At 71.8% G+C, this 113,375-nt stretch carries 106 protein-coding genes and 1 riboswitch (1 of these 107 running past the window's edge); of the genes, 64 read left to right on the top strand and 42 right to left on the bottom strand.

The genetic code is table 11. The features are described 5' to 3' along the window. The 3 genes in view from ACLJOU_RS32150 to ACLJOU_RS32140 are tightly spaced (at most 52 nt apart) and all read right to left on the bottom strand, a layout consistent with a single transcriptional unit that may run on beyond the window. On the bottom strand, nt 1-1,476 hold the 5' portion of the coding sequence (locus ACLJOU_RS32150) for a PstS family phosphate ABC transporter substrate-binding protein (RefSeq protein ID WP_410572681.1). Its footprint begins 204 nt before the window's first position; only the first 1,476 of its 1,680 coding nucleotides appear in the window; the start codon lies at nt 1,474-1,476; the stop codon falls past the left edge of the window. A 52-nt stretch (nt 1,477-1,528) separates the two neighbouring features. After that, complete coding sequence (locus ACLJOU_RS32145) at nt 1,529-2,392, bottom strand: helix-turn-helix domain-containing protein (protein ID WP_410572679.1); 864 nt, start codon at nt 2,390-2,392, stop codon at nt 1,529-1,531. Nucleotides 2,393-2,412: 20 nt separating this feature from the next. Next, on the bottom strand, nt 2,413-3,810 hold the full coding sequence (locus ACLJOU_RS32140; protein WP_410572677.1) for a class II fumarate hydratase: 1,398 nt from the start codon (nt 3,808-3,810) through the stop codon (nt 2,413-2,415). A gap of 121 nt (nt 3,811-3,931) precedes the next feature. On the opposite strand from ACLJOU_RS32140, the gene ACLJOU_RS32135 reads away from it, so the two are divergent. Continuing rightward, the gene (locus ACLJOU_RS32135) at nt 3,932-4,921 is read left to right on the top strand and encodes an NAD(P)/FAD-dependent oxidoreductase (RefSeq protein ID WP_410572675.1); all 990 of its coding nucleotides are present in this window, start codon (nt 3,932-3,934) and stop codon (nt 4,919-4,921) included. Nucleotide 4,922: 1 nt separating this feature from the next. On the opposite strand, the gene ACLJOU_RS32130 is transcribed toward ACLJOU_RS32135, so the two are convergent. From ACLJOU_RS32130 to ACLJOU_RS32105, 6 genes are all read right to left on the bottom strand, one after another. After that, entirely contained in the window at nt 4,923-5,675 is a 753-nt protein-coding gene (locus ACLJOU_RS32130) for a S1 family peptidase (RefSeq protein ID WP_410572673.1), read from the bottom strand. An 8-nt stretch (nt 5,676-5,683) separates the two neighbouring features. Beyond that, nucleotides 5,684-6,736 carry a class II fructose-bisphosphatase gene (glpX, locus tag ACLJOU_RS32125; RefSeq protein ID WP_410572671.1) on the bottom strand — a complete coding sequence of 351 codons (1,053 nt, stop codon included), beginning with the start codon at nt 6,734-6,736 and terminating at the stop codon, nt 5,684-5,686. Between the two features lie 82 nt (nt 6,737-6,818). Next, complete coding sequence (locus ACLJOU_RS32120; protein ID WP_410572669.1) at nt 6,819-7,040, bottom strand: exodeoxyribonuclease VII small subunit; 222 nt, start codon at nt 7,038-7,040, stop codon at nt 6,819-6,821. Further along, the gene (locus ACLJOU_RS32115; RefSeq protein ID WP_410572667.1) at nt 7,037-7,435 is read right to left on the bottom strand and encodes a hypothetical protein; all 399 of its coding nucleotides are present in this window, start codon (nt 7,433-7,435) and stop codon (nt 7,037-7,039) included. Before ACLJOU_RS32115 ends, ACLJOU_RS32120 begins: the two co-directional genes overlap by 4 nt. After that, on the bottom strand, nt 7,432-8,679 hold the full coding sequence (xseA, locus tag ACLJOU_RS32110; RefSeq protein ID WP_410572665.1) for an exodeoxyribonuclease VII large subunit: 1,248 nt from the start codon (nt 8,677-8,679) through the stop codon (nt 7,432-7,434). Before xseA ends, ACLJOU_RS32115 begins: the two co-directional genes overlap by 4 nt. Continuing rightward, nucleotides 8,676-9,446 (bottom strand): lipid droplet-associated protein, encoded by a 771-nt coding sequence (locus ACLJOU_RS32105; RefSeq protein ID WP_410572663.1) that lies wholly within the window; start codon nt 9,444-9,446, stop codon nt 8,676-8,678. The genes xseA and ACLJOU_RS32105 overlap by 4 nt, the downstream gene beginning before the upstream one ends. Before the next feature lie 143 nt (nt 9,447-9,589). On the opposite strand from ACLJOU_RS32105, the gene ACLJOU_RS32100 reads away from it, so the two are divergent. Continuing rightward, the gene (locus ACLJOU_RS32100; RefSeq protein ID WP_410572661.1) at nt 9,590-10,585 is read left to right on the top strand and encodes a 4-hydroxy-3-methylbut-2-enyl diphosphate reductase; all 996 of its coding nucleotides are present in this window, start codon (nt 9,590-9,592) and stop codon (nt 10,583-10,585) included. A 127-nt stretch (nt 10,586-10,712) separates the two neighbouring features. Here ACLJOU_RS32100 and ACLJOU_RS32095 read toward each other — a convergent pair whose 3' ends face one another. Together ACLJOU_RS32095 and ACLJOU_RS32090 are read right to left on the bottom strand one after the other, a co-directional pair. Next, nucleotides 10,713-11,612, bottom strand: coding sequence for a DUF6542 domain-containing protein (locus tag ACLJOU_RS32095; RefSeq protein ID WP_410572659.1), 900 nt, complete (start codon nt 11,610-11,612; stop codon nt 10,713-10,715). Between the two features lie 401 nt (nt 11,613-12,013). Further along, a complete protein-coding gene (locus ACLJOU_RS32090) occupies nt 12,014-12,928 on the bottom strand; it encodes a DNA recombination protein RmuC (protein WP_410572657.1) in 915 nt (304 codons plus the stop codon). 232 nt (nt 12,929-13,160) lie between these two features. Between ACLJOU_RS32090 and ACLJOU_RS32085 the strand changes: the two genes are divergently transcribed. The 3 genes from ACLJOU_RS32085 to ACLJOU_RS32075 are packed head-to-tail and all read left to right on the top strand — an operon-like array spanning nt 13,161 to nt 17,473. Further along, nucleotides 13,161-14,312: an exonuclease SbcCD subunit D gene (locus ACLJOU_RS32085; protein ID WP_410572655.1), complete on the top strand. Its 1,152-nt coding sequence runs from the start codon at nt 13,161-13,163 to the stop codon at nt 14,310-14,312. Further along, on the top strand, nt 14,309-17,260 hold the full coding sequence (locus ACLJOU_RS32080) for an AAA family ATPase (RefSeq protein ID WP_410572653.1): 2,952 nt from the start codon (nt 14,309-14,311) through the stop codon (nt 17,258-17,260). The genes ACLJOU_RS32085 and ACLJOU_RS32080 overlap by 4 nt, the downstream gene beginning before the upstream one ends. 21 nt (nt 17,261-17,281) lie before the next feature. Further along, complete coding sequence (locus ACLJOU_RS32075; protein WP_410572651.1) at nt 17,282-17,473, top strand: DUF1737 domain-containing protein; 192 nt, start codon at nt 17,282-17,284, stop codon at nt 17,471-17,473. Here the strand turns inward: ACLJOU_RS32075 and ACLJOU_RS32070 are convergent. Then, complete coding sequence (locus ACLJOU_RS32070) at nt 17,399-18,856, bottom strand: DNA-3-methyladenine glycosylase 2 family protein (RefSeq protein ID WP_410572649.1); 1,458 nt, start codon at nt 18,854-18,856, stop codon at nt 17,399-17,401. The two genes, ACLJOU_RS32075 and ACLJOU_RS32070, sit on opposite strands and share 75 nt — an antisense overlap. 90 nt (nt 18,857-18,946) lie before the next feature. Here ACLJOU_RS32070 and ychF point away from each other — a divergent pair, with 90 nt between their 5' ends. Further along, entirely contained in the window at nt 18,947-20,029 is a 1,083-nt protein-coding gene (gene ychF / locus ACLJOU_RS32065) for a redox-regulated ATPase YchF (RefSeq protein ID WP_191314861.1), read from the top strand. 132 nt (nt 20,030-20,161) lie between these two features. Further along, nucleotides 20,162-20,890: a hypothetical protein gene (locus ACLJOU_RS32060; protein ID WP_410572646.1), complete on the top strand. Its 729-nt coding sequence runs from the start codon at nt 20,162-20,164 to the stop codon at nt 20,888-20,890. A 363-nt stretch (nt 20,891-21,253) separates the two neighbouring features. On the opposite strand, the gene ACLJOU_RS32055 is transcribed toward ACLJOU_RS32060, so the two are convergent. Next, nucleotides 21,254-21,538, bottom strand: a complete 285-nt coding sequence (locus ACLJOU_RS32055; RefSeq protein ID WP_410572644.1) for a 4a-hydroxytetrahydrobiopterin dehydratase — start codon at nt 21,536-21,538, stop codon at nt 21,254-21,256. Between the two features lie 32 nt (nt 21,539-21,570). Next, a riboswitch (TPP riboswitch) is annotated at nt 21,571-21,679 on the top strand. Between the two features lie 22 nt (nt 21,680-21,701). Here ACLJOU_RS32055 and ACLJOU_RS32050 point away from each other — a divergent pair. The 3 genes from ACLJOU_RS32050 to ACLJOU_RS32040 all read left to right on the top strand — a co-directional run bounded on the left by ACLJOU_RS32050 (nt 21,702) and on the right by ACLJOU_RS32040 (nt 25,451). Beyond that, nucleotides 21,702-22,751, top strand: coding sequence for a thiamine ABC transporter substrate binding subunit (locus ACLJOU_RS32050; protein ID WP_410572642.1), 1,050 nt, complete (start codon nt 21,702-21,704; stop codon nt 22,749-22,751). Between the two features lie 127 nt (nt 22,752-22,878). Further along, the gene (locus tag ACLJOU_RS32045) at nt 22,879-24,444 is read left to right on the top strand and encodes an ABC transporter permease (RefSeq protein ID WP_410572953.1); all 1,566 of its coding nucleotides are present in this window, start codon (nt 22,879-22,881) and stop codon (nt 24,442-24,444) included. After that, nucleotides 24,444-25,451 carry an ABC transporter ATP-binding protein gene (locus tag ACLJOU_RS32040; RefSeq protein ID WP_410572640.1) on the top strand — a complete coding sequence of 336 codons (1,008 nt, stop codon included), beginning with the start codon at nt 24,444-24,446 and terminating at the stop codon, nt 25,449-25,451. Before ACLJOU_RS32045 ends, ACLJOU_RS32040 begins: the two co-directional genes overlap by 1 nt. Nucleotides 25,452-25,469: 18 nt before the next feature. Here the strand turns inward: ACLJOU_RS32040 and ACLJOU_RS32035 are convergent, their stop codons facing one another. The 3 genes from ACLJOU_RS32035 to ACLJOU_RS32025 are packed head-to-tail and all read right to left on the bottom strand — an operon-like array spanning nt 25,470 to nt 28,410. Next, a complete protein-coding gene (locus ACLJOU_RS32035; RefSeq protein WP_410572638.1) occupies nt 25,470-26,345 on the bottom strand; it encodes an ABC transporter permease in 876 nt (291 codons plus the stop codon). Next, a complete protein-coding gene (locus ACLJOU_RS32030) occupies nt 26,342-27,316 on the bottom strand; it encodes an ABC transporter ATP-binding protein (RefSeq protein ID WP_410572636.1) in 975 nt (324 codons plus the stop codon). Before ACLJOU_RS32030 ends, ACLJOU_RS32035 begins: the two co-directional genes overlap by 4 nt. Continuing rightward, entirely contained in the window at nt 27,313-28,410 is a 1,098-nt protein-coding gene (locus ACLJOU_RS32025) for a LolA family protein (protein WP_410572634.1), read from the bottom strand. The genes ACLJOU_RS32030 and ACLJOU_RS32025 overlap by 4 nt, the downstream gene beginning before the upstream one ends. A 148-nt stretch (nt 28,411-28,558) precedes the next feature. On the opposite strand from ACLJOU_RS32025, the gene ACLJOU_RS32020 reads away from it, so the two are divergent. From ACLJOU_RS32020 to ACLJOU_RS32010, 3 genes are read left to right on the top strand one after another with little or no spacing between them, the layout of a single operon-like run. Beyond that, nucleotides 28,559-29,275, top strand: coding sequence for a response regulator transcription factor (locus ACLJOU_RS32020; protein ID WP_410572632.1), 717 nt, complete (start codon nt 28,559-28,561; stop codon nt 29,273-29,275). After that, a complete protein-coding gene (locus ACLJOU_RS32015; RefSeq protein ID WP_410572629.1) occupies nt 29,272-30,585 on the top strand; it encodes a sensor histidine kinase in 1,314 nt (437 codons plus the stop codon). The genes ACLJOU_RS32020 and ACLJOU_RS32015 overlap by 4 nt, the downstream gene beginning before the upstream one ends. 38 nt (nt 30,586-30,623) lie before the next feature. Beyond that, nucleotides 30,624-31,013 (top strand): (deoxy)nucleoside triphosphate pyrophosphohydrolase, encoded by a 390-nt coding sequence (locus tag ACLJOU_RS32010; RefSeq protein WP_410572627.1) that lies wholly within the window; start codon nt 30,624-30,626, stop codon nt 31,011-31,013. Here ACLJOU_RS32010 and trpS read toward each other — a convergent pair. After that, nucleotides 31,006-31,971 (bottom strand): tryptophan--tRNA ligase, encoded by a 966-nt coding sequence (trpS, locus tag ACLJOU_RS32005; RefSeq protein ID WP_410572625.1) that lies wholly within the window; start codon nt 31,969-31,971, stop codon nt 31,006-31,008. The two genes, ACLJOU_RS32010 and trpS, sit on opposite strands and share 8 nt — an antisense overlap. A 214-nt stretch (nt 31,972-32,185) precedes the next feature. Here trpS and ACLJOU_RS32000 point away from each other — a divergent pair, with 214 nt between their 5' ends. Continuing rightward, on the top strand, nt 32,186-32,485 hold the full coding sequence (locus ACLJOU_RS32000) for a YciI family protein (protein WP_003090171.1): 300 nt from the start codon (nt 32,186-32,188) through the stop codon (nt 32,483-32,485). Nucleotides 32,486-32,505: 20 nt separating this feature from the next. On the opposite strand, the gene ACLJOU_RS31995 is transcribed toward ACLJOU_RS32000, so the two are convergent. After that, nucleotides 32,506-32,655, bottom strand: a complete 150-nt coding sequence (locus tag ACLJOU_RS31995; protein ID WP_410572623.1) for a hypothetical protein — start codon at nt 32,653-32,655, stop codon at nt 32,506-32,508. 194 nt (nt 32,656-32,849) lie between these two features. Between ACLJOU_RS31995 and typA the strand changes: the two genes are divergently transcribed. From typA to ACLJOU_RS31960, 7 genes are all read left to right on the top strand, one after another. Further along, a complete protein-coding gene (typA, locus tag ACLJOU_RS31990) occupies nt 32,850-34,775 on the top strand; it encodes a translational GTPase TypA (protein ID WP_410572621.1) in 1,926 nt (641 codons plus the stop codon). Nucleotides 34,776-35,159: 384 nt separating this feature from the next. Next, nucleotides 35,160-36,896 carry an ABC transporter family substrate-binding protein gene (locus tag ACLJOU_RS31985; RefSeq protein ID WP_410572619.1) on the top strand — a complete coding sequence of 579 codons (1,737 nt, stop codon included), beginning with the start codon at nt 35,160-35,162 and terminating at the stop codon, nt 36,894-36,896. Nucleotides 36,897-37,186: 290 nt separating this feature from the next. Then, a complete protein-coding gene (locus ACLJOU_RS31980) occupies nt 37,187-38,998 on the top strand; it encodes an ABC transporter family substrate-binding protein (RefSeq protein ID WP_410572617.1) in 1,812 nt (603 codons plus the stop codon). Nucleotides 38,999-39,184: 186 nt separating this feature from the next. Further along, nucleotides 39,185-40,201 (top strand): ABC transporter permease, encoded by a 1,017-nt coding sequence (locus tag ACLJOU_RS31975; protein WP_410572615.1) that lies wholly within the window; start codon nt 39,185-39,187, stop codon nt 40,199-40,201. After that, nucleotides 40,194-41,123, top strand: coding sequence for an ABC transporter permease (locus ACLJOU_RS31970; protein ID WP_410572613.1), 930 nt, complete (start codon nt 40,194-40,196; stop codon nt 41,121-41,123). Before ACLJOU_RS31975 ends, ACLJOU_RS31970 begins: the two co-directional genes overlap by 8 nt. 80 nt (nt 41,124-41,203) lie before the next feature. Continuing rightward, nucleotides 41,204-42,220 (top strand): ABC transporter permease, encoded by a 1,017-nt coding sequence (locus tag ACLJOU_RS31965; protein WP_410572611.1) that lies wholly within the window; start codon nt 41,204-41,206, stop codon nt 42,218-42,220. A 42-nt stretch (nt 42,221-42,262) separates the two neighbouring features. Then, nucleotides 42,263-42,673 carry a hypothetical protein gene (locus ACLJOU_RS31960; protein WP_410572609.1) on the top strand — a complete coding sequence of 137 codons (411 nt, stop codon included), beginning with the start codon at nt 42,263-42,265 and terminating at the stop codon, nt 42,671-42,673. 182 nt (nt 42,674-42,855) lie between these two features. On the opposite strand, the gene ACLJOU_RS31955 is transcribed toward ACLJOU_RS31960, so the two are convergent. Then, a complete protein-coding gene (locus ACLJOU_RS31955; RefSeq protein WP_410572607.1) occupies nt 42,856-44,637 on the bottom strand; it encodes an ABC transporter ATP-binding protein in 1,782 nt (593 codons plus the stop codon). Nucleotides 44,638-44,749: 112 nt separating this feature from the next. On the opposite strand from ACLJOU_RS31955, the gene mshB reads away from it, so the two are divergent. The 4 genes from mshB to ACLJOU_RS31935 all read left to right on the top strand — a co-directional run bounded on the left by mshB (nt 44,750) and on the right by ACLJOU_RS31935 (nt 47,616). After that, nucleotides 44,750-45,592: an N-acetyl-1-D-myo-inositol-2-amino-2-deoxy-alpha-D-glucopyranoside deacetylase gene (gene mshB / locus ACLJOU_RS31950; RefSeq protein WP_410572605.1), complete on the top strand. Its 843-nt coding sequence runs from the start codon at nt 44,750-44,752 to the stop codon at nt 45,590-45,592. After that, entirely contained in the window at nt 45,589-45,984 is a 396-nt protein-coding gene (locus ACLJOU_RS31945; RefSeq protein ID WP_410572603.1) for a hypothetical protein, read from the top strand. The genes mshB and ACLJOU_RS31945 overlap by 4 nt, the downstream gene beginning before the upstream one ends. Then, nucleotides 45,977-46,753 carry a hypothetical protein gene (locus tag ACLJOU_RS31940; RefSeq protein WP_410572601.1) on the top strand — a complete coding sequence of 259 codons (777 nt, stop codon included), beginning with the start codon at nt 45,977-45,979 and terminating at the stop codon, nt 46,751-46,753. The genes ACLJOU_RS31945 and ACLJOU_RS31940 overlap by 8 nt, the downstream gene beginning before the upstream one ends. 83 nt (nt 46,754-46,836) lie before the next feature. After that, on the top strand, nt 46,837-47,616 hold the full coding sequence (locus tag ACLJOU_RS31935) for a hypothetical protein (protein ID WP_410572599.1): 780 nt from the start codon (nt 46,837-46,839) through the stop codon (nt 47,614-47,616). 29 nt (nt 47,617-47,645) lie between these two features. Here ACLJOU_RS31935 and ACLJOU_RS31930 read toward each other — a convergent pair whose 3' ends face one another. After that, nucleotides 47,646-48,407 carry a site-2 protease family protein gene (locus tag ACLJOU_RS31930; protein ID WP_410572951.1) on the bottom strand — a complete coding sequence of 254 codons (762 nt, stop codon included), beginning with the start codon at nt 48,405-48,407 and terminating at the stop codon, nt 47,646-47,648. 264 nt (nt 48,408-48,671) lie between these two features. On the opposite strand from ACLJOU_RS31930, the gene ACLJOU_RS31925 reads away from it, so the two are divergent. Both ACLJOU_RS31925 and ACLJOU_RS31920 read left to right on the top strand, forming a co-directional pair. Further along, the gene (locus ACLJOU_RS31925; protein WP_167379630.1) at nt 48,672-48,959 is read left to right on the top strand and encodes a WhiB family transcriptional regulator; all 288 of its coding nucleotides are present in this window, start codon (nt 48,672-48,674) and stop codon (nt 48,957-48,959) included. A 305-nt stretch (nt 48,960-49,264) separates the two neighbouring features. After that, nucleotides 49,265-52,585 (top strand): glycosyltransferase, encoded by a 3,321-nt coding sequence (locus ACLJOU_RS31920; protein WP_410572597.1) that lies wholly within the window; start codon nt 49,265-49,267, stop codon nt 52,583-52,585. A gap of 418 nt (nt 52,586-53,003) precedes the next feature. Here ACLJOU_RS31920 and ACLJOU_RS31915 read toward each other — a convergent pair whose 3' ends face one another. Further along, the gene (locus tag ACLJOU_RS31915; RefSeq protein WP_004559274.1) at nt 53,004-53,468 is read right to left on the bottom strand and encodes a metallopeptidase family protein; all 465 of its coding nucleotides are present in this window, start codon (nt 53,466-53,468) and stop codon (nt 53,004-53,006) included. 80 nt (nt 53,469-53,548) lie between these two features. On the opposite strand from ACLJOU_RS31915, the gene ACLJOU_RS31910 reads away from it, so the two are divergent. The 5 genes from ACLJOU_RS31910 (at nt 53,549) to manA (ending at nt 58,010) form a co-directional block, all read left to right on the top strand. Further along, the gene (locus ACLJOU_RS31910; RefSeq protein ID WP_033261311.1) at nt 53,549-53,902 is read left to right on the top strand and encodes a DUF3499 domain-containing protein; all 354 of its coding nucleotides are present in this window, start codon (nt 53,549-53,551) and stop codon (nt 53,900-53,902) included. 80 nt (nt 53,903-53,982) lie between these two features. Beyond that, nucleotides 53,983-55,338 (top strand): phosphomannomutase/phosphoglucomutase, encoded by a 1,356-nt coding sequence (locus ACLJOU_RS31905; RefSeq protein WP_410572595.1) that lies wholly within the window; start codon nt 53,983-53,985, stop codon nt 55,336-55,338. 88 nt (nt 55,339-55,426) lie between these two features. Continuing rightward, complete coding sequence (locus ACLJOU_RS31900) at nt 55,427-55,648, top strand: Trm112 family protein (RefSeq protein ID WP_410572593.1); 222 nt, start codon at nt 55,427-55,429, stop codon at nt 55,646-55,648. Beyond that, nucleotides 55,632-56,726: a hypothetical protein gene (locus ACLJOU_RS31895; protein WP_410572591.1), complete on the top strand. Its 1,095-nt coding sequence runs from the start codon at nt 55,632-55,634 to the stop codon at nt 56,724-56,726. The genes ACLJOU_RS31900 and ACLJOU_RS31895 overlap by 17 nt, the downstream gene beginning before the upstream one ends. Nucleotides 56,727-56,780: 54 nt before the next feature. Further along, nucleotides 56,781-58,010 (top strand): mannose-6-phosphate isomerase, class I, encoded by a 1,230-nt coding sequence (gene manA / locus ACLJOU_RS31890; protein WP_410572949.1) that lies wholly within the window; start codon nt 56,781-56,783, stop codon nt 58,008-58,010. Between the two features lie 958 nt (nt 58,011-58,968). Here the strand turns inward: manA and ACLJOU_RS31885 are convergent. Then, nucleotides 58,969-61,890 carry a BTAD domain-containing putative transcriptional regulator gene (locus tag ACLJOU_RS31885; protein WP_410572589.1) on the bottom strand — a complete coding sequence of 974 codons (2,922 nt, stop codon included), beginning with the start codon at nt 61,888-61,890 and terminating at the stop codon, nt 58,969-58,971. Between the two features lie 132 nt (nt 61,891-62,022). On the opposite strand from ACLJOU_RS31885, the gene ACLJOU_RS31880 reads away from it, so the two are divergent. From ACLJOU_RS31880 to ACLJOU_RS31870, 3 genes are all read left to right on the top strand, one after another. Then, entirely contained in the window at nt 62,023-62,940 is a 918-nt protein-coding gene (locus ACLJOU_RS31880; protein WP_410572587.1) for a cation diffusion facilitator family transporter, read from the top strand. Between the two features lie 97 nt (nt 62,941-63,037). Continuing rightward, nucleotides 63,038-64,564 (top strand): amino acid permease, encoded by a 1,527-nt coding sequence (locus tag ACLJOU_RS31875; RefSeq protein ID WP_410572585.1) that lies wholly within the window; start codon nt 63,038-63,040, stop codon nt 64,562-64,564. Between the two features lie 271 nt (nt 64,565-64,835). Further along, nucleotides 64,836-65,540, top strand: a complete 705-nt coding sequence (locus tag ACLJOU_RS31870) for an LPXTG cell wall anchor domain-containing protein (RefSeq protein ID WP_410572583.1) — start codon at nt 64,836-64,838, stop codon at nt 65,538-65,540. Nucleotides 65,541-65,591: 51 nt separating this feature from the next. Here ACLJOU_RS31870 and ACLJOU_RS31865 read toward each other — a convergent pair whose 3' ends face one another. Further along, on the bottom strand, nt 65,592-67,850 hold the full coding sequence (locus tag ACLJOU_RS31865) for a hypothetical protein (RefSeq protein WP_410572947.1): 2,259 nt from the start codon (nt 67,848-67,850) through the stop codon (nt 65,592-65,594). Nucleotides 67,851-67,942: 92 nt separating this feature from the next. Between ACLJOU_RS31865 and ahcY the strand changes: the two genes are divergently transcribed. The 4 genes from ahcY to ACLJOU_RS31845 all read left to right on the top strand — a co-directional run bounded on the left by ahcY (nt 67,943) and on the right by ACLJOU_RS31845 (nt 70,816). Beyond that, nucleotides 67,943-69,415: an adenosylhomocysteinase gene (gene ahcY / locus ACLJOU_RS31860; RefSeq protein ID WP_410572581.1), complete on the top strand. Its 1,473-nt coding sequence runs from the start codon at nt 67,943-67,945 to the stop codon at nt 69,413-69,415. Between the two features lie 110 nt (nt 69,416-69,525). Continuing rightward, the gene (locus tag ACLJOU_RS31855) at nt 69,526-69,813 is read left to right on the top strand and encodes a toxin-antitoxin system HicB family antitoxin (protein WP_410572579.1); all 288 of its coding nucleotides are present in this window, start codon (nt 69,526-69,528) and stop codon (nt 69,811-69,813) included. Then, nucleotides 69,807-70,250 (top strand): type II toxin-antitoxin system VapC family toxin, encoded by a 444-nt coding sequence (locus ACLJOU_RS31850; RefSeq protein WP_410572577.1) that lies wholly within the window; start codon nt 69,807-69,809, stop codon nt 70,248-70,250. The genes ACLJOU_RS31855 and ACLJOU_RS31850 overlap by 7 nt, the downstream gene beginning before the upstream one ends. A 140-nt stretch (nt 70,251-70,390) precedes the next feature. Then, entirely contained in the window at nt 70,391-70,816 is a 426-nt protein-coding gene (locus ACLJOU_RS31845; RefSeq protein ID WP_410572575.1) for a YjdF family protein, read from the top strand. 244 nt (nt 70,817-71,060) lie between these two features. Here the strand turns inward: ACLJOU_RS31845 and ACLJOU_RS31840 are convergent, their stop codons facing one another. Further along, nucleotides 71,061-72,059: a hypothetical protein gene (locus ACLJOU_RS31840; protein ID WP_364275474.1), complete on the bottom strand. Its 999-nt coding sequence runs from the start codon at nt 72,057-72,059 to the stop codon at nt 71,061-71,063. A gap of 247 nt (nt 72,060-72,306) precedes the next feature. On the opposite strand from ACLJOU_RS31840, the gene ACLJOU_RS31835 reads away from it, so the two are divergent. The 3 genes from ACLJOU_RS31835 (at nt 72,307) to ACLJOU_RS31825 (ending at nt 74,349) form a co-directional block, all read left to right on the top strand. Then, entirely contained in the window at nt 72,307-72,882 is a 576-nt protein-coding gene (locus ACLJOU_RS31835; protein ID WP_410572573.1) for a papain-like cysteine protease family protein, read from the top strand. Next, on the top strand, nt 72,879-73,634 hold the full coding sequence (locus ACLJOU_RS31830) for a hypothetical protein (protein ID WP_410572571.1): 756 nt from the start codon (nt 72,879-72,881) through the stop codon (nt 73,632-73,634). The genes ACLJOU_RS31835 and ACLJOU_RS31830 overlap by 4 nt, the downstream gene beginning before the upstream one ends. A gap of 82 nt (nt 73,635-73,716) precedes the next feature. Next, complete coding sequence (locus ACLJOU_RS31825) at nt 73,717-74,349, top strand: dTMP kinase (RefSeq protein WP_410572945.1); 633 nt, start codon at nt 73,717-73,719, stop codon at nt 74,347-74,349. On the opposite strand, the gene solA is transcribed toward ACLJOU_RS31825, so the two are convergent. Both solA and ACLJOU_RS31815 read right to left on the bottom strand, forming a co-directional pair. Further along, nucleotides 74,338-75,468 carry an N-methyl-L-tryptophan oxidase gene (solA, locus tag ACLJOU_RS31820; protein WP_410572569.1) on the bottom strand — a complete coding sequence of 377 codons (1,131 nt, stop codon included), beginning with the start codon at nt 75,466-75,468 and terminating at the stop codon, nt 74,338-74,340. The two genes, ACLJOU_RS31825 and solA, sit on opposite strands and share 12 nt — an antisense overlap. 147 nt (nt 75,469-75,615) lie before the next feature. Next, complete coding sequence (locus ACLJOU_RS31815) at nt 75,616-76,401, bottom strand: IclR family transcriptional regulator (RefSeq protein WP_410572567.1); 786 nt, start codon at nt 76,399-76,401, stop codon at nt 75,616-75,618. Between the two features lie 325 nt (nt 76,402-76,726). Between ACLJOU_RS31815 and mtrA the strand changes: the two genes are divergently transcribed. The 7 genes from mtrA (at nt 76,727) to ACLJOU_RS31780 (ending at nt 87,856) form a co-directional block, all read left to right on the top strand. After that, the gene (mtrA, locus tag ACLJOU_RS31810) at nt 76,727-77,404 is read left to right on the top strand and encodes an MtrAB system response regulator MtrA (RefSeq protein WP_005150760.1); all 678 of its coding nucleotides are present in this window, start codon (nt 76,727-76,729) and stop codon (nt 77,402-77,404) included. 52 nt (nt 77,405-77,456) lie between these two features. Beyond that, nucleotides 77,457-79,190, top strand: coding sequence for an MtrAB system histidine kinase MtrB (gene mtrB, locus ACLJOU_RS31805; RefSeq protein WP_410572563.1), 1,734 nt, complete (start codon nt 77,457-77,459; stop codon nt 79,188-79,190). Then, complete coding sequence (locus tag ACLJOU_RS31800) at nt 79,187-80,896, top strand: LpqB family beta-propeller domain-containing protein (protein ID WP_410572561.1); 1,710 nt, start codon at nt 79,187-79,189, stop codon at nt 80,894-80,896. The genes mtrB and ACLJOU_RS31800 overlap by 4 nt, the downstream gene beginning before the upstream one ends. 765 nt (nt 80,897-81,661) lie before the next feature. After that, nucleotides 81,662-82,090: a hypothetical protein gene (locus ACLJOU_RS31795; protein ID WP_410572559.1), complete on the top strand. Its 429-nt coding sequence runs from the start codon at nt 81,662-81,664 to the stop codon at nt 82,088-82,090. 699 nt (nt 82,091-82,789) lie between these two features. Continuing rightward, nucleotides 82,790-83,476, top strand: a complete 687-nt coding sequence (gene hpf / locus ACLJOU_RS31790) for a ribosome hibernation-promoting factor, HPF/YfiA family (RefSeq protein ID WP_003085632.1) — start codon at nt 82,790-82,792, stop codon at nt 83,474-83,476. Nucleotides 83,477-83,683: 207 nt separating this feature from the next. Beyond that, on the top strand, nt 83,684-86,578 hold the full coding sequence (gene secA / locus ACLJOU_RS31785; RefSeq protein ID WP_410572557.1) for a preprotein translocase subunit SecA: 2,895 nt from the start codon (nt 83,684-83,686) through the stop codon (nt 86,576-86,578). A gap of 66 nt (nt 86,579-86,644) precedes the next feature. Then, nucleotides 86,645-87,856 carry a cytochrome P450 gene (locus ACLJOU_RS31780; RefSeq protein WP_410572943.1) on the top strand — a complete coding sequence of 404 codons (1,212 nt, stop codon included), beginning with the start codon at nt 86,645-86,647 and terminating at the stop codon, nt 87,854-87,856. Nucleotides 87,857-88,090: 234 nt separating this feature from the next. Here ACLJOU_RS31780 and ACLJOU_RS31775 read toward each other — a convergent pair whose 3' ends face one another. Next, nucleotides 88,091-88,543: an Rv3235 family protein gene (locus ACLJOU_RS31775; protein WP_410572555.1), complete on the bottom strand. Its 453-nt coding sequence runs from the start codon at nt 88,541-88,543 to the stop codon at nt 88,091-88,093. 199 nt (nt 88,544-88,742) lie between these two features. Between ACLJOU_RS31775 and ACLJOU_RS31770 the strand changes: the two genes are divergently transcribed. After that, entirely contained in the window at nt 88,743-89,117 is a 375-nt protein-coding gene (locus ACLJOU_RS31770; RefSeq protein ID WP_410572941.1) for an HAD-IA family hydrolase, read from the top strand. Between the two features lie 3 nt (nt 89,118-89,120). On the opposite strand, the gene ACLJOU_RS31765 is transcribed toward ACLJOU_RS31770, so the two are convergent. Beyond that, nucleotides 89,121-89,882: a TrmH family RNA methyltransferase gene (locus tag ACLJOU_RS31765; protein WP_410572553.1), complete on the bottom strand. Its 762-nt coding sequence runs from the start codon at nt 89,880-89,882 to the stop codon at nt 89,121-89,123. A gap of 34 nt (nt 89,883-89,916) precedes the next feature. Between ACLJOU_RS31765 and ACLJOU_RS31760 the strand changes: the two genes are divergently transcribed. Both ACLJOU_RS31760 and ACLJOU_RS31755 read left to right on the top strand, forming a co-directional pair. Beyond that, a complete protein-coding gene (locus ACLJOU_RS31760) occupies nt 89,917-91,323 on the top strand; it encodes a WS/DGAT/MGAT family O-acyltransferase (protein ID WP_410572551.1) in 1,407 nt (468 codons plus the stop codon). Continuing rightward, nucleotides 91,320-91,811: a DUF6912 family protein gene (locus ACLJOU_RS31755; RefSeq protein ID WP_084093341.1), complete on the top strand. Its 492-nt coding sequence runs from the start codon at nt 91,320-91,322 to the stop codon at nt 91,809-91,811. Before ACLJOU_RS31760 ends, ACLJOU_RS31755 begins: the two co-directional genes overlap by 4 nt. Before the next feature lie 379 nt (nt 91,812-92,190). On the opposite strand, the gene ACLJOU_RS31750 is transcribed toward ACLJOU_RS31755, so the two are convergent. The 3 genes from ACLJOU_RS31750 to rsgA all read right to left on the bottom strand — a co-directional run bounded on the left by ACLJOU_RS31750 (nt 92,191) and on the right by rsgA (nt 95,019). After that, on the bottom strand, nt 92,191-92,940 hold the full coding sequence (locus ACLJOU_RS31750; RefSeq protein WP_410572549.1) for a hypothetical protein: 750 nt from the start codon (nt 92,938-92,940) through the stop codon (nt 92,191-92,193). Between the two features lie 70 nt (nt 92,941-93,010). After that, nucleotides 93,011-93,895, bottom strand: a complete 885-nt coding sequence (locus tag ACLJOU_RS31745; protein ID WP_410572547.1) for a hypothetical protein — start codon at nt 93,893-93,895, stop codon at nt 93,011-93,013. A 101-nt stretch (nt 93,896-93,996) separates the two neighbouring features. After that, nucleotides 93,997-95,019 (bottom strand): ribosome small subunit-dependent GTPase A, encoded by a 1,023-nt coding sequence (gene rsgA, locus ACLJOU_RS31740; protein WP_410572545.1) that lies wholly within the window; start codon nt 95,017-95,019, stop codon nt 93,997-93,999. Between the two features lie 105 nt (nt 95,020-95,124). Between rsgA and ACLJOU_RS31735 the strand changes: the two genes are divergently transcribed. Continuing rightward, nucleotides 95,125-95,871: an SOS response-associated peptidase gene (locus tag ACLJOU_RS31735; protein ID WP_410572543.1), complete on the top strand. Its 747-nt coding sequence runs from the start codon at nt 95,125-95,127 to the stop codon at nt 95,869-95,871. Then, a complete protein-coding gene (locus tag ACLJOU_RS31730; RefSeq protein WP_410572541.1) occupies nt 95,868-96,476 on the top strand; it encodes an alpha/beta family hydrolase in 609 nt (202 codons plus the stop codon). Before ACLJOU_RS31735 ends, ACLJOU_RS31730 begins: the two co-directional genes overlap by 4 nt. A 540-nt stretch (nt 96,477-97,016) precedes the next feature. Here ACLJOU_RS31730 and ybaK read toward each other — a convergent pair. Beyond that, the gene (gene ybaK, locus ACLJOU_RS31725; protein WP_410572539.1) at nt 97,017-97,493 is read right to left on the bottom strand and encodes a Cys-tRNA(Pro) deacylase; all 477 of its coding nucleotides are present in this window, start codon (nt 97,491-97,493) and stop codon (nt 97,017-97,019) included. 192 nt (nt 97,494-97,685) lie between these two features. On the opposite strand from ybaK, the gene ACLJOU_RS31720 reads away from it, so the two are divergent. Further along, nucleotides 97,686-98,309 (top strand): sigma-70 family RNA polymerase sigma factor, encoded by a 624-nt coding sequence (locus tag ACLJOU_RS31720; protein ID WP_364275426.1) that lies wholly within the window; start codon nt 97,686-97,688, stop codon nt 98,307-98,309. After that, nucleotides 98,306-98,626 carry a mycothiol system anti-sigma-R factor gene (rsrA, locus tag ACLJOU_RS31715; protein ID WP_410572536.1) on the top strand — a complete coding sequence of 107 codons (321 nt, stop codon included), beginning with the start codon at nt 98,306-98,308 and terminating at the stop codon, nt 98,624-98,626. Before ACLJOU_RS31720 ends, rsrA begins: the two co-directional genes overlap by 4 nt. A gap of 58 nt (nt 98,627-98,684) precedes the next feature. On the opposite strand, the gene ACLJOU_RS31710 is transcribed toward rsrA, so the two are convergent. After that, on the bottom strand, nt 98,685-98,759 hold the full coding sequence (locus ACLJOU_RS31710; protein WP_098515123.1) for a 50S ribosomal protein bL37: 75 nt from the start codon (nt 98,757-98,759) through the stop codon (nt 98,685-98,687). Between the two features lie 70 nt (nt 98,760-98,829). Here ACLJOU_RS31710 and ACLJOU_RS31705 point away from each other — a divergent pair, with 70 nt between their 5' ends. After that, a complete protein-coding gene (locus tag ACLJOU_RS31705; protein WP_410572534.1) occupies nt 98,830-100,350 on the top strand; it encodes a sensor histidine kinase in 1,521 nt (506 codons plus the stop codon). Between the two features lie 346 nt (nt 100,351-100,696). On the opposite strand, the gene ACLJOU_RS31700 is transcribed toward ACLJOU_RS31705, so the two are convergent. Both ACLJOU_RS31700 and ACLJOU_RS31695 read right to left on the bottom strand, forming a co-directional pair. Continuing rightward, the gene (locus tag ACLJOU_RS31700) at nt 100,697-100,951 is read right to left on the bottom strand and encodes a WhiB family transcriptional regulator (RefSeq protein ID WP_003059797.1); all 255 of its coding nucleotides are present in this window, start codon (nt 100,949-100,951) and stop codon (nt 100,697-100,699) included. Between the two features lie 274 nt (nt 100,952-101,225). After that, the gene (locus ACLJOU_RS31695; protein WP_410572532.1) at nt 101,226-102,152 is read right to left on the bottom strand and encodes a diacylglycerol/lipid kinase family protein; all 927 of its coding nucleotides are present in this window, start codon (nt 102,150-102,152) and stop codon (nt 101,226-101,228) included. Between the two features lie 311 nt (nt 102,153-102,463). Between ACLJOU_RS31695 and ACLJOU_RS31690 the strand changes: the two genes are divergently transcribed. Beyond that, a complete protein-coding gene (locus tag ACLJOU_RS31690; RefSeq protein WP_410572530.1) occupies nt 102,464-102,934 on the top strand; it encodes a hypothetical protein in 471 nt (156 codons plus the stop codon). On the opposite strand, the gene ACLJOU_RS31685 is transcribed toward ACLJOU_RS31690, so the two are convergent. Next, nucleotides 102,931-103,413 carry a GNAT family N-acetyltransferase gene (locus ACLJOU_RS31685; RefSeq protein WP_410572528.1) on the bottom strand — a complete coding sequence of 161 codons (483 nt, stop codon included), beginning with the start codon at nt 103,411-103,413 and terminating at the stop codon, nt 102,931-102,933. The two genes, ACLJOU_RS31690 and ACLJOU_RS31685, sit on opposite strands and share 4 nt — an antisense overlap. A 1-nt stretch (nt 103,414) precedes the next feature. After that, nucleotides 103,415-104,002 (bottom strand): acid phosphatase, encoded by a 588-nt coding sequence (locus ACLJOU_RS31680; RefSeq protein WP_410572526.1) that lies wholly within the window; start codon nt 104,000-104,002, stop codon nt 103,415-103,417. Nucleotides 104,003-104,084: 82 nt separating this feature from the next. On the opposite strand from ACLJOU_RS31680, the gene ACLJOU_RS31675 reads away from it, so the two are divergent. Next, on the top strand, nt 104,085-104,558 hold the full coding sequence (locus tag ACLJOU_RS31675) for a hotdog fold domain-containing protein (protein WP_410572524.1): 474 nt from the start codon (nt 104,085-104,087) through the stop codon (nt 104,556-104,558). Here the strand turns inward: ACLJOU_RS31675 and ACLJOU_RS31670 are convergent. From ACLJOU_RS31670 to ACLJOU_RS31655, 4 genes are all read right to left on the bottom strand, one after another. Continuing rightward, on the bottom strand, nt 104,555-105,205 hold the full coding sequence (locus ACLJOU_RS31670; RefSeq protein WP_410572522.1) for a hypothetical protein: 651 nt from the start codon (nt 105,203-105,205) through the stop codon (nt 104,555-104,557). The genes ACLJOU_RS31675 and ACLJOU_RS31670 overlap by 4 nt on opposite strands. 69 nt (nt 105,206-105,274) lie before the next feature. Continuing rightward, a complete protein-coding gene (locus ACLJOU_RS31665; RefSeq protein WP_410572520.1) occupies nt 105,275-105,709 on the bottom strand; it encodes a MarR family winged helix-turn-helix transcriptional regulator in 435 nt (144 codons plus the stop codon). Then, nucleotides 105,706-106,179, bottom strand: coding sequence for an SRPBCC family protein (locus ACLJOU_RS31660; RefSeq protein WP_410572518.1), 474 nt, complete (start codon nt 106,177-106,179; stop codon nt 105,706-105,708). Before ACLJOU_RS31660 ends, ACLJOU_RS31665 begins: the two co-directional genes overlap by 4 nt. Nucleotides 106,180-106,238: 59 nt before the next feature. After that, nucleotides 106,239-106,844, bottom strand: coding sequence for a dTDP-4-dehydrorhamnose 3,5-epimerase family protein (locus tag ACLJOU_RS31655; protein WP_410572516.1), 606 nt, complete (start codon nt 106,842-106,844; stop codon nt 106,239-106,241). Nucleotides 106,845-107,202: 358 nt separating this feature from the next. Here ACLJOU_RS31655 and ACLJOU_RS31650 point away from each other — a divergent pair, with 358 nt between their 5' ends. Further along, the gene (locus ACLJOU_RS31650; RefSeq protein ID WP_410572514.1) at nt 107,203-108,384 is read left to right on the top strand and encodes an NADP-dependent malic enzyme; all 1,182 of its coding nucleotides are present in this window, start codon (nt 107,203-107,205) and stop codon (nt 108,382-108,384) included. A gap of 64 nt (nt 108,385-108,448) precedes the next feature. On the opposite strand, the gene ACLJOU_RS31645 is transcribed toward ACLJOU_RS31650, so the two are convergent. Beyond that, the gene (locus tag ACLJOU_RS31645) at nt 108,449-109,858 is read right to left on the bottom strand and encodes a bis-aminopropyl spermidine synthase family protein (RefSeq protein WP_410572512.1); all 1,410 of its coding nucleotides are present in this window, start codon (nt 109,856-109,858) and stop codon (nt 108,449-108,451) included. Between the two features lie 92 nt (nt 109,859-109,950). Between ACLJOU_RS31645 and ACLJOU_RS31640 the strand changes: the two genes are divergently transcribed. The 4 genes from ACLJOU_RS31640 to ACLJOU_RS31625 are packed head-to-tail and all read left to right on the top strand — an operon-like array spanning nt 109,951 to nt 113,253. After that, entirely contained in the window at nt 109,951-111,036 is a 1,086-nt protein-coding gene (locus ACLJOU_RS31640; protein ID WP_410572510.1) for an ABC transporter ATP-binding protein, read from the top strand. Then, nucleotides 111,033-111,701 (top strand): ABC transporter permease, encoded by a 669-nt coding sequence (locus ACLJOU_RS31635; RefSeq protein ID WP_410572508.1) that lies wholly within the window; start codon nt 111,033-111,035, stop codon nt 111,699-111,701. Before ACLJOU_RS31640 ends, ACLJOU_RS31635 begins: the two co-directional genes overlap by 4 nt. Then, on the top strand, nt 111,698-112,381 hold the full coding sequence (locus ACLJOU_RS31630) for an ABC transporter permease (RefSeq protein WP_410572506.1): 684 nt from the start codon (nt 111,698-111,700) through the stop codon (nt 112,379-112,381). The genes ACLJOU_RS31635 and ACLJOU_RS31630 overlap by 4 nt, the downstream gene beginning before the upstream one ends. Continuing rightward, nucleotides 112,378-113,253 carry an ABC transporter substrate-binding protein gene (locus ACLJOU_RS31625; protein WP_410572504.1) on the top strand — a complete coding sequence of 292 codons (876 nt, stop codon included), beginning with the start codon at nt 112,378-112,380 and terminating at the stop codon, nt 113,251-113,253. Before ACLJOU_RS31630 ends, ACLJOU_RS31625 begins: the two co-directional genes overlap by 4 nt. The last annotated feature ends 122 nt before the right edge of the window (nt 113,254-113,375 follow it).

The raw sequence follows: 113,375 nt of genomic DNA, 5'->3' as shown, positions 1-113,375 counted from the left end.
GACGTCGGGGTAGTGGCCGTCGAGCTGGACGACGGCCACCTGCTGGTCCCGGGCCGCGGCCGCCTTCGCCGCCGGGACATCGGCGTACCCGATCGCGCCCGGGACAGCGGCAACCTCGGTGAGCACCTCGGCGGTCGTGCCGCGCTCGCAGCGGGTGGTCGCCGCGGCCGGGTCGCGCTCGGGCTTGCGGCACGAGTCCGAGGTCAGCCGGTCCTCCGCCCCGCCGAGCACCTTCCGCTCGAACGTCTTGCGCGTGCCCGACTCCTGCCCGCGCCCGACGATCCCGATCGGCACCGACGGCCCCGGCCGCAGCTGGTCCCAGTTGCGCACCCGGCCGCTGAAGATGTCCCCGACCTGCTGGGTCGTCAGCCGGTCGACGCCGGCGGCGCGGTTGACGACCAGGCTGTAGACGACGATCGCGACGGCCTTCGCCGTCAGGTCCGGTCCCGCTTCCCCGGACCGCCCGTCGGACAGCACCGCCAGCCCGTCCTTGCCCGCGGCGTCGACGGGAGCGAGCGCGCGGACGCCGGTGACGCTGCCGGTCGCGCGCGTCGTGATCGCGGCGTCGTCGCACTGGCCGTGGTACTCGGCGGCGATGCCGGCCATGATCGGGATGAACGCGCTCGACCCCTCGACCGACAGCTTCCCGGCCGCGCACTGCGCGGAGCCGCCCGGCCGGGACCACGACACGAGCAGGGTCGCCAGCAGCGCGCCGGTGAGCAGCACCCCGATCGCCGTCGTGAGTACCGGCCAGCCGAACCGGCGCTGCTTGCGGTCGTCCTTGATCCGGCCGGCGGCCAGCCGGGCGTGGTGGTCGATGTCCTTGCTGATTTCGCCGTCGTGCCCCGCCGACTCGCGCAGGACGACGACCAGCTTGAACTTCTCCTTGCGCCGCAGCGAGAGCCGCGCGAACCGCACACCGTGCCACTCGGGCGCTTCCGGCGGGGGTTCGGCCGCGGCCAGCCCGGCCAGCCGCTTCGGCAGCAACGCGCGTACTCGCGAGAGCTTCACGCCTTCGACCGGGCGTTGCGGGGTCTCGCGCGTGAAGAACTCGAGGCCGTCGCGGACGTGCTGGCGGAGGCCGTCGTCGGTCGCGTCGGACACCCGCGCGTCCCAGACGATCCGGCTGCCGAAGGTGAACGACAGCGGGATCTCGAAGTCCCCGGGTGCGATGTCGAACCCGCCGGTGTTGTGGATCCGGATGACGACGATGCTCATCCGGTCGAGCAGCCGGGCCATCTGCTCGAGCTGCGGAGCCGCCTGCGCCGAGCCGTTCTCGCCGTCGTGCAGGTCGATCGGGGACAGCCCGATCTTGGAGTTGTAGAGGACCCGGAACGTCAGGCGGCGCCGGCGGATGAAGTAGCGGTCGACGAACGGCGCCGCGATCGCGACCAGTGCGGCGATCCCGAGGACCAGGCTGCCCGAATCCGAGCTGAGGATCTCGGCGAGTGACTGCATCGTCGCGCCGACGCCCACCGTGCCGCTCCTCTGCCCCCGGACTCCCCAGGCGGAAGAGCCTAGGCAGCGCTCAACCGGCGTGGGGGTGCGGCGACCGAGTGTTCACCGGTCGTTCATCGGCGGCGATCCAGCTGGCGAGCAGGCCGAGCGCGCGTTCGCTCGCCGACCCCGGTTCGGCGTGGTAGATCACCAGGCCCTGGTCCGGGTCGTCGGGCAGCCGCAGCGTCTCGTACCGCAGCCGCAGCTCGCCGACGACCGGGTTCAGCACCACCTTCCACCCCTGGGCCTTTTCCCGCACCGCGTGCTCCGCCCACAGCGCGCGGAATTCGGCACTGCCCCGCGAAAGCTCGTCGACCAGCCGGGCGAACTCCGGGTCGCCGGGGTGCTTGCCGCCCTCGGTCCGCAGGTTCGCGACGACCTCACGGGACACCGTGTCCCACTCCGGGTACAGCTCCTTCCCGCGGTCGCCGAGGAAGGACAGCTTCGCGATGTTGCGCTCTTCGAGCCGGGCGAAGTCGAAGGCGACCGCGCCGCCGAGCGCGTTCCAGGCCAGCACTTCCAGGTAGCGGCCGAAGACGAACGCGGGCGCCTGGATGGCGTCCAGCAGCTGCTGCAGCTCGGGCCGGACCCGCCGCGGCGCCGTCCTCTCGCGGCGCTTCGGCCCGGCGAGGTTGTGCAGGTAGGACTCCTCGCCGGGGCCGAGGCGCAGCGCGCGGGCCAGTGCGTCGAGGACCGCGTCGGAGACGTTCTTCGCGCGGCCCTGCTCCAGCCGGGTGTAGTAGTCGACGCTGATGCCGGCCAGCTGCGCCAGTTCCTCGCGCCGCAGGCCCTTGACCCGCCGGTGGCTGATCCCGGGCGGCAGGCCCAGGTCGGCGGGGTCGAGGGCGGCGCGGCGCGCCTTCAAGAAGGCGCCCAGTTCGGCTGCGTCACTCATGCTTCCAGTATCCGCGCCGGTCACCGGCCGCCGCGGGCCATGCGCAGCACGTCGAGAGCCTCGTCCAGCTGCTCTTCGGTGAGCTTCCCGTCGCGAACGTACCCGCGCTCGATGACGACCTCCCGGATCGTCTTCAGCTCCTTCAGCGCCTGCTTCGCGACCGCCGCGGCTTCCTCGTAGCCGATGTACTTGTTCAACGGCGTCACGATCGACGGCGAGCCTTCGGCGTAGGTCCGCGCGCGTTCGGTGTTCGCCGTGACGCCCGCGAACACCTTGTCCGCCAGCAGCCGCGCGACGGCCGCGAGCAGCCGGGCCGATTCGAGGACGTTGCGGGCGATCACCGGCAGGTTGACGTTCAGCTGGAAGTTGCCTGCCGCGCCGGCGAACGCGACCGCCGCGTCGTTGCCGATCACCTGCGCGACCACCTGCAGCGTCGCCTCCGGGATCACCGGGTTCACCTTGCCCGGCATGATCGACGAACCCGGCTGCAGGTCCGGCAGCGCGAGTTCGGCGAGGCCGGTGCGCGGCCCGGAACCCAGCCAGCGCAGGTCGTTGGCGATCTTGTTGAGGGACACGGCGACCGTGCGCAGGTGCCCGGACGTCTCGACGACGCTGTCCTGCGTCGCCTGCGCCTCGAAGTGGTCGCGGGCCTCGGTCAGCGGCAGCCCGGTCACCGTGGCGAGTTCCGCCGCGACCGCCGAGCCGAAGCCGTCCGGCGCGTTCAGGCCGGACCCGACGGCCGTGCCGCCGATCGGCAGCTCGCCCAGCCGCGGCAGGCCCGACTTGAGCCGTTCGACGCCGAAGCGGATCTGGGACGCCCACGCGCCCGCCTCCTGGCCGAGCGTGATCGGCACCGCGTCCATCAGGTGCGTGCGGCCGGACTTCACGACGTCGGCCCACTCGGCCGCGCGGACCTCGATGGCACCGGCGAGGTACTCGAGCGCGGGGATGACGTCCTTGGTGACGGCCTCGGTCGCGGCCACGTGGATGGTCGTCGGGAAGGTGTCGTTCGACGACTGCGACGCGTTGACGTGGTCGTTCGGGTGGACGTCCCGGCCGAGAGCGCGCGAAGCCAGGGTGGCGATGACCTCGTTGGCGTTCATGTTCGACGACGTCCCGGACCCGGTCTGGAAGACGTCGATCGGGAAGTGCGCGTCGTGGGCCCCCTCGGCGACCTCGTCGGCGGCGGCCGCGATGGCGGCCGCGACGTCGGCGTCGAGCACGCCCAGCCGGCTGTTCACCCGCGCGGCCGCGGCCTTGAGCAGGCCGAGCGCGCGGATCTGGGCGCGCTCCAGGCCCCGGCCGGAGATGGGGAAGTTCTCCACTGCCCGCTGGGTCTGCGCGCGGTAGAGCGCGTCGGCGGGCACGCGGACCTCGCCCATCGTGTCGTGTTCGATCCGGAATTCCTGATCAGCCATGACACGATTCTGGCCCGGTTCGCGCGCGGCCGCGTGGTGGCGTCGCCCACCCTCGGCGTCCCGCGACGCTAGGATCGGCTGTGTTCTCGATCACTGCCATCCACCACTGGCTGGAGCGAGCATGACTGACGTTGCTGGGGACCCCTACGACCTCGTCATCATCGGCGCGGGGCCGACGGGCCTGTTCGCCGCCTACTACGCCGGGTTCCGCGGCCTGTCGATGGCGGTGGTCGATTCGCTGCCCGAGCCCGGCGGCCAGGTGACGGCGATGTACCCGGAGAAGATGATCTACGACGTCGGCGGGTTCGCCGAGGTGCGCGGCCGCGATCTCGTCGAGGGCCTGGTGAAGCAGGCCGCGCCGTTCAAGCCGAAGTACCTGCTGGGACGCAAGGCCGAGAAGCTGGAGCCGCTCGATGACGGCGTCGAGCTGACCCTCGACGGCGGCGAAACGCTGCGCGCCCGTGCCGTGCTGATCACCGCGGGCATCGGCGAGTTCACCCCGCGCCCGCTGCCGGCCGGCGACGGCTGGCTCGGCCGCGGGATGGTCCACTTCGTCCCGTCGCTGCGGGCGCACGCGGGCCAGCACGTCGTGGTCGTCGGCGGCGGCGACTCGGCGTTCGACTGGATCCTCGCGCTGCACCCGGTCGCGGCGAGCGTGACGCTCGTGCACCGGCGCGCGAAGTTCCGCGCCGCCGAGTCGATCGTCCGGCAGGCGCGCGAGCTCGGCACCCGGATCATCACCGATGCCGAGGTCACGCGGTTCGTCGAGGCGCCGGACGGCACGCTCGAAGCCGTCGACGTCTCGATCAAGGGCGCGGGCGAGGAGCGGCTCCCGGCCAACGCCGTCGTCGCGGCGCTGGGGTTCACCGCCGACCTGGGCCCGATCGAGACCTGGGGCCTGGAGATCCACCACCGCGCCATCGCCGTCGACTCGACGATGGCGACCGCGCGCGAGCGGGTCTACGCCGCGGGCGACGTCGCCGCGTACCCGGGCAAGGTGAAGCTGATCGCGACCGGCTTCGGCGAGGCCGCGACGGCGGTCAACAACATCGCCGTCGCGCTCGATCCGGAGGCCCACCTGTTCCCGGGCCACTCCAGCAACGCCGAGTAGGTCAGCCTTTCGTCTTCTCCGCGATCCACGGGGCGTAGGCGACGACGGAGGTGTAGATCGACGGCGCCGTCGCGCATTCCGGGTCGTTGTTGCCCGGGCGGCTGGTGACGCCGACGAGCAGCCAGCGGCCGCCGTCGCGCACGATCTCGGGACCGCCGGAGTCGCCGAAGCACGCGCCGGCTTTGCCACCCGGGTTGTCGGTGCACAGCTCGGCCGTGCCGTCGAACCCCGACGTGCACTTCGAGCCTTCGACGATCTTCGTGTCGAGCTGCTGCAACGTCGTCGGGAGGCCGCCGCAGCCGACCTTCGGGCAGGTCTGGCCCCAGCCGACGATCCGGGTGGCGGTGCCCGGCGACGCGGCCGTCGCGAGCCCGATCGGCACGGTCGTGACCGGTGCCGTCAGCCGCAGCAGCGCGATGTCGCCCGCCGGGCTCTCGGTGTTGAACGCCGGGTTCACGACGATCCCGGCGAGCTGGGCGACCTCGCCGCCCTGACCCACGTCGTTCGTGCCGGTCCGCAGCGAGATGTCGGCCGGGGTCTTGCCGAACGCGCAGTGCGCGGCCGTGACCACCCAGGTGGGCGTGATCAGCGCGCCCCCGCAGAAGAGCTTGCCCGACGCGGTGTGCAGCGACACCGTGAACGGGTACGGCTGGTCCGCGGCGACGCCCCCGACGATGGCGGGAGCGGCCGCGGCCGTGCCGGGGACCAAGGCGGCGAGGATCAGGGCCAGCAGGGCCGGCAGTCGCCGGGTCACGGAACTCCTTACGGCAGCGGGGGCACGACGTCGTCGTCGGGCGCGTCCAGGTGGCCGTCGAAGTTGACCGAGGAGTACGCCCGCAGCTTGTTCAGCCGGTGGTAGCCGTCGATCATTCTGACGGTCCCGGACTTGGACCGCATCACGATCGACTGCGTCGTCGCCCCGCCCTCGCGGTAGTGGACGCCGCGCAGCAGGTCGCCGTCGGTGACGCCGGTGGCGCAGAAGAAGACGTTGTCGCCGCGCACGAGGTCGTCGTTGAGCAGGATCCGGTCGAGGTCGTGCCCGGCGGCGAGGGCCTTCTCGCGCTCGGCGTCGTCCTTCGGCCACAGCCGGCCCTGCAGCTCGCCGCCGAGGCACTTCATCGCGCAGGCCGCGATGATGCCCTCGGGGGTGCCGCCGATACCGATCAGCATGTCGACGCCGGTGGTCGGGCGGGCCGCGGCGATCGCGCCCGCGACGTCGCCGTCGGAGATGAACCGGATCCGCGCGCCGGCGTCCCGGATCTCCTTGATGATCCGCTCGTGCCGCGGCCGGTCCAGGACACACACGGTGACGTCGCTGACGCTGCTGTGCTTCGCCTTGGCGACCCGGCGGATGTTCTCCGCGATCGGCGCGCCGAGCTCCACCTTGCCCGCCGCGTCCGGCCCGACGGCCAGCTTTTCCATGTAGAACACCGCGGAGGGGTCGAACATCGCACCGCGCTCGGCGACCGCGAGCACCGCGAGGGCGTTCGGCATGCCCTTGGCCATCAGCGTGGTGCCGTCGACCGGGTCGACCGCGACGTCGCAGTCCGGCCCGTCGCCGTTGCCGACCTCTTCGCCGTTGAACAGCATCGGGGCTTCGTCCTTCTCGCCCTCGCCGATCACCACGACCCCGCGCATCGACACCGTCGAGACGAGCTGGCGCATCGCGTCGACGGCCGCGCCGTCCCCGCCGATCTTGTCGCCGCGGCCGACCCAGCGGCCGGCCGCCATCGCGGCGGCTTCGGTCACCCGGACCAGCTCCATCGCGAGGTTGCGGTCGGGCGCTTCACGACGACTCTCTGCGGCGGACATCATTGCCTCCCGGATGGTGGAACTGGCGGGTCAACAGTCTGTCAGAAACCCGCCCGGTTTCCAGATACCGTCGGCATGGCCTAGCTCACTGCTCGGAGTCGTCCTCAACGGACGCGAGTGCCGCCTCGACGCGTTCGCGTGCGCCCTCGAGATGGCGCTCACAAACCTTCGCGAGCTTCTCGCCCTTCTCCCACAACGCGAGCGACTGCTCGAGGGAAAGCCCGCCGGCCTCGAGCTCGCGGACGACCTCGACGAGGCGGTCGCGAGCCTGCTCGTAGCCGAGTTCCTCGCTGGTTGTCTCACTCACGCTCGGTGTTCTCCGACCTTCCGGGCTGGCACGCTGTTCGCGCACACTACCGCGCTGGCCATGGCGTGGTCGTACCCGACGAACGCCAGGGCGAACTCCTGGCCGTCACCGTCGGCGATCGCCTCTTCGAGGTTCTCCTGCGCGCCGGCGACGCGCTTGCGGTGCCCGGCGCCGTCGGCGAACCACCATCGCGAGCCGACCTGCATCGACGTCGCTTCCGACAGCCGCCGCAGCTGCGGCCCCAGGTCGCGGCGGGCGGCGGTGCCGCAGCCGGCCAGCAGGGCCGTCCAGCACTCGGCGGCGGCCCGGTCGGTGCGCACCGCCTGGTCCAGCAGCGGACGCGCGCCCAGCTGCCGGGCGGCGTCCACGGTGAGCGGGAGGAACGTCACCTTCACTCCTGCTCTCCTTCCGCCACCGCCTTGATCGCGCCGTCGCCCACGCGCACGCGCAGCCGGGCACCGGCCTCGACATCGGAGACGGAGCGGAGTACCTGGAGGTTGCCTTGCGCGTCGACGAACTGCACGACCGCGTACCCGCGGGCCAGCGTCGCGGCCGGCCCGAGCGCGGTGAGCCGGGCGCGGGAGTTCGCGATCTCGGCCTGGTCCTTGGCGAGCAGGCTCAGCATGGCGCGGCGGGCGCGTTCGCGGTGGACGTCGACGTCGTCCTGCCGCCGCTGGATCGGGCCCAGCGGGTCGGCCAGCGACGGGCGGCTGCGGATCTGGTTGAGCAGCCGCGCCTGCGTGTCGACCCAGCCGTGCAGGGCGCGGCGCCCGCGGTCGCGCATCTGCCGGACCCGCTCGGTCTCCTCGCGGAGGTCGGGCACGATCCGCTTGCCGGCGTCGGTCGGCGTCGAACAGCGCAGGTCGGCGACGTAGTCGAGCAGCGGTGTGTCCGGCTCGTGGCCGATGGCGCTGACCACCGGCGTGCCCGCGGCCGACACCGCGCGGCACAGCGCTTCGTCGGAGAACGGCAGCAGGTCCTCGACGCTGCCGCCGCCGCGGGCGATGACGATGACGTCGATCTCGGGGTCGGCGTCGAAGATCCGCAGCGCGCGCATGACCTGCGGTACCGCCTGTGAGCCCTGCACGGCCGTGTTGAGCACCTTGATCCGGACGTGCGGCCACCGCCCCTGCGCGTTGGCCAGGACGTCCCGCTCCGCCGCCGACGCGCGGCCGGTGATCAGCCCGACGCCCTTCGGCAGGAACGGGATCGGCCGCTTGCGCTGCGCCGAGAAGAGGCCTTCGGCGGTCAGGAGCTTCTTGAGCCGTTCGATCCGGGCCAGCAGCTCGCCGATGCCGACCGCGCGGATCTGGTCGGCGCGCAGGCTGATCGTGCCGCGGCCGAAGAAGTACGACGGCTTCGCGTGCACGACCACGCTCGCGCCCTCCCGCAGCGGCGGCTCCATTTCGCGGATCAGCCAGTTCGGGCAGGTGACGGACATCGAGACGTCCGCCGAGGGGTCACGCAGGGTCAGGAACGCCGTCTGCGTGTTCGGGCGCGAGCTGACCTGCGTGACCTGGCCTTCGACCCAGACGGTGCCGAGCCGGTGGATCCAGTCGCCGATCTTGCGCGCGACGGTCCGGACCGGCCACGGCGATTCCGCGGTGCTCGCGGGAGCCGGGGCGGACTCGGTGCTCACCGGCCTTCCGCACCGTCTTCCTTGTTCTGCTCCGTCTTGCGGGCGTTGGCGATCCGGCGGGAGAGCATGCCGGTGAACGACGAGCGGTCGGCGTGGGCGCGTTCGTACTCGAGGATGGTCTCGAGCTGGTCGATCGAGAGCTGGCGCAGCCGGGCCCGCAGCTGCGGGAGGGTGAGCTGGTCGTAGCCGGTCAGCCCGGCCGGGCCCTCGTACCCCGCGGCGCTGGTCCTCGGCGTCTCGTTCTTGGTCTTCTTGTCGATCTTGGGCGTACCGGGCTTCGGCTTCTTCGGCGGTTGGTCTTCGCTGTCGTTCTCGCCGTCGGCGTGGTCCTCGGCGAGCGCGCGTTCTTCTTCGGCCCACGGATCGCCGAGCTCGGCCTCGAGTTCGGCCGCCGACGGCACGCGGCCGTTGATCTCCGAGCGCGGTTCCGGCACGTCGGCGACCGGGGCGCGGTCCGGGCGGGCGGGCTTCACGTCGGCGTCGGTGTCGGTTTCGGCGTTGGTGTCGGTGTCGGTGTCGGCGTTGGTGTCCTCGTCGAACGTCGCCCAGCTGGGGGTGTCCTCGATCGGGCGCAGGCTCGAGAGGGCGTTGTCGCCCTTGATCGCCAGCTCGGTGACGTGCTGCTGCACGCGCATGGAGGCCTGGAGCACCTGGCTGACCACGGTCACCGGGAGGCCGGCCAGCTGCCGGGGAAGTTCGCGAACCCGCTCGGCGGTGGAGACGGCGAGGCCCGCGGCGACCCGGAGGGGGAGCGGGAATGGCTTCATGGGTCCCAGCCTGCCCCATGACCGGCCGTCCTGCCCAACCGGAAGGGCGCAGCGCGTGACCGGCGGCACAGCCCGGCCGGGGGACGAAGCTCACCCGAAAGGGACTTCGAGTTCGTCTCGGGGCTGCCCGTACCCTGGGTGGCATGAGTGCAGCGAGTCCCGGAATCGAGCCCGCGGGTACCCCCACGATCACCGGAACCGCTTCCGGCAAGCGGGTGCTGCTCGCCAAACCCCGTGGTTACTGCGCGGGTGTCGACCGCGCGGTGATCGCCGTCGAGAAGGCCCTCGAGGTCTACGGCGCCCCGGTGTACGTCCGCAAGGAGATCGTGCACAACAAGCACGTCGTGGAGACGCTGCGTGAGCGCGGCGCGATCTTCGTCGACGAGACGTCCGAGGTGCCCGAAGGCGCGCTCGTGGTGTTCTCCGCCCACGGCGTCTCGCCGATGGTGCACGCGGAGGCGGCCGAGCGGAACCTGCGCACGATCGACGCGACCTGCCCCCTGGTGACGAAGGTGCACAAGGAGGTCAACCGCTTCGCGAAGGACGACTACGACATCCTCCTGATCGGCCACGAGGGCCACGAAGAGGTCGAGGGCACCGCCGGCGAGGCACCGGACAAGGTCCAGCTGGTCGACAAGGCCGAGGACGTCGACAAGGTCGACGTGCGCGACCCGTCGAAGGTGATTTGGCTCTCCCAGACGACGCTGTCGGTCGACGAGACGATGGAGCGCGTGGACCAGCTCCGCGAGCGCTTCCCGAACCTGCTGGACCCGCCGAGCGACGACATCTGCTACGCGACGACGAACCGCCAGGTCGCGGTCAAGGCGATGGCCGCCGAGTGCGACCTGGTGCTGGTGGTCGGGTCGACGAACTCGTCCAACTCGAAGCGCCTGGTCGAGGTGGCGCTGAAGGCCGGCGCCCGCGCGTCGTACCTGGTGGACTTCGCGCGCGAGGTCGACGAAGCCTGGCTGTCCGGCGTAACGACGGTCGGCGTCACCTCGGGTGCCTCGGTGCCGGACGTCCTGGTGATGGAGCTCCTGGACTGGCTGGCCGAGCGCGGCTACGGCGACGTCAACGAGGTCACGACGGCCAACGAGAAGATCTCGTTCGCACCGCCGAAGGAACTGCGCAAGGTCTGAGCCACCGTGTCGACCCCCCAATCACGCGTGTCGACCCCCCAATCACGTGTGATGACTCTCCAATCACACGTGATGCCTCTAGGCGCACGAAAACGGCGGTCACCTCGGGTGAGGTGACCGCCGTTCGTCAGCGTTCTTCTTCGTCCCAGGGACGCTTCTGGCGCGGCGCAGCGCCTCGCCCGCCGGACGGGCGCCGGGGAGGCGGGGTGTCCCGGCCGTCCTCGGGCGGGCGGGGACGGCGTCGAGGAGCGTCACCGCGCGGCTCGCGGCGGCGCGGTTCGCTCTCTTCCGGACGCGGTGTGCGCCGGGTGGCCGGCGGCGGCTTGCGCGTGCCACGGGTGCCCGGGTCGCGTTCGGCGGGAGCGCGGGAGGTGCGGCGTTCGCCGTCGGCGGGGGGACGCGGCCGCCGTGGCGGTTCGCCGTCCCGCTTCGGCCGGGCGCCCGACGGGACCGGGGTCTGGCCGGTCCGGTTCGAACCGGCGGGCCGCGGACGCCCACCGGCCGCCGCCCGCGGCGACGGCTTCTCGTCGTCCTCGTCGGCCGGGCGGGACTTGGCCTTCTTCGGCGCGTCCGGATCGCGTTCGCGGAAGATCCGGACGAAGCCGATCAGCAGGGTGATGCCGGTGGTGATGGCCATCGTGGGGAAACCGTTGATCAGCGGCGTGCCGATGTTCAGCGCCTTCGACAGCATGTCGTCGCCCTGGGAGCCGGACGTCAGCAGGATGACGCCGGGCACGGTCACGGCCAGCACGAGCGGCGGCATCACCATGGGCCCGAACAGGCCCCGGCGCTTCACGGCGCAGACCGCGATGACGGCCCCGGCGACGTAGCAGACGGTGAAGATCAGCGGCAGGCTGCCCTGGCTGGGCTTGCCGAGGACGGCGCCGACGATCGCCAGGCCGAAGCCGACGAGGACCGCGGCCCACCAGGGCAGTCCGCGCCTCGAACCGACGACAGGACGCTCATCCCACGCAACGGGGACGTCGTCGGCATCTGGATCGCTCTGGCGATCGCGAATCGCGGTCACAGGGCAACACCGTATCTCGTGGTTGTGAAGATCTCGCCAGCACCGCCGCCGACGTGGGCCGACAGCCACCCGCGGGCACGAACCGGTGGCGCGCGGTGACACCCCGGACGGGCCGGCGGCCCGTGAACCCCAGGGTCCTCCGCGAGCGGGGCGGACGCCAACCCACGCCCGGCGAGGCTCCCGCCGGCCGCCCGTCGAGTGCGCTCGCCGCGAGGCTCGCCGGTGGTCAGGTGCGGGACATCGAGCGACGATCACCGCAGTTCAGACGCACGCTCGACGCGCCAGCCGGCTCCGCAGGTAGGCGACCGACCGCCTGGGTGCGCGAGCCGCGGCCTCGCGATCCCTGCGCCGCCGCGGACCCCGGCCGAACCCGCCCCGGAACCCTCGACCGCGACCGATCCTCAACTCGCCGCCAGCTCGTCCCCCTTCCGCACCGACGGCAGGGCCGCCGGGCTCCCCGACGCCTCCGTCAGCGGCCCCACCGTCGCCCGGAACGTCTCCAGCGCCTCCAGCTCCCGCCGTCGCGCCGACAGGAACCGCTGCAGGTGCGTGCTCGACAGGTTCAGCGCCTCCACCGCGCCGCCCGCCGCCCGGTGCGCCGCCGCCGCTCCCGTGCGGACCTGCTCCACGTCCGCCTCCAGCGTCCGGTCGCTCGCCGCGAACAACGCCGCCGAGGCCAGCACCCCGAAGCCCGTCGGGCCGCACAGGAACACCCGGCGGTCGATCAGCCAGCGCAGCAGCTCCGGGTCCGTGTCCAGCGCCGCGACCACCGCCGCGTCCGAGGGGACGAACATGATCGTGCCGTAGATCGCGTCCGCCCAGCGCTGGTAGCCCTTGCCCGCCAGCTCCGCCGCCCGGGACCGGATCTGCCGCACGTGCGCGCGCAACGCGTCCAGCCGCTCGTCCGGGTCGTCCGTCTCCACCGCCTCGGACCACGTCGCCATGCTCGCCTTCGCGTCGACCGGGACCGTGCGGTCGCCGCCCACCCGCAGCACCATGTCCGGCTTCGCCGAACCGCCGCCGCCCAGGTCCGTCTGCAGCGTGAAGTGGAGGTCCTCGCGCAGCCCCAGCGCCCGCGCCGTCTCGACCAGCACCTGCTCGCCCAGCTCGCCGCGCCCGCTGATCGAGGCGAACGCCACCTCGTAGCGCCGCAGCGCCAGCTGCTGCTGGTCCGCCTTGGCCCGCTCGGCCGCCACCAGCCGGGCCGCCGCGTCCGCCCGGCGCATCCCGTCCTGGTACAGCCGCCACAGCAGCGCGACGGCGAACAGCAGCAGCACCGCGAGCACGATCGCCGCCGTGGTCAGCACTGTCGCCACTTGATCCCCTCCCACCGAACTCCGAACCCTCAACGCCGAGCTCGCAGACATCATGGCGGACAGCACCGACAAAAACCGCACCCGATCCGTCGCTCTGGGTAGCTGACCTGCGAACACTTCGATTCCGCGCAGGGCGTGTCCGATCCCGCACGCTCGTGTTAGTACACACGTTCGAGTGAGCCGGCGGCGTGCCTGCGCGATTTCGTCGGAGCCGGGTCGTACCTTGGCCCCCGTGAGATTCCTGCACACCTCCGACTGGCACGTCGGCCGCACGTTCCACGGCGCCGACCTGCTCGCGGAACAGGAAGCGGTGCTCGGGCACCTCGCCGACCTCGTGGCCGGCGAGGCGATCGACGCCGTCCTCGTGGCCGGTGACATCTACGACCGCGCGGTCCCCTCGGCGGAGGCCGTGCGGGTGGCCACGAAAGCCGTCGCCCGCATCCGCGCGGCCGGCGCCCAACTCGTTGTCACACCGGGGAACCACGACTCGGCGCCCCGCCTCGGCGCCTTCGCGGAGTTCGCCGCGGCCGGCGGCCTCCACCTGCGCACCACCGTGGCCGGGCTCGCCGAGCCGGTCCTGTTCGAAGACGCCCACGGCCCGGTCGCCGTCTACGGCATCCCTTATCTGGAACCGGAACCGGCGCGCCACGCGCTCGGCGTCCCCGACGCCCGCGGCCACACCGGCGTGCTCACCGAGGCCATGCGCCGGATCCGCGCGGACCTGGCCACCCGGCCCGGCGTCCGGTCCGTGGTCCTCGCGCACGCCTTCGTCACCGGCGGCGAACCGACCGAGAGCGAACGCACCATCGCGGTCGGCGGGGTCGAGCAGGTGCCCGGCTCGGTCTTCGACGGCGTCGACTACGTGGCCCTCGGCCACCTGCACGGCCCGCAGACGCTGGCCGAGCACCTGCGGTACTCCGGCAGCCCGCTGGCGTACTCGTTTTCCGAAGCGCGCCAACGCAAATCGGTCTGGCTGGTCGACCTGGACGAACGCGGCCTGGCCGAGGCCCGGCGCCACGAACTGCCGGTGCCGCGCGCCCTCGCCACGCTCACCGGCGAAATCGAGGACCTCCTGCGGGACCCGGCGCACGACGCCCACCTCGGCCACTTCCTCTCGGTCACGGTCACCGACCGGGTGCGCCCGGTCGACGCGATGCGGCGGCTGCGCGAGCGCTTTCCGTACGCGGTCCACCTGGAGTGGGCGCCCGCGGGCGGGCACGCCGGCGCCCCGCTGCGCTACTCCGACGCCGTCCGCGGCCGGTCCGACATCGAGGTCTCGCGCAGCTTCCTCGACGACTGCCGGGGCGCTCCGCCGAGCGAGCGCGAAGAGCGGCTCCTGTTCCAGGCCCTGGAAGCGGCCGACCGGGGGGCCCTCGCGAAATGAGGCTGCACAGGCTGGAGGTCGAAGCCTTCGGGCCGTACTGCGCACGCGAAGTGGTCGACTTCGACGTGCTCGGCGCCGACGGTCTCTTCCTCCTGCACGGCGAAACCGGCGCGGGCAAGACCACGCTGCTGGACGCCATCGCGTTCGCGCTCTTCGGCGTGGTCCCCGGCGCCCGCAACGAGGCCAAGCGGCTGCGCTGCGACCTCTCCGAGCGCGACCAGGTCACCGAGGTCGCGCTGGAGCTCACCGTGCAGGGGCACCGGCTGAAGATCGTGCGCAACCCCGAGTACCAGCGGCCCAAGCGGCGCGGCGAGGGCACGACCACCCAGCAGGCGCGGGTGTCGCTGAGCTGGATCGGCTCCGCGCCCGCCGGGCTGGCGCCGGAGGGCCTGATCCGGATCGAAGAGGTCGCGCGCACCGTCGAGCGGCTGCTCGGGATGACCGCGGCCCAGTTCTTCCAGGTGGTCCTGCTGCCGCAGGGCGAGTTCGCGCGCTTCCTGCGGTCGGACACCGCCGAGCGCGAAAAGCTGCTGGAGCGGCTGTTCGGCACCGAGCGCTTCGCCGACGTCGAACGCTGGTTCGCCGACCTGCGCGCCGAGCGCGGCCGCGAGCTGGAGGCGAGGCAGCAGGACGTGCGGGAGCTACTGGCCCGGTACGCGCAGGAAGCCCAGCAGGAGCCGCCCGAAGAGGACGTGGCCGAGTGGGTCGATGCCGTGCTCGCCGAGTCCGCCGCCCGCGTCGGGCAGGTGACGGCCGAGGAGGAGCGGGCGCGGTCGGCCGCCCAGCGGGCGGACCTTTACCTGCAGGAAGAACGCGCGGGCGCGGAGAAGATCCGCCGGGTCCGCACCGCCCACCTGCGCCTGCTCGAGATCACCGAACAGGCGCCGCAGCGCGCCGAGTGGGCGCAGGAGGTCGCGGCCGCGCGGCGGGCGGCGGGTGTCGCCGTGGAGGCCGACCTGCTGGACCGGCGGGCCGCCGAACTGACCGAGGCCGAGCAGGCGGAGAAGGAGCGCGGTGCCCGGCTGCGGGAGTTCGGCACCCGGGCGACCGGCGACCTGAAGGCGCGGGCGGCCACCGCGCGCGAAGAGGCGGGCGCGGTCGCGGAGCTGGTCGCCGAGGCCGAGCAGCAGGAGCTCGACGTCATGCGGCGGGACGACCGGAAGCTGGCCGCCGTCACGGCCCGGCAGCAGGTCGAGGAGCTGACCGCCGAGCTCGCCGCGATCCCCGGCCAGCTGGCCAAGCTGCGGGCAGACGCCCTCGAAGCCGCCGAAGCCGAAGCGAAGCTCGAGGGCGCGAAGGCGAAGGTGGACGAGCTGCGCGTCTTCGCCCGCGAGGCCGCCGAACTGCCCGAAGCACAGGCCAAGGTCCTGCGGGGCGAGGCGAAGCTGCGCGAAGTCGTCGACGCGCACCAGGCGGCCCGGCAGCGCCGGCTCGACCTGCGCGAGCGGCGGCTGGACGGCATGGCGGCCGAGCTGGCCGCCGCGTTGGGCGACGGCGCGCCGTGCCCGGTGTGCGGATCGGCCGAGCACCCGGCGAAGGCGAACCGGGACGTCGAGCTGGTCGACCCGGCCGAGGAACGCGCGGCCGAGGAGGCCGAGCAGGCGGCGGACGTGCTGCGGCAGCGGGTCGTCGTCGCGCTGGAGGAGGCGAAGGCGCGGCTGGCCGGGTTGGTCGAGCGGCTGGCCGGGCGCACGGCCGAGTCGATCACCGCCGAGCTGGCGGAGGCCCGCGCCACCGTGGCGGCGCTGACCGGGCAAGCCGCCGGCAAGGCGAAGCTGGGCCAGCAGACCGTCCTCCTGGAGCGCGACCTGGAAGCGCGTACCGAGCGCCTGCGCCGGGCCGAACAGGCGGCGACCGAAGCCACCACCGACGTCCGCGCCCTGGAGGAGCGGCTGGCCGAGCGCGAACGCCGGCTGGTCGCCGGCCGGGGCGAGTTTCCGGACGTCGGTGCGCGACGGCAGCACCTCCTCGGCCTGGCCGAGGCCCTGGAGGCGGTCGCCGAGGCGCGCACGGCGGTCGTCGGTGCCCGGGAGCGGGTGGCGGAGCAGAAAACCCTGGTCGAGGCGGCGGTGCAGGCGAAGGGATTCACGTCGCTGAAGAAGGCGCGGGCCGCGATGCTGCCGGACGAGCAGATCGAGAAGCTCGAGCAGGGCATCGCCGAGGCCGAGGCGGCCGCCGCGGGCGCGCGGGCGCTGCTGGCCGAGCCGGACCTGTTCGGCATCTCGCCGGGCGACGTCGCGGACGTCGGCCGCGCGGCCGACGCGGCCCAGCTGGCCCGGGCGCGCGCGGATTCCGCGTACGCGGCGCTGCGGGTGGCCACCGCACAGCACGACGAACTGACCCGGCTGGCCGGCCTGCTGCGCCAGGCGCTGGCCGGGCTCGCGCCGGCCGAAGCGGAGTACGCCGAACTGCGGGCGCTCTCGGAGGTCGTCAACGGGCGCGGGCAGAACAGCCGCAAGATGTCCCTGCGGTCGTACGTGCTGGCGGCGCGGCTCGAGGAAGTCGCCGTCGCCGCCACGCACCGGCTGCGCACGATGAGCCAGGGCCGGTATTCGTTCGTCCACTCGGACGCGGCCGGGGCGCGCGGCACCCGCGGTGGGCTCGGCATCGACGTGCTCGACGACTACTCGGGCACCATCCGCCCGGCGAAGACGCTGTCCGGCGGCGAGTCGTTTCTCGCGTCACTGGCCCTCGCGCTGGGGCTGGCCGACGTCGTCGCGGGGGAGACCGGCGGCGCGCTCCTGGACACGCTGTTCGTCGACGAAGGCTTCGGCACGCTGGACGCCGAAACGCTCGACGTCGTGATGAACATCCTCGACGAGCTCCGCGCCGGCGGCCGGGTCGTCGGGCTCGTGTCGCACGTCGAGGAGCTGCGGCAGCGCATCCCGACCCGGCTGCGGGTCCGCAAGTCCCGCACGGGCTCGACCCTGCAGGTGCGCGCCGGCTGACGACTCGGCCAAGATGACGGCATGACCGACCAGCCGCCGAACGGCCTGCCCCGCTACCGCCTGCTGACCGGCCCGGACGACGCCGGGTTCTGCCGCCGGGTCAGCGAGGCGCTGGAGCTCGGCTACCGCCTGCACGGGTCACCGGCGGCGACGTTCGACGGCAACCAGGTCGTCGTCGCGCAGGCCGTCGTGTGGCCCGGAGAACCGGGCTGAGAGGTACATCCCGGCGTAGGAACACCACGGCGTCCAGGCACGCGCCCGCTCCGGCAGCGAGTCCGGCGCGATGCCCAGCGCCTCGGCGCCGCCGCGGACCGCGGGATCCTCGGCGAGCAGGACGTCCGGCGCGCCGAGGACGCGCATGACGACGTAGTCGGCCGTCGACGGGTCGACGCCGGGGGTCGCCAGGAGCTCGGCCCGCAGCTCCGCCGCGTCCCGGCCGACGTGCACGTCGAGCCGGCCCTCCGCCAGCGCGGCGATCCCCGCGTGACCCGGCACGGCCTCGGCGACCTGGGCCGCGGTCGGGAACAGCCGCGAAACCCCCCACTCGCCCGGCACCTCGTCGCCCGGCGGCAGCGGGCCGCCGGCCAGGGCGCGCAGCAGCAGCTCCTCGCCGTCGACCGCGCCCGGCACCCGGATCCCCGGGACGGCCGCGACCACCGGCGCCAGCGCCGGGTCGGCGCCGAGGACCCGGGTGACCGCCGCCGGGTCGGCGTCGAGGTCGAGCAGCCGGCGCACCCGGCTGACCGCGCTGCCGAGGTCGCGCAGGTCGGTGAGCATCAGCTCGCACCGCACGTGGTCCGGCATCGGGGTCAACCGCACGACACCCGTGCCGTGGGCGAGCCGCAGGGTGCGCGCGTAGGCCTCCGGAGTGACTTCCTCGACGCCTGGCACGGCGTGGTCCGCGAAGAAGCGAAGCAACCCGTCAGCGTCGAAAGGCGGCCGGAACGGCAGCCGCAGGCTGAGCCGGGTCCCGGTGACGTCGGCCTGGCGCCCCCGTCGTGAAGCGGCGAAGGCGCGAAGCTGCGAAGGCGTTGTCGCGAACACTTCGCGGATCGTCTCGTTGAACTGCCGCACGCTGGAAAAGCCCGCCGCGAAGGCGACGTCCGTCAGCGGCAGCTCGGACAGCTCGATGAGCAGCCGCGCGGAGTGCGCCCGGTGGGCCCGGGCGAGCGCGAGCGGGCCCGCGCCCAGCTCGGCGGTGAGCACCCGGCCGAGCTGGCGTTCCGAATACCCGAGACGCCGGGCGAGGCCCGGGACGCCTTCGCGTTCCACGGTCCCGTCGGAGATCAGGCGCATCGCCCGCGCGGCCAGGTCGGCGCGCACGTTCCAGTCCGGCGAGCCGGGCACGGCGTCCGGCAGGCAGCGGCGGCAGGCGCGGAAGCCGTTGGCCTGCGCGGCCGCCGACGTCGGGAAAAAGCGCACGTTCTGCACCTTCGGCGTCGACGCCGGGCACGACGGGCGGCAGTAGATCCCGGTGGTGCGGACCGCCATGATGAACTGGCCGTCGAAGCGCGAGTCGCGGGCGGTGACCACGCGGTAGCAGCGTTCGGCGTCGCGCCAGAGCGCGAGCGTGTCGGTGACCATGGATCCCAGCATGTCAGCAGCTCAGCGGCCTCGCTGGCGGAAATCCGCCACGGCGTTGGGTGCGTGGGGCCCGGCCGGGTGAGCCACGTAGACTGCGGGGTCGTGAGCCTCACCCTCGGTATCGTCGGCCTGCCCAACGTCGGCAAGTCCACCCTGTTCAACGCGCTGACCCGCAACGACGTGCTCGCCGCGAACTACCCGTTCGCGACGATCGAGCCGAACGTCGGTGTCGTGCCGCTGCCGGACCCCCGGCTGGACAAGCTGGCCGAGCTGTACAAGTCGGAGAAGACGGTCCCCGCCGTGGTGTCCTTTGTGGACATCGCGGGCATCGTGAAGGGCGCGTCCGAGGGCGCCGGGCTGGGCAACAAGTTCCTGGCGAACATCCGTGAGGCCAACGCGATCTGCCAGGTCATCCGCGTGTTCGACGACCCCGACGTGGTGCACGTCGACGGCCGGATCGACCCGTCGAGCGACATCGAGACGATCAACACCGAGCTGATCCTCGCCGACCTGCAGACCCTCGACAAGGCGCTGCCGCGGCTGGAGAAGGAAGCGCGGACGAAGAAGGAGAACAAGCCCGCGCTCGACAACGCCCAGAAGGCGAAGGAAATCCTCGACGCCGGGCGCACGCTCTTCCAGGCGCAGAAGGAAGTCGACTTCGAGGCGCTGCGCGAGCTGAGCCTGCTGACGACGAAGCCGTTCCTGTACGTCTTCAACGCCGACGAGTCGGTGCTCACCGACGAAGCCCGCCGCGCGGAGCTGACCAAGCTGGTCGCGCCGGCGGACGCGGTGTTCCTCGACGCGAAGGTCGAGGCGGAGCTGCTGGAGCTGGACGACGAGGAGTCGGTGCGCGAACTGCTCGAGTCGGTCGGCCAGCCGGAGCCGGGCCTGTACTCCCTGGCCCGCGCGGGGTTCCACACGCTCGGCCTCCAGACGTACCTGACGGCGGGCCCGAAGGAGTCCCGCGCCTGGACGATCCCCCAGGGCGCCACGGCCCCCCAGGCGGCGGGTGTGATCCACACGGACTTCGAGCGCGGCTTCATCAAGGCGGAGATCGTCTCGTACGACGACCTGATGGAGGCGGGCTCCATGGCGGCCGCCCGCGCGGCGGGCAAGGTCCGCATGGAGGGCAAGGACTACGTCATGGCCGACGGCGACGTGGTCGAGTTCCGCTTCAACGTCTGAGCTCCTCCGCTGTCCACCCGGATCGTCCCCATTGGGCGAGCCGGGTGGTGACCGCTCGGTAACCGCCCCCACCGGGCCCCTCGGCCATTAGGATCGGCCGCCGCGTCGTCCGGTGGCTGGAGGGTTTTCACGATGGGGCAGAAAACGGCAGCGAACTCGGTGCCGCCGTGGACGCAGCGCGACGAAGTGCTGCGGTACACCTGTTACCTGGCCGCCCTGCTGGCCGGCGGGCACAGCACGCAAGACGTCCACGAGGTGCTGGCGCCCTTTCCGCCGACGATCGGCGGCGACGAGAAGTTCTGGGCCACCGGGCCGTTCGTGCTCTCCGACTTCCGGGCGCTCGGGGACGGCAGCTGGCAGGTCACCACGCCCTTCGTCTTCGGCACCGGCGCGGTGGGGCTGGGGCTCGTCGCCGGGTCGCTCGTCGGCGGGTCGATCGCCAAGTCGCGGGCGCGCCGAGCCGCGCACGCCGCGGCGGTTCCGCGCTGGGTCCCCATCGAGCAGGGGAACGTGTACTTGAGCCAGTACGGCTTCTACATGCACACCCCGAGCATCCTGCGCTGGCCGTGGACCGACCTTTCCGGTATGTCGGTCGTCGCGCCCGCAACCGTGCACTTCACCGGGAACAGCGAGCACGGCCCGATTTCCTGGCTGCTCCAGTCGGACTGGGCGGAACTGCTGTTCGTCTCGTGGGCGCTCGCGATCCACCCCCGCCACCCGCAGCTCGTGACCGGCGGGTGGCTGCCGCAGGGGTGGATCGAGCACGCCCGCTTCCACCAACGCGCCCCGCAGCCGGCGGCGGGTGCGGGCGTGCCGGGCATCGCCGCACCCGAGACGCCGGACCAGCGGGGTAGCGACTAGCCGAGCAGGCCCAGCAGGGCGATCGCGATCAGCACCACCGCGGGGGCGAGGGCGTTGATCCAGGCGCGCTGGGCGGCGGTCAGAGTGCTGTTCATGGGGCAATCCCTACGGGCCGGACCGATGCTTCCGCTCGGATCAGCGCGCCGATCATGGCCCGTGTTAACAGCTGTGATCGAACTCTCAGCCGTCCAGGTGACGGCGGTGGCGGGCGGTGAACCAGAGCACTCCGCCCGCCGCCGCGACCATCGTCGCGAACGCCGTCGTACCGACCACGATTGCCTGAGTCATCTCGTCTCCCTCCCGAAGGTTCCGGTAACCGAGAGACGTCGCAGACCCGGGAAAGTGCACTGAGAGTTACCGAGGTCACAGGGCGGCGAGCACCGAGTCGATCTGCGAAGCCAGGTCGAAGTCCTTCGCCGTCAGGCCGCCCGCCGAATGCGTCGAGAGCCGGAACGTCACGGTGCGCCAGCGGATGTCGATGTCCGGGTGGTGGTCGGCGGCTTCGGCGAGCACCGCCACCCGGTCCACCGCCTCGATCGCCTGGGGGAAGCTCCCCAGTTCCACCTCGCGGGAGATCACCGCGCCGGACCGCGTCCAGCCCGGGCCCAGCCGTCCGTCGGCCTCGGCGTCGCTCAAGATTTCCGTCATGTCTCCATGGTCGTCCGTCCTCGGCTACGCTGCACGGTTGCCACGGGAGTCCGGCCGGTGCCGGGCTGAGAGGCGGGTATCCGCGACCGTTCGCACCTGAGACGGATCATGCCGGCGAAGGGAGGGCTTCCCCCTCCTCGTCCGGCGAAGTGCAGGAGGGTAGATGAAACGCAGGGCTGTTCGCGCCGCGACGGCCATCGCCGCCGTCAGCGCCGTCGCTTCGGCGTGCTCGCTGTCGAGCGGTGACGGTGGCACGCAGCAGACGCCCACCGTCACCCTCGTGACGCACGACTCCTTCCTGGCCCCGCAGGAGGTGCTCGACGCCTTCCAGAAGCAGTCGGGCATCAAGATCTCCGTGCTCAAGCAGGGCGACGCCGGATCGCTGACCAACAAGCTCGTGCTGACCAAGGCCAACCCGATCGGCGACGTCGCGTACGGCGTCGACTCCACCTTCGCCTCCCGCGCGCTCGGCGAGGGCGTCTTCGATCCGTACACGAGCCCCGAGGCCGACCGCGGGCCCCAGCGCTACGCCGTCGACCCCGAGCACCGGCTCTCCGCGGTCGATGTCGGCGACGTCTGCGTCAACGTCGACACGAACTACTTCACCGCCAAGGGGATCCCGGCGCCCTCGACCTACGACGACCTGGCCGACCCGAAGTACAAGGACCTGCTGGTCGCCGAGGACCCGGCGACGGCCTCACCCGGGCTGGCCTTCCTCCTCGGCACCATCGCCAAGTACGGCGACGCCGGCTGGAAGGACTACTGGACGAAGCTGAAGGCCAACGGCGTCAAGGTGGTCAGCGGCTGGGAAGAGGCCTACACCAAGCAGTTCTCCGGCTCGTCCGGCAAGGGGCCGCGGCCGATCGTCGTCTCGTACGCGTCTTCGCCGGCCGCCGAGGTCGGCGACGACGGCAAGCCGCGCACGAAGGCGCTGCTCGACACCTGCTACCGGCAGGTCGAGTACGCCGGCGTGCTGGCGAACGGCAAGCAGGTCGAGAACGCACGCAAGGTCGTCGACTTCCTGCTCTCCCAGCAGTTCCAGGCGACGGTCGCGGCCAACATGTACGTCTACCCGGCGCGCCAGGGCGTCGACCTGCCGCCGGGCTGGGCGCAGGTCGCGCCGCTGCCGCAGAAGCCCGAGACGCTGCCCGCGGACCAGGTGCAGGCGGGACGCGAGAAGTGGATCGGCGAATGGCGCACGCTCGTGCAGTGACACCCGAGGCGCCGCCTCGGGCCGGGGGCTCCGCCACCCGGAGCCCCCGAAAGCTCGGGCGGTGACCGTGACGTCCGCCCGGCGGGCCACGGCCCCGCCGCGGACCGCCCGCGGGCTCGGGCTGGCGCTGCTCGGGCTCGCGCCGATCGGTTTCCTGGTGGTCTTCTTCGCCTGGCCGGTCCTGGCGATCATCGGCCGCGGGTTCGCCGCCGGCGGCCTCGACGTCGTCCTCGGCGACGCGCGGACTTGGCAGCTGGCCGGGTTCACCGTCGGGAGCGCGGCCGCGTCGACGGTGGTCGCGGTGCTGGCCGGCCTGCCGGTGGCGTTCCTGCTGGCGCGGGTGCGGCTGCCCGGCGTCGGCCTGGCCCGGACGTTGGTGCTGGTGCCGTTCGTGCTGCCGACCGTGGTGGTCGGGCTGGCGTTCCGGGCGCTCTGGCCGGACGGCGGCGTGCTGCCGATCGTGCTGGCCAACGCCTTCTTCAACGTCGCCGTCGTCGCGCGGACCGTCGCCGGGCTGTGGGCGCGGCTGGACCCGCGGACGGCCGACGCCGCCCGCGCGCTCGGCGCCTCGCCGTGGCGGGCCTTCCGGGCGGTGACGCTGCCCGCGCTCGCCCCGGCGATCGCGTCGGCGGCGGCCGTCGTGTTCCTCTTCTGCGCGACCAGTTTCGGGGTCGTCCTGATCCTCGGCGGCGCCCGCTACCGGACTCTGGAAACCGAGATCTACCTGCGCACGGTCGACCTCCTTGACCTTTCGGGGGCGGCGGCGCTTTCGCTGATCCAGTTCGCCGCCGTGGTCGCCGCGCTGGTCCTCGGCGGGCTGGCGCGGCGGCGCCGGGACGGCGCCCGGATCGGGTCCGGGCAGGCGCACCGCCCGCGTGGCGGCGAATGGTGGGCCGTCGGCCTCGCGGGCGTCGTGCTCGCGTTGCTGGTGACGCCGATCGTCGCGCTCCTCGCCGAATCGGTGTCCACTGAGGACGGCTGGAGTCTCGCCGGGTACCGGGCGCTGACGAGCACCGGCGAGAAGGGCGCGCTCCAGGTGTCGGGCTGGGACGCCGCGCTGAACTCGCTGAAGGTGGCCGTCGACGCGACGCTGCTCGCGATGGTCGTCGGCGTGCTGGCGTCCGTCGTCCTGGTGGCGCTGCGCCGCTCGCCCGCGAGAGCCGCGCGGGGCCTCGGCGAGACGATGGACGCCGTCCTGATGCTGCCGCTCGGGGTGTCGGCGGTCACCGTCGGGTTCGGCTACCTGGTGACGCTCGACGCGCTGCCCGGTGACCTCCGGACGTCGCCCTACCTGGTCCCGCTGGCCCAGGCGCTGGTGATCATCCCGCTGGTCGTGCGGATGGTGCTGCCGGTGCTGCGCTCGGTCGACGTCCGGCTGCGGCAGGCCGCGTCGACGCTCGGCGCGAGCCCGCTGCGGGTGTGGCGTGAGATCGACCTGCCGCTGACGCTGCGGCCGCTGGTCGCGGCGGCGGGGTTCGGGTTCGTCGTGGCGCTCGGCGAGTTCGGTGCGACGAGCTTCCTCGCCCGGCCGACGGCGCCGACGCTGCCGGTCGCGATCGCGTCGCTGATGGCGCGCCCGGGGGAGCTGAACAACCAGATGGCGTACGCGGCGTGCGCGTTGCTGATGCTCGTGACGGTGCTGGCGGTCGCGCTGATCGACCGGCTCGGCCGCGGCGGGGTGGGAGAGTTCTGATGGCGCTGTCGGTGCGGGACCTGACTGTCCACTACGGATCGTTCGCGGCCGTCCGCGACGCCCGGCTGGACATCGCCGACGGCGAGGTACTGGCCCTGCTCGGTCCGTCCGGCTCGGGCAAGTCGACGCTGCTGCGCGCGATCACCGGGCTCGAGCCGTCGGCCCGCGGCTCGGTGAGCTGGGACGGCGAGGACCTCGGCGCGGTCCCGGTCCACCGGCGCGGCTTCGGCCTGGTCTTCCAGGACGGCCAGCTGTTCACCCACCGCGACGTCGCCGCGAACATCGCGTTCGGCCTCCGGATGCACGGCGTGCCCCGCGTGCAGTGGGCACCGCGGGTGGCCGAGCTGCTGGAGCTGGTGGGCCTGTCCGGCTTCGAGCGACGCCGGGTGACGGAGCTGTCCGGCGGCCAGGCGCAGCGGGTCGCGCTGGCCCGGGCGCTGGCGCCGAAGCCGCGGCTGCTCCTGCTGGACGAGCCACTGTCCGGATTGGACGCCGGGTTGCGCGAACAGCTGGCGATCGACCTGGCGGATCTGTTGCGCCGCAGCAAGATCACGGCGCTGCTGGTGACGCACGACCAGGAGGAGGCGTTCACGCTGGCGGACCGAGTGGCGGTGCTGGACGCCGGGGAGGTCCGCCAGGAGGGCGCGGTCCGGCGCGTGTGGCGCAACCCCGCGGACGACGGCGTGGCCCGGTTCCTGGGGGTGACGACGTTCGCCGACGGCGTGGCGGCGGGCGGAGTGGTGCGCACGGCCTTCGGTGACGTCGCGCTGCCGGACGTCGCCGACGGCCCGGTGCGGCTGGGCCTGCGGCCGCACGCCCTGCGAGTGGCAGCGTCCGGAATGGACGGTGAGGTGGTGGCCGCGGTACACCGGCGGGAACACGTGCGGCTGGTGGTGAAACTAGCGGAATCCACTGTGGACGCAGTAGCCCCGGCGGCGTCGGACCTGCGCGCGGGTGACGCGGTGAAGCTGCAGCTCGACCCGGACGGCGTCGCGCTGATCGGTTGACGCCGTCCGGAAGGAACCTCAGCCGTCGCGGGTCGAAAGGCGGGCGTAGGCCAGCGACAGCCCGATCACGATGTAGCAGACCGCTCGCAGGGCGCCCTCGCCCAGCATCTGCGTGCCCATCGGGTCCTGCAGGACCTCCGCCGGGGCCAGCGACCAGTTCTGCGTCAGCAGGAACGGGTGCAGCCAGTCCAGCGAGCTCAGGAACCCGAGGATGGTGAACACGATGTCCGCGGCCAGCACGGACGCCACCACCAGCATCGGGTGCTCGGTCCAGCTGGAGATCGCCAGCGCGACCGCGCCGACCGCCCACAGCTGGAGCACCACCCAGCCGGCCACCAGCAGGATCCGCACCAGCGCGCCGCCGAGTGACAGCGTCGTGCCCGACAGCGTGAACAGCGAATCCGTGCCGTTGATGATCAGCCCCGTCACCACGCCGGTGACGCACATCGCCAGCACCGACACCACCGACACCGTGGCTACGCCGAACGCCTTGACCGCCAGCAGCCGGCCCCGGCCGACCGGGGCGATCAGCCAGCCGCGCAGCGTTCCGTGGGACGTCTCGCCCGCGATAGCGTCCGCCCCCGCCATCGCCGACGCCAACGGCAGCAGCAACGCCAGTGACATCACGATCGCCGCGATCGGCAGGACGAACGCGTTGTTGACCGCGGACGCCAGCAACGCGCCGTCGGGGTTCGGTCCGCCCGCGTCGGGCGGCCCGCTCACCAACGTGAGGCCGATGCCGATCACGATCGGGATCAGTGCCAGCAACCCCAGCACGGCCAGCGTGCGCGGCCGCCGGAAGATCCAGCGCAGCTCCGCGGCCAGCAGCCGCGGCAACGGCACCGTGTCGTGGCCCGTGCGGACCGCCGGTGCGTCGAGAACCGCCGTCGTCATTCCGCCCCCTCGGTCAACCGCGCGAACAGGTCTTCCAGCCCGGTGCGGGCCCGCGTCGCCTCGTGGACCGCGACCCCCGCGCCCACCAGGACCTGCAGCACCCGCGGCGCTTCGGCCGCGGTGAGGTCGGCCCGGACGCCGTCCGGCGTCAGCCGGGCGCCGATCCGGTGCTCCCGCAGCACTTCCACCGCCTGTTCGGCGTCCGGCGTGCGGACCAGCAGGGCCGCGTTCCCGGACTCCAGCAGCTCCGCCAGCTCGCCCTGGGCGACGACGTTCCCCGACTGCAGCACGGCCACGTGCGTGCAGGTCGCCTCGACCTCGGCCAGCAGGTGCGACGACACCAGCACGGTGACGCCGTCGGCGTGCAGCTCGGCCACGATCCTGCGGATCTCCCTGGTACCCGCAGGGTCGAGGCCGTTGGTCGGCTCGTCGAGCACGACCATCTTCCGCGGCACCAGCAACGCCGAAGCGAGGCCGAGCCGCTGCTTCATGCCGAGCGAATACCCCTTGTACCGCCGCCGCGCCGCACCGGTCAGCCCGACGCGCTCCAGCGCCGAGTCCACTGCGGACGGAATCCCGGCCGACGTCAGCCGCGGTTCCGCCGCGGCGAAGCGCAGCAGGTTGTCGCGCCCGGACAGGAACGGGTGGAAGCCCGGCCCTTCGACCAGCGCGCCGACGTCGGGCAGCGCGTGCGCGGCCGCGTCCGGCATCGGCCGGCCGAGCAGCTCGACCTCGCCCTCGGTCGGCCGGACCAGGCCGAGCAGCATCCGGATCGTGGTCGTCTTGCCCGAGCCGTTCGGCCCGAGCATCCCGACGACCGCGCCCTGCGGGATGTCGAGGTCGACGTGGTCCACCGCGACGGTGCTGCCGTACACCTTGCGCAACCCCCGGGTGCGCGCGGCGAGCGGGACCGCCGAGGCGGACGTCTCCGCAGAAACGTCCGCCCCGGACTCGACAGCCGTGCTGGTCACTTCTGGCCCAGCGCTTCGTACAGGACCTGCTCCGGCACCGCACCGGCGGCGAAGCGGCCGTCGTCGGTCAGCACCGCGCTGCCCACCTTCGTGGTGACGAGGTAGCCGCTGCCCCACGAGCCGCTGACCTTCTTGGCGAACCGCTCCAGCAGCGCCTTCGGGTCGGCGTTGGCCCCGCGGCCTTCACGGCCGGACTGCTGCTTCGGGGCGGCGTTCAGCGCGTCCGCCGGCACCTTGCCGGTGACGACGGTGTCCCAGCCGTCGCCGACGACCTTGGTGTCCTGCTTGGCCTGCTCGGCGAGGTCCTTGTGCTGCTGGTCGATCGTCGGCGTCTTCTCCTGCACCTTGGCGCCCTTCGGCGGGGTGAAGGCGAAGAGGTCGGCCGGCTGCTGGGTGAACTCGATCTGGGTGAACGCGACCTCGAGCGCCGGCGTCGCCGTGCCGTTGCTCAGCACCGACACGCGCAGCGGCATCCGCGTCTGCGAGTCGACCGCCACGCGGATCTCGCGCAGCAGCGTCCGCTCGGTCGGCTTCGGCGTCAGGACCAGCTCGTAGGCCGGGCGGTCCGCGACGGTCGCGGTGCCGTCGACCGACACCGTGCTGCTCTCGCGCACCTTCGCGAGCAGTTCCGTCGACGCCGCCAGCGGGTCGGCGGTCTTGTCGCTGCCCGCGCCGTGCTGCTTGGCGACGTCGGCCGGGATGGTGACCTTGGTCGCGGTGTTCGTCTTGGAGCTGTAGTCCCACACGGTGGTGCCGTCGTGGACCACGGTCTCCTGGCTGGCCCCCTGGGTGACGGCCAAGCGGCTCTTGCCCGCGCCGTCGGTGAAGATGTGCGCGGAGTCGATGTTCAGCGCCGACGCCCCCGGCAGCGCGTTCCCCACCGCGGGCAGGCCCAGGTCGTTGCTGACCTTCAGCGTGCCGTCGAACGCGCCCGGCTTCGCCTTCACGACCGACTGAACGAGGTCCTCGGCGCTGATCTGCGGCAGCGCCGGCTTGTCGTCGGCGCTGGCCGGCATGGCGACGAACGCGAGCCCGCCGGCACCGAGCGCGGTGCCGACGACCGCGGCGGTGATGCCCTTCGTCTTCGGTTTCATGCGTCTCTCCCTGTGGTGTTCCCGGGCTCGAGTGTGCCCGGCTCCCTGGCACCGACGCTTCCCTCTCGAGGCTGAGATACCACTGAAGGTTCTCCCCCCCAGGCTGAGATCGCGCTGAGAACCCACGCACGACCTGGGCAAACCGGTCATGATGAGTCTCGTGAAACCTCGGGTGCTGGTGGTCGACGACGAACCGGGCGTGCGGAAGGCCCTGCAGCGCGGCCTGCGCGCGGAGGGCATGGACGTGGTCACCGCCGCGGACGGGCCCACCGGCCTGCAGCTGGCGGGCACGGGCTCGTTCGACGTCGTCCTCCTCGACATCATGCTGCCGGGCCTGTCCGGCTACCGCGTGCTGGAACGGCTGCGCAAGGACGGCGTCACCACGCCGGTGCTGCTCGTCTCGGCCAAGGACGGCGAGATCGACCAGGCCGACGGCCTCGACCTCGGTGCCGACGGCTACCTCGTCAAGCCGTTCTCGTTCGTGGTGCTGGTGGCGCAGGTCCGCGCGGTGCTGCGCCGGGCCGGGCCCGAGGCCGGCCGGGGCACGCTGCGCCTCGGTGCGCTGGCCGTCGACCGCGGGCTGCGGCAGGTGCACTGGCACGACGAAGAAGTCCCGCTGAGCCCGCGGGAGTTCGCGCTGCTGGAGGTCCTGGTCGGCCGGGCGGGCACGGTCGTCACGAAGGACGAGCTGCTGCGCGCGGTCTGGGGCGAGGAGCAGGCGGTGACGCGCAACCTCGTCGAGGTCTACGTCGGGTACGTGCGCCGCAAGCTCGACGCGGTCGGGGCCGGGGCGTTGCTGCGGACCGTCCGCGGGCACGGCTACCTGGCCTCCGACGCCCGGCTCGACGAGGTCATCACCCCGTGACGTCCTGGTGGCGGGGCCGGACGCTGCAGGCCCGGATCACCGTGCTGGCCGCGACGATCACCCTGGTCTGCCTGCTCGGGCTGGCGGCGCTGGCCGCGTCGAACCTCTCGCCGCTGCTCATCGGCTCGGTCGACCGGGAGCTTTCCGGAGCGCTGGGCCCGGCGGGCGCGGAGGTGAGCGCGGGCCGTCCGCTGTCCGGCGCCGCCCCGGTGACGCTGCGGGTGCTGGACATCGCGGGCGCACCCGTGGACGGCGGCACCCCCGCCGGGCTTTCGCCCGCGGACGTCTCGCTGCTCAAGGCAGGCCAGCCGGTGCAGCGCGACGGCGCGCGGTACCTCGGCACGGTCGTCAGCGCGCCGGACGGGGCGCAGCGGCTGGTCGTCGCGGGGGCCGGCCTGGTCGGGTTCGCCGCCGCGGTGCACTACGGCGGGGTGTGGCTGGTGGTCGTCGCCGCGGTCGGTGCCCTGGTGGCGGGCTTCGCGACGTGGCTGGTGGTGCGCCTGTCGCTGCGGCCGGTCGCGCGCATGCGCGGTTCGGTGCGGTCACTGCCGCCGGGGGCGCGGCTGGCGCTGCCGGACTCGCACGACGAGCTGCGGGCGCTGGCGGAGGAGTTCAACGCATTGCTGGCGCGGCAGGAGCAGGCCAGCGACCGGCTCCGGCGCTTTACCGGCGACGCCGCGCACGAGCTGCGCTCACCGGTGGCGTCGATCCGGGTGCAGGCCGAGGTGGCCGTGGCCAACCCGGATCCGGAGCTGGCCCAGGAGACGCTGTCGGACATCCTGACCGAGGCCGAGCGGCTGTCGTCGCTGCTGGACGGGCTGCTGTCGCTGGCCCGTTCGGACGCGGGGGAGGTGCCGCCCGCGTCGCCGGTGGAGCTGGTGAGCGAGGTCCGCGCGGCGGTGGGCAGGCTCCCGGCGGGGGCGCCGGAGACCCGGGTGAGCACCGCGGTCGCGCAGGCGTGGGCGTCGGCCGCGCACGCGGAGGTGGAGCTGGTGCTGGACAACCTGCTGCGCAACGCGTGCCGCTACGCGCGCGGGCAGATCGTGGTGTCGGTGCTGGCGTCCCGGTCGTGGGTGCGGGTGGTGGTCGACGACGACGGCCCGGGCATCGCCCCAGAGCACCGCGAGAAGGTGTTCGACCGGTTCTACCGCATCGCCGACGATCGGGCCCGTTCGTCGGGCGGCACGGGCCTGGGCCTGGCGATGGTGGCGGAGACGGTCCGCCGCCGCGGCGGCCGCGTCCAGGTGAGCGAGTCCCCGGACGGGGGCGCCCGCTTCGTGGTCGTCTGGCGCACGGTCCCGGCCGGCTGACGGGGCCGGGTGGAGGCTTCCGGGTAAGTTCCGGGACTGTGAACGCTGTGATCGTGGGAGCCGCTCTCGTCCGGGACGGCAAGCTGCTGGCCCAGCAGCGGGCCTGGCCGCCGAAGCACGCGGGGCAGTGGGAACTGCCCGGCGGCCGGGTCGAAGAGGGGGAGTCCGAGGCCTTCGCGCTGGCCCGCGAGTGCAGCGAGGAACTCGACGTCGTCATCGAGGTCGGCAGGCGGGTCGGGGCGGACATCGCGCTGCCCGGCGGGAAGGTCCTGCGCATCTACGCCGCCGAGCTCGTCTCGCCCGGGGAAGAGCCGCGGGCCGTCGAGCACCGAGCCGTTCAGTGGCTCGGGCCCGACGACCTCGACGACGTCGACTGGCTGCCCGCGGACCGGATCCTGCTCCCCGCCCTGCGCGAGCTGCTCAGTTAGCGCCGATCATCCGCAGCGCCGCGTCGAGCCGGTGCGAGCCGCGCTCCCGGGCGCGTTCCGCGCCCGCCTTGCGCACCCGCTCCAGCTCGGCGACGTCGTCCAGCAGCGCCGACGCCCGTGAGCGCAGCGGCCGCAGCTCCTCGATCACGGCGTCGGCGACGGCGTCCTTCACCGCTCCGTACGACGCGAACTCCGAAGCCAGCTCCTCCGGCGATCCACCCCGGCACGCGGCCAGGATCTCCAGCAGGTTCGCCATCCCCGGCCGCGTCTCCGGGGCGTGCACCGGCACCGAACCGCCGTCGGTCACCGCCCGGCGGATCTTGCGGCGGATCTGGTCGGGCTCGTCGAGCGCGAACACCACGCCCACCGCGTCCCGCGCCGACTTCGACATCTTGCGCGTCGGGTCGGCCAGGTCCTTCACCCGCGCACCGGCCGGCGGGAGCACCGCCCGCGGGACGGTGAACACGTCGCCGTACGTGCCGTTGAAGCGCTTGGCCAGCGTGCGCGTCAGCTCGACGTGCTGGCGCTGGTCCTCGCCGACCGGCACCTCGTCCGCGCCCTGCAGCAGGATGTCCGCGGCCATTAGCGCCGGGTAGGTCAGCAGCGACAGCCGGACGCCGGCCTGGCCTTTCGATTTCTCCTTAAACTGGATCATCCGCGCCGCTTCGCCGTAGTTGCAGGTGCACTCCAGGACCCAGGTCAGCGCGCCGAGCTCGCGGGCCAGGTCGGACTGGACGAACACCCGCTCCGGGTCGATGCCGGCGGCGATCAGCACCGCCAGCTGCTCACGCGCCAGGGATCGGAGTTTCGCCGGGTTGTGCGGCGTCGTCATGCCGTGCAGGTCGGCGACGAAGTACAGGTCGTCCGCGCCACCTTCGCGGGCCCAGCGGCGGACCGCGCCGAGGTAGTTGCCGAGGTGGACGTGACCGGAGGGCGTGATGCCGGAGAGCTTGCTCATCTGTCTTCCCTTTCGAGGCGGGGCCACCCCGGAGAAGGCACGAAAAAGGCCGCCCGTCCGGGGCGGCCGCTGGTGATCAGCGCAGGTCTAGACGGCCGCCGAGGGCGGCCACCAGCTGGACGTCTGCGCGTGCATACGGCGAGCATAACCGACAGCGTCACCACTCGGTATCGTCCGGACGCGGGATCGGCCGCGCGGGTTTACCGTCATAACCATGTATGTCGTCCTGCTGAACTACACGGCTCCGATCGAGGAAATCGACTACGCGCTCCCGGACCACGCCGAGTGGCTGAACAAGCAGTACGAGCACGGCCACTTCCTGGCTTCCGGGCGGCGGAACCCGCGCACCGGCGGCGTGATCATCACGCGCCCGATGGCCCGCGGGAAGCTCGACGCCATCCTGGCGTCCGACCCCTTCTGCGTGAAGCACCTCGCCCAGTACGAGGTCATCGAGTTCTCGCCGACGAAGACCGCGCCGGAACTCCGGCTGCTCAACGAGGCCGTGCCCCACTAGCACTCAAGCCCCACTAGCACTCAAGCGGCCAGGTCCTGCTTCGCCTTCTTCAGAGCCAATACCGGGCACTTCTTGCAACGCGGCGTCGACCGGCAGCACTTCTTCTTGACCTTGCCGGCCTTCATCAGCTTGCGCACGACCTTCCGCGGGTCCTTCGGCTTCTTGCCCACGCGCACGCACCTTCCGGATCGCCGGCTTCACCGGGTTTCCCCGTTAGGCCAGCCTAACCGTCAGGGGGGCGTGGGGCCGCTCACACCGGGGTGGCAGGTATCCTGGGTGAGGTCCGCGTGTGACCAGAGCCGGTCACGGGATGCCTGACGGGCTTACGCGGCCACCCACACCCTTGAAGTTCAGGAGTTCTCGCGTGCCCGCAGCCAGCGCTACCGTCGAAACCGGCCGGCCGACCGGTAAGACCCGGCCCGACCTGCGCAATGTCGCGATCGTAGCCCACGTCGACCACGGCAAGACCACTCTGGTGGACGCGATGCTCCGCCAGTCCGGCGCCTTCGCCGAGCGCGCCGAGCTCGTCGACCGCGTGATGGACTCGGGGGAGCTGGAGCGCGAAAAGGGCATCACGATCCTCGCGAAGAACACCTCGATCCACCGCCAGACGCCCGAGGGCTCCGTGACGATCAACGTCATCGACACCCCCGGCCACGCCGACTTCGGCGGCGAGGTCGAGCGCGGCCTGGCCATGGTCGACGGCGTCGTCCTGCTGGTCGACGCGTCCGAGGGGCCGCTCCCGCAGACCCGGTTCGTGCTGCGCAAGACCCTCGAGGCCGGCCTCCCGGTCATCCTGCTGGTCAACAAGACCGACCGCCCGGACGCCCGGATCGCCGAGGTCGTCGAGGAGACCCACGACCTGCTGCTCGAGCTGGCCAGCGACATCGAGGACGCCGACCACGACGCGATCCTCGACCTCCCGGTCGTCTACGCCTCCGCGCGTGCCGGCAAGGCCAGCCTGGAGCAGCCCGCCGACGGCGAGATCCCCGACAGCGAGAACCTCGACCCGCTGTTCGACACGCTGCTCCGGCACGTGCCGCCGCCCGCCGCGGACCTCGACGCGCCGCTGCAGGCGCTGGTCACGAACCTCGACGCGTCCAACTTCCTCGGCCGCATCGCGCTGATCCGCATCCACGCCGGCAAGCTGCGCAAGGGCCAGACCGTGGCCTGGATGCGCGAAGACGGCAACGTGCAGAACGTCCGCATCTCCGAGCTCCTGGTCACCGAGGCGCTCACCCGCGTCCCGGCGACCGAGGCCAGCGCGGGCGAGCTGGTCGCCATCGCGGGCATCCCGGACATCACCATCGGCGACACGCTCGCCGACTCCGACAACCCGGTCGCGCTGCCCCGGATCACCGTCGACGAGCCCGCCATCTCGATGACCATCGGCGTGAACACCTCGCCGCTGGCCGGGCGCAACGGCGGCGACAAGGTCACCGCGCGGCTGGTCAAGGCCCGCCTGGACCAGGAGCTGATCGGTAACGTCTCGATCCGCGTGCTGCCGACCGAGCGCCCCGACACCTGGGAGGTCCAGGGCCGTGGCGAGCTGGCGCTGGCCATCCTCGTCGAGCAGATGCGCCGCGAGGGCTTCGAGCTGACCGTCGGCAAGCCGCAGGTGGTCCTGCGCACGATCGACGGCAAGCTCCACGAGCCGTTCGAGCGCCTCTACATCGACTCGCCGGAGGAGCACCTCGGCGCGATCACCCAGCTCCTGGCCGCCCGCAAGGGCCGCATGGAGGACATGAGCGGCAACGGCACCGGCCGGATCAAGCTGGAGTACGTGCTCCCGTCGCGCGGCCTGATCAGCTTCCGCACCGACTTCCTCACCGAGACCCGCGGCACCGGCATCGCGAACCACGTGTTCGAGGGCTACTTCCCGTGGGCGGGCGAGATCCGCACCCGCCACAGCGGCTCGCTGGTCGCCGACCGGTCGGGCCCGGTCACCGCGTACGCGATGATCCAGCTCGCCGACCGCGGCACCTTCTTCGTCGAGCCGGGTGCCGACGTGTACGAGGGCATGGTCGTGGGCGAGAACCCGCGCTTCGAGGACCTCGACATCAACATCACCAAGGAGAAGAAGCTGACCAACATGCGTCAGTCCTCCGCCGACGTGATGGAGACGCTGGCCCGCCCGCGCAAGATGGGCTTGGAAGAGGCGCTCGAGTTCTGCTCGGTCGACGAATGCGTCGAGGTCGCGCCCGAGGTCGTCCGGGTCCGCAAGGTCACCCTGGACGTGAACACCCGGGCGAAGGAGCGTTCGCGCGCCAAGAGCCGCGACAACGGCTGATCCTCGCTTCTCGCGAAAAAACCTCCCGGCCCGCGCGGCCGGGAGGTTTTTTCGTGCCCGGTACCCTTACGCTGGGTCGGCCGACGGCGGACTCGGCGTCACCGATTCCGGCGTTCTTCTCCTTATATCTTTATAGGGCTCCCGACGGCTTCATCGCCTGGCGTCCGCCACCGGCGTGAACCGTTCTCGTGTCCGGTCCGTGTTCGTTCCGCCGTTCCGGAACGGTCCGGGAACCCGGACGGACCGTCGCGCGTCTTTCCCCGTAGTAGCCACCTCGGGGCGGCGCGGCCGTCCGATCCGGGTATGGGAATCTCGGTTTCGGCGGCGGAGGCGGCCATGGGAGCATGGCTGACCCGATCGGGGAGAAACCAGGAGGAACAGGGCGTGCGGGTGAATCGCAAGGCGGGGCCGGTACTGGCACTCGCGGCCGTCCTGCTCACCGCCTGCTCCAACACCCCGCCGCCCCCGGTCGTGTCGTCGTCGGTCGCGCCGGTGTCCACCACCGGCAAGACGCCGTCGCAGATCGTCGTCGGCGTCGACGACGTGCTCGGCGGCTACAACCCGCACAACCTCGCGGACTCCTCCCAGGCGACCTCGGCGCTCTCGCAGCTGCTGCTGCCCTCGGTGTTCCGGCAGAAGGACGACGGGACCGTCCAGCTCGACAAGAACCTGATGAAGTCCGCTGAGGTGGTCTCGCAGCAGCCGTACGTCGTCGCCTACGACATCCGGCCCGACGCCTCCTGGTCCGACGGCGCGCCCATCGCCGCCGAGGACTTCGACTACCTGCGCACCCAGCTGCGCGACCAGCCCGGCGTGATCGCGCCCGCCGGCTACCGGCAGATCACCGACCTGCAGTCCCGCGAAGGCGGCAAGCGCGTCGAAGTCACCTTCGCCAAGCCGTACCCGGGCTGGCAGACGCTGTTCTCCGACCTGCTGCCCGCCCACCTGCTCAAGGACGCCCCCGACGGCTGGCGCGGGGCGCTGGCGTCGAACTTCCCGGCCGTCGCCGGCCCGTTCTCGATCAAGAGCCTGGACACCGCCCGCGGCGAGGTGATCCTCGAGCGCAACGAGCGCTACTGGGAGAAGCCCGCCGCGATCGACCGGATCGTGCTGCGCCGGTCGGACCAGAACACGCTGCTGGCCGCGCTGCGCAGCGGCAACGACCAGTTCGCGCTGGCGCGGACGACCGGCGACGAGCTCAAGCTGCTCGGCGAGCTCGGCTCGACGGTACGGCTGCACACCGTGGCCCGGCCCCTCGTCGCCGAGGTGCTGCTGCGCCCGGTGAGCGCGACGCTGCAGGACGCCCAGGTCCGCGCCGGCGTCGCCGCGCTGATCGACCGCACCAAGCTGATCACCGAAGGCGTCAACGGCGGCCCGTCGTCGGCACTGCACGCCGACGCCCAGGTGACGGCGCCGTCGGTGAAGGGCTACGCGGCGACCATCCCGCCCGGCCCGCCGTCCGCGCCCGACGTCGCCAAGGCCGAGCAGTCGCTGAAGGCGGCCGGCTACACCAAGACCGCGGGCACCTGGCGCAAGAACGGCAAGGCCCTCTCGCTGGTCATCGCCTCACCGGGCACGCAGGAGCCGTACGCGACGCTCGCCAAGGAGCTCACCAGCGAGCTCGCCGCGCAGGGCATCGAGGTCAACGCGATCACGCCGCAGCCGCGCGACCTGTTCAGCGGCCTGCTCGCGATGCCGGTGGTCGCCGGGGTCCAGCAGCCGACCGGCGACTCGGCGGGCAACGTCGGCGTCGACATCGCCGTCGTCCCGCAGGCGGTCGGCGGCGACACCGCGTCGGTGCTCGCCTCGACCTTCGGCTGCCGCCCGGAGCAGACGGCCGCCGGAGCGGACAAGACCAAGCCCGTCGTCCCGGGCAACGCGGCCGGGTTCTGCGACCCGGCGCTGCAGGCGTCGATCGACGCGGCGCTGTCCGGATCGACCCCGATCGGCGAAGCGCTCACCACTCTTGAGCCTGAACTTTGGCGCCAGAACGTGGTGATTCCGCTGTTCCAATTGGCTGACACCCTGGCGATCGGATCGGGCATCTCGGGCGTCACGCCCGGTCCCCCCATGGTGGGCCCGTTCGGGGCGGCGGTGAACTGGACTCGCGGCCCGAAGTAATCGGTTGGCTACGCATTCAGTACTACCGGGTGATCTTTACCAACGCCTTCGAGTGGGACGTTGTGAATCCGTGAGGTAACCGTCGTATTTCTGGATGTCGACTGGAAGTCACCCTTTGGTCACGATCGACCCTGAACTGGTGACTGTCGGTGCTTTTCCTTTCTAGCGTGCTCCCGCAGTGCGCCAGTTGAGTGTCGCTTGGCGTGTCGTAGGCTCCGGCCCATCCAAACCGGAGCGGTGTGGGCCCTTGTCCCGATTCTCAAGGGCTCAGTGCTAGGAGGGCACACTTCATGAGGAGATCCAAAGCAGTCTCCGCTTTGTCGCTCGTCGCCGGCGCTTCGCTGTTGCTGAGCGCCTGCAGCGGTGGTGATTCGGGTTCGGGCAACACCGACAAGAACGGATCGTCGACCGACGTCAAGGCGATGGCTGTCGGCAAGGCCCAGACCGGCGACCTGTTCAAGCTCGCGGACACCCCGGGGTACAACGGCACGGTCACCATCGGTATCGACGACGGGTACTCGGGGTACAACAACCAGACCCCGGACACCAACAGCTCGTACAACAACTACGTTCTGACCGCGGTGCTCTCCGGTACGTTGAGGCTCGACGGCAACAACAAGATCCTGCTGAACAACGACGTCTTCGACTCGTGGGACATCACGCAGAAGGACCCGCAGCAGGTCACCTACAAGATCAAGCCGAACATCAAGTGGTCGGACGGCCAGCCGTACGACTGCAAGGACATGTACCTGGCGTGGCTGTCGCAGAGCGGCCTGGCCAAGGGCCCGGACGGCAAGAACCCGTTCAACTCGGCCTCGACCACCGGGTACTCGCTGATCAAGCAGGCGACCTGCAAGGACGCGCTGACCTTCGTCACCGACTACAGCGAGCCCTACCTCGACTACAAGGGCCTGTTCAACGCGCCGGCGATCATGCCCGCGCACGTCCTCGAGGCCAAGACCGGCATCGCCGACATCACCAAGCTGGCCCCGACCGGCGACCCGGCCCAGATCAAGGCCGCCGGTGACTTCTGGACGAACGAGTGGAAGGGCTTCAAGGCGGACATCATGCCGTCGTCGGGCCCGTACAAGATCACCGCGTTCGACGCCAACCAGAAGGCCGTCACCCTGGAGAAGAACCCGCTGTGGGCGGGCGGCAAGGGTGGCCCGTCGAAGATCGTCATCAAGGCCATGGAAGACACCAAGGCCATGGCGACCGCGCTGCAGAACGGTGAGATCGACGTCGCCGCGTCGACCCAGCCGGACGCCACCGCGGCCCAGACGATGAAGGGCCTCGCGGCCCAGGGCGTGGTCTACGGTTCGGCCCCGCAGCTGACCTACGAGCACCTCGACCTGAACTTCAAGCGCATGTTCGCCGACAAGGACCTCCGCAAGGCGTTCCTCGAGTCGATCAACCGCAAGGAGATCACGGACAAGCTGCTCAAGGAGGTCCAGGCGGACGCGGAGCCGCTGAACAGCGTCGTCTTCTTCCAGGGTGAAGAGGGCTACACCGACCTGTACAGCAGCAAGGCGGGCCTGGGCGCCCAGGCGGCGGCCAAGACGCTGACCGACGCCGGCTGGGCCAAGGGTGCCGACGGCATCTTCGCCAAGGGTGGCCAGCGCGCTTCGTTCAAGATCACGCACAACCAGAACGCGCGCCGCAGCCAGACCGTCGAGATCATCATCTCGCAGGCCAAGGCGGCCGGCATCGAGGTCAAGGACGAGACCGACGCCAACTTCCTCAAGGGTGGCCGCGTCTCGACCGGTGACTACGACGTCGCGCTGTTCGGCTGGTCGGCCCAGCCGTTCAAGGCGGAGTCCCGCTCGATCTACATCTGCCCGGACAAGGGCGGCGAGCAGAACTACCAGGCTCTGTGCGACCCGAAGATCGACGACGCCTACAACGCTGCGGTGAAGGCGACCGACGAGCAGGTCAAGCTGCAGAAGTACCAGGAGGCCGACAAGGCCATCGCCGACGACTACGCGACCCTGCCGCTGTTCCAGACGCCGAGCATGTGGGCGTTCAAGGGCATCGACCGCGTCTACATGCAGTCGTACGACGGTGTTCTGTGGAACGTCGGCGAGTGGGAGCAGAAGAAGTAGGGCTCGCCCCGCCTCTTCCATCCCCTCGCTCCAGATGACCTGGGAGGTACCGGGGTCCGGCCACGAGCCGGGCCCCGGTACCCACCGGAAGTAGCTGTTGACCGTAGGGTTACCGCCACTACGGTAGACAACCGGGTAGCGGTCCAGCGCACTTCTGACGACCAGGCCCGGATGAGGAGCAGTTCGTTGAACCTGGTGATCTACATCCTTCGCCGTCTGGCGATATCGATCCCCGTCCTGCTGGTCGGGACTTTTCTGTGTTTCGTCATGGTCGCCGGCACCGGCGACCCGCTGGGCGAGCTGCGCCAGAACCCGCAGATCAGCAAGGAAGCGCTGGCCGCGACGGCCGCCAAGCTCGGCCTCGACCAGGGCATCATCCCCCGCTACTTCACGTGGCTCGGTGACTTCCTGACCGGGAACTGGGGCATCTCCATCGCGCAGGGCAACGCCCTCGCCCCGGTCGCCCCCAAGGTGATGGCCGCGTTCGGCGTCACCCTGAAGCTGGTCGTCGGCGCCGAGATCCTCGCGCTGATCATCGGCATCATCGTCGGCGTCCTGGCCGCCGTGAAGCAGTACTCGATCATCGACTACATCGCGACCACCCTCGCTTTCCTGCTCTTCTCGATGCCGATCTTCTGCGTCGCGATCGTGCTGAAGCGCTACGCGATCGAGATCAACGGCTGGGTGCGCGACCTCGGCCTGTCCGACGTCCTCGGCAACCCGTGGCTGCGCACGACCAGCCCGGAGCAGCTGAAGACCGACGGCGTCGGCGACTTCATCACCAGCACCATCGGCGCGTACCTGCTGCCGACGCTGTCGATCATGGCGATCAGCTTCGCCGCGTACAGCCGCTTCCAGCGCGCTTCGATGCTCGAGGTGATGAACTCGGACTACGTGCGCACCGCGCGTGCCAAGGGCCTCGGCAACGGCCGGGTCATCTTCCGGCACGCGTTCCGCAACGCTCTGATCCCCGTGTCCACGCTGTTCTCGGTGAACTTCGGCTCGGTCCTCGCCGGCGCGATCATCACCGAGACGGTGTTCAACTGGCACGGTATGGGCACATTGCTGGTGGAAGCCGTCACGAAGAACGACACTCAGGTGATGATGGGTTGGCTCGTGGTGATCGCCAGCAGTGTCATCGTCGCCAACCTGATCGCCGACCTGATGTACGGCATCCTGGACCCGAGGATTCGCGTTGGCTGACTTGAACTCCCTTCTCGCGAGCGAAACCGCTGCCGCCGAAGGCACCCTGCCCCCGGACGCGCTGCCGGAACCGCGCAGCCAGGGCAAGCTGGTCCTGCGGAAGTTCCTGCACCACAAGCTGGCGATGGCGTCGACGGCCGTGCTGCTCCTGATCGTGCTGATCAGCATCCTGATGCCGATCTTCTGGAAGCACAGCTACCAGGACAGCTCGTTCCCGTCGTTCGCCAAGCCCAACGGCGAGTTCCCGCTCGGCACGACCCAGGTCGGCAAGGACATGGTGTCGCAGGTGCTGCGCGGCACGCAGTACTCGCTGCTCATCGCGCTCACGGTGTCGATCCTGGCCACCGTGGTCGGTGTCGTGTTCGGCGCGGTCGCCGGCTACCTGCGCGGGTTCTCCGACTCGGCGATCTCCCGGGTGACGGACCTGTTCCTGATCATCCCGCAGATCGCCGCGGCGGCCATCCTCGCCAAGGTGTTCGGCGGGGGTTCGTGGTACATCGTCGCGCTGGTGCTGGCGGCGTTCGGCTGGATGCAGATCGCCCGCATCACGCGCGCCGAAGCGATGTCGCTGTCCCAGCGCGAGTTCGTCGACGCCGCCCGTGCGTCGGGCGCCGGGACGTTCCGGATCATCTTCAAGCACCTGGTGCCGAACATGGTCGGCAGCATCACGGTCAACGCGACCCTCGCGGTCGCCCAGGCCGTGCTGGCGGAAGCCGCGCTGTCGTTCATCGGCCTGGGTGTCCAGCTGCCGGACACCTCGCTCGGCCGCGTCATCCTGGAGAACTACGCCCAGCTGCAGACCCGGCCGGCGCTGTTCTTCGGTCCGTTCGTCGTGCTCGTGCTGATTTCACTGACGATCAACTTCATCGGTGACGGTCTTCGCGACGCCTTCGACCCGCGGCAGCGGAGAATGAAGGCCTGAACGCGTGACGCGGGGGTGACCGGTTCCGGTCGCCCCCGCGTGGCGTTTCGCGCGCGGATCGCCGGACCTGGGGGTTTCGGATGAATCTCGTGCTCTACGTGCTCCGCCGGCTGGTGATCTCCATCCCGGTCCTGCTGGTCGGCACGTTCCTGTGCTTCGTCATGGTCGCCAACACCGGCGACCCGCTGGGCGAGCTCCGCAGCAAGCCGGGGATCAGCGCCTCGGCCATCGCCGAGACCGAGCACAAGCTGGGCCTGGACCAGAGCGTCGTCGCCCGCTACTTCAGCTGGCTGGGCCACTTCCTGACCGGCGACTGGGGCATCTCGATCGCGCAGGGCAACGCCTTCACCCCGGTCCAGCCGAAGGTGCTGGCCGCGTTCCGCGTGACGCTGGAACTGGTGCTGGCGGCGTCGGTGCTGGCGCTGGTCTTCGGGGTGCTGGTCGGGGTCCTCGCCGCCGTGAAGCAGTACTCGATCTGGGACTACCTGGCGACGACGCTGGCGTTCCTGATGTTCTCGATGCCGATCTTCTGTGTGGCGATCGTCCTCAAGGGCTACGCGATCCGCGCCAACATCTGGGTGCGCGACCTCGGCCTGTCCGACGTCCTCGGCGACCCGTGGCTGCGCACGACGAGCCCGGAGAGCCTCTCGGCGACCGGAGTGGGCGACGCGCTGGCGAAGTACGTCGGCGCGTTCCTGCTGCCGACGCTGTCGATCATGGCGATCACGTTCGCCGCGTACAGCCGCTTCCAGCGGGCGTCGATGCTGGAGGTCCTGGGCGCCGACTACGTCCGCACCGCGCGCGCCAAGGGCGTGTCGAACAGCCGCGTGATCTGGCGCCACGCGTTCCGCAACGCGCTGATCCCGGTGATGACGCTGTTCTCGGTCAACTTCGGCGCCACGGTGACGGGCGCGATCATCACCGAAACGGTATTCAACTGGCACGGCATGGGCACGCTCCTGGTGGAGGCGGTGAACAAGAACGACCCGCAGGTCCTGATGGGCTGGCTGGTGGTGATCGCGGCGAGCGTGGTGCTCGCCAACCTGGTCGCGGACCTGCTGTACGGCATCCTCGACCCCCGCATCCGCGTGGGCTGAAACCGGGTCGACCGCCGACCGGTGGCCGGGCACACTCGCCGGGTGAGCTGGGTGACGAACATGATGCTGTCCACCGCCATGGAGGACTGGCGGGCCGCCGAGGCGCTGAGCGAGTGGCTGCGCACCGAAGCGCCGCTCCGCCACGACTCCGCCGCGCTCGGCTGCGGCTACCTCCGCCGGACGACCGACGGCGAAGACCGGCCTTGGGGCGGCTGGAAGAACCCGGAGTGCGCGGTCTGGGCCGGTGCGCTGAACCACGCCGACCTGGGCGCGGTGCTGGACCGGGTGCGAACGCTCCCGTGGCTGGCCCCGCACGCCGTCCAGCTCTTCCTGATGGACCAGGAGCAGCTGTACTTCCGGGTCTGGATGTTCCGCGACGGCGAGCTGCGCCAGTACGCCCCGGAGAAGCCGGACGAGGAGGATCCCGCGTTCGGGCGGCCGTACCACCCGTGAAATGCCGGAAGGCCACCACCCTCAACGGGAGGCGCTTCGCGCCGCAGCGCTGATTCAGACGCACCCAATGTGGCCTTCGGTGCGTGAGACGCACCCAAGGCCGCCTTGGGGCGCGCTTGGGGCCGAAGACGCGGAAGGGCCCGCACCCAGCCGGATGCGGGCCCTTCTGTGCCTCAAGAACCTCAGTCGGCGACCGGGGCCAGCTTGCCGGCCTCCCAGGCCGCGCGGCGCTCGGCCTGCAGCACCGGGTCCGCGACCGGGGCCGCCGACAGCAGGCGCTTCGTGTACTCCTGCTGCGGCGAGTGCAGCACCTGGTCACGCGTGCCGACCTCGACCAGCTTGCCGTGCTGCATCACCGCGACGCGGTCGGCCAGCAGGTCGACCACCGCCAGGTCGTGGCTGATGAACAGGCAGGCGAACTGCAGCGACTGCTGCAGGTCCAGGAACAGGTCCAGCACGCGGGCCTGCACCGACACGTCCAGCGCCGACGTCGGCTCGTCCGCGATCAGCAGCGCCGGGTCGAGCGACAGCGCGCGGGCGATCGCCACGCGCTGGCGCTGGCCGCCCGAGAGCTCGTGCGGGTAGCGGTTCATGTAGTGCCCGCCCAGCTCGACCTTGTCGAGCAGCGACCGCACCCGCGCCGACAGCGCCTTGCCGGAGAGCACCTTGTGCAGCACCATCGGCTCGGCGATCGACTCGCCGATCGTCATCTTCGGGTCCAGCGTCGACGCCGGGTCCTGGAACACGATCGAGAAGAACCGGCGAAGCGGCCGGATCTCCTTCGCCGACATCGTCGTGATGTCCTTGCCCGCGATCGCGATCGTGCCCTGGGTCGCGCGCAGCAGGCCGACGGCGCAGCGGCCGACCGTCGACTTGCCCGAGCCGGACTCGCCGACCAGGCCGACGATCTCGCCCTTGGCGATGGTCAGCGAGACGTCGTCGACCGCGCGGTTCTTGGCCTGGCCGCGGCGGCCGGGGTACTCGAGCACGAGGTTCTTGATCTCGAGGGCCGGTGCGGCCTCCTCGATGACGGCCTCGAGCTCGGCGTCGGCCAGCCGGATCTCCTCGGCGATCCTGGCCGCCTCGGTGCTGTCGGTGGCGATCCCGGTGTCGTCGAGCAGGCGGCGACCCTCCGGGCGCTGGCCGAGCACCGGCACCGCGGCCAGCAGCCGCCGGGTGTAGTCCTCCTTCGGCGACGCGAACAGCTCGCGCACCGGCGCCTCTTCGACGATCTCGCCCTGGTACATCACGATGACGCGGTCGGCCATGTCGGCGACGACGCCCATGTCGTGGGTGATCAGCACGATCGCCGTGTCGAGCGTGTCGCGCAGCTTGCGCAGCAGGCCGAGGATCTCCGCCTGGACCGTGACGTCGAGCGCGGTGGTCGGCTCGTCGGCGATGATCACCTTCGGGTCGCAGGCGATCGCCATGGCGATGACGACGCGCTGGCGGAGGCCGCCCGAGAGCTGGTGTGGGTACTGCTTGAACCGCTGCTCGGGGTTCGGGATGCCGACCATGTCGAGCAGCTCGACCGCGCGCTTGTCGGCGGCGTCCTTGGCGATGTCGAGGTGGGACCGCAGGGCCTCGCGCAGCTGCCAGCCGACCGTGTAGACCGGGTTCAGCGCCGTCATCGGCTCCTGGAAGATCATCGCGACCTGGTTGCCGCGGATCTTCTGCATGTCCTTCTCTTTGAGATCCGCCAGGTTGCGCTCGCCGAGGCGGAGCTCGCCGGCGATCCGGCTGGTCTTGGGCAGCAGGCCCAGCACCGACATCGACGTGACGGACTTGCCGGACCCGGACTCCCCGACCACGGCGACGATCTCGCCGGGCTGCACGTCGAACCCGATGCCCTTGACGGCGTTCACGACGCCGTCCTCGGTCTGGAACGACACGCTGAGGTCGGAAATGGACAGGACGGATCCTGACACGCCGGCGACGTCCGCCGAAGTTGCTTCAGTGCTCACCAGATGCCCTTCGTGGGGGTACAGATTGTCACGACGCGGCGGTCGCGACTCGCGCGAGGATAACCGAGGGTGTCCCCGACGAAGGTCGGAGCACGGGAATTACGCTCAACCCGTGATCTCCCCGGTATCGCGAAGGCTGCTGTTCGTCCACGCCCATCCCGACGACGAAAGCATCACCACCGGCGCCTCGATCGCACGATACGCCGCCGAAGGCGCCGACGTGACCGTGGTGACCTGCACGCTGGGTGAAGAGGGTGAGGTCATGCCCGACCTGGCGGAGCTGGAGGGGCTGCGCGCCCACACCGCCGACCAGCTGGGCGGCTACCGGGTCACCGAGCTGACGGCCGCCTGCGCCGCACTCGGGCTGTCGCGGCACCGCTACCTGGGCGGGCTCGGCCGGTGGCGCGATTCCGGGATGGCGGGCACGCCCTCGGCGTCGCACCCCCGGGCGTTCACCGGCGGCAGCGCCGACGAGCAGGCAGCGCAGCTGGCCGAGATCCTCGACGAGGTCCGGCCGCAGGTCGTCGTCACCTACGACGCCTTCGGCGGCTACGGCCACCCCGACCACATCCGGGCCCACGAGATCACGATGGCGGCGGCGACCCGGGCCGGCTCGGTCGAGCGCGTCTTCCACACGGTGGCGTCGGAGAGCGCGGTGCGTGCCGGGCTGGCCGCGCTGCGGGCGGGCGGGCGCCGCTACCGCGTCCCGGCCGACGACGAGCTGCCCGCGACGCCCGACGAGGAGATCACCACGGTGCTCGACGTCGCCGCGTACGTCCCGGCGAAGCTGGCGGCACTGCGCGCGCACGCGACGCAGCTGGCCGTGGTCGACGGGGACGTCCCGTACTTCGCGCTGACCAACGAGATCGCCCAGCCGGTCCTGGCCCAGGACTTCTTCGTGCTCGCCCACGGCCCGGCCGAGGGCGCGGCGGACGACCTGTTCGGCGGGCTGTGACGGTGGAAGAGCGGCTGACCCTCGAGCAAGGGCTGCTGCTCGCGCTGCTCGTCGTCGACACGGTGCTGTTCGCGCTGCTGGAACTGTTCTTCCTGCCGTTGCGGATCGGGGTGGTCCCGGTACCGGTGACGGTCCTGGTGGGCGCCGTCACCACGCCGTGGCTGGTGTGGTCGGTGGCCAAGCTGGTGCGTCCCGCCCTTTCCTGGGTACCCCTGGCGGTGTGGGTGCTCGTCGTGTTCGGGGTCGGCCTGCTGGGCCCGGGCGGTGACGTGGTGCTGATCCAGGACTGGCGGGCGTTGCTGCTGCTCGGTGCGAGCGCGCTGCCGGGGGCGATGGTGCTCGGCGGCACGCCCCGCCGCCGGGCGACGGGAAGGGGACCGGGACGTGGGTGAGGCGATCTCCGATCGGCAGCTCGTGGCGGTGCTGCGGCCGTTCGTGCGCGCGTGCGGGCCGATGCTCGACGCGCTGCGCGAGTCCGATCCGTTCGGGCTGCAGGCGCGGGCTTCGGAGGACCTGGCCGGCGTCGAGTCCGGGCTGAAGGCGAAGCTGATCCACGGCGTCACGTCGGTGAAGGTGCCCGGCACGGCGGCGTGGACGCGGATGACGGGCTACGACCGGTCGAGCTGGTGGATGAACCGCGTCGGCCGCTTCACGGCGCTGCTGACGTCGATCCCCGGCCTGGGTGGCGCGCTGGCCGACCGCCTGCCGGTGCAGGACACGCTCGGCGCGGCGTCCCAGGGCCTGCTGCTCTGCGCGATCGCGGGCGAGTACGGGGTGACCGACGTCGGCACGCGGGTGCGGCTCATCGCGTGGGTGCTCTTCGAGCGTGAAATCGATCCGGACCTCGCGGCGGGCAGGCACGAGGAGCACGACGAAGCCGCGGAGGCCGACGAAGCGGCGAAGCTGACCGAGGAACTGACGGCGTCGGAGAAGAAGCACGGCAAGGCGACGGTGAAGGCGGCGGGCCGCACGCTGTGGCGGCTGGGCCGGGGCCTGCTCGGGATCACCGGGGAACTCGAGAAGCGCCCGCGGGGCAACTTCTTCCACCGGGCGCTCGGCATGCTGCCGGTCGTGGGCGCCGCGGGGGACTACCTCGGCGAGCGGTCGGGCTTGCGCGTGGTGTGGAAGCGGGCCCACGTCTGGCTGACCGAGCGCCGCTGATCTCGTAACACCGCCTCCTCCGGTGCCGACTCTGGCCAGGCCCGGCGCACCGGCGCCGGGCCTGGTGACCGGAAGGCGAGACCGTGACGATCTCCGACGGGCAAATCGTGGCCGTGCTGCGGCCGTTCGTGCGAGCGTGCGGGCCGGTGCTCGGCTCGCTGCGGGACGCCGATGCGTTCGGGCTGCAGACGCGGGCGCCGGAGGACCTGGCCGGCGTCGAGTCCGGACTGAAGGCGAAGCTCGTCAACGGTGTCACGTCGGTGAAGGTGCCGGGCACGGACGCGTGGGCGCGGATGTCCGCCCACGACCGGTCGAGCTGGTGGATGAACCGCGTCGGCCGGTTCGCCGCGCTGCTGACCGCGATCCCCGGCGTCGGCGGTGCGCTCACCGACCGCGTGCCCGTGCAGGACACCGTCGGTGCGGCGTCGCAAGGGCTGCTGCTGTGCGCGGTAGCGGGGGAGTACGGCGTGACGGACGTCGGCACCCGCGTCCGCCTGATCGCCTCGGTGCTGTTCGGCCGGGACATCGCGCCCGCGCTCGCGGCCGGCCGGGACGACGCCGCCGAGGCCGTGGCCGCCGCCCGGCTGACCGAGGACCTCGCCGCGTCGGAACGCGACCACGGCAACGCGACGGTCGGCGCGGCCGTGGGCACGCTCTGGCGGCTCGGCCGGAGCCTGCGTGAACTCACCGGAGAACTCGAGAAGCGTCCGCGCGGCCGGATGCTGCAACGCGCGATCGGCAAGGTGCCCGTCGTCGGGGTGGCGGGCAGCTACCTGAGTGAGCGGTCGGGGTTGCGGGAAGTGTGGCAGCGCGCGCACGGATGGCTGACCGAGCACGCGCCGCCTGCCACGGCACCGCGCTGATCATTCCCGCGCGGCGCCGGTCCCAAACCTCAGTTCCAGAACTGGAAGACGCTGAAGCCGATCTTCGCGCCGTCGACGTACCCGCCGAACGAGTCGAAGATGGCGTAGGCGCCGTCCCACAGCGCGTTGTTCGCCGGGCGGAAGAACCACAGGAGAGCGAACAGGATGATCGGCGCCCACGGGCGGACGCGCGCGCCGAGCTCGCGCGCCTGCGGCGGCAGGTACGGCTCGATCGCGCCCCAGCCGTCCAGGCCGGGGATCGGGAGGATGTTGAGGATGAACGTCACGACCTGCAGCAGCGCCAGGTAGGACATCGCGATCACCAGGCCGCCCGCCATCGGGACCAGCGCGACCACCAGCGCCAGCGCCGCCCCGACCGCGAGGTTGCTGAGCGGCCCGGCCAGCGAGACCCACGACGACGTCCCGCGCGAGCGCAGCGCCCCGCGGTTGATCCAGACCGCGCCGCCCGGCAGCGGGATGCCGCCGATGATGAGGAAGACCAGCGGCAGGATGATCGACAGGACGGGATCGGTGTACTTCCGCACGTCCAGGGTCAGATAACCCTTGTGGGCGACGCTGTAGTCACCGCCGCGGTAGGCGACCATCGCGTGCCCGAACTCGTGCAGCGACAGCGACGCCACCCAGCCGGCGGCGACGAAGATCACCACGCCCGCGATGAGCAGCGGGTCGCGGTCGCGGACGAAAACGGTGTTGATGTCACCGAACGCGGCCATGGCGCCACCGGCGACGGTGAGCGCGAGGATGCCGAGGAAGACCGGGCTGGGGCGCACTGCTGACTTCTGCACGTGCTCCAGTCTTCCGTATGCCCGGTGTGAAGTTACCGGCGTGTCCCCTTGCGCGATCGGGCCGGAACGTCCCCCGAACTCGCTACTCCGCTTGACCTGACCGCACTACACGGGTGTAATCACAGTTATGTCATTCGCCGCCGAGAGGGGACGGCGAGTGTCGTTTCACCACCGCCAGCCTGGGGAGTGCTAGGGAGCGAGGAGGCGGACGTGCGGTTGGAAGCCGATGGGAAGGAATGGGGGCACGTCATGAGTTGGGGCGAGATCCCGGAGCAGGCTCTGGGAGATCTCACCGAGCTCATCGATGCCACCGAAGAAGAGCAGGATTGGCAGGAACGCGCGCTGTGCGCGCAGACGGACCCGGAGGCGTTCTTCCCCGAGAAGGGCGGTTCCACCCGCGAAGCCAAGCGCATCTGCCTGGGCTGCGAGGTCAAGGACGAGTGCCTTGAGTACGCATTGGCCCACGACGAGCGCTTCGGCATCTGGGGCGGTCTGTCCGAGCGGGAGCGCCGCAAGCTCAAGAAGCGAGCGATCTGAAGCGGTCCGAGGGGCGAGGTGTGTTCGCGGAGAGCGCGAACCACGCTCGCGCTTCAGGTGTCTTCTGGGGGTGCAACCCCCAGACCCCGCCCGGGGCAAGCCCCCGGACCCCCGCGCGTGGTCGGGTTTGCCGGGGACGGCTCGGCTCTGGTCGCGTCCGCTCAGTGGAGCCTGCGGAATTCGCCGGTGATGCTTGCGTCACCGGCGAATTTCTCTTTTGGCGCGACCGGCGTGGGTTCACCATCGGGTGACGGGGCGGGGCCGTAGGGTGGCCGGACCGACTGCCGCCTGATCTGGAGCGTTCGTTGCCCCGCACCGCCGCGCCCGTCCCGCGCTCCGCGCCCGTTCTGGCCATTGTGGTCTGTCACGACGGCGAAAACTGGCTGCCGCTGGCGCTTTCCGCGTTGCGCCGCAGCACCGTCCGGCCCCGGCACGTGCTCGCCGTGGACACCGGATCCACCGACTCGACCCCGCGGCTGCTCGCCGAAGCCGCTGAGGATCCCGGGCCCGATTCTTCGCCCGTGCTCTCCGGCGTCATCACACTGCCGAGGGAAACCGGCTTCGCGGCCGCGGTCGCCGAAGCCGTCGCGCACGCCACGGAACGCTGGGGCGATCCCGGCTCCTGGCTGTGGCTCCTGCACGACGACTGCGCGCCCGAACCAGACTGCCTCGAGCAACTCCTGCACGTCGCCACGAAGGAGCCGTCGGCCACCGTGCTCGGCTCGCTCGGTCTCGACTGGACCGACCCGCGGCTGATCGTCGAAGCCGGCCTGTCCACCGACGCCTCCGGGCACCGCCAGCAGGTCGCCGCGACCGGCGAGGACCCGGTGGCGGTGCTCGCCGTGCCCAGCGCGGGCTCGCTCGTGCGCCGCGACGCCTGGGACTCCCTCGGCGGCTTCGACCCCGCTTTCCCGTTGCTGCGCGAGGATCTCGACTTCGGCTGGCGCGCGAACGCCGCCGGCGGCGTCGTCCTGTCCGTGCCGCTCGCCCGGGTCCGCCACGCCCGCGCCGTGACCACCGGGCGGCGCCCGGCGGCCGCGCTGACCGGCGCCCTGCCGGCCGCGAACCGCGCCCACGGCCTGCGCGTGTTCCTGGTGAACTGCTCGCCGTTTTCCTTCTGGCTCGGCATGATCCGGCTCCCGCTGCTGGCGGTGCTGCGCGCGCTGGCCTTCGTCCTGCTGCGCCGCACCGGCGAAGCGCGAGCCGAGCTGGCCGCGGTCGCGTACCTCCTCAGTGGACACGGCGGATTGCGCGCCGCGCGTGCCCGGCGGCGGCGGAATCCGCGGCCGGGTTCGGTTCGCGGGCTCTTCACCGGACGCTGGACGCGGTTGCGCAACGCCGTCCGCGCCGGGGTCGTCGGCCTGGTGCGCCGGGGCGTCGAGAACGACGTCGCGCTCGGGCGCGTGCCCGAGACCGTCGAAACGGAGTCGGCGTGGGTGACACCGGAAGCGCTCGACGCCCGCGAGAACCGGCCGGTCGGCCCCGACGCGCTGCCCGCGGGCGCGCTGCGCGGACTCAGCTCGCGCGGGTCCGGGCTGCGCCGCCCGGGCACGCTCGTGGCCGTCACGCTGCCGGAAACCCCGGCGCCGGTGACCGAAGACACGTCCGCAGACACGTCCGAAGCCACGTCCGAAGCCACCGCCGGAGAACCGGCCGAAAACGGCACCGATGCCGTCGAGCCGGAACCCGGGCTCGTCTTCGTCGAGGTGAACCGCCGCCGGGTGCTGGCGGCCACGGTCTTCGCGCCGCCGGTGGTCCTGTTCGTGGTGCTGACCGCCCTCGGCCTGTTCGTCAACCGCGCCCGGCTCGGCCTCGACCTCTTCGGCGGCAAGCTGCTCCCGGTCGGCGGACTGGGGGAGCTCTGGTCGTCGTACCTGACGCCGTGGCACGCGATCGCCGGCGGTACCGGCGCGCCCGCGTCGGCCTCGCTGCCGGTGCTCGGTGTGCTCGGCGCGGTGTTCGCGCCGATCGGCGGCCCGGCCGCGCTGGTGGCGATCCTGCTCCTCGGCGACATCCCGCTCGCGGCGCTGAGCGCGTACGCGGCGACGCGGCGCCTTCGGGTGCGCCGCTGGGTGCGCGCCGTCGTCGCGGCGACGTACGCGCTGCTGCCGGCCGCGACGGCGGGTGTGGCGCAGGGCCGGCTCGACGTCGTCGTGGTGCACCTGGCGCTGCCGCTGGTCGCCGCGGGCCTAGCCGGGCTGCTGGTCAACGCGGACACGCGCTGGCTGCACGTCTCGGCGCTCTCGGCGTTCGGCGTGGCGCTGCTGGGCGCGTTCTCGCCGCTGGCGCACGGGCTCGCGCTCGCCGGGCTGCTGATCGGGTTCGTGGTGCTGCCCGCGCCGACCGGGCTGGCGCGCCGGATCGCGTCGGTCGGGATCGTGGTGCTGCTGCCGCTGGCGCTGCTGCTGCCGTGGCCGACCGTGCTGCTGAAGCACCCGGAACTGCTCGTGCAGGGACTCGGCGGGGCGGCGGCGACGGTGTCCGGTACCGATCTGGCCGGGCTCGACCCCGGCGGGCCGGGCGCGTGGCCCCTCGGCGTCGCGGTGATCGCGGCGGCGCTGGTGGCGGTGGTCGTCCGGCCGACGAAGCTCGCCGCCGGCGGGTTCGCGCTCGCGGCGCTGGGCGTGGGCGGGCTGGTGGTGGTGCGGCTGGTGACGGCGGTCCCGATGCAGGGTGGCGTGGCGTCCCACGGCTACGCGGGCGTGCCGCTGCTGATCGTCGGCGCCGGGCTGCTGTGGGTCGTGCTCGGGTCGTGGCAGCGCGGCGGCACGGCCGGCGTGCCGGCGACGTGGCTGCCGAAGGTGATGGCGGTGGCCGGGGTGGCGGTGTTCCTGGCCCTGGCGGCGGGCGCGGTGGTGGCCGGCTCCCAGGGCCCGCTGCGGGCCGGCGAGCGGCCGTCGCTCGCTCCGGAGGTCGCGGCCGAGCTGGCGGCGTCCGGCCGGTCGGTGCTCGACGTGGCCCCGGAGGCGACCCGCCAGATCACCGGCCGCCTCCCGAACTACGGCGACGACGAGCTGGCGCCGACACCGGGCACCCCGGGCCGGCTGGCGGCCTGGCGCTGCGACCTCGGCCAGGGCGACGCGGCGGCGGTCCAGCGTTCCCTGGCGGCGGCCGCGGCGGCGGGCGTCCAGTTCGTGGTGCTCCCGCCGGGCGTGGACCCCCAGGCGTACGTACCGCTCGCGAAGGAAATGCTCGCGGTGGCGGCCCCGACGTCCGACGGCCGCGGGGTGCTCCGCCTGCTCCCGCCGGCGGGTCAGGTGATCCTGATCTCGCCGGAGCAGGCGAAAGCGGCGGTCACGGGCGGCGGCGCGCCGGGCAACGCCCCGGGCGTGGCCCCGGTCCGGGCGGACCTGCCGGAGGTACGCGTCCGGGTGTCCGACGGCCCGACCGGACGCCTGCTGGTGCTGGCGGCGGAGCAGGAAGCGGGCTGGAAGGCCACGGTGGGCGGCAAGGCGGTGCCGATCGTGCCGGCGTGGGGCCACCAGGTGGCGGTGTCGGTGCCACCGGCGTCATCGGAGGTGACGGTGGAGTACCCGGGGACGGAACGCAACCTGCTGCTGCTGGCCCAGCTGGCGGCGGTGCTGTTCACGCTGTTGACGGCGGTCCCGGCCCGGCGGCGCGCCTGAGGTTTGTGATCGGATGACCACCGCGCGGCCCCGCGGCGCGGGAAACTGTCGGTGGTGGCCGGTAGCGTTAAAACCGGGGGGCCCCGTTACGCGCGCGGGTTGTGCGCTTCGCAGCCTTCGGGCGGTCCGGCTGGGAGATTCTGCCGTGACCCCTGGGAGATTCTGCGGTGATCCTTCTGCCGGGGTAGACCGTGCATCCGCCGTAGAGCGGGTCCGACCTCCCCCGCCCCTCCGGTGGGATTTTCAGCCGCCGGTCGGGTTCGTCAAGGCGGGAAAGCGTGCCTTGACAAACCCGACCGCCGACTGAGGGCAGCTGGGATGAGGGGCGGGGGAGGTCTGGTGACGTCGTTTGTCGGCTTGCGTTGCCGGCCTGCGGTTCGCCGCGAGTCCCGCAAGGCCCGCGTCGGCCGTCGGGGGACTACTCGCCCTCGATGACGTCCGGCTCCACGCCCAGATACCCCGCCACCTGCTCCACCAGCACGTCGTGCACGAGCTCCGCCAGCTCTGACGGGTCCTTCGCCCGCGCCTCCAGCGGCCGCCGGTACAGCACGATCCTTGCCCGCGTCGGCAGGCCCGTGCGGTCCACCCCCGCCGGGACCAGGCGCGACAGCGGCACCGCGCCGTCGTGCAGGACCCCGTCGGCCGGGGAGTGGCCGTTCTCGCGGACCTCGGGCACGTCGTCGACCGCCACGTCGAGCTTCGTCAGCTCGTGGCGCCAGCGGGCCTCGATCGGCTCCAGTGCGTCCAGCACCAGCGCGTCGAAGCGTTCCGCGCGGCTCGCGGCGGCGGGCAGGGTCGCCGGGTACAGCGTCCCGCGCAGGCCCCGGCCGTGCCGGTCCCGCCGCGAGCGCCGCCGCTGTCGGTAGTCACGAGCCGTCGCCACGTCCCGAAGTCTATGCGGTCCGCGCGGTTCAGCGCGTGTCGCTCCTCCAGGCTTGCGGCGACGCGCTATCGTTTCGTTTCGTGCGGAGCGTACGGAAGTGTTCGCGTACTGGCTGTCTCGAGCCAGCTGTGGCCACGCTGACGTATGCGTACAGCGACTCCACCGCCGTCGTCGGCCCGCTGGCCACCGCCTCCGAGCCGCACTCCTATGACCTCTGCGAAGCCCACGCGCTCCGGCTGACCGTCCCCAAGGGCTGGGAAGTCGTCCGGCACGAAGGGGCCTTCGCCGCGCCGGACCCGTCGGCCGACGAACTGACCGCGCTGGCCGAGGCCGTGCGCGAGGCCGGCCGCTCCGACAAACCGGCTCCCGCACCCGAGCCGGAGGGCCCGTCCGGGCGCCGCGGCCACCTGCGGGTCCTCCCCGGTCGCGCCTGAACGCGTAACCCACTCACCTCGCCGGTAGGCTTTCCGCGCGGCGCAGCGGGCGCCGGGACGACTATTCGCGGGGAGACGGCGTGCCAGACCTTTCGGGCATCGTGAAGGCCTACGACATTCGCGGCGTGGTCGGCGAGCAGCTCGACGCGGACCTCGTCCGCAATTTCGGCGCCGCGTTCGCCCTGCTCATCAAGCCGGAAGCGCCCTCGGTGGTGATCGGCCACGACATGCGCGACTCTTCGCCGGGGCTCGCGGCCGCGTTCGCCGAGGGCGTCACCTCGCAGGGCCTCGACGTGGTGAGCATCGGGCTGGCCAGCACCGACCAGCTGTACTTCGCCTCCGGTTCGCTGAACCTGCCGGGCGCGATGTTCACCGCCAGCCACAACCCGGCCAAGTACAACGGCATCAAGATGTGCCGCGCGGGCGCGTCGCCGGTCGGCCAGGACACCGGGCTCGCCGAGATCCGCGACACCGTCGAGCAGGGCGTGCCGGAGTTCGAGGGCCAGCGCGGGACGATCACCGAGCGGGACGTCCTCGCCGACTACGCCGCCTACCTGCGCAACCTCGTCGACCTGTCGGGCAGCCGCCCGCTGAAGATCGTCGTCGACGCCGGCAACGGCATGGGCGGGCACACCGTCCCGACCGTCTTCGAGGGCCTGCCCATCGAGGTCGTGCCGATGTACTTCGAGCTCGACGGCACCTTCCCGAACCACGAGGCCAACCCGCTGGACCCGGCGAACATCGTCGACCTGCAGGCCAAGGTGCGCGAGGTCGGGGCGGACGCCGGGGTGGCCTTCGACGGCGACGCCGACCGCTGCTTCATCGTCGACGAACGCGGCGAGCCGGTTTCGCCGAGCGCGATCACCGCGCTGGTCGCCGTCCGCGAGCTGGCGAAGGACCCGGGCGGCACGGTCATCCACAACCTGATCACGTCCAAGGGCGTGCCGGAGATCGTCGCCGAGCACGGCGGCAAGCCGGTCCGCACCCGCGTCGGGCACTCGTTCATCAAGGCCGAGATGGCCCGCACCGGCGCGATCTTCGGCGGCGAGCACTCCGCGCACTACTACTTCCGCGACTTCTGGCGCGCCGACACCGGCATGCTGGCGGCGCTGCACGTCCTCGCCGCCCTCGGCGAGCAGAACGGCCCGCTCAGCGAGCTGACCAGCGCGTACTCGCGCTACGCCGCGTCCGGTGAGATCAACTCCACGGTCGACGACCAGGTCGCCAAGATGATGGCCGTGAAGGACGTTTTCGGCCCCCGCCCCGGGGTCGAGATCGACGAGCTGGACGGCCTGACCGTGCAGCTGCCGGGCGGCGCGTGGTTCAACCTGCGCCCGTCGAACACCGAACCGCTGCTCCGGCTCAACGTCGAAGCGGCGAACGCCGAGGCCGTGCAGGCGCTGGTGGACGACGTACTCGCGATCATCCGCAGCTGACCCGTCCACGGTGAAGGGCGGGCCGCGGGGCCGAACCGTGTCCTGAAGGTGCCCTTCATCACACCTTCTCGCGTGGTATGGAGGAACCATGGCCATCACACTCGACGCCCAGCTCCTCGAGATCCTGGCGTGCCCGTCGCCGGATCACGCCCCGTTGCGCCCCGGCGCGCCGGGCGACCCCGAGGCCGACGCGCTGACCTGCACGGAGTGCGGCCGGGTGTACCCGGTCCGCGACGGCATCCCGGTGCTGCTCCTGGACGAGGCGACCCAACCGGGTGACAACGGAAACTCCGATGCCGACAGTGCTTGACGACACGCTGCTCGACGACCCCGCGCGGCTGGCCGAGGCCGACAGCGCGGGGTTGCTCCGAGCCGCCGCGATGGCCGGCGCCCAGGTGCGGGCGACCGCCGAGCTGGCCGCGGAGCTGGAGCTGTCCGAGCGGCTCGACATGGGCCGCCCGCGCGCAGTCGTGCTGATCGACCGGCCGGGGGTCAGCCGCACGCTCACGCGGCTGCTGGCCGCCCTGCTGGCGCCGTCGTGCCCGGTCCCGGTCGTCGTCGCCGAAGTGGTGCCGAGCTGGATCGGCGCGCTCGACGTCGTCTTCGCGCACACCGACGACCCCGGTGACCGCGAACTCGCCGCGTCGCTGGAGCGCGCCGCGCGGTACGGCGCCTCGGTCGTGCTGTCCGCGCCGTCCGAAGGCCCGGTGGCGGCGGCCGTGGCGGGCAAGGGCCTGCTGCTGGCGCCGCGGATCCCGGTGCCGCCGGAGCTGGCGTTCCCGCGCGGCCTGGCCGCCGGGCTGCTCACCGCGAACGCGCTGGGCCTGCTGATCTCCGACGTCCAGCTGCTCGCCGACCAGCTGGACCTCGAAGCCGAGAAGGACTACCTGGCCCGGGAGTCGTTCGCGAACCCGGCCAAGGCGCTCGCCCTGCGGGTGGCCGACCGCGTGCCGCTCCTGTGGGGGCTGGACCCGGTCGCGGTCGCCGTCGGCGAACACGCTGCGCACGCGTTCGCCGCCCACGCGGCCACGGTGTGCGACGTCGAGGACTATCGTCAGGCCCTGGCGCGCCCCGCATTGCGGCGGGCGGCGCAATCAGGCGGCGGAGAGCGTGACATCTTCGCCGATCCGGACGATCCCTCTGGTGACATCCCCACCCGGGTGCTGCTGCTCTCGGTGCGGACCGGTCCGGCCACGGACGCGGCGCGCTACCAGGCCGAGGACCTGCTGCCGGGTGCGGACGTCATCGCGCCGGCCGAGGAGATCGAGGCCGACGAAATCGTGCGGGCCGCGGTGCTGGCGCTGCGGTTCGAACTGGCGGCGGTCTACCTCGGGCTGGCGGCGGGCAGCATCGGCGGCGCGGGCCGCTTCGCACCCGCGACGGCGTGAGACCCGCCGAGCCCCGGCCCCGGCCGGTGCCGAAGGAGTGGAGTTGAGGTGACAGTGGAGCTGCTGCGCAACGCGGTGCGGCCCTACGCCTGGGGATCGCGGACGGCGATCCCCGAGCTGCTGGGCCGTCCGGTACCCGCGCCGCACCCCGAGGCCGAGCTGTGGATGGGCGCCCACCCGGGTGACCCGTCGCACGTCATCGGCCCCGACGGGACCGAGCGGAGCCTGCTCGAACTGGTGGACGCCGACCCGCTCGGCCAGCTGGGCGAACGCTGCGCGAAGCGGTGGGGTGGACGGCTGCCGTTCCTGCTGAAGATCCTCGCCGCCGAGGAGCCGCTGTCGATGCAGGCGCACCCGTCGGCGGCGCAGGCCGCGGAGGGACATGCCCGCGAGGAGAAGCTGGGCATCCCGCGTGACGCGGCGAACCGCAACTACCCGGATCCGACGGCGAAGCCGGAGCTGGTGTGCGCGCTGACGGAGTTCCACGCGCTGGCCGGGTTCCGTGCCCCGGATCGCACGGTGAAGCTCCTGAAGGCGATCGAGACGCCCGGCCTGGCGAAGTACACGGGCCTGCTGGAGGCGCAGCCGGAGCCGGCCGGGCTGCGGGCGCTGTTCACGACGTGGATCACGCTGCCGCAGGCGTCGCTGGATTCGCTGCTGCCGGAGGTGCTCGACGCGTGCGTCCGGCACGTCCAGGAGCACGGCGAGTTCGCGGGGGAGTGCCGCACGATCCTCGAGCTCGGCGAGGCGCACCCGCGTGACGCGGGCGTGCTGGCGGCGCTGCTGCTGAACCGGTTGACGCTGCGCGCGGGCGAGGCGATCTACCTGCCGGCCGGCAACCTGCACCTGTACCTGCACGGCACGGCCGTGGAGATCCTGGCGAACTCGGACAACATCCTGCGGTGCGGCCTGACGCCGAAGCACGTGGACGTCCCGGAGCTGCTGCGGGTGGTCGACTTCGCGTGCGGCGAGATGCCGGTGCAGTGCGGCGACATCGGCGGCCGCATGGCGGTGTACCGGACGGACGCGCCGGAGTTCGAGCTCTCCCGCGTGGAGTGGGCGGCGGGTGAGGACGACGAGATTTCGGTCGACAGCGTCGGGCCCCAGATCCTGCTGTGCACGGCGGGCGACCTGCTGGTGACGGCGGACGACGGCGAGAAGGTGGAGCTGCGGAGGGGCCAGTCGGTGTGGCTGCCGGCGGCGGACCCACCGGTCCGGGTGCGCGCGCTCGGTGGCGAGCGGGCCCAGCTCTTCCGCGCGACGGCGGGTACCTGCGAGGACTGACCCCGCCCTTGGGGTGGGGCTTTCTGTCGGCTCCCGTCCCGGACCCGTGGATGTGGAGGGCCGGTTCGCGAACCTGGACGGTCGGTTTGCGGGGCTGGCTTGCGCGCGGCGAGGTCGGCCCGCTAATTGACGGTGCAGGTGCCCGACCAGCGGGGCACCACCTGACCTCTTGTGCACGCAAGCCGATCGTCCGGGACACGACCTGATCGTCCCGGTACGCCAGCCGACGGCCTGGGTAGGCGAGCCGACCCACTGGGAACGCCAGCCGATCACTTGAGTACGCCAGCCGGCCCTGCAGGTACGCGGGCCGACCGTCTGAAGGCGGGTCGGCCGCCCGGGTACGGGCGGCCGGGGTTTCTGTGTGCGTTCCGTGTGGCGGAGTCCGCCACGATCATCACCACGGGGGGACCTTGGTGCGCTGATGCGCGCCGCCGGGTCCGCTGGGGGTGGCGCCGGTCGGTTTTGCCCGGCGTCCGTGGGCTGCGGGTGGTGCCGCGAGGGGGCGGCACCACCACGGCACCCACACCCCGGCCGAGGCGAGACGGGGAGTGCGGCGAGGGGGCGGCACCACCCCGTCTCGCCCGGCAGGCGAGTTCGGTGCGCGAGGCACCTGAGTCGTCCCGGCGGGCGGCACCCGGCTGGCTGGTCGGTGCGGGGAGGCACTCAGCCGGCAGGCCGGAGGAGGGCCTTGGTCGGGTTGGTTGGTGCGGGGAGGCACTCAGCCGGCAGGCCGGAGGAGGCCTTGGCCGGGCTGGCCGGTGCGGGGAGGCACCTCAGCCCGGCCCGGTCGGCCCCCTCGCCGGGCTGGTCGGCAAGGTGCCCAACCAGCCAGACCGGTGCGCGGAGGTAGGTCGGTGGCGGGGTCGGAAGGCACCCGCTCAAGCCAGGCTGGTGCGCGAAGGGCAGGCGGGCCCGGCCGGGCCGGAAGGCGCCCGCCAAATCGGGTGCCTGAAGTCCCTCAGCCCGGCTCCGTGAGCGCCACCAACGCCCGGCGCAACGCGGCCGCGCTGGCGTCGCGTGGGTCCAGCCACTCCTCCGCCTCGGCCGCCGCCTCCACCTCCGCCGGATCTCCCGTCGCCAGGTACGCCCGGTGCAGCACCAGCCACGTCAGGCCCGTCGCCGCCCTTCCGCCCATCTCGCGGAACTCGTCGAGGCACGCCCGCAGCACCGGGATCGCCTGGGCCGCCCGGCCTTCGCCGATCCAGGACGCCGCCAGGGCTCGGGTGCACGACAACTCCCGCGGCCGCTCGTCCAGCTCGCGGGCCAGCTCGCGGGCCTCCTCGAACGCCGCCGTCGCTTCGGTGCGCGCGCCCGTTGCCGCCGAGATCGCGCCCGATGTACGCAATGACTTCGCCAGGGCCGAGCGCACTCCCGTGCCCCGGAGGAGCTCCACCGACTCCGCGATCGCCGCCGCCGCGCCCAGGTCGTCGCCCGTCAGCAACGATGACCACGCGTACCCGTGCAGTGCTTCGCCGATCATCCGGGCGTCGCCGCTCGAGCGGGCCGCCGCCAGTGCCTTGCGGTCGACCGCGCGGGCGTCGGCGATCCGGCCGAGCCGCAACAGCGCCGCCGACTCCGCCGCCCACACCCACCCCAGGCCGGCTGATCCGTCTTCGGTGAACAGTTCGCGGGCGTGGGCCGCCGTTCGGAGCGCCTCTTCCGCGCGGCCGAGGCCGATCAGGCAGTGCGCCAGGTTCGCCGAAACCCACGCGTGCGTGCGGCGGTCGCCGTGGGCTTCGAGCTCCTTGGCGCACGCGCGGTAGCGGACCGCCGCCTCCTCGTACTCGCCGCGCGCGTGCCGCAACAGCGTCAGCGTCGCCTCCGCCACCGTCGCCAGCGGCGGGTCCGCGGCCAGAACCGATTCGTAGGCCGCGCGCATGTCGGCGTACTGCCCGTGCAGGTACAGGTAGACGCCGAGCCGGTCGAGCAGCAGCAGCGCGTCCCGCGGGGCGAGCGTGCCGATCAGCAGCACGAGGTTCGCGCGCTCGGCCGCGAACCAGGCGTCCGGCCGCGCCAGCAGCCGCTCCACCAGCGCCCGCGGCAACGGCTGCGCGGGCGGCTCGTGGGCCGGGGACGGCATCGGCACCGTGCGCGGCAGCCGGGCCGCCGCCGCGTCGGCGAGCGCCAGCGTCGCCGCCAGCACCGTCCGGAGGCCCTCGCTGGGCACCGGGTCGTCCAGTTCCGCCGCGTACAGCCGGACGAGGTCGTGCATCCGGTACCGGCCTTCCCCGGTCCCGTCCGCGCCGCGGGCCTCCAGCAGGCTCGCCTCGACGAGCTCTTCGACGGCCTCGTCCGGGTCGTCGACCAGGGTGGTGACCGCCCACGCCGGCAGGTCGGCGAGGCGGCACCGGCCGAGCAACCGGAACGCGCGCTGCGCCGGCGGCCGCAGGCCTTCGTAGCTCAGCGCGATGCTGCTCCGGACGGCGAGGTCGCTGACGGTCAGCTCGTCGAGACGGCGGACCTCGTCCTCCAGGCGGTCGGCCAGCTCGCCGAGCCGCAGGTGCGGCCGGATGGCCAGCCTGCTGCCCGCGATCCGCAGGGCCAGCGGCAGCCGCGCGCACGCCGTGATGATCCGCTCGGCGTCCGCACCCTCCCGGGCCACCCGGGCCCCGGCGAGCCGGTTCAGCAGCTCGGCGGCGTCCGCGCCGGACAGCGGACCCAGGGCCAGCCGGTGCGCGCCGGCGAGCCCGCTCAGCCGGCGACGGCTCGTCACCAGCACCGCGCAGCCCGGCGTGCCCGGCAGCAGCGTGCGGACGTGCTCGGGGTCGACGGCGTCGTCGAGCACCACCAGCACCCGCCGGTCGGTGAGCCGTCCGCGGAACACCGCCGCCCGCGCCCGCACGTCGTCCGGCACCGCCGGGCCGGGAACGCCGAGCGCACGCAGCAGGTCGGCCAGCACCTCCCCGATTTCGCGGCCCGCCAGCGGCACGTACAGCTGACCGTCCGGAAACCGCGCGCGCAGCCGGTGCGCGGCGCGCACGGCGAGGGTGCTCTTGCCCGCCCCCGGTTCGCCGGCGAGCACCGCGACCGGGACGCCGGTGCCGGCGCCGAGCACGCCGGTCAGCTCCGCCAGTTCCGCGTCGCGGCCGGTGAAGTCGCCGATGTCCGGCGGCAGCTGGCAGACCGGCCACACCGACGGCGGCAGCCGCGGCACCGGGTCCTCACCGCGCAGCACGGCCGCGTGCACCCGCCGCGCCTCCGCCCCCGGCTCGACGCCGAGCTCCTCGATCAGCGTGGTCCGCAGCCGCCGGTAGACCTCCAGCGCGCTGCCCTGCTGCCCGGCCCGGTGCAGCGCGATCATCAGCTGCGCGGCCAGCCGTTCGCGCAGCGGGTGCTCGGTGATCATCGCCTGCAGCTCGCCGGTCAGCTCCCCGTGCCGCCCGGCGCTCAGCTCCGCGTCGACGCAGTCTTCGAACACGGCGAGCCGCTCGGACTCCAGCCGGGCGACGTCGGCGTCGAGCCGCGGCACGTGCAGCCCGGCCAGCACCGGCCCCCGCCACAGCGCCAGCGCCCGCCGGTAGTGCCCCGCCGCGGCCACCGGATCCGCCGCCTGCCGCCCTTCGGCGACGGCGGCGCGGAAGCCGAGCAGGTCGAGCTCCGCCGGTCCGGCCTGCAGCCGGTAGCCGAGCGGACCGTGCTCGACCCGCAGGCCGTCGATCCGTTCGCGCAGCCGCGAGAGGTAGGTGTGCAGGTTGGAGGTGGCCGACTTCGGCGGCCCGTCCGGCCAGAGCGCCTCCACCAGCACGTCGGCCGGGACGGGCCGCCCGGCGTTGAGCAGCAGCACGGCCAGCAGTGTGCGCTGCCGCTCGCCGCGCAACGCGACCCAGTGCCCGGGCGGCCCTTCGACGGCGAGCGGCCCGAGCACGCCGAAGTGAACCATGCCACCCTCCCCGTGCCGGAACGGTCACCGTAGCGAAGGGGTCCGACAAAACCCGGGCGGTGTGGGGCGGAGACCGAGGAGGTCCTCTAGGCTCCAAACCGGCAAATCGGGAACGTCAGCAGGGGAGCGGTCGTGTCAGCTGGAGGCGGAACCAAGGCGATCCTCGCGGCACTCGGGGCGAACGCGGGGATCGCGGCGGCGAAGTTCGTCGGCTTCCTCGTCACGGGGTCGTCGTCGATGCTGGCCGAATCGGTGCACTCGCTGGCCGACACGACGAACCAGGGGCTGCTCCTGCTCGGCCAGAAGACGTCGAAGCGGGCCGCGGACGAGGAGCACCCCTTCGGCTACGGCCGCGACCGGTACTTCTACTCCTTCATCGTCGCGCTGATGCTCTTCACCCTCGGTTCGGCGTTCGCGATCTACGAGGGCATCCACAAGATCGGCCACCCCGAGCCGCTGGAATCGCCGATCGTCGCCGTGGTCATCCTGCTCGTCGCGGTCTGCCTGGAGGGCTACAGCTTCTACACCGCCGTCGGCGAGTCCAAGAAGATCAAGGGCGACGTGACCTGGTGGGGGTTCATCCGCCAGGCGAAGGAGCCGGAACTGCCGGTGGTGCTGCTGGAGGACGCGGGCGCGCTGCTCGGCCTGGTCTTCGCGCTGCTGGGCGTCGGGCTGTCGGTGATCACCGGCGACCCGGTCTGGGACGGCGTCGGCACCTTGGCGATCGGCGCGCTGCTCGGTGTCATCGCCATCATCCTGATCGTCGAGATGAAGAGCCTGCTCATCGGCGAAGGGGCCAACGAAGGCGTCCTCGCGACGATCGTCGACGAGCTCGCGGCGGGCAAGGTCGAGCGAGTCATCCACATCCGCACCCAGTACCTGGGCCCGGACGAGCTGCTCGTCGCGGCGAAGCTGGCGCTGGTGCCCGGCCTCGACATCGCCGAGGTGGCGACGGCCATCGACGACGCCGAGGCCCGCGTCCGCGCCAAGGTGCCGGTGGCCCGGCTGATCTACCTCGAACCCGACCTCGACCGCAGCCCCGCGCGGTAGACCAAGATCCACTCCGCCGCTTCGGCGAGCCGCTCCGGACGTGACCCGATAGGGTGACCTACTGCGATACATGCAGGCCAGCCGCAGGAGGTCAACGGTGCCCGGTACGGGATTGTGGCGCACTAAATCGATCGAACAGTCCATTCAGGACACCGACGAGCCGGACACGAAGCTCAGACGGAACCTGAGCGCGTGGGACCTCACGGTGTTCGGGGTCGCGGTCGTCATCGGCGCGGGCATCTTCACGCTCACCGCGCGCACCGCCGGTGACTACGCCGGCCCGTCGGTCTCGCTGGCGTTCGTCTTCGCCGCGATCGCCTGCGCGCTGGCGGCGCTGTGCTACGCCGAGTTCGCCTCGACCGTGCCGGTCGCGGGCAGCGCGTACACGTTTTCCTACGCCACCTTCGGCGAGTTCATGGCGTGGATCATCGGCTGGGACCTGATCCTCGAGCTCGCCGTCGGCGCGGCGGCGGTGTCCAAGGGCTGGTCGGTGTACCTCGAGACGGTGCTCGGCTACCTCTTCGGCAAGGGCACCAAGACGACGTTCGACGTCGGGAGCGTGACCGTCGACTGGGGCGCGCTGCTGGTCGTGGCGATCCTGACGACGCTGCTGGCCGTCGGCACGAAGCTGTCGTCGCGGGTGTCGATGGTGATCACCGGTATCAAGGTCGCCGTCGTGCTGTTCGTGATCATCCTCGGGCTCTTCTACATCAAGGGCGCCAACTACTCGCCGTACATCCCGCCGGGTTCGACCGGCGGGGCCGGCCAGACGGGCGTCGACCAGTCGCTGTTCTCCCTGATCGCGGGCGGCGCGAGCAGCTCGTTCGGTGTCTTCGGCCTGCTGGCCGGTGCCTCGCTGGTGTTTTTCGCGTTCATCGGCTTCGACATCGTCGCGACCACCGCGGAGGAGACGAAGAACCCGCAGAAGGCCGTGCCCCGCGGGATCATGGGCTCGCTGGCGATCGTCACCGTGCTGTACGTCGCGGTGTCGCTCGTGGTCGTCGGCATGACGTCGTACAAGGACCTGGCCACCAAGGCGGGCGACGGCAGCCACAAGACCCTCGCCACGGCGTTCTCCGCGAACGGCGTCGACTGGGCGGCCAACATCATCTCCTTCGGCGCGCTGGCCGGCCTGACCACCGTCGTCATGGTCCTCATGCTGGGTCAGGTCCGGATCATCTTCGCCATGTCCCGCGACGGCCTGATGCCGCGTGGCCTGGCGAAGACCGGCGAACAAGGCACGCCGAAGCGCGCGACGCTCATCGTCGGCGGGCTGGTCGCGGTCGCGGCCGGGTTCTTCCCGGCGGACAAGCTCGAGGAAATGGTGAACGTCGGCACGCTGTTCGCGTTCGTGCTCGTCTCGGCCGGGGTGCTGATCCTGCGCCGGACGCGGCCGGACCTGCCCCGGGCGTTCAAGGTGCCGCTGGTGCCGCTGATCCCGATCCTGGCCATCCTCGCCTGCCTGTGGCTGATGCTGAACCTGACCGTGCTGACCTGGCTGCGGTTCCTCGTCTGGATGGTGGTCGGCGTGGTGCTGTACTTCGCCTACAGCCGCCGGCATTCGCTGCTCGGCAAGCGGCAGGCCGAAGGGATCGAGCAACCCGTGAAGTCGCCCGACGCCTGACTTGCGCCTAAAAAGCCCCGCCTCCTGGACGCCCAGGTCGGCGGGGCTTTTTGCGTTTGGTTGCTTTGTCCGAGGTCACGGCTTGATCAAGAGGATCTTGCGATTCGTTCGCAAAGGGGGACCCCCGGTAAGCGGCGGAGTGACGTGCGATACCTTTCGAGCCTCCGTGTGCCACTGACGGGTGAATTACAGCCGCGTGATTCCCACGTGCAGTGGCGTCGCGATCCCCCGAATTTGCCGTTCCTCCCCCGTTCGGTACAGGAGACACTCAATGCGCAGACGTACCTTCCGTGGTGCGGTGGCCGTCATGGCCCTCACCACCGCTGCCCTCATGGGAACCGCCGGTGCCGCGTTCGCGTGCGTGCCCGGTGACGACCGCGCGACGGGCACGGTGGGCAACGCCACCAAGTGCTCGGACATCGGTCTCGGCAAGGCCGTCGACGTGAGCGACCAGCTCACGGTCACCGGCGGCACGTCGAAGGACCAGTACCTGACGGTCACCGGCGTGGCCAAGGGCGTCACGGTCGCCGCCATCGTCGTCAAGGGCGGCAACGAGTTCAACACCTACGTGCCGGGCAAGAAGGGCCTCTCGGCCACCCCGCCGTGGGAGAAGCTGCACGCCCCGATGGTCGGCCGGGACTACAAGAACGTCCCGCAGATCAGCCACTGGTTCGCCTGCGGCGTCAAGAAGGACACCCCGCCGGAGACCACCACGACGGCGCCGACCAAGTCGTCGACGCCGACCACCACGGCCACGAAGCCGTCCGCTCCGGCGACCTCCGACACCTCGGTCGCGCCGACCAGCTTCACCACCGCTCCGGCCGCCGTCCCGGCGGGCAACGAGTCGGGCACCGGTGGCGGCCTGGCCAACACCGGCTTCGACAACAGCTGGCTGATCTGGGTCGGCGCGCTCCTGCTCGCCGCCGGTGGCGGCCTGCTCGCGCTGCTGAAGTTCCGCCGCAAGGCTTCCGAGTGAAGCTGAGCTAGTCCCCGGTCGAAGGCCCCTCGCTCCGCGCGCGAGGGGCCTTCACCGTTTCGGGGGGAAGTCCCCGAACAGCGAGCCCTGCTCGCCCCAGGACGGCTTGCCGAGGCCGGCGGCCATCGCGACGGCGTGGTCCCATTCGGCGTCGACCACGTAGTCCTGGTGCTTGAGCACCCCCGGCGCCCAGCGATGCCGCCCGGTCGGGCCGCGCAGCGGATCCGGCAGCCAGTGGTCGCCGCCGAGGATGAGGACGCCGTTGGCGTCGGCCGCCGCCGACACCGGACCGCAGCCACCCTCCGGCAGGAACCCGACGCCGTGCAGCCGCCGGTCGGCGACCGAGTGCCGCCAGGTCGTCACGCCGCCGCCGAAGATGTCGGTGCCGCGGCACAGGGCCCGCCAGCGGCCGTCGAGGTCGGCGAAGAGCCGTTCCAGCGCCTCCTGTGGCAGCAGCGCCGGGAAGGCCCGCTGGTAGCCCCACTGCAACGGGGAACCGGCGGTCAGCACGCCGACGCGCTCGAGCTCCGCTTCCGGCAGCTCGGCCGCCAGGCGGGCGGCGGCCATGATTGTCAGCAGGCTGCCGAGGTTGTAGCCGGACAGCACCACCCGCGTCCCGGGCTCGGCGAGGTGTTCGCGCGCCCGCGCGGCCAGCTCCGGGACGACCTTCAGCGCGTAGCACGGCGGGACCGTCGGGTGCGCCGCCCGCGGCCAGAAGCACACGAGGTCGGCCAGCGCCCCGAGGTGGCGGCTGCGCTGTGGCGTCCGCGCGGCCGTGTAGACGACCCGCAGCAGGCCCGCGGCCAGCCCGCCGAGTGCGACCACGCCGATCGCGGACAGCGGCCCGAACCAGCCGGGGACCAGCCCGAACCCGAAGCGCAGCACCAGCAGGGCCGCGCCGCCCGCGGACATGGCGCTCGCGACCGCCAGTGCCAGGTGGTGCAGGTGCCGCCGTTCCCACGCCGACCGGGCCCAGGCCGCCGCGGCCTGGGCCTCCTGGCGTTCGTCGTGCTCCATCAGCTCGACGATCGCGGGGATGCCCCGCCGCAGCCGCCGCAGCGGGACGGCGACCGCGAAACCCAGGACGCCGAGCACCGCGGCCAGCGCCAGCCCGGCGCCCCACAGGACGGTGACCAGCACGTACGTGTCCGGCACGTGCAGGAACTCCGCGCCGGAAAGGCGACGGAGGGCTTCGGCGAGGCCGGCCCCGAACCCGCCGCCGAGCAGGCCGGCCAGCGCGAGCACCGGCGCGGCCGCCCAACCGCCCAGCCACGGCCGCAGCCGCCGCGGCTTGTGCTGCCAGCCGGGCCGGGCCAGCAGCGCGGCCGGGGCGAGGAACAGCGCGAACAGCACCGTGACGACGACCAGGGCCGCGCCGAGACCTTCGACGACACCGTTGGTGCCCGGCAGCGGACCCGTGCCTGGCCGGAGCCGCACCGCGGCCGCGACGACCAGCAAGGTCGCGAAGGCGAGCACGCCGGGCCGGGCGAACCGGCCGGTGTCGACGCCGATCGCCGCGGCGACGACGGTGGCGAGCACCACGGCCAGGGTGCCGATCCAGACGACCAGTCCGAAGGTGTCGCCGGGCACGCGGAACGGCCCGCCGAGCAGCAGCAGCGCGACCGAGGCCAGCGCCGCGACGGTGTGCAGGCAGCGCAACGCCGGGGTCTCCGGGTCGGCACGCATCCGCAGCGGGCCGCCGGTGAGGTCGCCGTCGGCGTGCACCGCCCAGGTCGCGCTCGAGATCCGGTGCAGGACGAAGATCACGGCCAGCAGCGGCAGCACGCCGACGGCGATCCTCGCGGCCGTCGTGCGGACCGCGTCGGGGACCGCGGGCAGGCAGCCCGAGCCGGGCGCCAGGCACTGCGTGGCGAACATGTCCAGCGCGATCGCCGCGAGCTGGCCCATCAGCAGCATCGTCAGGAGCAGGGCGCCGACGCGCAGCAGCCCGCGGCAGACGGCGCCGAGCACGCGGGCGAGGCGGCAGTCCGGCGGGACCGGCGGCAGCATCCAGAAACAGACGTTGGCCAGGGAGAACGGGAACAGCAGCGCCCAGGTGGCCTTGGCGGCGCCGCCCGAGGTCATGCCGTGCCAGAGGTAGCCCTCGAGGGTCCGCGGGATCGACCGGCCCAGTGCGGGCAGCACCGGGCCGGGGGCCGGGCGGCGCAGCCGGTCCGCCGGGCGGACCACCCGGCCCAGGCCGTCGCCGGCGACGTCGACGGTCGAAACCGCGTCGAGCAGCGTTTCCCCGCTGGTGCCCACGAGCCCGGCGACACGGATTTCCACGACGCGGGTGTCCGGGCCGGGCATGGGCACGGTAAGGGGCTCCTAACAGTTCTAGGGACAGTCGAGCGGACAACGGTAGTGTTCGGGTGTCATCGAGTCTTGGAGGAATCGCCACTATGACCCCCGAAAGCGTTGCCAAGCGGCACGAGACCCGCAACGGCATCGAGTTCGCCGTCGCCGACCTCGAGGCCGCCGAGTTCGGCCGCAAGGAAATCCGCCTCGCCGAGCACGAGATGCCGGGACTGATGGCGCTGCGGCGCGAATACGCGGAGGTCTACCCGCTGCGCGGGGCGCGCGTTTCGGGCTCGCTGCACATGACGGTGCAGACGGCGGTGCTGATCGAGACGCTGGTCGCGCTGGGTGCCGAGGTGCGCTGGGCGTCGTGCAACATCTTCTCGACGCAGGACCACGCGGCCGCCGCGGTCGTCGTCGGCCCGCACGGCACCACCGAGGAACCCAAGGGTGTCCCGGTCTTCGCGTGGAAGGGCGAGTCGCTCGAGGAGTACTGGTGGTGCACCGAGCGGATGCTCACCTGGGAGGGCGAAGGCCCGAACATGATCCTCGACGACGGCGGTGACGCCACCATGCTGGTGCACAAGGGCACCGAGTTCGAGAAGGCGGGCGCCGTGCCGTCGCCGGACGACAACGACTCGGACGAGTGGAAGGTGTTCCTCGAGCTGCTCCGCACGTCGGTGGCGGCCGACACCGGCAAGTGGACGAAGATCGGCGAGGGCATCCGCGGCGTGACCGAGGAGACCACGACCGGCGTCCTGCGGCTGTACCAGCTGGCGGCGGCGGGCGAGCTGCTGTTCCCGGCGATCAACGTCAACGACGCGGTGACGAAGTCGAAGTTCGACAACCGCTACGGCATCCGCCACTCCCTGATCGACGGCATCAACCGCGGCACCGACGTGCTGATCGGCGGCAAGGTCGCGGTCGTGTGCGGCTACGGCGACGTCGGCAAGGGCGCGGCGGAGTCGCTGCGCGGCCAGGGCGCGCGCGTGATCGTGACCGAGATCGACCCGATCTGCGCCCTGCAGGCGGCGATGGACGGCTACCAGGTCCGCACGCTGGACAACGCGCTGCCCGAGGCCGACATCGTCATCACCACGACGGGCAACAAGGACGTCGTGCTGGTCGAGCACATGGCGAAGATGAAGCACCAGGCCATCCTGGGCAACATCGGCCACTTCGACAACGAGCTCGACATGGCGGGCCTGGCGCGCTACCCGGGCATCCGCAAGATCAACATCAAGCCGCAGGTCGACGAGTGGGTGTTCCCGAACGGCAACACGATCATCGTGCTGTCCGAGGGCCGGCTGCTCAACCTCGGCAACGCGACCGGGCACCCGTCCTTCGTGATGTCGAACAGCTTCTCGAACCAGGTGATCGCGCAGATCGAGCTGTTCACCAAGTACGAGGAGTACGACAAGGAGGTCTTCCGGCTGCCCAAGAAGCTGGACGAGAAGGTCGCGAAGATCCACCTCGAAGCCCTCGGCGGCGAGCTGACGAAGCTGACCAAGGAGCAGGCCGAGTACATCGACGTGGACGTCGAAGGGCCGTACAAGGCGGAGCACTACCGGTACTGAGGTTTCTGCGTTTTCGCAGGTGAGGGCCGCCCCGAACGTGTTCGGGGCGGCCCTTTGTCCTGGGCCGTGAACAGTGATAGCACGAATGGGTGACGTGTTATCATCGTGTCGTGAAGCAGTTGATCACGCGGATCGACGACGAGCTGCACGCCCGGCTGAAGGCGCTGGCCGAGGCGCAAGGGCGCAGCATGAACGACCTGGTCACGGAAGCGTTGAGGGGAATTGTGGCGAAGACGGAAACCGCGGTGGAACGGAGAAGCCGCCTGGTGGCGGAAGGCAAGCTGATCACCTTCGAGCCGGAGGGTGAAGCACCGGGCCACGACGCGTTGGAAGAACGCTCGCGTGGCTGGGGCACGGCTGTCAGTGAGGCACTCGACTGGACCCGGGGTGAATGGTGACCGTTCTCTACGCGGACACGAGTGCGGTGGTCGGCGCCTACCTCAGCGACGAGGCCGACCACGCCGAGTTGCGGAAGCTCCTGATCGACGGCGGGCACCTCGTGCTCACCAGCGAGCTGACCCGGCTGGAATGCGCGAGCGCGTTCACCGCGGCCAAGCGAACCGGGCGGATTCCCGATGCCCGCGAGTTCCTGGCCCAGTTCGACGTGGACTCGCGGACGATTCTGGGAGTGATCCCGCTGGCGCCGCACCGCATCTTCCCGGCGGCCCGGCGGCTGGTCACCGAGAATTACCCCGTGCGCACCCTGGACGCGATCCACATCGCGGTCGCGATGCACTCCACCGCCGAACTCACGGGCGGCGAGCCGGTCACCTTCGTCACCCGCGACGAGCGACAGGCCGACGCGGCCAAGGCCAACGGATTCGAGGTGCTCTGACGACGGCGTAGAATCCCGCTGTTCTTGGCTTCACGAACCTCACGGCCCGGTGGGTAGTCCGGGCGGTCCGCTCCGGGCTCGTTGTCCCGTCCAGGGAAACCGGTGACGCCAGGCTGATCCGTCACGCCTGGAGGTTCCCGATGAGCGGGGTGTTCACGCTGTACCACGACGGCCGGTTCTGGGTCGGCGTCTACGAGATCCACGAAGACGGCCTGGTCCGGGCCGCGCGGCACGTCTTCGGCAGCGAGCCCAACAATGCGGAGCTGGCCGCCTTCGCCGCCGGCCGCGACTTCGTGCGGCTGGCCGACGAGGCCCGGAAGGCCCCGCCGGTCCCGCTCGAGCAGCGCCCGACGGCCCGGCTCAACGCCAGGCGTCTCGCGAAGCTGGCCAAGAAAGCCCAGGACGACGACGGCATCGGCACGGCCGCCCAGCGCGCCCTGCGCGACGCGGTCACCCAGCACGCGGCGGAGAACAAAGCCGCCCGCAAGCGCCGGGCCGCCGCCGAGGCCGCCCGCCGCCGCACCCTGGCGAAGGCCAAGTCCCGAGCCAAGCACCGCGGCCACTGAGGGCCGTGTCGACCCCCCAATCACGGGTGTCGACTCCCCAATCACGGGTGTCGACTCCCCAATCACGGGTGTCGACCCCTCAATCACGCGTGTCGACCCTTCGGTGCGCGAGTTCGCCGGATCAACCGGTCGACACGCGTGATTCCCGGGTCGACACGTGTGACTGGAGGGTCGACACGGGTGATTGAGGGGTCGGCACGCGTGATTCCAGGGTCGACACGTGTGACTGGATGGTCGACACGCCTCAGTTCCACTCCACCGCGACCCCGGCCAGACCCGGCCCGGCGTCGCTGAAGAACGCGCTGCTCACGCCGCCCATGTCGCACGCCAGTTCCTCCGCCACCACCGGCAGGGCGTCGTCCCGCGCCCGGACCTGGCGGGTGCACCGGGCCGGCAGTGCGTTGCGGTCGAACCGCAGCTGGACCAGGTAGCTCGCGCACCGGTCGCGCAGCATCCGGTAGTACCCGGGGGACGCCGACCCCGAGTCGTCGCGGACCTCGAAGCAGAACACGTGGATGTCGCCCTCGGCGAGCTTGCGGTCGAACAGCAGCTCCGTCGCCATCGTGTCCGCGTCCGGGTTGCGGCGCATGCGCCCGACCCGGCAGCCCTCGTCGGTGATCAGCTCGACGTCGTCGATGCGGCAGCCCGGGTCGCCGTTGTACACCGTCAGGTACCGGTCCGGGCCGTGCCGCCGCGCCCGCGTGACCAGCCGCGTGCGCAGGCTGACCTGGCGGTGCTCCGCGTCGAACGTGATCGTGTCGTGGACCGACAGCAGCTCGAGGTCGGCGTTGTAGTGGTTCGACGACGGGTACGCGCCCAGCTCGGCCAGGAGGTCCTCCACGATCGACCCCATGTCACCGGAACGCAGGTCGTGGAACGACGCCGCCGGCTGGTGGCCGCGGCGGGCCAGGCGGGGCCCGATCAGCACCACCAGGGCGTCCGCGGGCAGCTGGAGGACCGATTCCAGGGCCCGGACCGCCGGGAGCGCCTTCGGGACCTCGGGCTGACGCAGCCCGCGTTGCCAGTAACTCAGCGTCGACTGTCCGATTTGGACGCCGCGCAGCGCGAGGTGGGCGCGCAGCCGGGCGAGCGACAGCCCGCGGTAGGCGATCGCCAGCCGCAGGGCGTGGTGGAACTCGCCGGTGCGGAGCGCCTCGGTCAGCTCTTTCGGCAGCTCGGCGACCGATGCCCGGGTCGTGCGGGCGCCATCGATGATCAGTGGGAGGTTCCCGTCTTGTGCCACCGCTCGTCCCTTCACCCGACCAGTGTGTGCGCTGGGCGTGAACACCGCGGAACGTTCACGTTAGCAGCGTAGAGTGCCCCCGCCGACCCCCGTTCAGGGTGGTTGGCCTCGTTGTGGTGACTGTTCCGCGTTCCGGCTGCGACCCGGAACGGTCCGTTCCGCCGGATGGCGTTCTTGCTCCTTGTGACCGCGTTGTTCACCGTTGTGACCACCGCTGGTTCGCCCACGTTCGAGCAGGAGGCCGTCCGTGCTGGTGAAGTCGAGCCGGGTCCACGCCGTACTGGCCGTGAGCCTGCTGTTGTGCCTGGTCGCCCCGGCCACCGCCGGAGCCGCGCCCGGAGTGCCGCCGACCTACCGGAACCAGATCTTCCTGCAGCTCCAGCAGAAGAACCAGTGGTGCTGGGCCGGTGCGGGCAACACCATCGCCGCCTACCACGGCGCGGTCGTCAGCCAGACGCGGTTCTGCCAGCTGGCGCACGGCGACACCGGCGCCGACTGCGCCAACCTCCCCGGCACCCTCGCCGACCCGCAGCGCGCCTTCGCCCGGCTGGGCTTCACCTCGCCCGGCCGCTACCTCGACCGGCCCATCTCCTACGCCGACGTCCGGACGCAGACGGCGGCGGACCGCCCGGTCGAGACCCGGGTCGGCTGGCGCTCCGGCGGCGGCCACGTGCACGTCCTCTACGGCTACGACACCCGCGGCGGCTGGGTGTTCTGGGGCGATCCCGGCCCGGCCAAGCGCTACAACTGGTCGACCTACGGGTACTACACGCAGAACTCGTCGTTCACCTGGACGCACACGCTCACCGGGATCGCCCGATGAGTCGGCGGGTACTGGTGCTCGCCGTGCTGACCGGCGCGGCGCTGCTGATGACGGCTCCGGTGTCAGGCGCGGCCCAGGCCGCCGGCATCAGCAGCGCCGATGCCTCGGCGGCGCACCGCGCGGCCGCGGCGTTCCAGGACGTCCTCGTCGGCTTCTTCGCCCAGGCGCCGGGCGCCCAGGGGCCGGTTTCGGTGCGGATCGCCTCCGACGCCTACCCGGTGTACGAGCTTTCGCCGGACTTCGTCGCGGGGAAGCCCGGCGCGACGCCGGGGGAGTTCGCTTACTTCGCGATCCCGGCGCGTGCTTCCGACGGCCGGACCGCGACGCTCTGGTCCGTCCGCGGCGCGGACGGCGCCTGGCAGGTCGGCAACATCGCCTCGGGTGACGTCGAAGGGCAGTACGCCCGGAAGCTGCCCGCGGGCGCCCAGCTGCTGCACGAACCGCAGGTCGACGCCTGGTACGCGGTCCGCGACGGCCGCGTCACACCGCTCTCGGAAGGCCACGCCCTCACCGTCGCCGGCTACCAGCAGACCGTCGAGGCGCGCTACGCCGACAAGCTCCCCGGCTCGGCCTACGCCCGCGACGGCGAGGCCGGCGGCTACGACGCCACCTCGCAGGTGATGCCCCGCGGCGACGGCGGCCCGGCGCCGTCCGGCCACGACACCGGCTGGGTGCCGCTGCTGATCCTCGTCGGCGTGCTCGCGGTCAGCGGCGCCGGTTACGTGCTCCACCTGCGGCGGCACGCCGCCTAGACGAACCGGCGGGCTCGGCGTCGATCCCCTTCCACCGAGCCCGCCGGTCCACCACCGTTAGGGTTGTCCCGTGGGTCGACTGGTGGTCATCGAAGGGCTCGACGGCGCGGGCAAGCGCACGCTGGCCAAGGGGCTGACGGCGGAGCTGGGCGCGAAGGGCGCGAGTGTCGCGTCGCTGGCGTTCCCGCGGTACGGCGAGAGCGTGCACGCCGACCTCGTCCGCGAGGCGCTGCACCGCGGGCACGGTGACCTCGCCGACTCCGTGTACGGCATGGCCATGCTCTACGCGCTGGACCGTAGCGGCGCGGCGGACGAGATCCGCGCGCTGGGGGAGACGCACGACGTCGTCCTGCTCGACCGGTACGTCGCTTCCAACGCCGCGTACGCGGCCGCGCGCCTGCGGCAGGACGCCTTCGGCGAAGTCGTGAAGTGGGTGTGGGAGCTGGAGGTCGACCGCTTCGGCCTGCCCCGCCCGGACGCGCACCTGCTGCTGCGCGTCGCCCCGGCGGTCGCGGCCGAGCGCGCCGAACGCCGTGCGGAGACCGACTCCGGCCGGGAGCGCGACGCCTTCGAGACCGACGACGGCCTGCAGCAGCGGTGCGCCGCCGTCTACGACGAACTCGCCGCGTCGGGCTGGCTGGCGCCGTGGCACGTCCTGGACGGTGTCGCGGGCGTCGACCTCGAGGCGCTGGCGGCGACGCTGCTAGGGCAGTAGCCGCGCCGGGTCGAACTGCGCGATCGGGTGCGCCGTGGCGCCGTCGACCACCAGATCGGCGAGGATTTCCCCGATCACCGGGGCGAACTTGAAGCCGTGCCCGGAGAACCCGCACGCGAGCACCACCCGGTCCTCGGCCGGGTGCGGCGCGAGCACGAAGCTTTCGTCGGCCGTGTCGGTGTACATGCACGTCGCCGCCCGGAGGAACGCTCCCGGCAGCGTCGGCAGGTGCCGCTTCACCACGGCCGCGATCTCGTGGACCTCGTCGCCCGACACCGCGCGGTCGATGCCGTCGGGCGTGCACGTCCGGCCGCCGCCGTGGAACGCGACCTTCACCCCGTCCGCGGGCGCGTTGTGCGCCGGGAAGCCGTAGAACGTGTAGCCGTCGCCTTCCCAGATGTAGACGGGGTGGTCCCGGAACGGCGCGATCCCGCCGGAGGGCGCGAACCAGTACTGCACCTGCCGCCGGACCGTGAAGGCGACGCCGAAGCCGCGCAGCAGTTCGGCCGCCCACGCGCCGGGGCACAGCACCAGGCGGTCGGCCGTGTAGTAGCTGTGCGACGTCCCGATGCGCACGCCACCGGTCGTGCTGCTCCAGGTGAACACCTTTTCTTCGTGGTGCAGTTCGGCGCCGCAGCGCGCGGCGAGCTGCAGGTGTGCGGCGACGCAGCCTTCGGGGGACACCAACCCGGCGCCCGGCTCGTACAGCGCGACTTCGTCCGGAGCCGCCGCCATCGTCGGGAACCGCCGCCGGATTTCCCGCGCGTCGAGCAGTTCGTGCGGGATGCCGAAGGCCCGGGCCGACGCCGTGCTGCCGGTGATCGTCCGCGAGTCCGCCGTGCCGACCATGATCCCGCCGCAGCGGGTGAACAGCCGCCGTCCGCTGTCGCGCTCGAGGCCCTCCCACAGTTCGTGGGCCCGCAGCAGCAGCGGCACGTACTCGGGGCCTTCGAGGTAGGCCTGGCGGGTGATCCGCGAACCGCCGTGGCTCGACCCGCGGTTGTGCACCGGCGCGAACTGGTCGACGCCGAGCACCCGCTGCCCGCGCTGCGCGAGCCGGTACGCCGCGGCGCTGCCCATCCCGCCGAGGCCGACGACGATCACGTCGTAGTGCGTCACCGGTGGGTGTCCGGTTCGGACAGTCGCCTCCGCTGCCGGGGCCGTGCTGCCATTCGCGGATCCCTCCGGGCGCGGTTGCGTCTTCAGCAACAACGTGCGTCATGCGAGACGCAGTGTCAAGCGCCCGAACCGGTGCCCTGCGGCCGGCTAGTCCCGGAAGTAGCCCAGTTGCGCGGAAAGTTCGTCCGCCGCCTCGGTCATCGGCTTCACGATCTGCTTCACCCGCTGCTTCGAAAGCCGGTACGACGGCCCGGAAGCGCTCATCGCGGCGACGACTTCCCCGCCGGGACCGTGGATCGGCACGGCGACGGCGTGCATGCCGAGTTCGAGTTCCTCGTAGCAGGCGGCGTAACCGTCTTCGACGACCCGGTGCAGCTCGGCCAGCAGCGCTTCGGGCTCGGTCGTCGTGCGCGGGGTGTACCGCTCCAGCTTCCGCTTCAGCACCCGCTTGCGCTCGGCTTCGCCCATGTGGGCCAGGAGGATCTTGCCGCTCGAGGTCGCGTGCAACGGCGTCCGCTGGCCCGTCCAGTTCTGCGTGGTGATCGCGGCCGAGCCGCGGGCCTGGCTGATGTTGATGGCGACGCCGTCGTCGGCGATCGCGATGTTCACCGTCTCGCCCAGCTCCTCGGCCAGCGCGAGGCAGCTGGCCCGGCCCAGCTTGGCGAGGTCCATGCGGCCGGTCGCGGCGCCGGCCAGCCGGACGACGCCGAAGCCGATGGCGTACTTCCCGCGTTCACCGAGCTGCTCGACCAGGCCCCGGGTCTCCAGGACGCTGAGCAGGCGCGACGCCGTCGACTTGTGGACGCCCAGTTCGCCCGCGATCTCGGTGATGCCGGTTTCGCCGTTGCGCGCGAGCAGTTCCAGCACGCTGATGGCCCGGTCGACCGATTGCACCTGGCTCTGAGTTGCGTTGCCCGGGTCCTGGTTCCGCATGGCGCAACAGTATCCGTTTCGCGGAGTTCCTATCGGCTGAGTGGGCGAATCTCTTGACGAGGACGGTGCCCGCACCGGATTGTTGCGCAACGGGCACGGAGTCGCGCAGAGCGCAACTTTCACGCACTGCCGCGGCAGCCGGCCAGCCGTTTTCCTGAACTCGCCTCGCAGGTCCGTGGAGGCCGCGCCGGGGTTCCCGCGCGGCCTCCACGGACCGTCCACCGGCACCCGGATGGAGCAGGACGGTCCGGCGATCTTGATCTTTCTGGTGGTCAAACACGCGGGTCGTGCGTGCGGGCGCCGGAACTAGTGCGAATATGTGGACATGAAGGCACGTGTTCTCGTCGTCGACGACGACCCCGCTCTCGCGGAGATGCTCACCATCGTGCTCCGTGGGGAGGGGTTCGACACGGCGGTGGTCGCCGACGGCTCACGCGCGCTGCCCGCGCTGCGCGAGCTGAAGCCGGACCTCGTCCTGCTCGACCTGATGCTGCCCGGGATGAACGGGATCGACGTCTGCAAGGCGATCCGCGCGGAGTCCGGGGTGCCGATCGTCATGCTCACCGCCAAGAGCGACACCGTCGACATCGTCCTCGGCCTGGAGTCCGGCGCCGACGACTACGTCGTCAAGCCGTTCAAGCCGAAGGAGCTGGTCGCGCGGGTGCGGGCCCGCATGCGCCGCACCGAGGCCGAGCCGGCGGAATCGCTCACCATCGGCGACCTGGCGATCGACGTGCCGGGCCACGAGGTCACGCGCGAAGGCAAGGCCATCCCGCTGACCCCGCTGGAGTTCGACCTGCTGGTGGCCCTGGCCCGCAAGCCGCGCCAGGTGTTCACCCGCGAGGTGCTGCTCGAGCAGGTGTGGGGCTACCGGCACGCGGCCGACACGCGGCTGGTGAACGTGCACGTCCAGCGCCTGCGCTCGAAGGTGGAGAAGGACCCGGAACACCCCGAGGTGGTGTTGACCGTTCGCGGCGTCGGGTACAAGGCCGGCCCGCCGTGATGCGGCAGCGACTTCGGTGACTTCCGAGACTTCGGTGAGTTCGGTGAGTTCGGTGACTTCCGAGACTTCCGCGACCGGCAGGCGGATCCCCGCGTTCGCGCGTTCGACGGCACGCCTGGTGCGGCGTGTCGTCGTTTTCGCGCGCCGTCGCGCGGTCGCGTTCAACGAGCTCTGGAAGCACTCGCTGCAGTTCCGCGTCACGGTGTCGACGCTCGCGCTGTCCTCGGCCGTGGTCTTCGTGCTGGGCATGGTGCTGCAGAACCAGATCACCGAACGGCTGCTGGACACCAAGCGCACCGCGGCGATCGCGCAGACCCGCGCGGCGGCGGAGACGGCCGCCGGTGAGCTCGTCGGGCTGGGCTCCGAGAACGACGAGGCGCTGCGGAACCGGCTCGAGAACGCGCTGAAGAAGATCGCGATCACGCCGACCAGCCAGGACGCGGCCGGCTCGGCGGCGGGCACGTTCGTCCCGGTGCTCGCCAGCGGCGGCCACGACCAGTCCGGCGCCGACCCGTCGTCCGCGGGTCCCTTCGAGAACGTGCCGCCGCGGCTGCGCCAGTTCGTCGAGGCCGACCGGACGAGCTGGCTCGAGCACACCGTCCCGGACGCGACGGGCGGGCGCACGACGTACCTGATCGTCGGCACCCCGCTCAACACCGTCGCCACCCCGCTGCAGCTGTACCTGCTGTTCCCGCTGACGACCGAGCAGACCACCGTCTCGACGGTGCAGAACACGCTGCTGGTCGGCGGGCTCGTGCTGCTGCTCCTGCTGGCGGGCATCACGAACCTGGTGACGCGGCAGGTGGTGCGGCCGGTCCGCTCGGCGGCCGCGGCGGCCGAGCAGTTCGCCGGCGGCGACCTCGACCAGCGGCTCGCCGTGCTCGGCGAGGACGACCTCGCGAAGCTCGCGGTGTCCTACAACGAGATGGCCGCGAGCATCCAGCGCCAGATCCGCCAGCTCGAGGAGTTCGGCGGGCTGCAGCGCCGGTTCACCTCCGACGTCTCGCACGAGCTGCGCACCCCGCTCACCACCGTCCGGATGGCCGCGGACGTGCTGCACGCCTCCCGCGAGCAGTTCCCGGCCGGGCTCGCGCGCTCGACCGAGCTGCTGGTCGACGAGCTCGACCGGTTCGAGGCGCTGCTCGGCGACCTGCTGGAGATCAGCAGGCTCGACGCCGGGGTGGAGGAGCTGGCCGCGGAGTACATCGACGTCCGCCCGATCGCCACCCGCGCGGTCGAGCAGGTGCGGGTGATCGCCGGCAACGCAGGCAGCTCGGTCGAGCTGGTGCTGCCCGAGGACGAGGTGATCGCCGAGGTCGACGCCCGGCGCGTCGAGCGGATCCTGCGCAACCTCCTGGCCAACGCGGTCGACCACAGCGAGGGCAAGCCGGTGGTGCTGACCGTCGGGGCGAACGAAACCGCCGTCGCGATCACGGTCCGCGACCACGGCGTCGGCCTGCGGCCCGGCGAGGCGGATCTGGTGTTCAACCGGTTCTGGCGCGCCGACCCCTCGCGCAACCGCCGCACCGGCGGCACCGGCCTCGGCCTGGCGATCAGCCAGGAGGACGCGCGGCTGCACGGCGGCGAGCTCGACGCGTGGGGCGAGCCCGGCCACGGTGCCTGTTTCCGGCTGGTGCTGCCGCGTCAGCAGGACGTGCCCGCCGGTGACCCGCCGCTGGTGCTGCCGCCGCCCGACCGCTTCGCCACCGCGGCGCCGCTCGGGGTCGTCGACGTCACGCCGGCGCCGGAGGCGATCTTCGCCGAACGTGAGGGAATCGGTCAGTGAAACGCTTCGTCCTGTCGGTTCTGTGCCTGGTGCTGCTCGCGGGCTGCGCGAACGTGCCGCTGGAGTCGCAGCCGGTGGTCGTGCCCGGCGAACGGCAGGGCCAGAGCTCCGGTGACGTCGTGCCGGAGCCACCGCCGGGGATCGACCCGCTGTCGCTGGTCCGCGCCTTCGTCGGGGCGACGCTCAAGCCGGGGCAGAACAACGCCGCCGCGCGCGCCTACCTGGACGAGCCGGGCCGGGCGAGCTGGCGGCCGAGCCGCAGCCTGACGATCATCCAGGACACCTTCGGCACGGTCTACGACACGGCCCCGCCGCCGGACCCGAACACGCAGGTCGTCAACGTGCGCGGGATCGACATCGGCACGCTGGACCAGAACAGCTCGTTCGTGCCGGACTACACCTCGGCGCTGTTGCAGGTGAAGGTGCGCAAGCAGGCGAACGGCCAGTGGCGGATCGTCGACCCGCCCGCCGACCTGTACGCGACCGAGTCCGACTTCAGCGAGAACTACACGCCGGTGCCGATCAGCTTCTACTCGGAGTCGGCGGCCACCTTCGTCCCCGACCGGCGGTACGTCGTCGCGAAGCCGCAGTCCGGGCTGCCGGGCCGGGTGATGGACCTGCTGGTCGGCGGGCCGTCACCGAGCCTGGCCGGGGCGGTGAAGAACCTGCTCGGCGAGCCCATCGAGATCGACACGAACGTCAAGAGCCTCGACGACGGGACGCTCGTGGTGCCGCTGACCGGGCTCACGGGGGTCCCGGACGACATCCGGAACCTGATCGCGGCGCAGATCGTGCTGTCCCTGCAGTACGTCACGTCCGCCCGGATCCGCATCCTCGCCGACGGCGCCCCGCTCGTGGCGAACCACTCGGACTGGCGGCTGAACGAACTGCCCGCGTACGGCGCTTCGCTGGCGATCAGCGTGGAGCTGCCGGGCCTGATGACGGTCGGCGGCCGCGTCCGGTCCCTCGGTGACGGTGCCCCGGTCCCCGGGCCGGCGGGCAACGGCGGGTACGACGTCGTGAGCGCGGCCCAGTCGATCGACGGCAAGCGCCTGGCGGTGGTGGAGCGCAGCGGCGGCGGCGTGCGCCTGCGGATCGGCGACCTCGGGCACGACCTGGCGTTGACGACCCTCGGCGGCAGTTCCCTGACCCGCCCGACGTGGCGTCCGGGCACCGGAGAGCTGTGGACGGTGGTCGACGGGCTGTCGGTGGGCCGGATGGTGCTCGACCAGAACGGCCACTGGACGGCGCTGAGCGTCAACGCGGCGGACCTGATCCAGCAGGGCGGCATCACGGAGCTGCGGTTCTCCCGCGACGGCGCCCGCATGGCGGCGGTGATCAAGGGCCAGCTGTGGGTGGCATCGGTGGTCGTCACCGGCGACTCGGTGTCCCTGCGCGAGCCGCGCCACCTCCAGCCGCACGACCTCGAAGACGTCGTCGACGTGGACTGGGTCGCCCAGGACGGCTTGGTGGCGGTGACGAAGTCCCCCTCCCAGCCGGTGGTCCGCGTGACGGTGGACGGCCAGCGCATCGACGCGTTCAACAGCAGCAACCTGACCCCGACGGTCCACGGCGTGACGGCGGCCCCCAACCGCCCGATCGTGGTGGCGGACGCGAACGGCCTGTGGACGGCCTCGGTGCTGGGCGAGGTGTGGCGGCCCCAGAGCCACACGATGAAGGACGCGGATCCCTTCTATCCGGGCTGATCTTTCACTCGGGTGAGTGACAGTCCGGGGCCGGAAACTGTCGGTGCCGGTCGTGACACTGTCCGTGTGCTGAAGAGACTGCTCGATCTGCTGATCCCCAGCCGCTGCGCCGCGTGCGGAGCGCGTGGGGAGCCGTGCTGCGTGAAGTGCGAAGGGGTGTGGGGCGCGGCCAGGGAAGTGGTGCGCGGCCCGACGGCGGGGCTGGTGCGGGTGTTCGCGCTGGCCCGGTACCGCGGGGTGGGGCGGAAGCTGCTGATCGCGTACAAGGAGCGGGGGAGGAGGGATCTGGCGCCTTCGCTGGGGAGGGCGCTGGCGGAGGCGTTGGTCGTGCTGCCGCTGGGGGCAGGCGGTGAGACGGGGGTTCCGGCTGGGTCGGGTGGCGTTGCGGCTCGGTCGGCCCGGGTCTCGACTGGGCGGGGCGGCGGCTCGGCTGGGCTCGGGGGCTTTTCGGCTCGGCCGGGCGAGACCTCGGGTGACCTGGGCGCAGCTCCGCCTGGGCTGGCCGGCGCCTCGACTGAGCGGGTTGGTGGCCCGGCTGGGCTGAGTGCCGCCCTGGCTCGGCGAGGCGAGATTTCAGGTGTCCTGAGCGCAGCTCGGCTTCAGCGGCCCAGCGCCTCGACTGAGCGGGTTGGCGACCTGACCGGGCCGAGTGCCGCCCTGGCCTGGCAAGGCGAGATCTCGAGTGTCCCGGGCGCAGCTCGGCCTCAGTCGCCCGCAGCCTCGACCGCCCCAACCAGCCCGCCGACCCAGCCCGGCGCACCCCTCTTGACCACCCCAAGGCCCGCCCCGGCTGCACCGCCGCCCCGCGCGTCGCCCGCAGCCCGAGCCATCTGCCTCGTCCCCGCCCCCAGCCGCCCGGCGGCCGCGCGTGTTCGCGGCGGCCCGCACGTCGAGCGGCTCGCCCACGCGGCGGCGAGCGTCCTCGCGGCCCGAGGCATCGAAGTCACGGTCGCCCCGGCGCTGGAACTCGCCGGCGCAGCCCGCGACGCCGTCGGACTCGGCCGCGAGCAGCGCATCGCCAACCTGGCGGGCCGCCTGAAGTTCCGGGAAGCCGGACGGCCCCCGCCCGGCCTCCCCATCGTCGTCCTCGACGACGTGATCACGACCGGCGCCACTGCGGCCGCCTGCACCCGAGCCCTGACGGCGGAGGGCTTTGCGGTCTCCGCCGTCCTGACCCTCCTGACCGCCGGCTGACCGGCCGGCCCTGCCCGCGAAAGGATCTTCTCCGGCAAGCGCGCAAAAACGGTGGTACCGGTTCCGTGCCCGCGCCACGAGCAACCAGCCACAATTCCGGCCCCAGCCAACACTTCCGCAGCTCAAACCCCGAAAACGCCAGTTCTCGCGCCCGGGTGAACCGAACGTCACCTGGACGAGTGACAACGAGCGGGAACGGGAACGGATCGGCGCCCGTTGTCCGGGCATGAGGGTGCCGATCACGATCACTCGGCTGCCGCGCCACTCCACCGAGGTGGCGGCTGTGGGAAACCGGGCTGTCACCCTCGGCGTCCACTGTCGATCGACGCTGCGCCTTCCGTGTGAAAGCACGGCGACCGGGGCGCGTCCGACCAGCGGGTGTTTTGCGGTGCCCGCTCCGCGATCACTGCGCGGGGTGACCGGGTCCCATCCCCTGACATCCCCCGGCTCGGGGGCTGTTGTAACGGGCGTGAGGAAGCTAACGTGCTCCGCAATCAGCAATCCCCGCAGGCAGGGAGGTGACGAGCCCATGTCCCTGGCGCCGGAGGTGCGCTGAGTCCGCGCTCGGTCACCGGAACGAGACGTCGTCCACCGTTCCCGAGTTCCTTCTCAGCCCGCGATCCGGGCTTACGTCCCCGCAATACCGGCGCCGTGTGTGAACACAACAGCTCGCAGTCATCTCAGCGAGGGAGGTCGTGTATGGACATCGTCGTTAAGGGCCGCAACGTGGAGGTGCCCGACCACTATCGGGCGCTCGTCAGCGAAAAGCTGGCCCGCCTCGAGCGCTATGACAGGAAAGTCATCCGGTACGACGTGGAACTGTTCCACGAACCCAACCGGCGCCAGGCCAAGAGCTGCCAGCGCGTCGAAATCACCGGAAAGGGGCGAGGCCCGGCCGTACGCGCTGAAGCGTGTGCCGCCGACTTCTACGCGGCGCTCGATTCCGCAGTCACCAAGCTGGAAAACCGGCTGCGGAGGACACACGACCGGAGGCGCGTGCACTACGGCCGCAGCCGCCCGGAATCGGTCGCCGAAGCGACCTCGGCACTGCCGGGTGGTGGATCCCCGGCCGCAGCCAGTCCCGCCGCGCGTACCGCGGTGTTGGACGCACCCGAAGCCGAGCCGCAGACGAACGGCTTCGCGAGTGCCGAAGAATTCCACCTGCCCCAGCAGCAGAGCTGGGCCGACGACGACCTGGGTCACCAGCCCGGCCGCGTCGTTCGCGAGAAGCAGCACACCGCGGAGCCCATGACGGTGGACCAGGCTCTCTACGAGATGGAGCTGGTCGGCCACGACTTCTACCTCTTCAACGACTCCGACGCGGGCCGGCCCAGCGTGGTCTACCGGCGGAAAGGCTTCGACTACGGCGTGATCCGGCTCGGCTGAGCCGGGCATCCGAGGAGGCCAGACGGAGGGTCCGCACGCGCTCGCGTGCGGGCCCTCCGCATGTCAGGACGTACGGCGTGTGCACACGACGGCCACCGTTCCCTACGATGGGGGTGGGAAGGTGGCGCCGAACACGGCCGCCACCTCGGGAGAACCTGCCTGGGACCGGCCTGGGCGCACTCATGATCAGCTAGTGAGGTCGACCGGATGGTGCTGAACCGCCTGCTCCGCGCGGGCGAGGGCAAGATGGTGAAGCGGCTGCGCAACATCGCCGATCACATCAACACCCTCGAAGACGACGTCAAGGACCTGACCGACGCCGAGCTGCGGGCCAAGACCGAAGAGTTCCGCAAGCGGAACGGCGAGGGCGAATCGCTCGACGACCTGCTGCCGGAGGCGTTCGCCGTCGTCCGGGAGGCGGCCAAGCGGGTGCTGGGCCAGCGCCACTTCGACGTCCAGCTGATGGGCGGCGCGGCGCTGCACCTCGGCCAGGTCGCCGAGATGAAGACCGGTGAGGGCAAGACGCTCACCTGCGTCCTCCCGGCCTACCTCAACGCCATCCCCGGCAAGGGCGTCCACGTCGTCACGACGAACGACTACCTCGCCAAGCGCGACTCGGAGTGGATGGGCCGCATCCACCGCTTCCTCGGCCTCGAGGTCGGCGTCATCCTCTCGGAGCAGCAGCCGGACGTGCGGCGCTCCCACTACAACGCCGACATCACCTACGGCACGAACAACGAGTTCGGCTTCGACTACCTGCGCGACAACATGGCGTGGAGCCTCGACGACTGCGTGCAGCGCGGGCACAACTTCGCCATCGTCGACGAGGTGGACTCGATCCTCATCGACGAGGCCCGGACGCCGCTGATCATCTCCGGCCCGGCCGACCAGTCCTCGCGCTGGTACGTCGAGTTCGCCCGGCTCGCGCCGCTGATGCAGGGCATCGACACCACCACGATGGGGTCGCGGGAGCGCGTCGAGAAGACGAACCTGATCAACTCGAAGTACCACTACGAGGTCGACGTCCGGAAGCGCACGGTCGCCGTCACGGAGAAGGGCGTCCGGTTCGTCGAGGACCAGCTCGGCATCGACAACCTGTACGAGGCCGCGAACACCCCGCTGGTCGGGTACCTGAACAACGCGCTCAAGGTGAAGGAACTCTTCCACCGCGACAAGGACTACATCGTCCGCAACGGCGAAGTCATGATCGTCGACGAGTTCACCGGGCGCATCCTGCACGGCCGCCGCTACAACGAGGGCATGCACCAGGCGATCGAGGCCAAGGAAAAGGTCGAGATCAAGGCCGAGAACCAGACCCTGGCGACGATCACGCTGCAGAACTACTTCCGCCTCTACGACAAGCTGGCCGGCATGACCGGTACGGCCGAGACCGAGGCCGCGGAGTTCCACCAGACCTACAAGCTGGGTGTGGTGCCGATCCCGACGAACCGGCCGATGATCCGCCAGGACCAGCCGGACCTGATCTACAAGACCGAGCAGGCCAAGTTCGAGGCCGTCGCCGAGGACATCGCCGAGCGGCACGAAAAGGGCCAGCCGGTGCTGGTCGGCACGACGAGCGTCGAGAAGTCCGAGCACCTGTCGAAGCTGCTGGTGAAGCTGAGCGTCCCGCACGAGGTGCTGAACGCGAAGCACCACGACCGCGAGGCGCTGATCGTCGCGCGCGCCGGCCAGAAGGGCGCCGTCACGGTCGCCACGAACATGGCCGGCCGCGGTACCGACATCGTGCTCGGCGGCAACCCCGACCTGATCGCCGACCAGGTGCTGCGCGAGCGCGGCCTGGACCCGGTCGAGCACTCCGAGGAGTACGAGGCCGCCTGGCCCGAGGTCCTCGAGCAGGTCAAGGCGGAGTCGAAGGCCGAGGGCGAGGAGGTCCGCGAAGCGGGCGGCCTGTACGTCCTGGGCACCGAGCGGCACGAGTCGCGCCGCATCGACAACCAGCTCCGCGGCCGGTCCGGCCGTCAGGGCGACCCGGGCGAGTCCCGCTTCTACCTGTCGCTCGGCGACGAGCTCATGCGCCGCTTCAACGCGACGATGGTCGAGCGCGTCATGACGACCATGCGCCTGCCCGACGACGTGCCGATCGAGCACAAGATGGTCTCCAAGGCCATCAAGAGCGCGCAGACCCAGGTCGAGCAGATCAACATGGAGCAGCGCAAGGACGTCCTCAAGTACGACGAGGTCATGAACGAGCAGCGCAAGGTGATCTACGCCGAGCGCCACCGCGTCCTGGCCGGGGAGAACCTGCGCGACCAGATCGAGGGCATGCTCGTCGACGTCGTCAACGCCTACGTGGACGGCGCGACGGCCAACGGCTACGCCGAGGACTGGGACCACGAGAAGCTGTGGTCGGCGCTGAAGCAGCTCTACCCGGTGAGCATCGAGTGGGACGACCTCATGGAGGACGGCGACCTCGACGAGAGCACGCTGCGCGAGGCGCTGGTCCAGGACGCCCGCAACGCCTACGACAAGCGCGAAGCGGAGATCAACGCGCTCGTCGGCCCGGAGGGCATGCGGACCCTGGAGCACCAGGTGATGCTGACGGTCCTCGACCGCAAGTGGCGCGAGCACCTGTACGAGATGGACTACCTCAAGCAGGGCATCGGCATGCGGGCGCTGGCGCAGCGCGACCCGCTGATCGAGTACCAGCGCGAGGGCTTCGACATGTTCCGCGCGATGCTCGACTCGCTGAAGGAGGAGGCCGTCGGCTTCCTGTTCAACCTGCAGGTCGAGCGCGCCGAAGCACCGCCCGCGGAGGGCGCGGCCGCCGTGCCGACGGGGGTGGCTTCGGGCAACGGCCAGCCCGCGGCGCCCGCGGAGGGCCGGCACGCGCGCCCGGCGCCGCCGCAGCCGCCGACCACCGACTCCGAGTCCGTCCCGGCCGCGCTGCGCGGCAAGGGCCTCGGCGCCGGTGGCCCGCAGTCGGGCATGATGCTGTCCGGTCCGGGCGAGGACGGCGAGGTCGAGGCGCACGTCGAGGGTGGGGCGCAGGCCGCGGGCGGCGGGGCCGGCGGTACCCGCCGCGACCGTCGTGCCGCGCAGCGCGACGCCGCCAAGAAGGGCAAGAAGGGCCCGCGTCGCTGACGCGGGTGTGACCGGGGCGCGCGGCTGGACCGCGCGCCCCGGTGTCATGAACGGGGGATGGTTTCAGTGACGTCGGTGGATCCGCAGGAGTTCTTCGCGCTGTTCGGCGCCGAGCGGCGGCCGGACCCGTACCCGCACTACCGGCGGTGGCGCGAGCGCTGGCCGGTGGCGGCCCTCGCGGAGCGGATGTTCGTGGTCAGCGGTCTGGCCGAGGCCACGCAGGTGCTGCGCGACCCGGCGTTCGGCCACCCGGAACCGGAGTACCTGGATCCGGCGGACCGCCTCCCGGACCAGCCGGTCGACGAATCGGGACGCGTGGTCCGGGCGTTCCTGTCGCTGAACCCGCCGGACCACACGCGGCTGCGGCGGCTGGTGTCGAAGGCGTTCACGCCGCGGATGGTCGAGCAGCTCGCGCCGCGCATCGAGGAGATCGCCGCCGCGCTCGTCGACCGCGCGCCGGACCGGTTCGATGTGATGACGGCGCTCGCGAAGCCGTTGCCGGTCGAGGTGATCGCCGAGCTCCTCGGCGTGCCGCTGGACGACCGCGAGCGCTTCGCGGAGTGGTCGCACGCGATGGCGCGGGCACTGGACCCGCCGTTCCTGCAGCACCCGGAGACGGTTGAACCGGCGATCCGGGCGCGGCAGTCGTTCGTGGCCTACTTCCGCGAGCTGGCGGCCCGGCGGCGCCGCGAGCCGGGTGACGACCTGTTGTCGGCGCTGGTCGCGGTGTCCGACGCGGGCGACGTGCTGAGCGAGGGCGAGCTGCTGGTGACGCTCACGCTCCTGCTCATCGCCGGCCACGAGACGACGACGAACCTGATCGGCAACGGCACCCTGGCGCTCCTGCGCGGCCCGGACGGCCTGAAGCCACTGGGCGCGGACGGCGAGAACGCGGCGCGGGTGGTGGAGGAGGTGCTGCGCTACGACTCACCGGTCCAGCTGACGGCCCGCACAGCCTTGCGCGACACGGCGCTGGGCGAGCTGGCGGTGCCGTCGGGCAGCCAGGTGATCGTGGTGCTCGGAGCGGCCAATCGCGACCCGGCGGCGGGCCCGGCCCCGGAGACGTTCGACCCGGCCCGTGAGCCGGGCCGCCACCTGGCGTTCGGCCAGGGCATCCACTTCTGCCTGGGCGCACCGCTGGCGAGGCTGGAGGCCCGGATCGCGTTCCGCGAACTGGCCCGCCGCCGCCCGGAGCTGGCCCTGGCGGGAACCCCGGAGTGGAACCCGACGACCACGCTGCGCGGCTTGTCGACGCTCCCGGTCGCCAGCGGCAGTTAGCCCCGGCGGCCTGCGGCGGGGGTACAGGGCGCGCCCAGGTCTTGGCTGCGGCCGTTGCCATGTCGCTCGGCCGCCGAGGGTCGCGCTGCGCGGTCCGCTTTGCCCGGCGCGGTCCCTTGATGGAGCGCCGATCCGGCGACCGGCGCTCAGGGGACCGCGCGTGCGCGGTCCCCTGAGCAGGGGGCGCGAGCCTCCCCGAGAACACCGGTGGGGCGCGGGACCCGCGTGCCCCCTTCACGCTGCCCGCCGGTTCGGGTTCGCCGGTTGCTGCGGTTTCAACAGCGCGAACCGCTCGCACCGCCACCCCGTCGGGGTGCGCGTGAACCGGGCGGCCAGGGCGAACGAGCGGCCGTCCGCTTCCACCCGGGCGCACGCCTCCACCACCTCCGGTGCCGGGGCGCACGTGTGGACCGTCTGCGTCCGGTGCCGGGGCCGTGGCCGGCGGGGGCCGGCGAGACCCGCGTACACCTCCGGGGCCACCAGCGCCCGGATCTGCGCCGCCGGGCGGCGGCCGTCGTACGCCTCCAGGAGCGTGTTCAGCAGGTGGCCCACCTCGTCCGCGTCGAGCTGCCGCGGCGCCGGGCCGCGCGACGCGCGGTGCTCGCGCGGTGTCACCACTTCCGGACGGTCCGCGAGGCGGGGTGTCTCCGCCTGGACCAGCGTCCGCAACCGATGTTCCTCGATCAATTTCCCTTCCCTCCCTGACTCGGCTTTCGCTTAGAGGCGGGACGGACCGAAAAGGACACCGGAATCGCACGATCCGGGCGAGAACCGGTGAATCCGTGGATTACGGCCCGCCGGTGCGGTACGCCGACCGGCATCTTTGCCCGCCGCGAAGACAGCGTGTTGCCGCCCCGCTATGGTGTGCCGGGTGCTGAAAGGGCTATTGGTCGATTTCGCCGGAGTTCTCACCGATCCCGACGCCGGCCGGTTCTACGACTACCTGGCGGCCGCGCGCGGGCGGGGCGTCCGCACCGCGCTGCTGTCCAACGCCCCCGGGGCGTCGGACGAGGTCAAGAAGACCATGTTCGACTATTTCGACGCCCTGGTGTTTTCCGGTGAGGTCGGCGTGGCCAAACCGGACCCGGCGGTCTACCTGATCGCCGCCGACCGGCTCGGGCTGCCCGCCACGGTCTGCGCGTTCGTCGACGACTCGGCGACGAACATCCGCGGCGCCGTCCAGGCGGGCATGGTCGGCGTGCAGCACCGGTCGGTCCCCCAAACCCTGGACGAGCTCGCCGTGCTGTTCCCGGCCGGGTGAGGGTCAGCGCCCGCGGCGGACCAGCTCGAACGACAGCACCGCGGCGGCGGCCGAGACGTTCAGCGATTCGGCGTCACCCGGCATCGGGATCGACAGCCACTCGGTGACGAGCTCGCCCACCTCCGGTCCGACGCCGTCGGTCTCGCCGCCGAGAACGAACGCCGCGCGCTGCGGCAGGTCGACGTCGAACAGCGTCGTGCGCGCCGACGCGCCCAGCGCGTAGAGCCCGTAGCCGGCTTCGGCGAGCATTTCCGCGGCCTCGCGCGCCGAGCCGCAGCGCAGCACCGGCGCGCGGAACGCCACCCCGGCCGACGCCTTGACCACCAGTGGATCCAGCGCCGCGACCCCGCGCCGGGGCACGATCACGCCGTCCAGCCCGGCCGCGGTCGCCGTCCGCAGGATCATGCCGACGTTCGCGGGCGTGGTGATGCCGTCCAGCAGCAGCACCCGCGCCGGCGGGCGCCGGTCGGCCAGCGCCGCGGAAAGCGCTCGCATCCGCGGGGCGACGACGTCGGCGAGCACACCCTGGTCCTGTTTGCCGTTGCCGGCGAGCACCTTGACCCGGTGCGCGCTGGCGCGCTGCACCGGCACGCCGGCGGCCTTCGCCGCGCGCTGGATCTCCGCCGCGCCCGGACCGCGGGCGGTGTCGGCGAGGATCACCTTGTCCACCCGCAGGCCGTCGTCCGCCAGTGCCTCGAGCACCGGCTTCCGGCCGTACACGGTCAGGAAGCGGTCCTTCGGCGAGATCGTCGACTCATCACCCACACCCAGCAGTCTCGCATTGTGTAAGGATCGCCCCATGCCCGACCGCCTTTCCGCGCTGGACGCCTCGTTCCTCTACCTCGAGGACCACGCGACCCCGATGCACGTCGGCGGGGTGGCGATCTTCGAGCGGCCGCGGTCCGGGTTCGGGTACGCGCAGCTGGTCGACCTGATCGGCGGGCGGCTGGCGTTCCTGCCGCGGTACCGGCAGCGCGTGCTGGAGGTGCCGGGGCACCTGGCGCGGCCGGTGTGGGTGGACGACGCCGACTTCGACCTCAACTACCACGTCCGGCGCTCGGCGCTGCCCCAGCCGGGCCGCGACGACCAGCTGTTCGACCTGGTCGCGCGGCTGATGTCGCGGCGGCTGGCGCCGGAACGCCCGCTCTGGGAGGCGTACTTCATCGAGGGGCTGTCCGGTGACCGCGTGGCGCTGGTGACGAAGACACACCAGTCCGTTGTGGACGGTGTTGGCACGATCGACCTCGGCCAGCTGATCCTCGACCCGGTGCCGGCCGAGCCGGAGCCCTTCGAGGACACCTGGACGCCACGCCGCGAGCCGAGCCGCGCGCAGCTGGTCATGGACGCGATCAGCGAGGGCGTCCAGCGGCCGGGCGAAGTCGTGGAGAACGTCCGGTCCGCGGCCAACGACGCGTTCGCGGCGGCGGGCAAGTTCGCCGAGACGGTCGGCGGGGTGGCCTCGACGCTGCGCACCCTGGTGAGCCCGGCGCCGCCGGGGCCGCTGAACGTCCGGGTGTCCGGCGGCCGCGTGTTCTCCGTAGTCCGCACGCGACTGGAGGACTTCCGGAAGATCCGCGCGGCGCACGGCGGCACGGTCAACGACGTCGTCCTCGCGGCCATCACCGGCGCGCTGCGCGAATGGCTGCTTTCGCGCGAGGTGCAGCTGACGCCGGTCACGACGATCCGCGCGCTGGTGCCGCTGGCGGTCGGCGACGCGGAGACGCCCGGGTACTCGACGCCGGGGCTGGTCGGCAACCAGGTGGCGGCGTACCTGGTGGACCTGCCGGTCGGCGAGCCGAACCCGGTCCTGCGGCTGCAGCACATCGGCCACGCGATGGCCGAGCACCTGGATTCGGGCCGGTCGGTGGCGGCGCGCGGGCTGCTCAAGGTCGGCGGCTTCGCCCCGGCTACCCTGCATTCCCTCGGCGCGCGAGCGGCGGGGTCGCTGTCCGGGCGCATCTTCAACGTCATGGTGACCAATTCACCGGGCCCCCAGGTGCCGATGTACGCGGGAGAGGCCAGACTGGTCGAGATGTTCCCGGTGATGCCGCTGATGCGCACCCAGGCGCTGGCGATCGGGGTGACGTCCTACCACGGCGGCGTCTACTTCGGACTCAACGGCGACCGCAAGGCCGCGTTCGACGTCGATCTGGTGGCCGGGATGATCGAAGAGTCCCTGGAAGAGCTGAAGGGTGCGCACTGGTGAGGGTCTATCTGCCTGCGACCATCGCGATGCTTCGCGACCTCGAATCATCGGGGGAGTTCCGCGCCCGCAGCGGAACGGCGTTCGCGCTGACGCCGGCGTTGCGCGAGGCGTACGTGAGCGGGTCCGACGAGGAGCTGGAGTACGCGGCGCTGCTGGACGCGGCCCGCGCCTCGCTGCGCCTGATCGCGGCGGAGGAGAAGGGCGAGCCGCGCCGGGTGGTGGTGTCGGCGGACGTGTCGGGCGTGACCCTGCGCCCGGACCTGGACGCCCCGGTGGTCCGCATCGGCGGCCCCATCCCGCTGTCGGCGGTAGCGGCGATCCACGTGGACGCCCCGGAGGCGGCCGAGGCGGTGGCGGCGGCAGCAGCGGTGATCGACGCGGCGGACCTGGGCGACCCGGACGCGGAGTTCACGCTGGGGGACGCCGAGGACCACGAGCTGGCCTGGTATGCGCCGCAGGAGCTGCCGTTCCTGCTGGAGCTGCTCTGACGGGCTGGCGCGCGGCACAGGAATTGGCGCTCTTGCTGGAGCTGCTCTGAGTTGTCCTCAATGGGGCTCGCCTGTGGACAACCGGCCTTGAGCAGCGGTTTTGTCGGGGGCGGCCGGTAGAATGGAATCGGGGACGCCCCCCAGGGATGGGCGGGGGTGTGACCGGCCGGCTGAGGCCTGACTGGCGCCTTACCCAGACCTCCCCGATACGAAGCCGAAAACACGGGCGGTGGTGCCGGGTCAAGGCACGCTTTCCCGCCTTGACGCGGTACCGCCGTCCGTAGTCACAATCAGGCTTCGGGGTGGTGGGCCAGTGAGCGCTTTGAGGCGCTGACGAAGACACGACTTCGCCGGAACTCCACCAGAGACGGCGGGCCGGCTATCCGACCTCACCGGCGGGCGGCGGTTGCACGTCGACCGGCACACCCCAATCGCTGTACCGGGTCGTGATCCGCGCCTCCCCCTGCAGGATCGGCGAAAGGTCCAGCACGATCTGCAGCGGCCGGTGCCCCTCGTCCAGCCACACTTCCACCGGGAACTTCCCGCCCACCCGGCCCGCCGCGTCCGCGGGCAGCCCGGCCGGCAGGTCCGTGCCCAGCCGCGGCAGATCGAGGTCGACCCGGTAGTGCTCCGCCGGTACGCCGTTCAGCCGGCCCCGTTCCGCCGAGACGATCGTGCCCGCCGTGCGGATCTCGCCCAGCGTGTGCGCCGGGTCGTTCTGCGCGGCGAGCTGCGTCAAACTTCCGCCGAGGACCTGGGAAAACGGGTCCGTTCCGGCCGCCGAGACCACCACCCACGGCCTCCCGGCGCCGACCTCGTCGCGCGAACCTTCCGGCACCTTCGCGTACAGCTTCCCGGCCACCAGCCGCAGCTCCAGCGGCTCGCCGAGGAAGTCCGTCGTCATCACCTGGGCCGTCCCGCCGGGACCGAACCGCGCCTCGCCCCGGCCCTTCGACCGGACCGAGCCGACGGCGACGTCCGTGGCGAACTTCGCCGAGCCGCCGCTCGCCGTGGCGGCCGTGGCCGCGTCCGCCAGCGCGCGGGCGTCGTCGAACGCCGGTCGGGGCGGCGGGTCGGAGCAGGCGCCCGCGAGCAGGGCGAACAGCAGCACCACGACGGCTTTGCGCATGGTGCCAACAAAAACACAGCGGCTCCCCCGACCTCGTTCGGGGGAGCCGCTGCTACTCAGCGTCGTCCGGTCAGCGACCGGCCTTCTTCATCAGCTCGCCGAGGTCGACGACCTGGCCGGCCGGCGGGGCCGCCACGTCGACCTGGGTGCCCCAGTCGCTGTACTTCATCGTGAACTTCGCCTCGCCGGCCGGTGCGCCCAGCGCCTGCATCAGCGGACCCTGGTCCATCGTCATCTGCAGCGGCAGGTTGTCCTTGTCGAGCCACAGCTCGACCGGGATCTTGACGTCCTTGCCCTTGAGCTTGTCGGTGACCTGGGCGCGCGCCGCGGCCGGGATCTGACCGGTGAACTGGTCGATGGCCTTGGCGATGTCGAGTTCCAGCTTGTAGTGGTTGACCTTCTGGCCGTTCAGTTCGGTCTGGTCGGACGAGACGATCCGGCCCGCCTTGGAGATCTGGTCGAGCGACTTGCTCGGGTCACTCTGCTCCGCCGACTGCGACAGCGCGCCACCCAGCGCCTGCGACAGCGGGTCGGTGCCGTCGGCCGAGATCTTGGCCCACGCCTTGTCCGTGCCCATCTGCTTCTGCTCTTCGGCGGGCAGCTTGATGTACATGACCTTGTCGACCATGCGCATCTCGGTGGTCTGGCCGCCCGCGGTCATCGTCATCGAGAACTTGGTGGCCGCGCCGTCGAACGCCATCGCGCCGTTCGCGGTCATCGTCTGGCCGCCGGCGGCGCCGTCCATGGTGAACTTCGCCGACTTGGACTTCTCGGTGCCCTGCTTGGACGCCGACGCCAGCTGGATCGCGTCGGTGAAGGGCGAAGAGAGGCCGTCGGACTGGCTCTGCCCGCTCGCGGCGGCCGGTTCGGCGGTGCCGGTGGCGGAGTTGCCGCTGCACGCGGTCAACGTGAGCACCAGCGCGGCGCCCGCGGCGACCAGAGTGGTCTTGCGCATTGAGTTCCCCTCGGAGTCGGATCTTCCGCTCGGCATATCGCCTGATCGGGTGATTGGTTACCGATGTGACGGTGACGAACCGGGATCGGTTCCCGGTTGTCCTACGACTCTGTGACGCGGGTCACTTCGTGGCCGCCACGAGAGGCGAGCAGGCGCCGGAGGGACGCGAGTCGTTCGGCGCTCGCCCGGCCTTCGGTGACGACGTCGTCGAGCGCGCAGTCCGGGTCCTCGGGTGCGCCCAGGTGCCCGCAGCCCGACGGGCACTCTTCGGCGGCCGCGGCGAACTCCTCGAAGGCGTCGACGATGTTGTCCGCGGTGACGTGGGCCAGCCCGAACGAGCGCACGCCGGGCGTGTCGATCACCCAGCCGCCGCCCGGCAGCGGCAGCGCGACCGCCGCGACGGACGTGTGGCGGCCCTTGCCGACCGCGCTCACGACCCCGGTGGCGAGCGCGGCGTCCGGGACCAGCCGGTTGACCAATGTCGACTTGCCGACCCCGGAGTGGCCGACCAGCGCCGTCACGCGGTCCTTGAGCAGCTCGTCGAGGCCTTCGGGCTGTTCGTCGTAGCGGCTGACGATCACCGGGATGTCGAGGCCCGCGTAACCCGCCAGGAGCTCGTCCGGGCTGGCCAGGTCGGCCTTCGTGAGGCACAGGACCGGCTCGACGCCGCCGGCGTAGCAGGCGACCAGGCAGCGGTCGATGAAGCCGGTGCGCGGCGGCGGGTCGGCCAGCGCGGTGACGATCAGCAGGCGTTCGGCGTTGGCCACGACCAGGCGTTCGTACGGGTCGGTGTCGTCGGCCGTGCGCAGCAGGGAGCTGGTGCGGTCGTCGACCCGGACGATCCGGGCGAGGGTGTCCGGCTTGCCCGACACGTCGCCGACCACGGCGACGAGATCGCCGACCACCACCGGCGTCCGGCCCATTTCGCGGGCCCGCATGGCGGTGATCACCCGATCGGGGTCGGCGTCGATGGCGCAGGTCCAGCGGCCGCGGTCCTTGCCGATGACCATGGCGGTGACGGCGTCGGCGTGCTCGGGACGGCGCTTGCTGCGGGGCCGGGTGCCCTTGCCCGGACGCACGCGGACGTCGGACTCGTCCAGCTTGCTCCAGTCGTTGCGCGCCAAACCCTCGTCCTCTCGTGCGCCGGTGCCCACCCGAATGATCCCACGCCGCTCGCCAGGGCCCTGGCCTGCGTGTAACGATGACGTCCCCGGCACGAGGAGGTTGGCATGTGCGGCCGCTACGCCGCCACGAAGGACCCGGCGAAGCTGATCGAGGAGTTCGACGCGATCGACCTCACCGAGGGCCACGCGCGCGCCGACCACAACGTGGCGCCGACGAAGAACGTGGTCACGGTCGTGCAGCGGCACCCGCGTGACGAAGACGGCCAGGTCCTCGAGGACGAGCCCGCCGAGCGCTCGCTGCGGATGATGAAGTGGGGCCTGGTGCCGTTCTGGGCGAAGGACCCGTCGGTCGGCTCGCGGATGATCAACACGCGCGCCGAGACGGCCGCCGAGAAGCCCGCCTTCCGCCGCGCGCTCGTGTCGCGCCGCTGCCTGGTGCCCGCCGACGGCTGGTTCGAGTGGCGCCGCACCGGCAAGGAGAAGGAACCGTTCTACATGACCCCGCCCGACGGTTCGTCGATCGCGTTCGGCGGGATCTGGGAGAGCTGGCGGCCGAAGGACGACGACAAGGCGTCGCCGCTGATCACGTTCTCGATCATCACGACCGACGCGTCCGGGCAGCTCACCGACGTCCACCACCGGATGCCGCTGATCGTGCCCCGCTCGCACTGGGACGGCTGGCTCGACCCGGACCGCGAAGACGTCACCGACCTGCTGGTGCCGACGCCGGAGGACATCGTGGCGTCGCTGGAGCTGCGGCCGATCTCGACCCGGGTCAACAACGTCCGCAACAACGGGCCCGAGCTGCTGGAGCGCGTCGACCCGGCGCACGAGGGCACCCTCTTCTCATGACCGCGCTCGAGATCGACACCGCCTACGGCCCCGCGCGGGTGTACCTGCACTGCGCGGAGGAGGGCGCGGCGGTGCTCATGCTCGGCCACGGCGCGGGCGGCGGCCTCGGGGCGAAGGACCTGGTGGAGGTGACGCGCGCGGCGCGGGCGGCGGGCGTGCACGTGGCACTGGTGGAACAGCCGTACCGGGTGGCGGGCCGCCGCGCCCCGGCCCCGGCGAACCAGCTGGACACGGCGTGGCTGACGGTGGCGGACGAGCTGTCGGCGCGGTTCGACGGCCTGCCGTTCGTCTTCGGCGGCCGCTCATCGGGCGCCCGGGTGGCCTGCCGGACGGCGGCGGCCGGGCAGGCGGTGGCGGTGCTCTGCCTGGCGTTCCCGGAGCACCCACCGGGCAAGCCGGAGAAGACGCGCCAGCCTGAGTTCGACGCGGTGGAGGTGCCGGTGCTGGCGATCCAGGGCTCGCGTGACCCGTTCGGGCGACCTACGGCGGGACCGCACCACGAGGTGGTGGTGGTCGACGGCGACCACAACCTGTCGGCGGACCTGGAGTCGGTGTCCCGGGCGGCGACGGAGTGGCTGTCACGGGTGCTGCGGCCGCTGGCCTGAGTTGTCCACAATGGGGTCGGCTGTCCACAGATTTGCGCGAGGCCCTTTCTTGCACCCCTACCGCCGATAGACTGGACCAGGGGACGCCCCCCGGGACAGGGCGGGGCTGCGTGTTTGGGCGCTGTGTGGCCCTTTGAAAGTCCCTCCACCCCGAAGCCTGATTGTGACTACGGACGGTGGTGCCGGGTCAAGGCGGGAAAGCGTGCCTTGACCCGGCACCACCGTCCGTGTTTCCGGCTTCGTATCGGGGTGGCGGGGGAGGTCTGGGTGGGGCGCCGGTCGGGCGTCAGCGTGCCGGTCGCACTCGATGAGGTGCCGGTTTACCGAAACGCCGCGGTGGGGGCTCCTTGCGGAGCCGCTCGCCCGGCCGCTCATCTCGGTCGGCCCCGGTGCGGCGCTGGTGCGGAAACGCCACAACGGGACTCCCTGCGGAGCCCTGGGCCGCGTACGTGCCGTCGCGCGGGAGTACCGAGTCGTGATCCGGGCCATCAAGTAGCCGACTCCATGTGACTGGCGATCGGCCCGCGGCTCTGAAACAGCTCAGGCCGCGATCCCCGCCACCACAGCTCCGGTCAGCCGGATCAGCTCACCCGGGGCCAGCTCCACCTCCAGCCCGCGCCGTCCGGCCGAGCAGAACACCGTCTCGAACCCCTCCGCCGAGGCGTCGATCACCACCGGCAGCCGGCTGCGGTGGCCCAGTGGGGAGATCCCGCCCAGCACGTACCCCGTCGCCCGCTGGGCGGCCGCCGGGTCGGCCATCTTCGCCTTCTTGCCGCCCGCCGCGGCCGCCAGGGCCTTGAGGTCCAGCTGGCCCGTGACCGGGACCACCCCGACCACCAGGCGGCCGTCCACCTCCGCCACCAGCGTCTTGAACACGCGCGCCCGGTCCAGGCCCAGTGCCTCCACCGCCTCCAGGCCGTACGACTCCGCGCGCGGGTCGTGGTCGTACGCGTGCAGTTCGTGCGCCACCTTCTGCTTCACCAGCAACGCCGTCGCCGGGGTGCCTTTGCCAGCCATGGCGGAAGTCTAGGGAATGCCCGATGCCCCCATTCGGTTGTACGGGAAGTGACAACAACGCTCGCCACCACACGCTCACGCAGCCGCCGCCGTCCCGAGGCACCGGCGAACCGCGGCGTGCCCGGTCCCCGCGTAAACTCGGGTCCGCCGTATGCGCGCACGCGCATCGACGCCGAGCGGGAAGGGAACGGTTTGCCGAGCACGCAGAACTCAGCGCCGGAAGAAGCGACCGAGGCCGAGCGCGCCGAGCGCTTCGAGCGGGACGCGATGCCGCTGCTCGACCAGCTGTACTCGGCCGCGATGCGGATGACCCGCAATCCCGCCGATGCCGAGGACCTGGTCCAGGAGACCTACCTCAAGGCGTACGCCGCCTTCGCGTCCTTCAAGGCCGGCACGAACCTCAAGGCCTGGATGTACCGCATCCTGACCAACACCTACATCAACGGCTACCGCAAGCGCCAGCGGCAGCCGGTGCAGGCGCCCACCGAGGAGATCACCGACTGGCAGATCGCCAAGGCGGAGAGCCACACCTCCAGCGGGCTGCGGTCGGCCGAGGTCGAGGCGATGGACAACCTGCCCGACACCGACGTCAAGGCCGCCCTGCAGAAGCTGCCCGAGGAGTTCCGGCTGGCCGTCTACCTGGCCGACGTCGAGGGCTTCGCCTACAAGGAGATCGCCGAGATCATGGACACGCCCATCGGCACCGTGATGTCCCGTCTGCACCGCGGCCGCGCCCAGCTGCGCGACCTGCTCGCCGACGTGGCGCGGGAGCGCGGCTTCATCCGGGGCGCCCAGGAAGAGGTGGCGGGGCGATGAACGACATGTGCGAGGGCGCGTCGGACAAGGTCCGCTGCGAAGAGGCGCTGGCCGACATCTACCTGCTGCTCGACCGCGAGTGCAGCCCCGAGCGTGACGCCGCGTTGCGCGCCCACATCGAGGACTGCCCGCCGTGCCTCGAGGAGTACGGCATCGACGAGCACATCAAGCGGCTGCTGGCCCGCAAGTGCGGCGGTGACCACGCCCCGGCCGAGCTGAAGAGCCGGCTGCGCGCGTCGATCCGCCAGACCGTCGCCACGCGCGGCGGCGTCACGGTGGAACGCACCGAAATCACCCTCGAGCAGCGCTCCGAATAGCCCGAGCACTACGAAGGCCCCCTCACCGCGGTGTGGGGGCCTTCGTCATGCCGAACGCTCAGGCGTTGGGCTTCTTGCCGTGGTTCGCGCCGTTCTTCTTCCGGTCGCGACGCTTGCGGGCGCGCTTCGACATGTTCACTCCTCGTCGTCAAAGGTTCCTGGTCAAGTGTGTCATGACGGTCCGTTCTGGTTGGATGGGGTACGTGTCCACCCTCGCCGAACTGCTCGCCGACAACACCGGTCTGCCCGGTGAGGCCGCGGACCACCTGCAGACCGTCGTCGCCGAATGGCAGCTGCTGGCCGACCTGTCCTTCGCCGACTTCCTGCTCTGGGTCCCGGTGACCGAGGAACTGCAGCCGGACGGCGGCGACTTCGTCTGCGTCGCGCACGCGCGCCCGACGACGGCGCCCACCGCGCACCCCGAGGACGTCGTCGGCACGCGGTTCACGGTGGAGGAGCACCCGCAGCTGGCGAAGGCCATGCGCGAGGTGCGGATCTGCCGCGAGGAGGACCCGCACTGGTACCGCGACCTGCCGATGCGCCGCGAGGCCATCCCGGTGCGGTTCCACGACGAGGTCATCGCCGTGATGAGCCGCGAGACGAACCTGGCCGCGCCGCGGGTGCCGTCGCCGTTGGAGATCGCGTACCTGGGCAGCGCGGGCGACCTGTGCCAGATGATCGTGGACGGCACGTTCCCGCCGAGCGGCAGCAACGCGACCGACACGCACACGTCCCCGCGGGTCGGGGACGGGCTGATCCGGCTCGACTCGAGCGGCACGGTCGTGTTCGCCAGCCCGAACGGCCTGTCCGCCTACCACCGGATGGGGCACGAGTCCGACCTGGTCGGGACGCGGCTGGCGCCGCTGACCCGGTCGCTGATCCGCGACCCGTTCGACGCGACCGAGGTGTCGCACCGGATCATCGAGGCCCTCGACGGGAAGCCGTCGAGCCGCACGGAGGCCGATTCTCGGCGCGGCGCCGTGGTGCTGTTCCGCGCGTTGCCGCTCCGGCCGGCCGGTCAGGCCGCGGGCGCGCTGGTGCTGGTCCGCGACGTCACCGAGGTGAAGCGGCGGGACCGGGCGTTGCTGTCGAAGGACGCGACGATCCGGGAAATCCACCACCGGGTGAAGAACAACCTGCAGACGGTGGCTGCCCTGCTGCGGCTGCAGTCGCGGCGGACGACGTCGGAGGAGGCGCGGCTCGCCCTGGCGGAGTCCGTGCGCCGGGTGACGTCGATCGCGCTGGTGCACGAAGCGCTGTCGATTTCGGTGGACGAGCGCGTCGACCTCGACAAGCTGCTCGACAACGTGCTGCCGATGGTCGGCGAGGTCGCCACGGCGGAGTCGCAGGTCGGGCTGTCGCGGAAGGGCTCGTTCGGGGTGGTCGTCGCGGAAATCGCGACGCCGCTGGTGATGGTGCTGGCCGAGCTGGTGCAGAACGCGATCGAGCACGCTTTCCCGGCCGGCCGGTCGGGAAAGGTCGAGCTGGTCGTGGAGCGTTCGGCCCGGTGGCTGGACGTCGTGATCCGCGACAACGGGCGCGGCCTGCCGTCGGGCTTCTCGCTGGAGCGGTCGGACGGCCTGGGGCTGCAGATCGTGCGGACGCTGGTGGAGTCCGAGCTGCGGGGCTCGCTGTCGCTGCGGAAGGTGCGGGCGGAGACGTCCGCGACCCGCGCGTCGGGAACGGAAGCCGCGCTGCGCATCCCGCTGTCCCGCCGGCTCTGACCCGCGCGGCCGTACCTCGGCGGACGTCCGGCGTACCCGAAGGGTCGTTGGCGTGCGCGAGGGGGCATCTCGCGTGATTGGAGGGGCGACACGCGTGATTGGAGGGACGACACGCGTGATTGGAGGGGCGACACGGTGAAGGCCCGGCACCAGGTGCGTGGTGCCGGGCCGTTCAACGTTTCGCGGGAGGACTTGAAGTCCCCGTGAGGTTTCAGCGCACCCATTGCCGGGTGGTTTCGCCTCGGTTGTTAAGCTCAGACCGGGTAGGTATCACCCCAGACGGCGTGGGCACGACAAATGCCCGCCGGGTGAAATTCCTGCTCGGCCTGGGTGGATCTCGAGAAACTTAGGCGTTGGTACGCGTGCCGATGTGCGTACGGCGGCGCTTGAGCGCGCGTCGCTCGTCCTCGCTCATGCCGCCCCACACGCCCGCGTCCTGGCCGCTGGCCAGAGCCCAGGCCAGGCAGTCGGAAGCGACGGTGCAGCGGTGGCACACGGCCTTCGCCTGCGTAACCTGCGACAGAGCCGGACCGCTGGTTCCCACCGGGAAGAACAGCTCGGGGTCCTCGTCTCGGCAGGCCGCGTCGTGGCGCCAGTCCATGTTCGTGAGCTCCTTCATATGGCGCGGGAGGGCCGCGCCACAGTCGTCAATGGCGGTCGTGTTCTTGGGTGCTTGTGAATGCTTTCACGAAGCACCGCTTTCGACAAGGGTTTCCGGAAGATCGGTGAGTCAGGTCACCCGGCCGAGCGACGCCTCTGACCTGCGGTTTCTCTCCGAAACAGCCGCCGGCTGGGAAGCCCGATGCGCTGAGTGGAGCTTCTCCGTCGACGAACGGCACCTGGCACTTTGCCGCAGGCGATCAGCGGTCCCGGCGTCACGCGATTACGGTGAGTGCGTTCGGGACGCTGACGAATTCGACTCGGGTCCGCTGGCCGACGAGGTCGCCGTCCACCTGGAAGTTTACCGGTTCAGCTGCGTCGATGCGGATCATCGGCAGGTCATCGTGACGCACGAGACGTCGGCCTCGCTGGTTGCTCTTCGTAGCCAAAGCTTGGCGTACATGCTTGAACACGGTAGGCAACCCCAGACCGTTCAACGCGAACAAACCCAATCCCGTCTCGAACGAGCAACCCGGGTTGAGGTGGATCGCCCGCTCGCCCAGGTAGCTCCACGGATCGGTGTTCGACACGAAAGCGGTCAACGCCTCGACCGGGTCCTGGCCGGGAATGCGGATCGTCAGGGCCGGCCGGCCCAGCGGGGGCCGGAAGTAGGAGCGGACGGCGGCCCGCATGTACAAGCCGGCGGTCGTCTGCTTGCCGCGGCGCTTGGCGACCCGGCCGACGACGTCGGCGTCCCAGCCGAGGCCGGAGTTGAAGGTGAACCAGTGCCCGTCGGCCAGTCCGAGCCCGACGCGGCGCGAGCGGTCGTTCTCCAGCGCGTTGAGCAGCTGGTGGGTGGCCTCGAAGGAGTCGGCGGAGATGCCGAGGGCCCGCGCGAAGACGTTGGCCGAGCCGCCGGGCACGACGCCGAGGGAAGGAACGTGGCTGATTCGGGCGGGGTCGCCGTCGGCGTCGGCCAGCAGGCCGTTGACGACCTCGTTGACCGTGCCGTCGCCGCCGTGCGCCACGACCAGGTCGATGCCGTCCCGCGCGGCCGAGCGCGCGACGGCCATCGCGTGGCCGCGGTAGTCCGTCTCGACCACGTCCAGCTTGACCTGGCTGGCGAGCGCGTGCGCCAGCACGTCCCGGCCACCCGCGGTGGTCGAGGTGGCCTGGGGGTTCACGACGAGGATTGCGCGCATTACCGCAGGGTAAGTGACTTCCGGCGGCCCGAGAACCTTCCGGCGCCGCATGGTGACGGGCGCAACCCCGGGGAACAGCACCTTCGAGACCCTGTGCCGGGCGGTCCTCCTTCGTGCGCGAGTGTCCGCTCGTCGTGACAAGTGCACCCGGGCCGACCGCCCGCTCATCGACGACATCCCGATTTTCGACGCGCGGGCGGCCCGGGGAAAACGGCCGACCGGGTGGCATACGATCGAAAGAGCTCACGCACGGTGACTCGCCCAGGTGGAGTCCACTGTGCTCCCGCAAAGGACCCCGGAAGGCCGCCGCAGTGAAGCTCTCGCCCGCTCCCCGTGAGGTCCGGCTGGCCGGCGTGGTCACCGCGGTGCCGTCGCTCGCCCTGCTGGTGTTCGGGGTGATCGTGCTGGTGAACGGGCTGGGTGCGCCCGCGCAGCCGGGCAACAACATCTTCGTCGAGGCGGGCACGTTCATCGTGGTGGCGCTGGCGTTCCTGGCCGCGTCGGCCGGGCTGGTGCTGGGCCGGACGTGGGCGCGCTCGCCCGGCGTGGTGATCGCGCTGATCGTGATCGGCCTCGGCTGGTACCTGCTGGGCCCGTCCGGCGAGCCGGGGTGGGGTGTGCCGGTCGCGCTGCTGGGCGTCGCGGCGCTGGTGCTGCTGTTCCGGCGGCCGTCCCGGGCCTGGGCGCTGGACCTGCGCGAAGGCGAGACGGAGACGGAGGCCGCCGAACGCGGCGGCCTGGCGGGCCGCCGCGCCGAGCGCGAAGGCCACGAAGAAGGCTAGGCCTGGGCGGCCAGGGCCTTCAGGGGCTCGTCCGTCAGGCGGTTGACCGTCCACTCGTCCATCGGCTCCGCGCCCAGGGCCTTGTAGAACTCCGTGGCCGGGTTCCAGTCCAGGACCGACCACTCGAGCCGGGCGTAGCCGTTCGCGACGCACTCGGCCGCCAGGGCCGCCAGGAGGGCCTTGCCCAGGCCGGAGCCGCGGTGGGAGGCCCGCACGTACAGGTCCTCCAGGTAGATGCCGTGCACCCCGCGCCAGGTCGAGAAGTTCAGGAACCAGACCGCGAAGCCGACGATCTCGCCGTCCACTTCGGCCACGTGCCCGAACAGCTTCGGCGCCTCGCCGAACAGTGCCTCGTGCAGCTGCTCCGGGGTCAGGTGGCATTCGTCCGGCGCGCGCTCGTACTCGGCCAGGTCGTAGACCAGGCCGACGGCCGCCTCGACGTCTTCGGGGCGGATGCGGCGGATGCGGTCGTCGGGCACGTCAGTCCTCCGCGGGCAGCAGGTTGAGGTGTTCGATCTGGGGTTCGCCGCGCTCGTCGCCGAGCACCGCGATGCCCGCCGCGTCCAGTCCGAAGTGGACGCCGGCGGTGGCGGGCAGGCCGAGCCAGCGGGCCACCAGCACCCGGCTGAAGTGGCCGTGGCCGACCAGGATCACGTCACCCGTTTCGATGTCGCGGCGGGCCCGGTCCAGCACGCGGTCCGCGCGGGCGGAGACGTCCGCGGCGCTTTCGCCGCCGGGGCTCGGGTGGGTCCAGACCGTCCAGCCCGGCACGGTCTCGCGGATCTTCGGCGTGGTGACGCCTTCGTAGTCGCCGTAGTCCCACTCGGCGAGGTCCTCGGTGACTTCGTCGACGCGCAGCCCGGCCAGCGCGGCCGTGCGCAGCGCCCGGGCGCGCGGGCTCGAGAGCACCAGCGACGGGCCGCCCACCAGGCTGCGGAGGGTGCCGCCCGCGGCGCGGGCCTGGCCTTCGCCCGCCGGCGTCAGCGGGATGTCCGTGCGGCCGGTGTGCCGCCCGTTCAGCGACCATTCGGTCTGCCCGTGCCGGAGGAGGAAGAGACGGTTGGTCACGGGCCCGAATATATCCGGCGGTTTGCGCGGCGGCTGGCCGTCTGCTTAGCTACTGAACGGTAGCTTAGCTCGAGGAGAACCCATGTCCGTGACGCCGACCTTCGCGCTGTGGCAGAAGCTGGCCGGGAAGCCGGGCGGGAAACCGCTGTTCAGCGCCGCGATGTGCCTCCGGGTGCCGTACTTCCGCACGGTGCTGCCCGCGGTGCGCGAGCTGCGTCCGGGTCACTGCGAGGTGACCGCGCCGAAGTGGTGGGGTGTCCACAACCACATCGGCACGTTCCACGCGATCGCCGCCTGCAACCTCGCGGAAATCGCGATGGGCATGCTTGCCGAAGCCACCGTCCCCACGACACACCGCTGGCTGCCGAAGGGCATGAACGTCCAGTACGTAGCGAAGGCCGGGACGGGCCTGCGCGCGGTGGCCGCGCTGCCCGAACTGCCGGAATTCGGCGACGACGGCTTCGACCTCGAAGTCCCGGTGACCATTTCGGACACGCACGGCGAGCCCGTGGTCACCGGGGCCATCACCGTCTGGGTGACTCCGAAGAAGCGTTAGAGCTGCTTGTACTGCACGTACGTCGTCTGGTGGAACACGGACGGCGACGGCAGGCCGAGCCGGGAGTCCACGAGCTTGCCGAGTGGCCCGCACCCGTGCGTGGCCGGGAGCGCGAGCGCGGGGTCCACGACGCCGAAGTGGACGGTCGGCGGGTTCTTGGAGAGCACGGTCGGCGGCAGCGCCGGGTCGTCGTGGACGACGGTGTGCAGCGGCGCGGCCGCCGTGCCGATGCTGCATCCCTTGCGCAGCAACGGGTGCCGCAGCACCGCGTAGACGTCGAGCTCGCCGCGGCGGGTGTCGTTGCCCTGGAAGTCCGAGTAGCCGCCGTAGCGCAGCTGGAGCGTCGTCCCGGCGAGCCCCGGGACGGTCGCCGGCGCGTGCCGCAGCGCGCCGAACTCCTGCGCGTACCGGCCGTCCACCCGGCCCTCGCTGAAGGTCAGCCGCAGTTCCCCCAGCGGGATCACCCGGTCGCCGATGGTCAGCTTCCCTTGGGAGACGAACGCTTCACAGCGCCAGGTACCCGGGTCGGCGTTCGCGGGCGGCGCGGGGCAGTCGGTGAAGTCGAATGTCGGCAGCTCGTCGGCGGATGCGGTGCCCGGTGTCAGAGCCAGTGCGACCGCGGCCGCCCCCAGTGCGAGGAATTTCATGGCCGTGAGCCTGCTCGCGCGGGCACGCCCGGGCATCCGGGATCGCCCCCAGGGGAGCCCCGGGATTCGTCACGGGCCGAGCCGGGCCAGCGCGTCGACGAAGCCGTCGTCGGTCGCCGCGAAGAACTCGGCGTCCGCGGCCTCGACGTCCTTCAGCGCCTTCGCGACCAGTTCCAGGCCGGCCGGGGTGACTTCGAGGCGCTTCGCGCGGGCGTCGGCCGGGTCGTCGGTGCGCGCGAGCAGGCCGCGGTCGGCCAGCTTGCGGACGACCTGGCTGGTCATCATCGTGTCGGTGCCCGCCTGGTCGGCCAGCTGCCGCTGCGTGGGTGGCTCGCCCGCGCGGGTGAGCCACCACGTCGTCGTCAGCAGCACGAACTGGACGTGCGTGAGGTCGTGCGGGGCCAGTGCGGCCCGCATCGCCCGCTGCCAGGCCAGTGTCACGCGCCACAGCAGGAAGCCGGGGCTGCGCTCGGGGCCGGGCAGGCGGGACTCCGGGGCGGTCATACCCGCGATCCTGCCCTCCGGGGGTTCCGGGTGGTGGAGCCCCCGGCGCGGGGCGAAGCCCCGGATGTCTCAGCTTCGGCGAGCCGGGCGAGCGCGCGCATCGCGTCCGGGGTGTCCGAGGTGACCTGCGGCCCGAACCCCTCCGGGCCGTCGATGGTGACGCGGTAGGTGATCCGCGTGCCGCCGTCGATGTCGGTCAGCACGTGCTCGAACCGCAGGTGCGCGTCCGGGAGCCCGGTCTCGTCGGTGAAGCTCCGGCCCTCGTTGACCTCGGTGAGGGTGAACGGGATCGGCGGCATGCCGTCCATGGTCATCGTGCCGCTGGTTCCCACGGTGAACGGGCCTTCGATGACGACGGACCGGACGCCTTCGTCCCACTCCGGCCAGCGGGCGGTGTCGGCCCAGAGCGGCCAGATCGCGGCGGCGGGTGCGGTGGACGTCTCGCTGTGCTCGTACTCGTAAAGTGCCATGCGGACAGACTATATGCGCGCTTACTAAAAGCGCAAGCGGCCCGGCGGCCGGAGTGGGATCAGTTCGCCGAGCGCAGCTTGTCGTAGTAGGCGACGCAGTCCGCGTACACCGGGAGCAGGCCTTGCTCGCGGGCCTCGGCCAGGGTGGGCGCTTCGCGGTCCTTGTCGGACATGATCGGCTCGATGTCGGTGGGCCAGGGCAGGTCCAGCACGGGGTCGAGCGGCGTGATGCCGTGCTCGCCCGCGGGGTTGTACGGCTCGGAGCAGAAGTACGACATCACGGTGTCGTCCTCGAGGGCGACGAAACCGTGGCCGAGGCCCTCGGCGAGGTACATCGCGCGGAATTCCCGCGAGTCCAGCACGACCGAGTCCCACTGCCCGAAGGTCGGCGACCCGACCCGGAGGTCGACGACGACGTCGAGCAGCGACCCGCGCGGGCAGTAGATGTACTTGGCCTGGCCGGGCGGGGTGTCGGCGAAGTGGATGCCGCGGATCGCGCCGCGCCGGGACACGCTGTGGTTCGACTGGCCGAGCCGCAGGGGGTGGCCGACCGCCGCGTGGAAGACGTCCTCCTGGAAGGGGGCGACGAACAGGCCCCGGTCGTCGGGGAACGCCCGGGGGGAGAACTCGAAGGCGTCCGGGACGCTCAGCCGGCGGAATTGCATGGCGTCACCTTATCGGGCGCCCAACAAAACCGGACGGACGTCTTGGGAATTGCCGGGAAATCGCGGCCGGTGTGACATCAACCGCACCGAGGGGTCCCCGGCGGCCGGGGACCTGTCACAATGAACGAACCGCCGCGTCCGCGGCCATCGCCAGACCCAAGGCACCGATGGCCGTCGTGACGCCTCGCCGACAGGCCGGCGCTACCGCGCTGGGCTGCCGTGCCGGGATCCCCCACGGTTTCCCCTTGCCACCGTGGTCCCAGCCGCATGCCCAGGAGAAATTCCAGTGACCCAAGTCCGATCCGCGAGTTCCGTCATTCCCACTGGGGGAATGACGGAAACGACGACAGGAAACCCCATGACCGACCCCACCGGCACCGTCGCGCCGGTCACCGACGAAGAGATCTTCACCGGGCACGAGGGCGGCAAGCTCTCGGTGGCGGCCACCCGCCCGATTTCCAGCCCGCGTGACCTTTCGATCGCCTACACCCCCGGTGTGGCGAAGGTGAGCCGGGCGATCGCCGAGGACGCCGCGAAGGCCAAGCGCTTCACGTGGGCGGACCGGCTGGTCGTCGTGGTCAGCGACGGTACGGCGGTGCTCGGCCTCGGTGACATCGGGGCCAGCGCGTCGCTGCCGGTCATGGAGGGCAAGTCGGTGCTCTTCAAGACCTTCGGCGGCCTCGACTCGATCCCGCTGGTGCTCGACACGACCGACGTCGACGAGATCGTCGAGACGCTGGTGCGGCTGCGGCCGTCGTACGGGGCCGTCAACCTCGAGGACGTCTCCGCTCCGCGGTGCTTCGAGCTGGAGGACAAGCTCAAGGAAGCGCTGGACTGCCCGGTCATGCACGACGACCAGCACGGCACGGCGATCGTGACGCTGGCCGCGCTGCGCGGGGCGAACCTGGTGCTCGACCGGGCGATCGCCGACCAGCGCGTGGTCGTCTCCGGTGCCGGCGCGGCGGGCGTGGCCTGCGCGAAGATCCTCCAGGAAGCCGGCATCGGCGACGTCACGGTGCTCGACTCGCGCGGGATCATCCACGCCGGCCGCGAGGGCCTGAACCCGGTCAAGGAACGGCTGGCCGCGACGACGAACAAGGCCGGCCTGAAGGGCGGCCTGGCGGAGGCGCTGGAAGGCGCCGACGTGTTCCTCGGCCTGTCGGGCGCGACGATCGACGAGTCGCTGCTCGGGCGGATGGCGGGCGGCGGCATCGTGTTCGCACTGTCCAACCCGGACCCGGAAGTGCACCCGGCGGTGGCCGCGCGGTACGCGTCCATCGTGGCCACCGGGCGGAGCGACTTCCCGAACCAGATCAACAACGTCCTGGCGTTCCCGGGCGTCTTCCGCGGTGCGCTGGACTCCGGCGCGCGGGCGATCACCGAGAACATGAAGCTGGCGGCGGCCGAGGCGATCGTCTCGGTGGCGATGGACGACCTGGGCCCGGACCGGATCGTCCCGTCGCCGCTCGACCCGCGGGTGGCCCCGGAGGTCGCGGCCGCGGTGGCGAAGGCGGCGGAAGCCGACGGCGTCACGGCCTGAGTCTCAAGCGCCCCAATGTGGCCTTCGGTGCGTCAGACGCACCGAAGGCCACATTGGGGCGCTTTCAGGCCAGGAGTTCGGCCAGGCGGTGGCGGGGGACGTCGACCAGGCGGAGGTCCACCAGGTCTTCGGGGACGTCGAGGGCCACGTTCGCCAGGCGGGCGTGGGCGCGGGTGAGGACCTCGTCCTGGTGCTCCACCGCGTCCGCGACCACCACCGCGTGCCGGTTGTCCGGGGTGCTGCGCAGGTACCGCAGTGCGTACTTCCCCCGGACGAGTGACGCCAACGCCTCTTGCGAAGCCTGGTCCGCCAGGTCCGGGTGGGCATTCGGCACGAGCAGCGCCAGGCGCCGGGCGTTCGTGCCCAAGAGCGTCCGCAGCAGCCACGGGCCGGGGTCGGCCGAGAGGTCCATCGCGACCGCGTCGCCCTCGGGGCCGGAGATCGACCAGTCGACCGGCCGCGACTCCGGCGCGAGGCCGCCGGCCGCCGCGATCTCCCTGAGCTGCTCCAGCAGGGCCGGTTTCGTCCCCGCCGCCTCCACCGACTGCGGTCCGTGCGTGTAGATCGCCTTGCCGCTGCGCATCTTCTTGGCCTTCGCCGTCGGCTGGCAGACGTACAGGTCCGCCGCGCTGCCGATCGCCTGCGCCCCGAAGTACCGGTGGAAACCGGGCAGGATCGCCTCGAACGTCAGCCCGAGCGTCGCCAGCGACCGCTGCACCTGCGCGCCCAGCGCCGGGTGGCGCGGGCTGTAGCCGTACGCCAGCAGCAGCCGTCCCTCGCTCGGCTCCCGCAGCGCCTGCACCCCGCGCGCCGCGAACAGGCCCATGCCTTCGGGCGTGTACGGCGGATCGCTGAACACGAGGTCGAACCGGCCCGCGAGCGCCGGCGGCAGGCCGACGCGCAGGTCCGCGTGCGCGGTCCGGATCTCGCGGCCGCTGCGGTCGTCGAGGTGGGCGAGGACGCGCTCGTCGAGGTCGACGACGGTCAGCGCCGCCGACGGGCAGACCGCCCGCACCGCCAGGGACGTCAGGTCGTGGTCGCCGAGGAACAGCAGCCGCGCCGAGGTCAGGTCGTACTGCGCGGCCAGCCAGAGCGCGCGGCGCAGCACGGTCTCCGGCGTCGCCTGCACGTGGTCGAGCGCGGCCAGCGGCGGCGGCACCTCGGCCACCCACTCGGCGACCTTCGGCAGCAGTTCGTGCGTCGCGACGGCCTCGTCGAGCGGGTCGGGGTAGCGGGGCGCGCCGTACTGCAGGTACGACGCCGCGACGCCGGGGGCGATGCGCAGGCGGTCGCCGCTGCGGTCCAGGTCGTCGCCGAGGGCGGCGAGGACGGCCTCGACGCTCCGCCGCGGCGCCGTCGACAGCCGCACCAGCTCACCGAGATCGTGGTCGCCCGTGCGCAGCAGGTCCAGGACGCGGTACAGCGGGCGGACGCCGACGCCGTGCGCGGCGAGGACGTCGTCGAGGGCGGTCACGGCTCCACAGCGTAGTGGCCACCTGCCGGAACACCGTGCCAACCGCCGCCGACTCGGCTACGGTCGAACGGACCGGGACATGGGGAGTGGCAGTGACCATCGAATTCCGCGACGTGACCAAGCAGTATCCGGATGGGACGGTCGCCGTCGACAAGCTGAGCCTGACGGTCGAGGACGGCACGATCACCGTGTTCGTCGGCCCGTCCGGCTGCGGCAAGACGACGTCGCTGCGGATGATCAACCGGATGGTCGAGCCGACCGCCGGGCAGGTGCTGCTGGACGGCAAGGACGTCGCCGAGGGCGACCCGGCGCTGCTGCGCCGCGGCATCGGCTACGTCATCCAGCACGCCGGGCTCTTTCCACATCGGACGGTGCTGGACAACATCGCCACCGTGCCCCTGCTTTCCGGCTGGGACAAGGCGAAGGCGCGCAAGCGGGCCGCCGAGCTGCTGGAGATCATCGGCCTGCCGGTCGAGCTCGGCAAGCGGTACCCGGCCCAGCTCTCCGGCGGCCAGCAGCAGCGCGTCGGCGTCGCCCGCGCGCTCGCCGCGGACTCGCCGGTACTGCTGATGGACGAGCCGTTCTCCGCGGTCGACCCGATCGTGCGCGAGGACCTCCAGAACGAGCTGCTGCGGCTGCAGTCGCAGCTGGGTAAGACGATCGTGTTCGTCACGCACGACATCGACGAGGCCGTCCGGCTCGGCGACAAGGTCGCGGTGATGCGCGTCGGCGGCAAGCTCGCCCAGTACGGCACGCCCGCCGACGTCCTGCGTCACCCGGTGGACGACTTCGTGGCTTCGTTCGTCGGCCGGGACCGCGGCTACCGCGGCCTGTCGTTCCTCTCCGCCGAAGGCGTCGAGGTCAAGGAGCTCGAGCTGGTCGAGATCGGCTCCGCCGTCTCCCCGGGCGGCGGCTGGCGGCTCGCGGTCAACGCCGACAAGCAACCCCGCGGCTGGCTGCCGCCGGACTCCACTGTGGACGGACAGCTGAGCGAAGACGACCTCGTCGCCGGTGGCTCGCTCTGGGTGCGGGGGACGCCGATCCGGGGCGCGCTGGACGCGGCGCTGTCCTCGCCCGCCAGTCTCGGCGTGGTCGTCGACGATGAACACCGGGTACTGGGCGCCGTGGTCGCGCGCCAGGTGCTGGACGTCATCGAAGGCGCGCCCCAGGCGTCATGAGCTTCTTCGACGAGCTCGGGCGCTACCTCGGGAGCGCGAACAACCGCGGCCAGATCCTCGGTGACCTGGGCGACCACGTGTACCTGGCGCTGCTCCCGCTCGTGCTCGGCGTCGTGCTGGCGATCGCGGCGGGCTGGCTCGGCCACCGCTGGCGGCCCGCGCGGCAGGTGCTGATGGTGCTGGCGAACCTGCTGTACACGATCCCGTCGCTCGCGCTGTTCGTCGTCATCCCCGGCCTGATCGGGACGAAGATCCTGGACAGCGTCAACGTCGTCGTCGCGCTGACCATCTACACCACCGCGCTGCTGGTGCGGCCGGTGCTCGACGCCCTCGACGCGGTGCCGCCGCCGGTGATCGCCGCCGCGACCGCGGTCGGGTACAAGCCGGTGCGGCGCTTCTTGGCCGTCGAGCTGCCGCTTTCCGTGCCGGTGCTGGCGGCCGGCGTGCGCGTCGCGTCGGTCAGCAACATCAGCCTGGTCAGCGTGGGCGCGCTGATCGGCACCGGCGGCCTCGGGGTGCTGTTCACCGACGGCTTCCAGCGCGAGTACTTCTCGCCGATCGTGGTCGGCATCGTGCTGACGCTGCTGCTGGCGCTGGTCGTCGACCTCGTCCTGGTGGGCGCGCGAAACCTGCTGACACCGTGGACCCGGGTGGGGGCGTCGTGATCACCGATCTGTTCCGCTGGTTCGGCGACCCGGCGCACTGGTCCGGGCCCGACGGCATCCCGCAGCGGCTGCTGGAGCACCTCGGCTATACGGCGTTGTCTCTGGTGATCGCGCTGGTCATCGCGGTTCCGCTGGGTCTGTTCGTCGGCCACACCGGCCGCGGTGGCGTCGCGCTGGTGAGCGCCGGCAACGCCATCCGCGCGCTGCCGACGCTGGGGCTCGTCACGTTCCTGTTCCTGCTCTTCACCGAGAGCGTCACCTCGACGATCATCGGGCTCGTCGTGCTGGCCGTGCCGCCGATCCTGGCCGGCACCTACGCCGGGCTGCAGGCGACCGACCACGGCGTGGTCGACGCCGCCGAAGGGGTCGGCATGACCGGCTGGCAGCGGCTGTGGCAGGTGGAGGTGCCGATCTCCCTGCCGCTCGTGCTCGGCGGCATCCGCAACGCCGTCCTCCAGCTGGTCGCGACCGCCGCGGTGGCCGCGTACGTCGGACTCGGTGGCCTCGGCCGGTTCCTGCTGGACGGACTGGCCATTTTGGACTATTCCGAGGTGATTGCGGGTGCGCTGCTGACCACGTTGCTCGCCATCGTTCTGGACGTGGCCTTCGCCCTGCTGAACCGGGCGCTGGTACCCCGGGGTGTCCGGCTCGCGGCGGCCGTGAAGAAGGTGACGGCGTGAAGCGGCTGGTTTCGTTGGTCACCGTCCTGGTGCTGGCCGCCGGCTGCGGGAACCCGCTGGCGGGCGGCGGCGAGGGTGGCGCTTCGGGCGACATCATCATCGGCGCGTCCGACGTCGGGGAAAGCCTGCTGCTGGCCCAGATCTACGCCGGGGCGCTCCGGAACGCCGGCGCGGCGAACGTGACCGTCCGGCCGCCGGTCGGCAGCCGGGAGGTCGTCGTCAAGGCGCTGCAGGACAAATCGCTGTCGGTCGTGCCCGACTACAGCGGGAACCTGTTGCGGTACTTCGACAAGGACACGACCGCGACGACGTCCCCGGACGTCTACGCGCAGCTGAAGCGGAAGATCCCGCCCGGGTTCGAGGTGCTGGACCAGGCGCCGGCCGAGGACAAGGACCTGCTCGTCGTCGGCCCGCAGCTGGCGTCCTCGGGGGTGAAGACGTTCTCGGACCTGGGGAAGCGCTGCCGCGAGCTGGTGTTCGGCGGCCCGGGCCAGTGGAGCAGCCGCTGGAAGGACAAGATCAAGACGCTGTACGGCTGCGAGTTCAAGGAAATCCGCACGACGGACACGGGCGGGCCGGTGACGGTGGCCGCCCTGAAGTCCGGGGACGTGCAGGTGGCGGACCTGTTCAGCACGTCGTCGACGATCGCGGCGAACGGGTTCGTGCCGCTGGTCGACGACAAGAACATGTTCCCCGCCCAGAACATCGTGCCGCTGGTCGCGCGGGGGACGCTCTCCCCGGCCGAGGTGGCCGCGCTGAACCGCGTCTCGGCGGCGCTGACGACTTCGGCACTCACGCGGCTCAACGTCGAGTTCACCGAGGAGAAGCGGAACCCCCTGGACATCGCGGAGGAGTTCCTCGCGCGGGCCTAGGGCGTGTCTGACAAAAGTTCCGGCTGGCTGCTGGGATGCTGCTGGTCGTGTCGCGGTTTCAGTTGCTCTCCGATGATCAGTGGGCGTTGATCGAAGACTTGCTGCCGGTCCGGACCGGTAGG

It is taken from the genome of Amycolatopsis sp. cmx-4-61 (genome assembly GCF_046548775.1).
Taxonomy (GTDB): Bacteria; Actinomycetota; Actinomycetes; order Mycobacteriales; family Pseudonocardiaceae; genus Amycolatopsis.
The sequence above is the reverse complement of the archived record's forward strand: the minus strand, read 5'-3'. Positions and strand labels throughout refer to the sequence as shown.

Excerpts from the sequence above, each read along its gene's own strand:
- ACLJOU_RS32145 (WP_410572679.1), bottom strand. The coding sequence starts at position 2,392 with ATGAGTGACGCAGCCGAACTGGGCGCCTTCTTGAAGGCGCGCCGCGCC.
- ACLJOU_RS32140 (WP_410572677.1), bottom strand. The coding sequence starts at position 3,810 with ATGGCTGATCAGGAATTCCGGATCGAACACGACACGATGGGCGAGGTC.
- ACLJOU_RS32135 (WP_410572675.1), top strand. The coding sequence starts at position 3,932 with ATGACTGACGTTGCTGGGGACCCCTACGACCTCGTCATCATCGGCGCG.
- glpX (WP_410572671.1), bottom strand. The coding sequence starts at position 6,736 with ATGATGTCCGCCGCAGAGAGTCGTCGTGAAGCGCCCGACCGCAACCTC.
- ACLJOU_RS32105 (WP_410572663.1), bottom strand. The coding sequence starts at position 9,446 with ATGAAGCCATTCCCGCTCCCCCTCCGGGTCGCCGCGGGCCTCGCCGTC.
- ACLJOU_RS32100 (WP_410572661.1), top strand. The coding sequence starts at position 9,590 with ATGAGTGCAGCGAGTCCCGGAATCGAGCCCGCGGGTACCCCCACGATC.
- ACLJOU_RS32080 (WP_410572653.1), top strand. The coding sequence starts at position 14,309 with ATGAGGCTGCACAGGCTGGAGGTCGAAGCCTTCGGGCCGTACTGCGCA.
- ACLJOU_RS32075 (WP_410572651.1), top strand. The coding sequence starts at position 17,282 with ATGACCGACCAGCCGCCGAACGGCCTGCCCCGCTACCGCCTGCTGACC.
- ACLJOU_RS32070 (WP_410572649.1), bottom strand. The coding sequence starts at position 18,856 with ATGCTGGGATCCATGGTCACCGACACGCTCGCGCTCTGGCGCGACGCC.
- ACLJOU_RS32060 (WP_410572646.1), top strand. The coding sequence starts at position 20,162 with ATGGGGCAGAAAACGGCAGCGAACTCGGTGCCGCCGTGGACGCAGCGC.
- ACLJOU_RS32055 (WP_410572644.1), bottom strand. The coding sequence starts at position 21,538 with ATGACGGAAATCTTGAGCGACGCCGAGGCCGACGGACGGCTGGGCCCG.
- ACLJOU_RS32050 (WP_410572642.1), top strand. The coding sequence starts at position 21,702 with ATGAAACGCAGGGCTGTTCGCGCCGCGACGGCCATCGCCGCCGTCAGC.
- ACLJOU_RS32040 (WP_410572640.1), top strand. The coding sequence starts at position 24,444 with ATGGCGCTGTCGGTGCGGGACCTGACTGTCCACTACGGATCGTTCGCG.
- ACLJOU_RS32035 (WP_410572638.1), bottom strand. The coding sequence starts at position 26,345 with ATGACGACGGCGGTTCTCGACGCACCGGCGGTCCGCACGGGCCACGAC.
- ACLJOU_RS32025 (WP_410572634.1), bottom strand. The coding sequence starts at position 28,410 with ATGAAACCGAAGACGAAGGGCATCACCGCCGCGGTCGTCGGCACCGCG.
- ACLJOU_RS32020 (WP_410572632.1), top strand. The coding sequence starts at position 28,559 with ATGATGAGTCTCGTGAAACCTCGGGTGCTGGTGGTCGACGACGAACCG.
- trpS (WP_410572625.1), bottom strand. The coding sequence starts at position 31,971 with ATGAGCAAGCTCTCCGGCATCACGCCCTCCGGTCACGTCCACCTCGGC.
- ACLJOU_RS32000 (WP_003090171.1), top strand. The coding sequence starts at position 32,186 with ATGTATGTCGTCCTGCTGAACTACACGGCTCCGATCGAGGAAATCGAC.
- ACLJOU_RS31980 (WP_410572617.1), top strand. The coding sequence starts at position 37,187 with ATGAGGAGATCCAAAGCAGTCTCCGCTTTGTCGCTCGTCGCCGGCGCT.
- ACLJOU_RS31965 (WP_410572611.1), top strand. The coding sequence starts at position 41,204 with ATGAATCTCGTGCTCTACGTGCTCCGCCGGCTGGTGATCTCCATCCCG.
- ACLJOU_RS31925 (WP_167379630.1), top strand. The coding sequence starts at position 48,672 with ATGAGTTGGGGCGAGATCCCGGAGCAGGCTCTGGGAGATCTCACCGAG.
- ACLJOU_RS31900 (WP_410572593.1), top strand. The coding sequence starts at position 55,427 with ATGGCCATCACACTCGACGCCCAGCTCCTCGAGATCCTGGCGTGCCCG.
- ACLJOU_RS31895 (WP_410572591.1), top strand. The coding sequence starts at position 55,632 with ATGCCGACAGTGCTTGACGACACGCTGCTCGACGACCCCGCGCGGCTG.
- ACLJOU_RS31885 (WP_410572589.1), bottom strand. The coding sequence starts at position 61,890 with ATGGTTCACTTCGGCGTGCTCGGGCCGCTCGCCGTCGAAGGGCCGCCC.
- ACLJOU_RS31870 (WP_410572583.1), top strand. The coding sequence starts at position 64,836 with ATGCGCAGACGTACCTTCCGTGGTGCGGTGGCCGTCATGGCCCTCACC.
- ACLJOU_RS31865 (WP_410572947.1), bottom strand. The coding sequence starts at position 67,850 with ATGCCCGGCCCGGACACCCGCGTCGTGGAAATCCGTGTCGCCGGGCTC.
- ahcY (WP_410572581.1), top strand. The coding sequence starts at position 67,943 with ATGACCCCCGAAAGCGTTGCCAAGCGGCACGAGACCCGCAACGGCATC.
- ACLJOU_RS31850 (WP_410572577.1), top strand. The coding sequence starts at position 69,807 with ATGGTGACCGTTCTCTACGCGGACACGAGTGCGGTGGTCGGCGCCTAC.
- ACLJOU_RS31845 (WP_410572575.1), top strand. The coding sequence starts at position 70,391 with ATGAGCGGGGTGTTCACGCTGTACCACGACGGCCGGTTCTGGGTCGGC.
- ACLJOU_RS31830 (WP_410572571.1), top strand. The coding sequence starts at position 72,879 with ATGAGTCGGCGGGTACTGGTGCTCGCCGTGCTGACCGGCGCGGCGCTG.
- ACLJOU_RS31815 (WP_410572567.1), bottom strand. The coding sequence starts at position 76,401 with ATGCGGAACCAGGACCCGGGCAACGCAACTCAGAGCCAGGTGCAATCG.
- mtrA (WP_005150760.1), top strand. The coding sequence starts at position 76,727 with ATGAAGGCACGTGTTCTCGTCGTCGACGACGACCCCGCTCTCGCGGAG.
- hpf (WP_003085632.1), top strand. The coding sequence starts at position 82,790 with ATGGACATCGTCGTTAAGGGCCGCAACGTGGAGGTGCCCGACCACTAT.
- secA (WP_410572557.1), top strand. The coding sequence starts at position 83,684 with ATGGTGCTGAACCGCCTGCTCCGCGCGGGCGAGGGCAAGATGGTGAAG.
- ACLJOU_RS31760 (WP_410572551.1), top strand. The coding sequence starts at position 89,917 with ATGCCCGACCGCCTTTCCGCGCTGGACGCCTCGTTCCTCTACCTCGAG.
- ACLJOU_RS31750 (WP_410572549.1), bottom strand. The coding sequence starts at position 92,940 with ATGCGCAAAGCCGTCGTGGTGCTGCTGTTCGCCCTGCTCGCGGGCGCC.
- ACLJOU_RS31745 (WP_410572547.1), bottom strand. The coding sequence starts at position 93,895 with ATGCGCAAGACCACTCTGGTCGCCGCGGGCGCCGCGCTGGTGCTCACG.
- ACLJOU_RS31735 (WP_410572543.1), top strand. The coding sequence starts at position 95,125 with ATGTGCGGCCGCTACGCCGCCACGAAGGACCCGGCGAAGCTGATCGAG.
- ACLJOU_RS31730 (WP_410572541.1), top strand. The coding sequence starts at position 95,868 with ATGACCGCGCTCGAGATCGACACCGCCTACGGCCCCGCGCGGGTGTAC.
- ybaK (WP_410572539.1), bottom strand. The coding sequence starts at position 97,493 with ATGGCTGGCAAAGGCACCCCGGCGACGGCGTTGCTGGTGAAGCAGAAG.
- rsrA (WP_410572536.1), top strand. The coding sequence starts at position 98,306 with ATGAACGACATGTGCGAGGGCGCGTCGGACAAGGTCCGCTGCGAAGAG.
- ACLJOU_RS31700 (WP_003059797.1), bottom strand. The coding sequence starts at position 100,951 with ATGGACTGGCGCCACGACGCGGCCTGCCGAGACGAGGACCCCGAGCTG.
- ACLJOU_RS31695 (WP_410572532.1), bottom strand. The coding sequence starts at position 102,152 with ATGCGCGCAATCCTCGTCGTGAACCCCCAGGCCACCTCGACCACCGCG.
- ACLJOU_RS31675 (WP_410572524.1), top strand. The coding sequence starts at position 104,085 with ATGTCCGTGACGCCGACCTTCGCGCTGTGGCAGAAGCTGGCCGGGAAG.
- ACLJOU_RS31670 (WP_410572522.1), bottom strand. The coding sequence starts at position 105,205 with ATGAAATTCCTCGCACTGGGGGCGGCCGCGGTCGCACTGGCTCTGACA.
- ACLJOU_RS31665 (WP_410572520.1), bottom strand. The coding sequence starts at position 105,709 with ATGACCGCCCCGGAGTCCCGCCTGCCCGGCCCCGAGCGCAGCCCCGGC.
- ACLJOU_RS31660 (WP_410572518.1), bottom strand. The coding sequence starts at position 106,179 with ATGGCACTTTACGAGTACGAGCACAGCGAGACGTCCACCGCACCCGCC.
- ACLJOU_RS31655 (WP_410572516.1), bottom strand. The coding sequence starts at position 106,844 with ATGCAATTCCGCCGGCTGAGCGTCCCGGACGCCTTCGAGTTCTCCCCC.
- ACLJOU_RS31650 (WP_410572514.1), top strand. The coding sequence starts at position 107,203 with ATGACCGACCCCACCGGCACCGTCGCGCCGGTCACCGACGAAGAGATC.
- ACLJOU_RS31635 (WP_410572508.1), top strand. The coding sequence starts at position 111,033 with ATGAGCTTCTTCGACGAGCTCGGGCGCTACCTCGGGAGCGCGAACAAC.